General features: G+C 71.8%; 83 protein-coding genes. 29 read left to right on the top strand and 54 right to left on the bottom strand.

The annotated features are described in order from the left end of the window. Nucleotides 1-110: 110 nt before the first annotated feature. Nucleotides 111-605, top strand: a complete 495-nt coding sequence (locus ACGFZW_RS08905) for a PPOX class F420-dependent oxidoreductase (RefSeq protein ID WP_393892346.1) — start codon at nt 111-113, stop codon at nt 603-605. Nucleotides 606-651: 46 nt separating this feature from the next. On the opposite strand, the gene ACGFZW_RS08900 is transcribed toward ACGFZW_RS08905, so the two are convergent. Then, nucleotides 652-1,413, bottom strand: a complete 762-nt coding sequence (locus ACGFZW_RS08900; protein WP_393892345.1) for a winged helix-turn-helix domain-containing protein — start codon at nt 1,411-1,413, stop codon at nt 652-654. Between the two features lie 67 nt (nt 1,414-1,480). On the opposite strand from ACGFZW_RS08900, the gene ACGFZW_RS08895 reads away from it, so the two are divergent. Then, nucleotides 1,481-2,047, top strand: a complete 567-nt coding sequence (locus tag ACGFZW_RS08895) for a hypothetical protein (RefSeq protein WP_393892344.1) — start codon at nt 1,481-1,483, stop codon at nt 2,045-2,047. A 117-nt stretch (nt 2,048-2,164) separates the two neighbouring features. Here ACGFZW_RS08895 and ACGFZW_RS08890 read toward each other — a convergent pair whose 3' ends face one another. The 3 genes from ACGFZW_RS08890 to ACGFZW_RS08880 form a co-directional block, all read right to left on the bottom strand. Continuing rightward, on the bottom strand, nt 2,165-3,625 hold the full coding sequence (locus ACGFZW_RS08890; protein WP_393892343.1) for a glutamate synthase subunit beta: 1,461 nt from the start codon (nt 3,623-3,625) through the stop codon (nt 2,165-2,167). Further along, the gene (gene gltB / locus ACGFZW_RS08885; protein ID WP_393892342.1) at nt 3,618-8,228 is read right to left on the bottom strand and encodes a glutamate synthase large subunit; all 4,611 of its coding nucleotides are present in this window, start codon (nt 8,226-8,228) and stop codon (nt 3,618-3,620) included. The genes ACGFZW_RS08890 and gltB overlap by 8 nt, the downstream gene beginning before the upstream one ends. A 289-nt stretch (nt 8,229-8,517) precedes the next feature. Beyond that, nucleotides 8,518-9,249: a VIT1/CCC1 transporter family protein gene (locus ACGFZW_RS08880; protein ID WP_393892386.1), complete on the bottom strand. Its 732-nt coding sequence runs from the start codon at nt 9,247-9,249 to the stop codon at nt 8,518-8,520. A gap of 505 nt (nt 9,250-9,754) precedes the next feature. Here ACGFZW_RS08880 and ACGFZW_RS08875 point away from each other — a divergent pair. The 6 genes from ACGFZW_RS08875 to ACGFZW_RS08850 all read left to right on the top strand — a co-directional run bounded on the left by ACGFZW_RS08875 (nt 9,755) and on the right by ACGFZW_RS08850 (nt 17,950). Beyond that, the gene (locus tag ACGFZW_RS08875) at nt 9,755-10,891 is read left to right on the top strand and encodes an ADP-ribosylglycohydrolase family protein (RefSeq protein ID WP_393892385.1); all 1,137 of its coding nucleotides are present in this window, start codon (nt 9,755-9,757) and stop codon (nt 10,889-10,891) included. A gap of 530 nt (nt 10,892-11,421) precedes the next feature. Further along, nucleotides 11,422-12,897, top strand: a complete 1,476-nt coding sequence (locus ACGFZW_RS08870) for an ADP-ribosylglycohydrolase family protein (RefSeq protein WP_393892341.1) — start codon at nt 11,422-11,424, stop codon at nt 12,895-12,897. Further along, the gene (locus ACGFZW_RS08865) at nt 12,894-14,108 is read left to right on the top strand and encodes an ADP-ribosylglycohydrolase family protein (protein ID WP_393892340.1); all 1,215 of its coding nucleotides are present in this window, start codon (nt 12,894-12,896) and stop codon (nt 14,106-14,108) included. The genes ACGFZW_RS08870 and ACGFZW_RS08865 overlap by 4 nt, the downstream gene beginning before the upstream one ends. Beyond that, on the top strand, nt 14,108-15,697 hold the full coding sequence (locus ACGFZW_RS08860) for an ADP-ribosylglycohydrolase family protein (RefSeq protein ID WP_393892339.1): 1,590 nt from the start codon (nt 14,108-14,110) through the stop codon (nt 15,695-15,697). The genes ACGFZW_RS08865 and ACGFZW_RS08860 overlap by 1 nt, the downstream gene beginning before the upstream one ends. After that, nucleotides 15,672-16,925 carry a CaiB/BaiF CoA transferase family protein gene (locus ACGFZW_RS08855; protein WP_393892338.1) on the top strand — a complete coding sequence of 418 codons (1,254 nt, stop codon included), beginning with the start codon at nt 15,672-15,674 and terminating at the stop codon, nt 16,923-16,925. The genes ACGFZW_RS08860 and ACGFZW_RS08855 overlap by 26 nt, the downstream gene beginning before the upstream one ends. Further along, the gene (locus ACGFZW_RS08850) at nt 16,922-17,950 is read left to right on the top strand and encodes an HpcH/HpaI aldolase/citrate lyase family protein (protein WP_393892337.1); all 1,029 of its coding nucleotides are present in this window, start codon (nt 16,922-16,924) and stop codon (nt 17,948-17,950) included. Before ACGFZW_RS08855 ends, ACGFZW_RS08850 begins: the two co-directional genes overlap by 4 nt. A 95-nt stretch (nt 17,951-18,045) precedes the next feature. Here the strand turns inward: ACGFZW_RS08850 and lgt are convergent, their stop codons facing one another. The 11 genes from lgt to hisI all read right to left on the bottom strand — a co-directional run bounded on the left by lgt (nt 18,046) and on the right by hisI (nt 27,640). Then, the gene (gene lgt, locus ACGFZW_RS08845) at nt 18,046-19,158 is read right to left on the bottom strand and encodes a prolipoprotein diacylglyceryl transferase (RefSeq protein ID WP_393892336.1); all 1,113 of its coding nucleotides are present in this window, start codon (nt 19,156-19,158) and stop codon (nt 18,046-18,048) included. Nucleotides 19,159-19,273: 115 nt separating this feature from the next. Next, the gene (locus tag ACGFZW_RS08840) at nt 19,274-20,083 is read right to left on the bottom strand and encodes a thioredoxin domain-containing protein (RefSeq protein ID WP_393892335.1); all 810 of its coding nucleotides are present in this window, start codon (nt 20,081-20,083) and stop codon (nt 19,274-19,276) included. Nucleotides 20,084-20,207: 124 nt separating this feature from the next. Further along, nucleotides 20,208-21,026: a tryptophan synthase subunit alpha gene (gene trpA / locus ACGFZW_RS08835; protein ID WP_393892334.1), complete on the bottom strand. Its 819-nt coding sequence runs from the start codon at nt 21,024-21,026 to the stop codon at nt 20,208-20,210. Beyond that, entirely contained in the window at nt 21,026-22,306 is a 1,281-nt protein-coding gene (gene trpB / locus ACGFZW_RS08830) for a tryptophan synthase subunit beta (protein ID WP_393892333.1), read from the bottom strand. The genes trpA and trpB overlap by 1 nt, the downstream gene beginning before the upstream one ends. Before the next feature lie 286 nt (nt 22,307-22,592). After that, complete coding sequence (gene trpM, locus ACGFZW_RS08825) at nt 22,593-22,832, bottom strand: tryptophan biosynthesis modulator TrpM (protein ID WP_393892332.1); 240 nt, start codon at nt 22,830-22,832, stop codon at nt 22,593-22,595. 32 nt (nt 22,833-22,864) lie between these two features. Then, nucleotides 22,865-23,674, bottom strand: coding sequence for an indole-3-glycerol phosphate synthase TrpC (trpC, locus tag ACGFZW_RS08820; protein WP_393892331.1), 810 nt, complete (start codon nt 23,672-23,674; stop codon nt 22,865-22,867). Nucleotides 23,675-23,891: 217 nt separating this feature from the next. Further along, the gene (locus ACGFZW_RS08815) at nt 23,892-24,263 is read right to left on the bottom strand and encodes a DUF2752 domain-containing protein (protein ID WP_393892384.1); all 372 of its coding nucleotides are present in this window, start codon (nt 24,261-24,263) and stop codon (nt 23,892-23,894) included. A gap of 330 nt (nt 24,264-24,593) precedes the next feature. Further along, nucleotides 24,594-24,845 (bottom strand): HGxxPAAW family protein, encoded by a 252-nt coding sequence (locus tag ACGFZW_RS08810; RefSeq protein ID WP_393892330.1) that lies wholly within the window; start codon nt 24,843-24,845, stop codon nt 24,594-24,596. Between the two features lie 85 nt (nt 24,846-24,930). Beyond that, on the bottom strand, nt 24,931-25,581 hold the full coding sequence (locus ACGFZW_RS08805) for a TIGR02234 family membrane protein (RefSeq protein WP_393892329.1): 651 nt from the start codon (nt 25,579-25,581) through the stop codon (nt 24,931-24,933). Between the two features lie 98 nt (nt 25,582-25,679). After that, nucleotides 25,680-27,215 (bottom strand): anthranilate synthase component I, encoded by a 1,536-nt coding sequence (locus ACGFZW_RS08800; protein ID WP_393892328.1) that lies wholly within the window; start codon nt 27,213-27,215, stop codon nt 25,680-25,682. Nucleotides 27,216-27,226: 11 nt separating this feature from the next. Then, the gene (gene hisI, locus ACGFZW_RS08795) at nt 27,227-27,640 is read right to left on the bottom strand and encodes a phosphoribosyl-AMP cyclohydrolase (protein WP_393892327.1); all 414 of its coding nucleotides are present in this window, start codon (nt 27,638-27,640) and stop codon (nt 27,227-27,229) included. Nucleotides 27,641-27,664: 24 nt separating this feature from the next. Between hisI and ACGFZW_RS08790 the strand changes: the two genes are divergently transcribed. Beyond that, the gene (locus ACGFZW_RS08790; RefSeq protein ID WP_393892326.1) at nt 27,665-27,802 is read left to right on the top strand and encodes a hypothetical protein; all 138 of its coding nucleotides are present in this window, start codon (nt 27,665-27,667) and stop codon (nt 27,800-27,802) included. Between the two features lie 92 nt (nt 27,803-27,894). After that, a complete protein-coding gene (locus tag ACGFZW_RS08785) occupies nt 27,895-28,527 on the top strand; it encodes a TIGR03085 family metal-binding protein (RefSeq protein WP_393892325.1) in 633 nt (210 codons plus the stop codon). 118 nt (nt 28,528-28,645) lie between these two features. Here the strand turns inward: ACGFZW_RS08785 and ACGFZW_RS08780 are convergent, their stop codons facing one another. Further along, nucleotides 28,646-29,548 carry a LysR family transcriptional regulator gene (locus ACGFZW_RS08780; RefSeq protein WP_393892324.1) on the bottom strand — a complete coding sequence of 301 codons (903 nt, stop codon included), beginning with the start codon at nt 29,546-29,548 and terminating at the stop codon, nt 28,646-28,648. Nucleotides 29,549-29,643: 95 nt separating this feature from the next. On the opposite strand from ACGFZW_RS08780, the gene ACGFZW_RS08775 reads away from it, so the two are divergent. The 3 genes from ACGFZW_RS08775 to ACGFZW_RS08765 are packed head-to-tail and all read left to right on the top strand — an operon-like array spanning nt 29,644 to nt 33,123. After that, a complete protein-coding gene (locus ACGFZW_RS08775; RefSeq protein ID WP_393892323.1) occupies nt 29,644-30,369 on the top strand; it encodes a succinate dehydrogenase in 726 nt (241 codons plus the stop codon). A gap of 1 nt (nt 30,370) precedes the next feature. Next, nucleotides 30,371-32,320, top strand: a complete 1,950-nt coding sequence (locus tag ACGFZW_RS08770; protein ID WP_393892322.1) for a fumarate reductase/succinate dehydrogenase flavoprotein subunit — start codon at nt 30,371-30,373, stop codon at nt 32,318-32,320. A 59-nt stretch (nt 32,321-32,379) separates the two neighbouring features. Continuing rightward, nucleotides 32,380-33,123, top strand: a complete 744-nt coding sequence (locus ACGFZW_RS08765; protein WP_393892383.1) for a succinate dehydrogenase/fumarate reductase iron-sulfur subunit — start codon at nt 32,380-32,382, stop codon at nt 33,121-33,123. Between the two features lie 113 nt (nt 33,124-33,236). Here ACGFZW_RS08765 and hisF read toward each other — a convergent pair whose 3' ends face one another. The 8 genes from hisF to hisD all read right to left on the bottom strand — a co-directional run bounded on the left by hisF (nt 33,237) and on the right by hisD (nt 39,121). Continuing rightward, nucleotides 33,237-33,992 (bottom strand): imidazole glycerol phosphate synthase subunit HisF, encoded by a 756-nt coding sequence (hisF, locus tag ACGFZW_RS08760; protein WP_393892321.1) that lies wholly within the window; start codon nt 33,990-33,992, stop codon nt 33,237-33,239. Further along, nucleotides 33,989-34,393 (bottom strand): RidA family protein, encoded by a 405-nt coding sequence (locus ACGFZW_RS08755; protein WP_393892320.1) that lies wholly within the window; start codon nt 34,391-34,393, stop codon nt 33,989-33,991. Before ACGFZW_RS08755 ends, hisF begins: the two co-directional genes overlap by 4 nt. Nucleotides 34,394-34,417: 24 nt before the next feature. Next, nucleotides 34,418-35,149, bottom strand: a complete 732-nt coding sequence (priA, locus tag ACGFZW_RS08750) for a bifunctional 1-(5-phosphoribosyl)-5-((5-phosphoribosylamino)methylideneamino)imidazole-4-carboxamide isomerase/phosphoribosylanthranilate isomerase PriA (RefSeq protein WP_393892319.1) — start codon at nt 35,147-35,149, stop codon at nt 34,418-34,420. Continuing rightward, nucleotides 35,149-35,790, bottom strand: coding sequence for an imidazole glycerol phosphate synthase subunit HisH (gene hisH, locus ACGFZW_RS08745; RefSeq protein WP_393892318.1), 642 nt, complete (start codon nt 35,788-35,790; stop codon nt 35,149-35,151). Before hisH ends, priA begins: the two co-directional genes overlap by 1 nt. Further along, nucleotides 35,787-35,951, bottom strand: a complete 165-nt coding sequence (locus ACGFZW_RS08740) for a hypothetical protein (RefSeq protein ID WP_393892317.1) — start codon at nt 35,949-35,951, stop codon at nt 35,787-35,789. Before ACGFZW_RS08740 ends, hisH begins: the two co-directional genes overlap by 4 nt. Next, nucleotides 35,948-36,541: an imidazoleglycerol-phosphate dehydratase HisB gene (gene hisB, locus ACGFZW_RS08735; protein WP_393892316.1), complete on the bottom strand. Its 594-nt coding sequence runs from the start codon at nt 36,539-36,541 to the stop codon at nt 35,948-35,950. Before hisB ends, ACGFZW_RS08740 begins: the two co-directional genes overlap by 4 nt. 112 nt (nt 36,542-36,653) lie before the next feature. Beyond that, nucleotides 36,654-37,802 (bottom strand): histidinol-phosphate transaminase, encoded by a 1,149-nt coding sequence (locus tag ACGFZW_RS08730; RefSeq protein ID WP_393892315.1) that lies wholly within the window; start codon nt 37,800-37,802, stop codon nt 36,654-36,656. Next, a complete protein-coding gene (gene hisD / locus ACGFZW_RS08725; protein ID WP_393892314.1) occupies nt 37,799-39,121 on the bottom strand; it encodes a histidinol dehydrogenase in 1,323 nt (440 codons plus the stop codon). Before hisD ends, ACGFZW_RS08730 begins: the two co-directional genes overlap by 4 nt. A 276-nt stretch (nt 39,122-39,397) precedes the next feature. Here hisD and ACGFZW_RS08720 point away from each other — a divergent pair, with 276 nt between their 5' ends. From ACGFZW_RS08720 to ybaK, 3 genes are all read left to right on the top strand, one after another. Then, nucleotides 39,398-40,999, top strand: coding sequence for an oxidoreductase (locus tag ACGFZW_RS08720; protein ID WP_393892313.1), 1,602 nt, complete (start codon nt 39,398-39,400; stop codon nt 40,997-40,999). A 69-nt stretch (nt 41,000-41,068) separates the two neighbouring features. After that, the gene (locus ACGFZW_RS08715; protein ID WP_393892312.1) at nt 41,069-41,815 is read left to right on the top strand and encodes an LON peptidase substrate-binding domain-containing protein; all 747 of its coding nucleotides are present in this window, start codon (nt 41,069-41,071) and stop codon (nt 41,813-41,815) included. 17 nt (nt 41,816-41,832) lie between these two features. Further along, complete coding sequence (ybaK, locus tag ACGFZW_RS08710; RefSeq protein ID WP_393892311.1) at nt 41,833-42,348, top strand: Cys-tRNA(Pro) deacylase; 516 nt, start codon at nt 41,833-41,835, stop codon at nt 42,346-42,348. A gap of 59 nt (nt 42,349-42,407) precedes the next feature. Here ybaK and ACGFZW_RS08705 read toward each other — a convergent pair whose 3' ends face one another. The 4 genes from ACGFZW_RS08705 to ACGFZW_RS08690 all read right to left on the bottom strand — a co-directional run bounded on the left by ACGFZW_RS08705 (nt 42,408) and on the right by ACGFZW_RS08690 (nt 46,483). Beyond that, entirely contained in the window at nt 42,408-43,103 is a 696-nt protein-coding gene (locus ACGFZW_RS08705) for an ABC transporter permease (RefSeq protein ID WP_393892310.1), read from the bottom strand. A 68-nt stretch (nt 43,104-43,171) separates the two neighbouring features. Continuing rightward, nucleotides 43,172-44,002 carry an ABC transporter permease gene (locus tag ACGFZW_RS08700; RefSeq protein WP_393892382.1) on the bottom strand — a complete coding sequence of 277 codons (831 nt, stop codon included), beginning with the start codon at nt 44,000-44,002 and terminating at the stop codon, nt 43,172-43,174. 73 nt (nt 44,003-44,075) lie between these two features. Then, the gene (locus ACGFZW_RS08695; RefSeq protein ID WP_393892381.1) at nt 44,076-45,008 is read right to left on the bottom strand and encodes an ABC transporter ATP-binding protein; all 933 of its coding nucleotides are present in this window, start codon (nt 45,006-45,008) and stop codon (nt 44,076-44,078) included. Between the two features lie 170 nt (nt 45,009-45,178). Further along, nucleotides 45,179-46,483 carry an NYN domain-containing protein gene (locus tag ACGFZW_RS08690; protein WP_393892309.1) on the bottom strand — a complete coding sequence of 435 codons (1,305 nt, stop codon included), beginning with the start codon at nt 46,481-46,483 and terminating at the stop codon, nt 45,179-45,181. A gap of 272 nt (nt 46,484-46,755) precedes the next feature. On the opposite strand from ACGFZW_RS08690, the gene ACGFZW_RS08685 reads away from it, so the two are divergent. Continuing rightward, nucleotides 46,756-46,929: a hypothetical protein gene (locus ACGFZW_RS08685; protein WP_393892308.1), complete on the top strand. Its 174-nt coding sequence runs from the start codon at nt 46,756-46,758 to the stop codon at nt 46,927-46,929. 103 nt (nt 46,930-47,032) lie between these two features. Here ACGFZW_RS08685 and dnaE read toward each other — a convergent pair whose 3' ends face one another. Further along, the gene (gene dnaE, locus ACGFZW_RS08680) at nt 47,033-50,575 is read right to left on the bottom strand and encodes a DNA polymerase III subunit alpha (protein ID WP_393892307.1); all 3,543 of its coding nucleotides are present in this window, start codon (nt 50,573-50,575) and stop codon (nt 47,033-47,035) included. Between the two features lie 291 nt (nt 50,576-50,866). Here dnaE and ACGFZW_RS08675 point away from each other — a divergent pair, with 291 nt between their 5' ends. The 6 genes from ACGFZW_RS08675 to ACGFZW_RS08650 all read left to right on the top strand — a co-directional run bounded on the left by ACGFZW_RS08675 (nt 50,867) and on the right by ACGFZW_RS08650 (nt 57,592). Continuing rightward, a complete protein-coding gene (locus ACGFZW_RS08675) occupies nt 50,867-52,231 on the top strand; it encodes a DUF2252 domain-containing protein (protein ID WP_393892306.1) in 1,365 nt (454 codons plus the stop codon). A 111-nt stretch (nt 52,232-52,342) separates the two neighbouring features. After that, nucleotides 52,343-53,002 (top strand): hypothetical protein, encoded by a 660-nt coding sequence (locus tag ACGFZW_RS08670; protein WP_393892305.1) that lies wholly within the window; start codon nt 52,343-52,345, stop codon nt 53,000-53,002. 99 nt (nt 53,003-53,101) lie between these two features. Further along, nucleotides 53,102-53,947, top strand: coding sequence for a thioredoxin domain-containing protein (locus ACGFZW_RS08665; protein WP_393892304.1), 846 nt, complete (start codon nt 53,102-53,104; stop codon nt 53,945-53,947). Between the two features lie 156 nt (nt 53,948-54,103). Next, nucleotides 54,104-54,814 carry a hypothetical protein gene (locus ACGFZW_RS08660; RefSeq protein ID WP_393892303.1) on the top strand — a complete coding sequence of 237 codons (711 nt, stop codon included), beginning with the start codon at nt 54,104-54,106 and terminating at the stop codon, nt 54,812-54,814. Nucleotides 54,815-54,904: 90 nt separating this feature from the next. Beyond that, nucleotides 54,905-55,834 carry a thioredoxin domain-containing protein gene (locus tag ACGFZW_RS08655; RefSeq protein WP_393892302.1) on the top strand — a complete coding sequence of 310 codons (930 nt, stop codon included), beginning with the start codon at nt 54,905-54,907 and terminating at the stop codon, nt 55,832-55,834. A 114-nt stretch (nt 55,835-55,948) separates the two neighbouring features. Next, nucleotides 55,949-57,592, top strand: a complete 1,644-nt coding sequence (locus ACGFZW_RS08650) for an alkaline phosphatase D family protein (protein WP_393892301.1) — start codon at nt 55,949-55,951, stop codon at nt 57,590-57,592. Between the two features lie 43 nt (nt 57,593-57,635). Here the strand turns inward: ACGFZW_RS08650 and ACGFZW_RS08645 are convergent, their stop codons facing one another. Then, nucleotides 57,636-58,247, bottom strand: coding sequence for a dienelactone hydrolase family protein (locus ACGFZW_RS08645; RefSeq protein ID WP_393892380.1), 612 nt, complete (start codon nt 58,245-58,247; stop codon nt 57,636-57,638). A gap of 124 nt (nt 58,248-58,371) precedes the next feature. Here ACGFZW_RS08645 and ACGFZW_RS08640 point away from each other — a divergent pair, with 124 nt between their 5' ends. Then, nucleotides 58,372-59,463, top strand: coding sequence for a mechanosensitive ion channel family protein (locus ACGFZW_RS08640; RefSeq protein ID WP_393892379.1), 1,092 nt, complete (start codon nt 58,372-58,374; stop codon nt 59,461-59,463). 36 nt (nt 59,464-59,499) lie between these two features. Here the strand turns inward: ACGFZW_RS08640 and ACGFZW_RS08635 are convergent, their stop codons facing one another. The 5 genes from ACGFZW_RS08635 to ACGFZW_RS08615 all read right to left on the bottom strand — a co-directional run bounded on the left by ACGFZW_RS08635 (nt 59,500) and on the right by ACGFZW_RS08615 (nt 64,356). Then, nucleotides 59,500-61,095, bottom strand: coding sequence for a Na+/H+ antiporter (locus tag ACGFZW_RS08635; protein ID WP_393892300.1), 1,596 nt, complete (start codon nt 61,093-61,095; stop codon nt 59,500-59,502). A gap of 72 nt (nt 61,096-61,167) precedes the next feature. Continuing rightward, nucleotides 61,168-61,653 carry a GNAT family N-acetyltransferase gene (locus tag ACGFZW_RS08630; RefSeq protein WP_393892299.1) on the bottom strand — a complete coding sequence of 162 codons (486 nt, stop codon included), beginning with the start codon at nt 61,651-61,653 and terminating at the stop codon, nt 61,168-61,170. A gap of 16 nt (nt 61,654-61,669) precedes the next feature. Continuing rightward, nucleotides 61,670-62,611: an RluA family pseudouridine synthase gene (locus ACGFZW_RS08625; protein WP_393892298.1), complete on the bottom strand. Its 942-nt coding sequence runs from the start codon at nt 62,609-62,611 to the stop codon at nt 61,670-61,672. 100 nt (nt 62,612-62,711) lie between these two features. Continuing rightward, nucleotides 62,712-63,317 carry a signal peptidase II gene (gene lspA, locus ACGFZW_RS08620; RefSeq protein WP_393892297.1) on the bottom strand — a complete coding sequence of 202 codons (606 nt, stop codon included), beginning with the start codon at nt 63,315-63,317 and terminating at the stop codon, nt 62,712-62,714. A 166-nt stretch (nt 63,318-63,483) separates the two neighbouring features. After that, on the bottom strand, nt 63,484-64,356 hold the full coding sequence (locus ACGFZW_RS08615; RefSeq protein ID WP_393892296.1) for a TraR/DksA family transcriptional regulator: 873 nt from the start codon (nt 64,354-64,356) through the stop codon (nt 63,484-63,486). A 604-nt stretch (nt 64,357-64,960) separates the two neighbouring features. Here ACGFZW_RS08615 and ileS point away from each other — a divergent pair. After that, nucleotides 64,961-68,098: an isoleucine--tRNA ligase gene (gene ileS, locus ACGFZW_RS08610; RefSeq protein ID WP_393892295.1), complete on the top strand. Its 3,138-nt coding sequence runs from the start codon at nt 64,961-64,963 to the stop codon at nt 68,096-68,098. A gap of 299 nt (nt 68,099-68,397) precedes the next feature. Here the strand turns inward: ileS and ACGFZW_RS08605 are convergent, their stop codons facing one another. The 17 genes from ACGFZW_RS08605 to rsmH form a co-directional block, all read right to left on the bottom strand. Then, nucleotides 68,398-69,522 carry a DivIVA domain-containing protein gene (locus ACGFZW_RS08605; RefSeq protein ID WP_393892294.1) on the bottom strand — a complete coding sequence of 375 codons (1,125 nt, stop codon included), beginning with the start codon at nt 69,520-69,522 and terminating at the stop codon, nt 68,398-68,400. Nucleotides 69,523-69,571: 49 nt separating this feature from the next. After that, entirely contained in the window at nt 69,572-69,865 is a 294-nt protein-coding gene (locus ACGFZW_RS08600; protein WP_393892293.1) for a YggT family protein, read from the bottom strand. Between the two features lie 67 nt (nt 69,866-69,932). Continuing rightward, complete coding sequence (gene sepF, locus ACGFZW_RS08595; RefSeq protein WP_393892292.1) at nt 69,933-70,553, bottom strand: cell division protein SepF; 621 nt, start codon at nt 70,551-70,553, stop codon at nt 69,933-69,935. 123 nt (nt 70,554-70,676) lie between these two features. Then, a complete protein-coding gene (locus ACGFZW_RS08590) occupies nt 70,677-71,447 on the bottom strand; it encodes a YggS family pyridoxal phosphate-dependent enzyme (protein WP_393892291.1) in 771 nt (256 codons plus the stop codon). Beyond that, nucleotides 71,399-72,163, bottom strand: a complete 765-nt coding sequence (pgeF, locus tag ACGFZW_RS08585; RefSeq protein WP_393892290.1) for a peptidoglycan editing factor PgeF — start codon at nt 72,161-72,163, stop codon at nt 71,399-71,401. The genes ACGFZW_RS08590 and pgeF overlap by 49 nt, the downstream gene beginning before the upstream one ends. Before the next feature lie 12 nt (nt 72,164-72,175). After that, nucleotides 72,176-73,393 (bottom strand): cell division protein FtsZ, encoded by a 1,218-nt coding sequence (ftsZ, locus tag ACGFZW_RS08580; protein WP_393892289.1) that lies wholly within the window; start codon nt 73,391-73,393, stop codon nt 72,176-72,178. A gap of 283 nt (nt 73,394-73,676) precedes the next feature. After that, on the bottom strand, nt 73,677-74,504 hold the full coding sequence (locus ACGFZW_RS08575; RefSeq protein WP_393892288.1) for a cell division protein FtsQ/DivIB: 828 nt from the start codon (nt 74,502-74,504) through the stop codon (nt 73,677-73,679). Between the two features lie 21 nt (nt 74,505-74,525). Beyond that, on the bottom strand, nt 74,526-75,617 hold the full coding sequence (gene murG, locus ACGFZW_RS08570) for an undecaprenyldiphospho-muramoylpentapeptide beta-N-acetylglucosaminyltransferase (protein ID WP_393892287.1): 1,092 nt from the start codon (nt 75,615-75,617) through the stop codon (nt 74,526-74,528). 6 nt (nt 75,618-75,623) lie between these two features. After that, nucleotides 75,624-76,973, bottom strand: coding sequence for a putative lipid II flippase FtsW (gene ftsW / locus ACGFZW_RS08565; RefSeq protein WP_393892286.1), 1,350 nt, complete (start codon nt 76,971-76,973; stop codon nt 75,624-75,626). Between the two features lie 64 nt (nt 76,974-77,037). Continuing rightward, nucleotides 77,038-78,534: a UDP-N-acetylmuramoyl-L-alanine--D-glutamate ligase gene (murD, locus tag ACGFZW_RS08560; RefSeq protein WP_393892285.1), complete on the bottom strand. Its 1,497-nt coding sequence runs from the start codon at nt 78,532-78,534 to the stop codon at nt 77,038-77,040. Next, complete coding sequence (mraY, locus tag ACGFZW_RS08555) at nt 78,531-79,595, bottom strand: phospho-N-acetylmuramoyl-pentapeptide-transferase (RefSeq protein WP_393892378.1); 1,065 nt, start codon at nt 79,593-79,595, stop codon at nt 78,531-78,533. The genes murD and mraY overlap by 4 nt, the downstream gene beginning before the upstream one ends. 5 nt (nt 79,596-79,600) lie before the next feature. Next, on the bottom strand, nt 79,601-81,046 hold the full coding sequence (gene murF / locus ACGFZW_RS08550; RefSeq protein ID WP_393892284.1) for a UDP-N-acetylmuramoyl-tripeptide--D-alanyl-D-alanine ligase: 1,446 nt from the start codon (nt 81,044-81,046) through the stop codon (nt 79,601-79,603). Between the two features lie 62 nt (nt 81,047-81,108). Then, a complete protein-coding gene (locus tag ACGFZW_RS08545; protein ID WP_393892283.1) occupies nt 81,109-82,851 on the bottom strand; it encodes a UDP-N-acetylmuramoyl-L-alanyl-D-glutamate--2,6-diaminopimelate ligase in 1,743 nt (580 codons plus the stop codon). A gap of 18 nt (nt 82,852-82,869) precedes the next feature. Next, nucleotides 82,870-84,915 carry a peptidoglycan D,D-transpeptidase FtsI family protein gene (locus ACGFZW_RS08540; RefSeq protein ID WP_393892282.1) on the bottom strand — a complete coding sequence of 682 codons (2,046 nt, stop codon included), beginning with the start codon at nt 84,913-84,915 and terminating at the stop codon, nt 82,870-82,872. Next, the gene (locus tag ACGFZW_RS08535) at nt 84,912-85,067 is read right to left on the bottom strand and encodes a hypothetical protein (protein ID WP_393892281.1); all 156 of its coding nucleotides are present in this window, start codon (nt 85,065-85,067) and stop codon (nt 84,912-84,914) included. Before ACGFZW_RS08535 ends, ACGFZW_RS08540 begins: the two co-directional genes overlap by 4 nt. Beyond that, nucleotides 85,064-85,630, bottom strand: coding sequence for a septum formation initiator family protein (locus ACGFZW_RS08530; protein ID WP_393892280.1), 567 nt, complete (start codon nt 85,628-85,630; stop codon nt 85,064-85,066). Before ACGFZW_RS08530 ends, ACGFZW_RS08535 begins: the two co-directional genes overlap by 4 nt. A gap of 41 nt (nt 85,631-85,671) precedes the next feature. Further along, complete coding sequence (rsmH, locus tag ACGFZW_RS08525) at nt 85,672-86,631, bottom strand: 16S rRNA (cytosine(1402)-N(4))-methyltransferase RsmH (RefSeq protein WP_393892279.1); 960 nt, start codon at nt 86,629-86,631, stop codon at nt 85,672-85,674. A gap of 418 nt (nt 86,632-87,049) precedes the next feature. Between rsmH and ACGFZW_RS08520 the strand changes: the two genes are divergently transcribed. The 4 genes from ACGFZW_RS08520 (at nt 87,050) to ACGFZW_RS08505 (ending at nt 93,020) form a co-directional block, all read left to right on the top strand. Further along, nucleotides 87,050-87,610 (top strand): beta-class carbonic anhydrase, encoded by a 561-nt coding sequence (locus ACGFZW_RS08520; RefSeq protein WP_393892278.1) that lies wholly within the window; start codon nt 87,050-87,052, stop codon nt 87,608-87,610. Between the two features lie 567 nt (nt 87,611-88,177). Next, nucleotides 88,178-89,200, top strand: a complete 1,023-nt coding sequence (locus tag ACGFZW_RS08515; protein ID WP_393892277.1) for an AAA family ATPase — start codon at nt 88,178-88,180, stop codon at nt 89,198-89,200. After that, nucleotides 89,200-90,588 (top strand): DUF58 domain-containing protein, encoded by a 1,389-nt coding sequence (locus tag ACGFZW_RS08510; RefSeq protein WP_393892276.1) that lies wholly within the window; start codon nt 89,200-89,202, stop codon nt 90,586-90,588. The genes ACGFZW_RS08515 and ACGFZW_RS08510 overlap by 1 nt, the downstream gene beginning before the upstream one ends. Then, nucleotides 90,585-93,020 carry a DUF3488 and DUF4129 domain-containing transglutaminase family protein gene (locus tag ACGFZW_RS08505; RefSeq protein ID WP_393892275.1) on the top strand — a complete coding sequence of 812 codons (2,436 nt, stop codon included), beginning with the start codon at nt 90,585-90,587 and terminating at the stop codon, nt 93,018-93,020. The genes ACGFZW_RS08510 and ACGFZW_RS08505 overlap by 4 nt, the downstream gene beginning before the upstream one ends. Nucleotides 93,021-93,471: 451 nt before the next feature. On the opposite strand, the gene ACGFZW_RS08500 is transcribed toward ACGFZW_RS08505, so the two are convergent. Continuing rightward, nucleotides 93,472-93,882, bottom strand: a complete 411-nt coding sequence (locus ACGFZW_RS08500; RefSeq protein WP_393892274.1) for a DUF3040 domain-containing protein — start codon at nt 93,880-93,882, stop codon at nt 93,472-93,474. Between the two features lie 258 nt (nt 93,883-94,140). Then, the gene (locus tag ACGFZW_RS08495; protein WP_393892273.1) at nt 94,141-94,896 is read right to left on the bottom strand and encodes a methyltransferase; all 756 of its coding nucleotides are present in this window, start codon (nt 94,894-94,896) and stop codon (nt 94,141-94,143) included. Between the last annotated feature and the right edge of the window lie 361 nt (nt 94,897-95,257).

Below are 95,257 nucleotides of genomic sequence, written 5' to 3'. Positions count from 1 at the left end.
ACCTCCGTGCGGTGAAGCGTAGACACCTCCACCACACCGGAGGTCTTCGCCATGATCAAGACCCACGACTGTTAACAACGCTCGTGATCAATACACCTAGGCTCACCCCCATGAGCCCTTCCATCGCCTCCAACACCCGCGTCGAGCTGCCCGAGCTGCTGGAGTTCGTCCGGCCCCGCCACCGCGCGATCCTGCTCACCCGCCGTTCCGACGGGACCCCGCAGGGCTCGCCGCTGACCTGCGGGGTGGACGACTCCGGGCGGCTGGTGATGTCGACGTACCCGGAACGGGCCAAGGTCCGCAACGCCCGCCGCGTCTCGTCGGTCAGTGTCATCGTGCTGTCCGACGAGTGGAACGGGCCGTGGGTGCAGATCGACGGTGAGGCCGAGGTGATCGACACCCCGGAGTCGGTGGAACCGCTGGTCGAGTACTTCCGCAACATCTCCGGCGAGCACCCGGACTGGGACGAGTACCGCGCGGCGATGCGCAAGCAGGGCAAGTCGCTGATCCGCGTCACCCCGCTGCGCTGGGGCCCGATCGCCACCGGCGGCTTCCCGGCCCGCCTCGTCGAGGGCGAGCAGGACGGCGGCGACGGCCCACGCTAGCCGCTCCCTCTCCCGAGGCGCTGCTCTCCGGAGCGCCTCGCCCTGGTCAGGCCCGGGGCGCGAGCGGGGCGGTGGACGGCGACAGCACGTCCTCGTCCAGGTCCAGATGCTTGCGGAACGCCTGCCGACCCACCTCGGTGACGGTGAGGATGCGGGTGGCGGGGGTCTTGACGATCCACTCCCGCTCCAGGGCGTGCCGGCACAGCGCCGCGCCGACCGCGCCGGAGAGGTGGTGTCTGCGCACGGTCCAGTCCAGGCAGGTGCGCACATGGGCCCGGTGGGCGTCCGACGGCCCTGCGTCGGGGATCCCCACACCGGCCAGCCAGTCGGCACCCGCGCAGGTCAACACGGGACCGTAGTCGCTGGCCAGCAGGCCGCGTTCGGTCATCGCCTCGGCGATCGCGACACCGAGGGCGCCGGCGATGTGGTCGTAGCAGGTCCTCGCGTGGTGCAGGGCTCTGCGCTGGTGGGCCTCGGCGAGGGAGCGGATCGGGACCGGGCGGTAGGGCGCCAGCCCGGCGAGGTTCTCCAGGGCTTCGGCGGTGCCGGGCCCCGCCAGCCGGACGTAGCGGCGCCGCCCGCGCCGCTCCTCGGCCAGCAGCCCCCCGGCGACCAGGAGGTTGAGATGCTCGGTGGTCGTGGAGGGCGCCACCGCGGCGTACTCGGCCAGCTCGCCCGCCGTCCAGGCGCCGCCGTCCAGCAGGGCCATGCAGATGGTGGCCCGGGTCCGGTCCGCGAGCAGCGCGGCGAGGGCGGCCAGGTCGGGGGTCTCCGCGATGCTTTCGTGCTCGGCGTCCCATGGAGTCATGCACAGAGAGTAAGCGGTCATCACACTTCGGTGAGCACCGAATCATCCTGCTTCTATCCTCATGGGCATGAAAGGCGTGCTGGAGAAGAGCAGTTCGGTGGCGTCGGCAGTGCTGTCCACGGAGAACGACGACGGGACCTTCGCGCTGGCCGCGCTCCGTATCCGCTGGGAACTCGGCCCGGTCGTGAGCGCATGGCTGCCCGCCCGCGGCCGCACCGCCCGCAACCTCGCGGTACGCCCGGACGTGGTCTTCAACCTGCCGCCGGACGGTGAGTGCGAGGAGGGCGCGGGCGGCCCGTGCGGGGCGGACGTCCCGCTGACGGAACCGTCCGAGATGGTGCGGCCGCCCCGGCTGGCGCACTGCCCGGTGCAGTTGGAGGCGCGCCGGGCCGGTGAGCGGACGGCGGACTGCGGCGCGTGGACGCTGATCGAGGCACAGGTGCTGCGGGTGCACGCGGATGCGCGGTGGGTGCTGCCGCTGGGTGAGCGGGGCATCGAACTGTCGGCGTGGTGCCCGCCGGTGCACGATTTCCGGCCGCCGGGCACTCCCCCGCCGCGGGCCGTACCGGCTCCCGCGCAGGAGCTGGCGCGGCAGCTGGGCAGGCGATTCCCCGGCCAGCGCAACGGCTCGTAGCGCCCCAGGGGATCGCCCGGGGGCGGAAAAGGTCGCGGCGCCTGTCCTCCGGTCGGGGGGAGGAGACAGGCGCCGCGGTTGTTCCGCACGACGTTGTGCGGGACATCTGGGGACGGGCTACACGGTCAGCGCGCGGTCCGTCGGCTTGATGGGAGCCGGCAGGGCGCTGGCTCCGGTGAGGAAGCGGTCCACGCCCTTGGCCGCGGAGCGGCCCTCGGCGATGGCCCACACGATCAGCGACTGGCCGCGGCCGGCGTCACCGGCGACGTACACGCCGGGGACGTTGGTGGCGTAGTCCTGGTCGCGGGAGATGTTGCCGCGGGCGTCCAGCTCCAGACCGAACTGGGAGACCAGTCCGTTCTCCTGGTCGGTGCCGGTGAAGCCCATCGCGAGGGTGACCAGCTGGGCCGGGATCTTCCGCTCGGTGCCCGGCTTCGGCTCCGGCTTGCCGTCCTTGAACTCCACCTCGGTCAGGTGCAGGTACTGGACGTTGCCGTCCTCGTCGCCCTCGAAGTGGGTGGTCGAGACGGAGTAGAGCCGCTCGCCGCCCTCCTCGTGCGCGGAGGTGACCTTGTAGAGCATGGGGAAGGTCGGCCAGGGCTGGTTCGGGTTCCGCTCGTCGCCCGGCTTGCCCATGATCTCCAGCTGGGTCACGGAGGCTGCGCCCTGGCGGTGGGCGGTGCCCACGCAGTCCGCGCCGGTGTCGCCGCCGCCGATGACGACGACGTGCTTGCCCTCGGCGGTGATCGGGGCGACGGTCAGGTCACCCTCCTGCACCTTGTTGGCGAGCGGCAGGTACTCCATCGCGAAGTGGATGCCGTTCAGCTCGCGGCCGGGCACCGGCAGGTCGCGGGAGGTCGTGGCACCGGCGGCGATGACGACGGCGTCGTAGCGCTTGCGCAGCTTCTTCGCGTCGATGTCGCGGCCGATCTCCACCTCGGTGCGGAACTTGGTGCCCTCCGCGCGCATCTGCTCGATGCGGCGGTTGATGTGGCGCTTTTCCATCTTGAACTCGGGGATGCCGTAGCGCAGCAGTCCACCGATCCGGTCCGCGCGCTCGTAGACGGCGACGGTGTGGCCGGCCCGGGTCAGCTGCTGGGCGGCGGCGAGACCCGCCGGGCCCGAGCCGATGACGGCGACGGTCTTGCCGGACAGCCGCTCGGGCGGCTGCGGGGTGACATCGCCGTTGTCCCACGCCTTGTCGATGATGGAGACCTCGACGTTCTTGATGGTCACCGGCGGCTGGTTGATGCCCAGCACACAGGCGGCCTCACAGGGCGCGGGGCACAGGCGACCGGTGAACTCCGGGAAGTTGTTGGTCGCGTGCAGCCGCTCGCTGGCCTCGGTCCAGTCCTCGCGGTAGGCGTAGTCGTTCCACTCGGGGATGAGGTTCCCGAGCGGGCAGCCGTTGTGGCAGAACGGGATGCCGCAGTCCATGCAGCGCGACGCCTGCTTGCTGATGATCGGCAGCAGGGAGCCGGGCTGGTAGACCTCGTTCCAGTCCTTGACGCGCTCGTCGACGGGGCGGGTCTTGGCGACCTCGCGGTCGGTGTTCAGGAAGCCCTTGGGGTCAGCCATTGGTCGCCGCCTCCATCATCTTCTCGTGGGTCTCGGACTCGGAGAGTCCGGCCTGCTCAGCGGCGTCCTTGGCGACGAGCACTGCCTGGTAGGTGGGCGGGATGACCTTGCTGAAGCGCGCGGCCGCGGCATCCCAGTCGGCGAGGAGCTTCTCGGCGACGGTGGAGCCGGTCTCCTCCTGGTGGCGGCGCACAACGGCGTGCAGCCACTGCTTGTCGGTGTCGTCCAGCGCGTGGACGGCGTCGACGAGCTCCTTGTTCACATTGGCCCGGTCGAGGTCGATGACGTAGGCGAAACCGCCGGACATGCCGGCTGCGAAGTTACGTCCCGTCTCGCCGAGGACGACCGCGTTTCCGCCGGTCATGTACTCGCAGCCGTGGTCGCCCACGCCCTCGGAGACCACCGTGGCGCCGGAGTTGCGGACGCAGAAGCGTTCGCCGACCCGGCCGCGCAGGTAGAGCTCGCCGCCGGTCGCGCCGTAGGCGAGGGTGTTGCCCGCGATGGTGGAGTACTCGGCGAGGTGGTCGGCGCCGCGGTCCGGACGGACGACGACCCGGCCGCCGGAGAGGCCCTTGCCGACGTAGTCGTTCGCGTCGCCCTCCAGACGCAGCGTGACACCGCGCGGCAGGAAGGCACCGAAGGACTGGCCGGCCGAACCGGTGAAGGTGATGTCGATGGTGTCGTCGGGGAGACCGGCACCGCCGAACTTCTTCGTGACCTCGTGGCCGAGCATGGTGCCCACGGTCCGGTTGATGTTCCGGATCGCGATCTGGGCCCGCACGGGCTGCGCGGCCTCCGCGGTGTCCGCGGAGAGCGCGTCGGCGGCGAGCTTGATCAGCTCGTTGTCGAGCGCCTTCTCCAGGCCGTGGTCCTGCACGGTGACCTGATGGCGGACGGCGCCCTCGGCCAGCTCGGGGACGTGCAGCAGCGGGGCCAGGTCCAGGCCCTGCGCCTTCCAGTGGTCCACGGCCTGCGAGGTGTTGAGGATCTCGGCGTGGCCGATGGCCTCGTCGAGGGTGCGGAAGCCCAGCTCGGCGAGCAGCTCGCGGACCTCTTCGGCGATGAACTGGAAGAAGTTGACGATGTACTCGGCCTTGCCGCTGAACCGCTCGCGCAGCGTGGGGTTCTGGGTGGCGATACCGACCGGGCAGGTGTCCAGGTGGCACACGCGCATCATGACGCAGCCGGAGACGACCAGCGGTGCGGTCGCGAAGCCGAACTCCTCGGCGCCCAGCAGGGCGGCGATGACGACGTCACGGCCGGTCTTGAGCTGACCGTCGGTCTGCACGACGATGCGGTCGCGCAGGCCGTTGAGCAGCAGCGTCTGCTGGGTCTCGGCGAGACCGAGCTCCCAGGGGCCGCCCGCGTGCTTGAGGGAGGTCAGCGGGGAGGCACCCGTACCGCCGTCGTGGCCGGAGATGAGGACCACGTCCGCGTGCGCCTTGGAGACACCCGCGGCGACGGTGCCGACACCGACCTCGGAGACCAGCTTGACGTGAATGCGCGCCTGGGGGTTGGCGTTCTTCAGGTCGTGGATCAGCTGGGCGAGGTCCTCGATTGAGTAGATGTCGTGGTGCGGGGGCGGCGAGATCAGGCCGACGCCCGGGGTGGAGTGCCGGGTCTTGGCGACCCACGGGTAGACCTTGTGGCCGGGCAGCTGGCCGCCCTCGCCGGGCTTGGCGCCCTGCGCCATCTTGATCTGGATGTCGTCGGAGTTGACGAGGTACTCGGACGTCACGCCGAAGCGGCCGGAGGCGACCTGCTTGATCGAGGAGCGCCGCGCCGGGTCGTAGAGACGGTCCGGGTCCTCGCCGCCCTCACCGGTGTTGGACTTGCCGCCCAACTGGTTCATGGCGATGGCGAGGGTCTCGTGCGCCTCCTGCGAGATGGAGCCGTAGGACATGGCGCCGGTGGAGAAGCGCTTGACGATGTCGGCGGCCGACTCGACCTCCTCGATCGGGATCGAGGGCCGGTCGGAGTTGAAGGAGAACAGGCCGCGCAGCGTCATCAGCCGCTCGGACTGCTCGTTCACCCGCTCGGTGTACTGCTTGAAGATGTCGTAGCGGCGCGAGCGCGTGGAGTGCTGCAGCCGGAAGACGGTGTCCGGGTCGAACAGGTGCGGCTCGCCCTCGCGGCGCCACTGGTACTCGCCGCCGATGTCCAGCGCACGGTGCGTGGCGGCGATGCCGGAGGCCGGGTAGGCCTTGGCGTGCCTGGCCGCGACCTCCTTGGCGACGACGTCGAGACCGGCTCCGCCGATCTTGGTGGCGGTGCCGTGGAAGTACTCGGCGACGAAGTCCTCGTCCAGGCCGACGGCCTCGAAGACCTGCGCGCCGCGGTAGGAGGCGACGGTCGAGATGCCCATCTTGGACATGACCTTCAGGACGCCCTTGCCGAGCGCCTTGATGAGGTTCTTGATGGCGGTCTCGGCCTCGATGCCGGGCAGGAAGGTGCCCGCGCGGACGAGGTCCTCGACGGACTCCATCGCCAGGTAGGGGTTGACGGCCGCGGCACCGAAGCCGATGAGCAGCGCGACGTGGTGCACCTCGCGCACATCGCCGGCCTCGACGAGCAGCCCGACCTGGGTGCGCTCCTTGGTGCCGATGAGGTGGTGGTGGACCGCGGCGGTGAGCAGCAGCGACGGGATCGGCGCGTGCTCGGCGTCCGAGTGACGGTCGGAGAGCACGATCAGCCGGGCGCCGTCGTCGATGGCGGCGTCCGCCTCGGCGCAGATCTCCTTGATCCGGGCGGCCAGCGACTCGCCGCCGCCGGAGACCCGGTAGAGGCCGGAGAGCGTCACGGCCTTCATGCCGGGCATGTCGCCGTCGGCGTTGATGTGCACGAGCTTGGCGAGCTCGTCGTTGTCGATGACCGGGAAGGGCAGGGTCACGCTGCGACAGGACGCCTCGGTGGGCTCCAGGACGTTGCCCTGGGGGCCGAGGGAGGAGATCAGCGAGGTGACGAGCTCCTCGCGGATCGCGTCCAGCGGCGGGTTCGTGACCTGCGCGAAGAGCTGGGTGAAGTAGTCGAACAGCAGCCGGGGGCGGTCCGAGAGCGCCGCGATCGGCGAGTCGGTGCCCATCGAGCCGATCGGCTCGGCGCCGGCCTTGGCCATCGGCGCGAGGATGACGCGCAGCTCTTCCTCGGTGTAGCCGAAGGTCTGCTGACGGCGGGTGACCGAGGCGTGGGTGTGCACGATGTGCTCACGCTCGGGCAGGTCCGCGAGGTCGATCAGGCCGGCTTCCAGCCAGTCCTCGTACGGGTGCTCGGCGGCGAGCTGCCCCTTGATCTCGTCGTCCTCGATGATGCGGTGCTCGGCGGTGTCGACGAGGAACATCCGGCCGGGCTGCAGGCGGCCCTTGCGGACGACCTTGGCCGGGTCGATGTCCAGCACGCCGACCTCGGAGGACAGCACGACGAGGCCGTCGTCGGTGACCCAGTAGCGGCCGGGGCGCAGACCGTTGCGGTCGAGGACCGCGCCGACCTGGGTGCCGTCGGTGAAGGTGACGCAGGCCGGGCCGTCCCAGGGCTCCATCATCGTGGAGTGGTACTGGTAGAAGGCACGCCGGGCCGGGTCCATGGAGGGGGAGTTCTCCCACGCCTCGGGGACCATCATCAGCACGGAGTGCGGCAGCGAACGGCCGCCGAGGTGGAGCAGCTCCAGGACCTCGTCGAAGGAGGCGGAGTCGGAGGCGTCCGGGGTGCAGACCGGGAAGATCCGCGCGAGGTCGTCGTCGGCCCCGTTGCCGAAGAGCTTCGAGGCGAGCTGCGACTCACGCGCCCGCATCCAGTTGCGGTTGCCCTTGACCGTGTTGATCTCGCCGTTGTGCGCGACGAAGCGGTACGGGTGGGCGAGCGGCCAGCTCGGGAAGGTGTTCGTGGAGAACCGCGAGTGGACCAGCGCGATGGCGGTGGCGAAGCGGCGGTCGGAGAGGTCCGGGAAGAACGGCTCCAGCTGGCCGGTGGTCAGCATGCCCTTGTAGACGATGGTCCGGGCGGACAGCGAGGGGAAGTAGACCCCGGCCTCGCGCTCGGCGCGCTTGCGCAGCGCGAACGCCTTGCGGTCCAGGGCCAGCCCGGTGTTCTCACCGTCGGCGACGAAGAGCTGGGAGAAGGCGGGCATGGTGGCGCGGGCGCCGTTGCCGAGCAGCTGCGGGGCCACCGGCACGACACGCCAGCCGAGGACGTTCAGGCCCTCTTCGGCCGCCATCGTCTCGATGCGCGAGACGGCAGCGGCCGCATCCTGGGCATCGGCGGGGAGGAAGGCGATGCCGACGGCGTACGCGCCGGCCTCGGGAAGCTCGAATCCGACGTCCTCGCGGAGGAACGCGTCCGGGACCTGGAGCAGGATGCCGGCACCGTCGCCGGAGTCGGGCTCCGAGCCGGTGGCACCGCGGTGCTCCAGGTTCGTCAGGACGGTGAGCGCCTGCTCGACCAACGCGTGGCTGGCCTCGCCGGTGAGGGTGGCCACAAAGCCGACGCCGCAGGCGTCGTGCTCGTTGCGCGGGTCGTACATCCCCTGCTGGGCGGGGCGCCCGTCCATGGGCGACCAGGCGGCGCTGGCGCTGCCGGTGGTCGCGGAGTGCGTGGACGCGGAACGCATCGGCTCTCCCAACGTCGTCGTGGCATAGGCATTGCCGAGGGACGACGTTGGCCCTCCGCGAAATTTCGTGCAGGTTACAGGATGGCCCGCTTCTCGAAAAGCGGATAGCGCCTTCCAGCATGCGGACACCGGCGTAGCGGTGGATCAAAGACGCGGACGGACTCTTCGCCATCCCACGAGCGGCGATCGTCGGGCGACATTGCCCGCGACGCCTGGGCCTTATGCCCGGTCGTCAACAAATCGAAACCGCTGGGTAACGCGTTAATTATGCAGCCACCCGCATGACACGTCACCCTACGACGGTTCCGAACACCGCTCCCAGGATGTACGTCACACCTGCGGCAGCGCCACCCAGGGCCAATTGGCGGACACCGCTGAACCACCAGGAGCGCGCCGTCACCCGCGCCACGACCGCCCCGCAGGCGAACAGTCCGAGCAGCGCGAGAAGCACCGCGGGCCACAATGCGGAAGCACCCAAGAGGTAAGGAAGGACAGGCAAAAGGGCGCCAAGGGCAAATGATCCGAAGGAAGAAACCGCGGCGACGGTGGGCGACGGAAGGTCGGAAGGGTCAATGCCCAATTCCTCGCGTGCATGAATTTCCAGCGCCTGATCGGGATCCGTCGAGAGCTGCTCGGCCACCTGCCGGGCGAGGCCGGGCTCGACGCCGCGCGACTCGTACAGCGCGGCCAGCTCCTCCAGCTCGTCCTTGGGGTGCTTGCGCAGTTCGGTCCGCTCGATGTCCAGCTCCGCGAGCACCAGCTCCCGCTGCGAGGCGACGGAGGTGTACTCACCCGCCGCCATCGAGAACGCTCCGGCGGCCAGACCCGCGAGGCCGGTGATGATGATCGTCTGCTGCGACACGGCGCCGCCCGCGACACCCGTCATCAGCGCGAGGTTCGACACCAGGCCGTCCATCGCGCCGAAGACGGCGGGGCGCAGCCAGCCGCCGTTCACATCCCGGTGGGTGTGATTGTCACGGTGTGCGACATGCGTCGGCGCCGCGGAATCCATGATCTCCATGACGGACATTGAGGGACCTGCTCCCTTCCGCGAGGTGTGGGCCGATGGCGGCGCTTCCCCCTGCAACACCTCGAAGTTATGCGCGATCACCGCTCCTCCGCTAGCAAGGAAGGCCGTACTTACCCCGCTGACCTGCGGTTTTCTCATGCGGCGCGGTATGAGACGTGGGTCACAGGGCGCTGGGGCGAGCAGCCCGACCGCTTCACCCGAGCCCGTGCGAGCGATTCGACCGGGTGACCCTGCCGTCCGGGAGAGGAGAGCCGGGCCGCGGCGTGGCACGGATACACCGCAGCGGTCCGATGGAGGCCGGCGGTCTCCGTGCCGTGGGCCCGCCTCACGGCAGCGGTCCGACCCGCACGACAGAAGGGCACGCCCCATGAGCGCACCGCACCCGCCGCCCGCGGAGTCCGCCGTCGCCGACAGCGCGGGGAACGCAGGGGACGCAGCCCGCGACGGCGTACGGGACGGAGCCTGTGACGCCGTACGCGACCGGGCCCGGGGCGCGATGCTGGGGCTCGCCGTCGGGGACGCGCTCGGGGCCCCCGCGGAGAACATGAAGCCCTCCCAGATCCGCAGCAGATGGGGCCGTATCGAGGGCTACGTCGAGGACGACCCGGCCGGCACCGACGACACCGAGTACGCCATCTTCTCCGGGCTGCTGCTCGCCGCGCACGGCTCCGCGCTGACCGTCGCCCATGTCGAGGCGGCCTGGCACCAGTGGATCGCCGACCGCGACGAGGGGCCGTTCCGCGGCGCCGGCTTCAGCGAGCGCGGCACCCTGGAGAACCTGCGGCGCGGTCTCGCCGCCCCCATCTCCGCGCAGCACCGGCACGCCTGGAGCGACGGGCTGGCGATGCGCGCCGCTCCGTTCGGGGTGTTCGCCGCCGGGCGGCCCGCCGAGGCCGCCCGGCTGGTCGCCATCGACGGCACCGTCAGTCACGACGGCGAGGGGATCTACGGCGGGCGGGCGGTCGCCGCCGGCGTCGCCGCGGCCATGGTCGCCCTCCCCCAAGGGCCTTCGACGGGCTTCGCTCCAGGGGGGAGCCCCAACGTCGACGCGGTGATCGCCGCCGCGCTCTCCGTCGTCCCCGAGGACTCCTGGACCGCCCGCTCGCTGCGCCGCGCGGTCGGCGCCGCCCAGCGGTCGCGGCACGATCCGGGCATCACCCAGCTCGGTATCGAACGCGCGGTGCGCTCCGCGGTCGTGATCGGCGGCTACCCGTGGACGGATCTGGCCCCCGAGGCCGTCGGTCTGGCCTTCGGCGCCTTCGCCGCGGCCCGGGGCGACTTCACCGCCTCGGTGCTGACCGCGGTCAACATGGGGCGCGACGCCGACACCACGGCGGCCGTCGCGGGCGCCCTCGCCGGGGCCCTGACCGGCGCCGCCGCCATCCCCGAGACCTGGACCACCGCCATCGGCCCGGCCCGCGGCAGCTGCCTGCCGTCGATGGCCGGCTACCACGTCCTGGACATCGCCGAATTGCTGGCGCCCCGGTCGACGGTGCCCGTGCACGCGAGCGCCGTGGCGTCCACGGAAGCGCCCTCGGCGGCATCCAGGGAAACCGAAGCGGTCCCGGCGCACGCCCAGGACGCCGAAGCGGGCACGAGGAGCGAGGCGGCCGCGGGGGTGGGAGCACGATGACCACCACCCGACGAGCGAATGCCGGCGCGGCCACGGCGTCGGCACCTGCGTCAAGCCCGGAGGATGCCGCGCCGGTCGAGCCCTCGGCCGGTGATGCGTCCTCCGGGGAGGCTCGGCCCGTTGCCGGCCCGGCGTCCCCGCCGCAGGGGGGCTCCCCGTCCCACGAGGCCATGGACGATGCGGACGACGCGAGCGGGACCGGCGACGCGACCGGCTCCGACCGAGAGTCCGCCACTCCGCACCGCGCCGCCCACCACCCCCTCTCCCCCGGCGAGCCAGGCGGCCCCGTCAACCCCGTCGGACCGAGATCCCCCGGCGGACCGGTCGCACCCGCCGGGCCGGGGCAGCCCGGTGGACCCGTCGGACCGGCGGGGCCGAGCGGGCCGACCGGGCCCGGCGGACCCGTGGGGCCGGTCAGGTCCTTCGGTCCTGCTCTGGCTTTCGCCGCCGGACTGCGGGACGGAAGGCGGCGGGCGGGTCCAGCGACGTCCGGCGCAGGGGGCGCGCTCGGTCTTCCGGGGTGCCGGCACATGGAGGGGGCGAGCTCCGACGAGGCGCGGACCGCCGGGCCGGAGCGCTGCCGACCCCCTGCCCCGTTCATCGCACCGGACGCGGTGGGCCCGGTGGACGCGCCGCGCGCGGAGGCGGCGTCCCGCCCGGTGGACGGCACGGCGGACCGGGGTGCCCACCCGCGCGGCGAAGCCGGACCGGGCAGGGGGCCGGACGAGGTACCGATCGGGTCCGGCGCCGCCGCGGACGGCGGTGCGGGCGCCCGGGCAGGCGGCCGTGCCCGGATCGAGGGACTGCTTCTCGGGCTGGCTTCGGGGGACGCCGCGGGGTGGCCCGCGGCCAGACACCGGGCCGCCCGGATGCCCGAATGGACCCGGCGGCTGACCCGGGAGCTGGACACCTTCGCCGAGCACAACGCCACCACCACCCTGCCGGTCCCGATCGCCCTCAACCAACCCCCGGAGCCGCTGCGGCTCGGCCCGTCCGACGATGCGGAGTGGGCGGCCTTCACCGCCGAGTCGGTACTCACCGCCGCCGGGGCGCTGCTCAGCGACCTCGGCCGGGGACGCCGGATGCGGGCGGCCATCGATCTCGCGTGGAACGCGCTGGCGAGCGAGGTGGCCGCGGCCGCCGACCGGGCCCCCGAGGTGGAGTCGGCGGTGCTGCCGCTACGGGCCCGGATCTCCGTACGGGCCGGGCTCGGCAACCTCGCCGCCGGGCTGCGGCCACCCGCCACGGGCCACGACAATCCGCACTTCTTCGACGACGCCGCCTGTGTCAGGGCAGCCGTGCTGGCCGTCGTCCACCCGGGCGAGCCGTCCGCCGCCGCCGAACTCGCCGAGTACGACGCGCGTTACACGCAGGACGGCGACGGGGTGCACGGCGCACGCGCGATGGCCGCGGCGGTCGCGGTGGCGCTCGGCGGGGCGACGGTGCAGGCATGCGTGGAGGCGGCGCTCGGCCAGCTTCCCGAGGGCACCGAGATCCGGCGCAACGCGCTGCACGCCGTCCGGCTCGCGCACGCCGTGGCCGCTGACCGGCCCGGCCGTCCCGGCAACGCCTTCGCCCTGGTGCCGGTCCTGGAGCACGAGATCGTCGACCACGTCTACAGCTACGGCATCGCCGCGGCCGAGACCGTCCCCGTCGCGCTCGCCCTGACGCTGGCGGCGAACGGGCTGGTCTCCGAGGCGGTCCCGGCGGCCGCGTGCCTGTCCCGGGTCGCCGACTCCGCGCCCGCCCTCGCGGGCGCGCTGACCGGGGCGCTCGGTGACGTCCACGACCTGCCGCGGACCTGGCGCGACGCCTGCCGGGTGCTGTCCGGCTGCGCGCTGCCGCGGCTGGCCGGCACCGATCTCGTCGAACTCGCGAGGCTGCTCGCCGGTACGGAACTGACCGCACCGGAAGCCGTCCCTGCGCTCGCCGACGCCGTGGCCGCCCCTCTGGCGAGCGCGGCACCCCTGTTCTCCCTCACCGTGGAAGGACCTCCCCGCACATGACGTACACGACGCAGAACACACCGCTCACGGCCGAGGTGACCGCCCCGGCCGCGGGCCAGGAGCCTGCGGCCCCGCCGCCTCTGGAGGACCGGGCGGCGGGGTGTCTGGTCGGCGCGGCCGTCGGCGACGCGCTCGGCGGGCCGGTCGAGGGCTGGACGCCGGACCAGATCGTGGCCCGGCACGGCGGCCGGGTGGAGGGCATCGTCGGGCCGTTCCACGAGGACTGGCGCACCGCGCGGCCCATCGCGCCGTACCACAAGGGCGACGGGCACGTCACCGACGACACCTTGATGACACATGCGCTGGTGCGGGTCTACGGGACGGTGCGCGACCACCTCGACGCGTATGACATCGCCGACCATCTGGTGCCGGATCTGATCGGCACCCCGCGCTGGATCCCGGAGCTGGAGGCCGAGGCGCTGCCGCTGCAACGCATCTTCCTCGCCGAGAAGTGGATCGTGGCGCGACTGCACTACGGCCATGTCGACCCGCGCGAGGCGGGCGTCGGAAACATCGTCAACTGCGGTGCGGCGATGTACATGGCGCCGGTGGGCATCGTCAACGCGGGTAATCCGGACCGGGCTTACGCCGAGGCGCTGGACATCGCGGGAACCCACCAGTCCTCCTACGGCCGGGAGGCCGCCGGTGTCTTCGCCGCCGCGGTGGCCGCGGCCTGCACGCCGGACGCCACGCCCGCCCACGTCGTCGAGCACGCGCTGCGGGTCGCCAAGGACGGCACCCGCGCGGCGATCGAGGCGGTCTGCGAGGCCGCCGTCCCCGACTCCGGCTTCGACTCGGCACTGGCGCCCCTGCGGGCCGCCGTCGCACCGTTCGACACGGTGGGCCCGGATTACCGCAACCCGTCGTTGGGCGCCCGGCGCCCGTCCCGGCTGCACGCCATCGAGGAACTGCCCGTCGCGCTGGGGATGCTGCTCGTCGGCGGCGGCGACTTCCGGCGCACCGTCCTCGGCGCGGTCAACTACGGCCGCGACTGCGACTCGATCGCGACGATGAGCGGTGCGCTGGTCGGCGCGCTGCACGGCGCTTCGGCCGTGCCGGACGACTGGAGCACCGAGGTCGCCCGCGCCAGCCGTCTGGACCTGCGGGCCCCGGCGGCGACGCTGGCCGGGGTGGCCCGGGAGATCTTCGACCGCGACCAGGAGCGGCACCGGGCGCACGAGCGGGCGTTCGCCGCGCTCACGGAGACGTGATGACGCCCCGGCCACAGGGACGTCCGGCTACGGTCGGCGTGGATGCCGCGCCCCCCGGGTACGGTCCGGCGCTGCGGGTGACGTGGGTGCAGCCCGAGGACCTGGTGGGGCATGAGCTGCGGCAGGCGGCCGAGGACGGGCGGGACGCCGCGGCCATCGCGCGCCGGTGGTATGCGGCCGGCGGCGCGCCGGCACCGGAACGGGCGGGGGCTTCCGTCGGCCCCTGCCCCGCCTCCCTGCGCGCGCTCGCCGGCGACCTTCTCGACCAACTCGCCGCGCTGCCCTCACCGTTGGCCACCGACGAGCCCACCGACCTCGCGGCGATCGAGGCGGCACGCCCGTACCACCCCTCGGATCGTGGGGAGATCGCGCGGGCGCCGCGGACTGCGGACCGCACGGGGCTCCCCGCGCGCCCGCACGCGGCGGACGGCGCCACCGAGGCGGAGACTGCGCCCCGCCCGCCCGGTGACCCAACCGTGCAGCGGCTGGAGGCCGGCTGGCTGGGGCGGGCGGCCGGCTGCCTGCTCGGCAAGCCCGTCGAGAAGCTCCCGCTCCACGGGCTCAGGGCGCTCGCCCGGTCGACCGGGAACTGGCCGCTGGCCTCGTGGTTCACCGAGGCCGGGCTCGATCCGACGGTGGCCGCCCGCTACCCGTGGAACCGCCGCAGCCGGGCCACCTCGCTGGCCGAGAACATCGACGGCATGCCCGAGGACGACGACCTCAACTACCCGCTCCTGGGGCTGCTGCTCCTCGAACGCCACGGCCACGGCTTCACCACCGCGGACGTCGCGCGGCTGTGGCTGGACGAGCTGCCCGCCGGCCGCACGTTCACCGCGGAACGCGTCGCGTACCGCAACCTCCTGGACGGCATCGAGCCGCCGCACACCGCACGGCACCGCAACCCCTTCCGGGAGTGGATCGGTGCGCAGATCCGGGCCGACGTCTTCGGCTGGACGCATCCCGGTGATCCGGTGACCGCCGCGGCGCTGGCCTGGCGGGACGCCACACTCAGCCACACCGCGAACGGCGTGTACGCCGCGATGTTCACGGCCGCCGCCGTCGCCGAGGCCGCCGGCGGCAACGCCCGGGTGGACGACGCCCTGCGGGCCGGGCTCGGGGTGATCCCCGCACGATGCCGACTCGCGCAGGCCGTCCGTTTCGCCATCGCGGCGGCGCACGCCGAGCCCACGGGCACACCGGCCGGCTTCGCCGACGTCGTCGACCGGCTGCACACCACCTACGGACAGCACCACTGGGTGCACGCCGTCCCCAACGCCGCGCTGCTCGCCGCCGCCCTCACGCATGCCGACGGCGACTTCGAGGGCTCCATCTGCCGTGCTGTGTCCGGAGGTTGGGACACCGACTCCAACGGCGCGACGGCCGGCTCCATCGCCGGACTGCTCGCGGGATCACCCGCCGCGCTGCCCGCCCGCTGGACGGCGCCGCTGCGCAACCGGCTCGCCACCGGCGTCGGCGGGCTGGACGGCATCGGCTTCGACACCCTCGCGGCGCGCACCGCCGCGCTCGCCGTCCGTCACCCCGAACGACCGGAGGCCCCGCACCATGACCGACCCGTCCCTTTCCGGTGAGCCCGAGCCCGCACCACGCCACGACACCGCGCCCCGCCCCGCGTCCGGCCCCCTGAACGGGCTCAGGGTGCTCGACCTCGCCACCCTCTTCGCAGGTCCGCTCGCCGCGACCATGCTCGGGGACTTCGGGGCCGAGGTGATCAAGGTAGAGCATCCCCGCCGGCCCGACCCGTCGCGCGGCCACGGACCCGCCAAGGACGGCATCGGCCTGTGGTGGAAGCTGCTGGGCCGCAACAAGAAGACCGTCACCGCCGATCTCTCCCGGCCCGGCGGCCGTGCGGTGCTGCTCCGGCTCGCCGCCGATGCGGACGTACTCATCGAGAACTTCCGCCCCGGCACTCTGGAGAAGTGGGACCTGGGCTGGGAGGAGCTGTCCGCCGTCAACCCGCGCCTGGTGCTGACCCGGGTCACCGGGTTCGGGCAGTTCGGCCCGTACGCCCGGCGCCCCGGATTCGGCACCCTCGCCGAGGCGATGAGCGGCTTCGCTGCGGTCACCGGCGAGCCGGACGGGCCGCCGACCCTGCCGCCGTTCGGGCTCGCCGACTCCATCGCCGCGCTCACCACGGCGTACGCCGTGATGACCGCACTGCGCGGACGTGACACCACCGGCCGGGGCCAGGTCGTCGACATGGCCATCATCGAACCCATGCTCGCGGTCCTCGGGCCGCAGTCCCTCTGGTACGACCAGCTCGGCTATGTGCAGCCGCGGACCGGCAACCGCTCCACCAACAACGCACCCCGCAACACCTACCGCACCGCGGACGGCTCGTGGGTGGCGGTCTCCACCTCGGCGCAGTCCATCGCCGAGCGGGTGCTGCGGCTGGTCGGCCGGCCGGACGTGATCGACGAACCCTGGTTCGCGACCGGCGCGGGCCGGGCCGCGCACGCCGAGACCCTCGATGCGGCGGTCGGCGACTGGATCGCCCGCCACGACCGCACCGAGGTGACCGCCGCCTTCGAGAAGGCCGAGGCCGCCGTCGCGCCGGTCTACGACATCCGGGACGTGATGGCGGACGCGCAGTACCAGGCCCTCGGCTCCATCACCGAGGTGCCGGACGAGGAGCTGGGCACACTGCGGATGCAGAACGTGCTCTTCCGGCTCTCCGAGACGCCCGGTGCCATCCGGTGGGCGGGCCGCCCGCACGGCGCGGACACCGAAGAGGTGCTGACCGGGCTCGGGATGACCTGCACGGAGATCGCCGAGCTGCGCGCGGCCGGCGCCCTGTGACCGCCGCGCCGCAGGACGCCCAGGCCCCTCCCGTCACCGTGGTGCTGACGTGGCTGTACGTCCCCGGTGACCGCCCCGAGGTGGTCGCCAAGGCACTCTGCTGCGGCGCCGACGTGGTCCTGGTGGACCTGGAGGACGCGGTCTCCCCCGGCCGCAAGGACTATGCGCTGCGGGCCACCGCTGAGCTGCTGAGCGATGCGGCGCCCGGCCCGGTGCCGGTGCACGTCCGCGTCAACGCACTGGACGGTCCACGCGCCGAAACGGAGATCCGCACCCTCGCCGGGCTGCCGGGGCTGGCTGGTCTGCGACTGCCCAAAGTGCAGGGCCCGGCCGACGTCCTCCGGGCTCTCGACTGGGCCACGACGCCCCCACCCGCCGCACCGGTCCCCTACGCCCCGGGGGCCTCGACCCGGCGCACCGCCCGGCGCACCCTCGTGGGCCCTCTCCCCACCGGCCCCACCACCACAGGCCGCACCACCGCCACCCTCGCCCCCGCGCCCCCCGGACGCCCGTCCCCGTCCGGCCCGGCCCGGGCCCCCGCACTGCACGCCCTGCTGGAGTCCGCGCTGGGCGTCGAGCACGCTTTCGCGATCGCCACCGCGCACCCGGCGGTACGCGGTATCGCCCTCGGCGAGGCCGACCTCGCCGCGGAACTGCGACTGCGGGACGAGACGGGGCTGACCTGGGCCCGCGGCCGGACGGTGAACGCCGCCCACGCGGCCGGTCTGGCCCCGCCCCCGCAATCGGTCTACCGCGACATCCGTGACCTGGAGGGCCTGGCCCGGTCCTGCGCACAAGGCCGCGCCCTGGGCTTCCTGGGCAGGGCGGCGATCCACCCGCGCCAGCTGCCGGTCATCGAATCCGCCCACCTGCCGGGCCCCGAGGAGATCGAGGCCGCGGAGGAGATCGTGCGGGCCGCCGCGACGGACGCGGGGGCGCTGGCCCTGCCGGACGGCCGGTTCGTCGACGCGGCGGTGGTCGCGGGCGCCCGGCAGGTGCTGGCCCTGGCGGGCCGCCGCCGCTGAGCCGCCACAGACGAAGCGCCGGGCGGACTCGATACTGCGAGTCCGCCCGGCGCTCTCCGGCAGGCGTACGGCCGCGTCGCGCGCGACCGAGGTCGTCAGGACTTCTTCGTGCTGCCGCTCCCGGCGGGCTTCGCCGCATCCGCGGGCGCGTCCGGCCCCTGCGGCGCGTCGTCGCCGGTGTCCTCTGCGGAGCCGTCGGCGTCGGGCTGCGCGGCCTCCGGCTTGTCCTCGGCCGGCTCCGCCGCCTCGCCGTCGTCGGCCTCGGCGTCCGCCGCGGTCTTCGGCTCTGTCTTCGGCTCTGTCTTCTGCTCGGCCTTCGACTCCGCCTGCTTCTCGACGGAGACCTTGTCGCCGTCGGCACCCTCGGCGCCCTCGCCGTCCGCGGCCTGGGCCAGCGGCTCGACGACCGCCTCGCGGCCGGGCGCCCTCTTCGCGGAGACCACGAGGTAGGCGATGGCGCACAGGAAGACGATCAGCGCGGTCCAGACGTTCAGCCGCATGCCCAGGATGTGGTGCGCCTCGTCGACGCGCATGTACTCGATCCAGGCGCGGCCCGCGCAGTAGGCGGCGACGTAGAGCGCGAAGACCCGGCCGTGGCCCATCTTGAAGCGCTTGTCGGCCCAGATCACCAGCAGCGCGACACCGATGCACCACAGGGACTCGTAGAGGAAGGTGGGGTGGTAGGTGCCGCCGACCCGGCCGATCGCTGGGTCGGAGCTGATCTCCAGCGCCCACGGCACGTCCGTGGCGCGGCCGTACAGCTCCTGGTTGAACCAGTTGCCCCAGCGGCCGATCGCCTGCCCGAGAGCGAGGCCGGGCGCCAGCGCGTCGGCGTAGGCGGGCAGCGGGATGCCCCGCCGGCGGCAGCCGATCCAGGCGCCGACCGCGCCGAGCGCGACCGCGCCCCAGATCCCGAGGCCGCCTTCCCACACCTTGAAGGCGTCGAGGGGGTGGCCGCCCTCGCCGAAGTACGGCTCGTACGTCGTGATGACGTGGTAGAGGCGTCCGCCGACGAGCCCGAAGGGCACGGCCCACACGGCGATGTCCGCGACGGTCCCGGAGCGGCCACCGCGCTGGATCCAGCGCTTGTTGCCGAGCCAGACGCCGATGAAGACGCCGATGATGATGCAGAATGCGTAGCCGCGCAGCGGGATCGGGCCGAGATGTACGACACCGGTCGACGGGCTGGGAATGAATGCGAGGTCCATGGCAGGGTCGACGCTACCGCGCCGGGCGGGGTCGGCGACAACCCACCCGGCTACGGCTCCGTAACGACCCCGCCGTCCCACGCCATGACACTGCGTGTGCGGAGCGCGCCGGACGTCAGGACGCGGGCGCCGATCCGGTGCCGGACTTCTTGCCCTTGCCGGTGCCCTGCACCGCCTTCTTGAGGTCCGCCGGGGTGAACCGGCCGCCCTTGGCCTTGGCCAAGTCCTTGCCGTCGAGCAGCACGGTCGGTGTGCCGCGGTAACCGGAGGTGGCGAACGCGGAGTTGGACTTCTGCACGAAGCCGTCGTAAGTGCCTTCGTTGACGCACCGGGTGAAGTTGTCGGTCACCAGCCCCTTGACCTTGCCCGCCAGTTGGATCAGGTGCTTCTTGTCGGCGAACTTGTCCTGCGGCTCGGGCGGCTGGTTCGAGTACAGGACGTCGTGGAAGTCGCGGAACTTCCCGGTGTCCTGGGCGCAGAGTGCCGCGTTCGCGGCGTTGAGGGACCCCTTGCCACCCATGTTGCCGTCGATGATCGTCGCGAGGTGGTACTCGGTCTTCATCCGGCCGGAGTCCTCCAGCTCATGGATGACCGAGCGGAAACCGGTCTCGAACTGCTGGCAGGCGGGACAGCGGAAGTCCTCCCAGACCGTGAGAGTGGAGGGGGCGTTGACCGCGCCCACCGTGACGGCCGGCTTGTCCCCGTCGGCGACCGCCTTCGGCACCGCCATCTTGGCGTCGGTGGTGTCGTCGCCCCCCATGGCGGACGCCCAGACCGCTACGCCGCCGGCGACGGCCAGCACCGCGACGACCGATCCGGCGACGATCGCCTGGCGGCCGCGCCGGGCGCGCGCCTTCTCCTTCTCACGCTGTGCCTGCAGCCGCTCGCGGGCGCTGCTCTTTGCCTCAAGATTCTTTTGGCTCACACTCCTGGACAACGAAGCGGAGGGGTGCCGCTGCACCCCTCCGCACCGTTTTTCGCCCCTTTGGGGGATGGATCGACCGGCTGCACGCACCCACCCGCCCGGACGGGCGTACGTGCCTACGGCCCTATGCGCGCCTGCGCACGCCCTCTGCCAGTTCGCCCGCCAGGGCCCGGACGCCGGCGAGACCCGCCGTCAGGTCGCCGTCCTCCTCCAGCAGGCGCTTGACGAACGCGGAGCCGACGATCACACCGTCCGCGAACCGGGCCACCTCGGCGGCCTGTTCGGGGTTGGAGACGCCCAGGCCGACGCAGACCGGCAGGTCGGTGGTGGCGCGGGTGCGGGCGACCAGCTTCTCCGCCTCGCGACCGACGGACACGCGGGTGCCGGTGACGCCCATCAGGGAGGCGGCGTAGACGAAGCCGCTGCCCGCCGCGGTGATCTTGGCGAGCCGCTCGTCCCGGCTGCTCGGCGCGACCACGAAGACGGTGGCCAGGCCGTGCTGCTCGGCGGCCTTGCGCCACACCTCGGACTCCTCGACCGGCAGGTCCGGCAGGATGCAGCCGGCGCCGCCGGCCTCGGCCAGATCGGCGGCGAACCGCTCGACGCCGTAAGCGTCGACGGGGTTCCAGTAGGTCATGCACAGCACCGGCGCGCCCGTGGCCGCGTGCACCTCGCCGACCGTGCGGATCACATCGACGATCTTCACGCCGCCGCGCAGCGCGATGTCGTCCGCGGTCTGGATCACCGGCCCGTCCAGGACCGGGTCGCTGTGCGGCAGCCCGACCTCAACGATGTCGCAGCCGCCGTCCAGCATCTCGGTCATCGCCCGTACGCCGCCGTCCACGGTCGGGAAGCCCGCCGGGAGGTAGCCGACGAGCGCGGCGCGGTTCTCCGCGCGGGCCGCGGCCAGTACCGAGTTCAGCAGTTCGATGTTGCCTGCCATCACTTCTCCCCTTCGCCCGTGGGGCGGACGACGCCGTCCACGTCGGCTTCGCCCTTGTCGTCGTACAGCCCGAAGTAACGGGCGGCGGTGTCCATGTCCTTGTCACCGCGGCCGGAGAGATTCACCAGCAGCAGGCCCTCCGGGCCCAGCTCACGGCCCAGCTCCAGGGCGCCGGCCAGCGCGTGCGCGCTCTCGATGGCCGGAATGATGCCCTCGGTCTGCGACAGCAGTCGCAGGGCCTGCATCGCCCCGTCGTCGGTGACCGCGCGGTACTCCGCCCGGCCGACGTCCTTGAGGTAGGCGTGCTCGGGGCCGATACCGGGGTAGTCCAGGCCGGCCGAGATGGAGTACGGCTCGGTGATCTGGCCGTCCTCGTCCTGCAGGACGTAGCTGCGGGAGCCGTGCAGGATGCCCGGGGTGCCCTCGGTGAGGGTGGCCGCGTGCTCGCCGCTCTCGACGCCGTGGCCGCCCGGCTCGCAGCCGACCAGCCGGACGCTCGCGTCGTCGAGGAAGGCGTGGAAGAGGCCGATGGCGTTGGAGCCGCCGCCGACGCAGGCCACGGCGGCGTCGGGCAGGCGGCCGGTGCGCTCCAGGAGCTGGCGGCGCGCCTCGACGCCGATGACGCGGTGGAAGTCGCGGACCAGGGCGGGGAACGGATGGGGGCCGGCGACCGTGCCGAAGAGGTAGTGGGTGCGGTCGACGTTGGCGACCCAGTCCCGGAACGCCTCGTTGATGGCGTCCTTGAGGGTGCGGCTGCCGGACTTCACGGCGATGACCTCGGCGCCGAGCATCCGCATCCGGGCGACGTTGAGAGCTTGGCGCTCGGTGTCGATCTCGCCCATGTAGATGGTGCATTCGAGGCCGAAGAGGGCACAGGCCGTCGCGGTGGCGACGCCGTGCTGGCCGGCGCCGGTCTCGGCGATGACGCGGGTCTTGCCCATCCGCTTGGTGAGCAGTGCCTGGCCCAGCACGTTGTTGATCTTGTGCGAGCCGGTGTGGTTGAGGTCCTCGCGCTTGAGGAACACCCGCGCGCCACCGGCGTGTTCGGCGAACCTCGGCACCTCGGTGAGCGCGCTGGGCCGGCCGGTGTAGTTGACCATCAGGTCGTTGAGCTCGACCGCGAACGCGGGGTCGGCCTTGGCCTTCTCGTACTCCGCGGCGACCTCGTCGACCGCGGCGACCAGCGCCTCGGGGATGAACTTGCCGCCGAAGGCACCGAAGTAGCCCTCGGGGCTCGGCACACGACCCTCGGGGTCGGGAAGGAAGAAATCGGAGGACATCTGACGCACTCCTAGGCCGGGGCAGTCGCCCCGGAAGTCCGGTTATGTCGGGATGTAGGCATCACGGTATGCGTCGCACACAGGCGTCGTTCGGTGCCACCGCGGAGCCCGTGGGGCCGCTTTCGTGGACGGCTCGTGCGGGGCGGGAGGTGCGGTCGGCAGCGTCGTACGCCACGTCGGCCTGGAGCACGGTGCCGCCGTGGTGGGTCTACGGGCGGCGGCCGGGAGGCGGGATGCGGTCATCGGACCGCCGCTCCCTGCGGCCTGTGCGTGCGGGGCCGGCGCGTCAGCGCGCGGACCCCGGTCGCCATCGCATGCCGTTGATCTGTCCCGGCTCGGAGCCGATGTGGTACCTGACCCGGCGGCCGTGGACACGGCGGGCGGGCGCCCGGCAGCCGCGCGGCCGGCAGCCGCGGACGAGCGCCGGGTAGGGGGCACGGGCGCCACCCGCTGCGGCGCGCACACCGGCCGGGCCCGGGTGGGGTACCCGGGCCTGGCGGCGGATGCCTGCGGTGGTGGCGGTCATGTCGGCGTCCTGTGCCCTGGCTGTCCGGCCGCTCAGGACCGGCCGTGGCGGATCGCCGGGTGCGAACCCGCGGCGACCAGGTCGGCGACGGCGGTCTTGGGGTCCTTGCCGGTGACCAGCGACTCGCCGACCAGGACGGCGTCCGCGCCGTCGTTGGCGTACGCGATCAGGTCGTGCGGCCCGCGCACGCCGGACTCGGCGATCTTGACGATGTGGTCGGGGATCTCGGGGGCGATCCGGGCGAAGTTGCCGCGGTCGACCTCCAGGGTCTTGAGGTTGCGGGCGTTGACACCGATGATCCGGGCGCCGGCGTCGACCGCGCGGGCGGCCTCCTCCTCGTCGTGCACCTCGACCAGCGGCGTCAGGCCGATCGACTCGGCCCGCTCGATGAGCGAGACGAGTGCCTCCTGCTCCAGCGCGGAGACGATCAGCAGCGCGAGGTCGGCGCCGTAGGCGCGGGCCTCCCAGAGCTGGTAGGCGGTGACGATGAAGTCCTTGCGCAGGACCGGGATGTCGACCCTCGCGCGGACCGCTTCGAGGTCGGCAAGCGATCCGCCGAACCGGCGCTGCTCGGTGAGGACGGAGATGACCGCCGCGCCGCCCGCTTCGTAGTCGGCGGCGAGCCCGGCGGGGTCGGCGATCGCGGCGAGCGCGCCCTTGGAGGGGCTGGAGCGCTTCACCTCGCAGATCACCGTGACGCTGTCGCCCTTGAGCGCGGCGACGCCGTCCTTGGCCGGTCGTGCCTTCTGCGCCCGGTCCTTGAGCTCGTCGAGGCCGACGCGCGCCTGCCGCTCGGCGAGGTCGGCGCGGACTCCGTCGATGATCTCGTCGAGCACACTCACGCGAGCGGCCTCCTTCTTGAACGGTGGAGGTGGACAGTGACCCTCGGGGCGAGAATCCGTCCCAGCAGGCACTCCGATGGTATCCGCCGCGGGGCGCAGGTCTCGCATCCGGTTGACGGTGGTCCCACAACCTGGACATCTGCGGGCTTCTCACGACGTGCGGAGCGGCCGGGGAATGCGGGTCGGCGCACACGGCGCGAACGGCGCGGTCGGCCGGTCACGGGATCAGGCCGGTGCCGAAGGGCAGATTGCGCAGGACCGTGAAGGCCAGGGCCAGCCCGCCCAGAGCCCACCAGTGCCCGGCGCGCGGGCGGGGCCCCAGGGTGTGGCGTCCGCGTGCCGCGCGGGCCAGCCAGGCCGCCAGGAAGAGCGCGAAGGCGGCGTAGCCGGCCACCGCGAGGGCATTGGCGCCCAGGGCCGCGACGAGGTCACCGTGTGCGACCGCGTACGCGCTCCGCAGCCCTCCGCAGGCCGGGCAGTAGATGCCGGTGAGGTGCAGCAGCGGGCAGACCGGGTAGTGGCCGGGCTCGTGGGGGTCGACGGCCCCGACGTAGGCGAAGGCGGCGGTCACGGCCGTGAGGGTGCCCAGGGGGGCCGCGAGGCGGCGCTGCGGGCTCCGTCGCGCGCTCGCACGGGTTTCGGTCGGGGGGTCCTCGCTCGCGGCCGGGGGCCTGCCGGGAGGTCCGGCTGCCGGGCGGGTCCCCCACCGGGCAGCAGGCGGGGTTCCCGGTCCGATCCGGTCCGCGCGCTCGCTCACGCTGCCGATTGTGCTGCGGCATGCGCGAAGGCGCAGCTTCTCGGCCGCCGTACGGGGGTGGCACGGACGGCGGGTACGGCACGAGGTGTGCGTACGGGCCGGGAAGCGGCGCCTTCGGGGTACTGCCGGGTGGCGCCGGGATCCGGCGCCACGGAGGAGAGGTCAGCCCTCCTGGGGCTGCGCCTGCGCCGCCGTCGTCGCGCGCGGCTTCGCCGAGCGCTTGGGGGCGTCACCCAGACCGGCCATGCGCATCAGGCCGCCGACCACGGCGCCGAGGCCGATCAGGGCCATGCCGGCCCAGAACCCGGGCACGTTCGCCAGCACGATGAAGGCACCCGCGACGCAGAAGCCGATGAACGAGATGATGACGCCGGTCCAGGCGGCGGGGGTGTGTCCGTGGCCACTGCTCGACATGAATGCTCCTCGTTGCTCTTTCGCGCCGGGGTCGGGGCGCGGTGATCCTCGGCGTCCATTGTCACCGATGCCGCGGGGCACACGGTTACCGGGTGGGGTCCTCGCCGCGGTCCAGGGACTTCCAGATCTCTTCCGGCCGGTCCAGATCCGGCGCGGCCGGGGCGCGACGCGGACCGCGGACGCCGCCCGGCGTCCGCTCGTAACGGCCCGACATCGCAGGCCAGTAGCGGCCGTGGAGCAGTGCCAACGCCCCGGCGATCAGCAGCAGCACGCCGCCGGTCGCGGCCACCCAGGGCCACAGGGTGTGCGTGACGTGATGCACATCGGTTCCGGTCAGGCCGACGGCGGTGGCGGCCTTCTCCCGCAGCGCCGAGGTGTCGGAGTTGCCGAGCACGGCGGCGACGACGGTGCCCAGGCCGCTGAGCGCGAGCAGCGCGGCGACCGCGATCCGGCCCGCGCGGCGCACCGCGAAGACGGCCACCAGCGCGGCCAGGCCGACGACGGCGAGCGCGCCGGGCACGCCCGTCACGTCGCTTCCGGTCACCCGGCGCGGCAGCTCGCCCTGGGCGAGGACCGCGGTGCCCTCGGCCCAGGTGCGGCCTGAGGACAGCAGCGCGAGGCCGGCGCCCAGCGCGCCTGCCAGCAGCGCGAAGGCGAGGCTGCGCTTGGCGCTGCTGGGCGCGGCCGGCGCGGGCGCGGGCTCGGCGTCTGTACGGGGCTGGGATACGGCACTCACGCGTACCACTATCGCGCACCGTGGGGTGGGGGCCGCCGCGCGGGGTGTGCGGTACGGATTCCGCGGGCGCCGGCCGCCGTCCCCGGCGGGGTGCGTCGCTACGGCGCCATGCGGTTGGCGGTGTGCACCGCCCGGAGGACCGCGGCGGCCTTGTTGCGGCACTCGGTGTCCTCGGCGACCGGGTCGGAGTCGGCGACGATGCCGGCGCCCGCCTGGACGTAGGCGGTGCCGTCCCGCAGCAGGGCGGTGCGGATCGCGATGGCGGTGTCGGAGTCCCCGGCGAAGTCGAGGTAGCCGACGCAGCCGCCGTAGACGCCGCGACGGGTCGGCTCCAGCTCCTCGATGATCTGCAGGGCCCGCGGCTTGGGGGCGCCGGAGAGGGTGCCCGCGGGGAAGCAGGCGGTGAGCACGTCGAAGGCGGTGCGGCCCGCGGCGACCTGCCCGGTGACCGTGGAGACGATGTGCATGACGTGGCTGTAGCGCTCCACGGACATGAAGTCGACGACCTCGACGCTGCCGGGCTCGCAGACCCGGCCCAGGTCGTTGCGGCCCAGGTCGACGAGCATCAGGTGCTCGGCGCGCTCCTTGGGGTCGGCCATCAGCTGGTCCGCGAGCGCCTGGTCCTCCTGGACGGTCGCGCCGCGCGGGCGGGTGCCCGCGATGGGGTGCACCATCGCCCGGCCGTCCTCGACCTTCACCAGCGCCTCGGGGCTGGAGCCGACCACGTCGAAGGCGCCCCCGTCACCGCCCTCGAAGCGGAAGAGGTACATGTACGGGCTGGGGTTGGTGGCCCGCAGCACGCGGTAGACGTCCAACGCGCTTGCGGTGCAGGGGGTTTCGAACCGCTGGGAGGGCACGACCTGGAAGGCCTCGCCGGCCCGGATCCGCTCCTTGATGTCCTCGACGACCTCCTGGAACTCCTCGCCGCCCCACTTCGCGGTGTACGGGGGCACCTCGGAGGGCGGCAGGGCCGCCGCGCTCGCGTGCGCGGGGCGGGCGAGGTCGTCGGCCATGGTGTCGAGCCGGGCGACCGCGTCGGCGTACGCCTCGTCGATGCCGGTGTCGAGGTCGTTGTGGTTGATCGCGTTGGCGATCAGCAGGACCGTGCCGTTCCAGTGGTCGAGGACCGCGAGGTCGGAGGTGAGCAGCATGGTCAGCTCGGGCAGCCGGAGGTCGTCGGTGGTGTGGTCACCGATCTTCTCCAGCCGGCGCACGATGTCGTAGCCGAGGTAGCCGACCATGCCGCCGGTGAACGGCGGCAGGCCCGCGCCCTCGATGAGGTCGCGGGGGGTGTGCAGGGCCTCGACGGTCGCGCGCAGGGCGGCCAGCGGGTCGCCGTCGGTGGGTACGCCGACCGGCGGGGTGCCCAGCCAGTGCGCCCGGCCGTCGCGCGCGGTGAGCGTCGCGGCGCTGCGGACGCCGATGAAGGAGTAGCGCGACCACGTCCGGCCGTTCTCCGCGGACTCCAGCAGGAAGGTTCCGGGGCGCTCGGCCGCGAGTTTTCTGTAGAGCCCCACCGGGGTGTCGCCGTCCGCCAGCAGGCGCCGGGTGACGGGGATGACCCGCCGGTCCTTGGCGAGGGTGCGGAAGGTGTCGAGGTCCGGAGTGGCGGTGCCGGTGGTTCCCGTGGTCATGGGAGCGGAGCCTACTGGTCCGTGGGGGACGCGAGGGTCAGCACATCCGCGTCGAAGCAGGTGCGGTCGCCGGTGTGGCAGGCGGCTCCGACCTGGTCGACCTTGACCAGAACGGTGTCGGCGTCGCAGTCCAGGGCGACGGACTTGACGTGCTGGACGTGGCCCGAGGTGTCGCCCTTGACCCAGTACTCCTGGCGGCTGCGCGACCAGTACGTGCAGCGGCCGGTGGTGAGCGTGCGGCGCAGCGCCTCGTCGTCCATCCAGCCGAGCATCAGCACCTCGCCGGTGTCGTACTGCTGGGCGATGGCGGGGACGAGGCCGTCGGCGCCGCGCTTGAGGCGGGCGGCGACGGCGGGGTCCAGGGTGGGGGCGGGAGAGGACGTGGCGGGGTCCTGCTCGGCGGCGCGGCTGCTCATGGTGTCCATTGTGCCGTGCGGCATCCTGCTGACATGCATCAGCAGCAGCCGCCCCGCCCGCCACCGCCGCAGGAACCGGACCCGGACCGCGCCGGCCGGGTCGCGGTGATCGTGCTGGGCTCGGTGTTCGCGGCCGCGGTGGTGGTGAGCGTGGTGCTGTGGTTGCGGTGAGCGGCGGCGTTCCGGTGCGCGGCCCCGGGGACGCGCACCCCGGTGCGCGCGGTGCCGTGGCAGCGCCGGGAGGCCGGTCGTAGGCTGACCGTATGTCGACCCATGCGAAGCGTGAACGACTCCTTTTCGCCGACCTGTTGGAGAGCGCAGGTCCCGACGCGCCGACCCTGTGCAAGGGCTGGACGACGCGGGAACTGGCCGCGCATCTGGTGGTGCGCGAGCGGCGGGTCGACGCGGCCGGCGGGATCCTCGTCAAGCCGCTGGCCGCGCGGCTGGAACGGGTGCAGGCCGAGTTCGCGGCCAAGCCGTACGAGGAGCTGATCCAGCTGATCAGGACGGGGCCGCCACGGCTGTCGCCGTTCGCCCTCAAGCAGATCGACGAGGCGTCCAACACCGTCGAGTTCTACGTCCACGCCGAGGACGTGCGGCGGGCGCAGCCGGACTGGGCCGCGCGGGAGCTGGACCCGGTCTTCTCGGACGCCCTGTGGACCCGGATCGAGCGGCTGTCCCGGGTGCTGGGACGCAAGTCGCCGGTCGGGCTGGTGCTGCGGCGGCCGGACGGGCGGACGGCGGTGGCCCATCGGGGCACTCCGGTGGTCACGGTCGTCGGTGAGCCCGGTGAGCTGACGATGTTCACCTTCGGCCGGCAGGCGGTGGCGGATGTGGAGCTGGACGGTGACAAGGACGCGGTGGCACGGGTGAGGCAGGCCGAACTCGGGCTGTGACCGTCGCCGGGCGCGCGGCCGTGGCCTGCCGATGCGGTGTCCCGGATCCGTATCCGCGCTGTGGTGGGATGCGCTGTCCTTGGATGTCCGTGGCCCGTAGCCGCGCGCTTCCGCCCGGTCAGGACCTGTCCATGTCCAGGTCCAGGTGCTCCCTCAGGATGCGTTCCAGTTCGCGCGCGGCGCGGGGCGGAGAGACGTCGCCTCGGTGGGCCACGGAGACCACGCGGTGCATGCCGGGGGTCGCGAAGCGGGTGACCCGCAGGCCGGAGCGCTCGGCGACCATGCTGGGGACCACGGCGACGCCCAGCCCTGCCCGGACGAAGCCGAGGACGGCGTCCATCTCGCCGCCCTCCACCGTGAAGGTCGGCTCGAAGCCCGCCGCCCGGCACGCCGCGGTGGTGAATTCCCGCAGGTCGTAGCCGCGCCGGAACATGGCGAGCGGGCGTCCGCGCAAGTCCTCGACGCGGATGCGGGTCCTGCGGCCCTCGGGGGCCGGGCGGTCCGGGGCGGAGACCACGACGAGTTCCTCGCGCAGCAGCTCCGAGGTGGCCAGGGCGGGTGCCTGGCCGGGCAGCGGCGTGATGATCAGGGCGAGGTCCAGTTCGCCGTCGGCGAGTGCGCGGACGAGGTCCTGGGAGCCGTCCTCGGTGACGATCAGGTCCACGCCGGGGTAGGTGGCGTGGAAGGCCCGCAGGACGTCGGGGACCAGGCTCGCGCAGAGGCTGGGCGGGGCGCCGAGGCGCAGTCGCCCGCGGCGCAGCCGGGCGACCTCCTGGACCTCGCGGCGCGCCGTCTCGGCATCGGCCAAGATGCGGCGTGCGAGCGGGAGCAGGGTCTCCCCGGCGTCGGTGAGGGTGATGTGGCCGCGTGCGCGGTGGAACAGCTCGGCACCCAACTCCCGCTCCAGAGAACGGATCTGCTGGGAGAGGGAGGGCTGCGCCACGTGTTCGCGCTCGGCGGCGCGGGTGAAGTGGCGGGTGTCGGCCACCGCGGTGAAATAGCGGAGCTGTTGCAGCTGCATGGGTGCCATCGTATGCGTCAATAGGCTGTCTCTATGGAGATGAGCCGTTCCATGTCTTGGACTGATCGGGGTTGTCGTCCCTACCTTCGGGACTCATGGCACTGGACACGCGGACGGATCGACGGCCGTCCTTCGCCGGCCTCCTGTGGGGCTCGACCGTCGGCAAGAAGACGGCCATGGCCGTCAGCGGCATCGTGATGCTGCTGTATCTGGTCGTCCACATGCTGGGCAATCTCAAGATCTTCTTCGGGTCGGTGGACTTCAACGGCTACGCGGCCTGGCTGCGCACCATCGGCGAGCCCTTCCTGCACCACGAGTGGTTCCTGTGGATCGCGCGGGTGGTGCTGGTCGCCGCGGTGGTGACCCACGCCGTGGCCGCCTACCAGCTCAGCCGGCGCGACATCGCGGCCCGGCCGGTGAAGTACGCCCGCCCCGCCGCCGGGCAGCGGAGCAAGCGGCGCCGGGCGAGCTACGCCACCCGCACCATGCGCTGGGGCGGCGTCATCCTCGGCCTGTTCATCGTCTGGCACATCCTGGACCTGACGACGCTGACGGTGAATCCGCGCGCCGAGGCCGGCCACCCGTACGAGAACGTCGTGGCGACCTTCTCGACCTGGTACGGCAACACCGTCTACATCGTGGCGATGCTGGCCCTGGGTCTGCACGTACGGCACGGCTTCTGGAGCGCGGCGCAGACGCTCGGCGCCGGCAGCGCCGCCCGTGACCGGGTGCTCAGGACGACCGCCACTGTTCTCGCGCTGCTGCTGACGGCGGGCTTCATCTTCGTGCCCGTCGCCGTCATGACCGGATGGGTGAGCTGACGTGACCGCATACACCGACTACGCGACCGGCGCCCCGGTCGCCGACACCAAGGCCCCGCGGGGTCCGATCGCCGAGCGCTGGGACACCCGCCGCTTCGAGGCGAAGCTGGTCAACCCCGCCAACCGGCGCAAGCACACCGTGATCGTCGTCGGCACCGGCCTCGCGGGCGGCGCCGCCGGCGCCACGCTCGCCGAACAGGGCTACCACGTCGTGCAGTTCTGCTACCAGGACTCACCGCGCCGGGCCCACTCCATCGCCGCGCAGGGCGGCATCAACGCCGCCAAGAACTACCGCAACGACGGCGACTCCATCCACCGCCTCTTCTACGACACCGTCAAGGGCGGCGACTTCCGCGCCCGCGAGTCGAACGTGCACCGGCTGGCGCAGGTCTCGGTGGAGATCATCGACCAGTGCGTGGCGCAGGGCGTGCCGTTCGCCCGCGAGTACGGCGGGCTGCTCGACACCCGCTCGTTCGGTGGCGTCCAGGTCTCCCGGACCTTCTACGCCCGCGGCCAGACGGGGCAGCAGCTGCTGCTCGGCGCCTACCAGGCGCTGTCGCGGCAGATCGCGGCGGGGAACGTGGAGATGCACTCCCGCACCGAGATGCTGGACCTGATCGTGGTGGACGGGCGGGCGCGCGGCATCGTCGCCCGCGACCTGATCACCGGGAAGATCGACACCTACTTCGCCGACGCGGTGGTACTGGCCTCCGGCGGCTACGGCAACGTCTTCTACCTCTCCACCAACGCCATGAACTCCAACGCGACCGCTGTCTGGCGGGCGCACCGTCGCGGCGCCTACTTCGCCAACCCCTGCTTCACCCAGATCCACCCCACCTGCATCCCGCGCACCGGCGACCACCAGTCCAAGCTGACCCTGATGAGCGAGTCGCTGCGCAACGACGGCCGCATCTGGGTGCCCAAGGCGCGGGGTGACGCGCGGTCGCCGAAGGACATTCCCGAGGGCGAGCGCGACTACTACCTGGAGCGGATCTACCCGGCCTTCGGCAATCTCGTCCCCCGCGACATCGCCTCCCGCGCGGCGAAGAACGTGTGCGACGAGGGCCGCGGGGTCGGCCCCGGCGGCCAGGGCGTCTACCTCGACTTCGCCGACGCCATCGCCCGGATGGGCCGCAAGGCCGTCGAGGCGAAGTACGGCAACCTCTTCGACATGTACGCCCGGATCACCGACGAGGACCCCTACGAGGTCCCGATGCGGATCTATCCGGCCGTGCACTACACGATGGGCGGTCTCTGGGTCGACTACGACCTCCAGACGACCGTCCCGGGCCTGTTCGCCATCGGTGAGGCCAACTTCTCCGACCACGGCGCCAACCGCCTCGGCGCCTCCGCCCTGATGCAGGGACTGGCCGACGGCTACTTCGTGCTGCCGTCCACCATCAACGACTACCTCGCCCGCAATCCGCACGAGGACGGGATCGACAGCGCTCACCCGGAGGCGGTGGCGACCGTGCGGCAGACCGAGGAGCGGCTCGCCGCGCTGCTGGCAGTGGACGGGGACCGGACGCCGGACTCCTTCCACCGCGAGATCGGCGAACTCATGTGGGAGTACTGCGGGATGGCCCGTACCGACGACGGCCTGCGCAAGGCGCTCGACCGGATCCCGCAGATCCGCGAGGAGTTCTGGCGCCGCATCAAGGTTCCCGGCACCGGCGCGGAGTTCAACCAGTCACTGGAGAAGGCCAACCGCGTCGTCGACTACCTCGAACTCGCCGAGCTGATGTGCCTCGACGCACTGCACCGGGCGGAGTCCTGCGGCGGCCACTTCCGCGAGGAGTCCCAGACCCCCGACGGTGAGGCCGCCCGTCGCGACGAGGCGTTCTCCTACGCCGCCGCCTGGGAGTTCACCGCCACCGGCGACGCCCCCACCCTCCACAAGGAAGACCTCGTCTTCGAATACGTCCACCCCACTCAGCGGAGCTACGCATGAGCGCCTCTTCCCGGGGGGCACAGCGCCCGACGGCGGCTACGCCGCAGGCCGCCTCCACCATGTCCCTCACCCTGCGCGTCTGGCGCCAGAAGAACGCCGGCGCGGACGGCACGATGTCCACGTACGAGGTCGACGGCATCTCCCCCGACATGTCCTTCCTGGAGATGCTCGACACCCTCAACGAGTCGCTGATCCTGGCCGGCGACGACCCGGTCGCCTTCGACCACGACTGCCGCGAGGGCATCTGCGGCGCCTGCAGCCTCGTCATCAACGGCGATGCCCACGGGCCGGAGCGGACCACCACCTGTCAGCTGCACATGCGGTCCTTCGCCGACGGCGACACCATCGACATCGAACCGTGGCGCGCCGCCGCGTTCCCGGTCGTCAAGGACCTCGTCGTCGACCGGTCCGCCTTCGACCGGATCATCCAGTCCGGCGGCTACATCACCGCCCCGACCGGCGCCGCCCCCGAGGCGCACGCCACCGCCGTCCCCAAGCCGGCCGCCGATGCCGCCTTCGAGCACGCCGAGTGCATCGGCTGCGGCGCCTGTGTGGCGGCCTGCCCCAACGGCTCGGCGATGCTGTTCACCTCGGCGAAGGTCAACCATCTCAACCTCCTGCCGCAGGGCTCTCCCGAACGCGGGTCCCGCGTCCTGGACATGGTCGGCACGATGGACGACGAGGGCTTCGGCGGCTGCACCCTGACCGGCGAGTGCGCGACGGCCTGCCCCAAGGGCATCCCGCTGTTCAGCATCACCAAGATGAACCGCGAGTTCGTCCGGGCGGCCCGCAAGCGGCCGTGACGGGCGCATGAGGGGCATCGGCCCCGCGGAACGAACTGGAGGGCCCCCCGGAAATGCGGGGGGTGCCTCCAGGTGTTCATGGTGGGCCGGCCGCGGCCCCCACCCCTGCCGGGCTACCGCACCGGGTGCCCCGCCTCGCGGAGCGTGTCCTTGACCTGGCCGATGCGCAGATCGCCGAAGTGGAAGACGGACGCGGCCAGGACGGCGTCGGCGCCTGCGGCCACCGCCGGGGGGAAGTGGTCGAGGCGGCCCGCACCGCCCGAGGCGATGACGGGGACGGTGACGTGCTTGCGCACCGCCTCGATCATCTCGATGTCGTAGCCGTCCTTGGTGCCGTCGGCGTCCATGGAGTTCAGCAGGATCTCGCCGGCGCCCAACTCGGCGGCGCGGTGCGCCCATTCCACGGCGTCGATGCCGGCGGAGCGGCGGCCGCCGTGCGTGGTGACCTCGAAGGAGCCGGTGTCCGTACGGCGGGCGTCGACCGAGAGCACCAGGACCTGGCTGCCGAAGCGCTCGGCGATCTCCCGGATCAGCTCGGGCCGGGCGATCGCGGCGGTGTTGACGCCCACCTTGTCGGCCCCCGCCCGCAGGAGCTTGTCGACGTCCTCCGCAGCGCGGACCCCGCCGCCGACGGTGAGCGGGATGAAGACCTGCTCCGCGGTGCGGCGGACGACGTCGTAGGTGGTCTCGCGGTTGCCGGAGGAGGCGGTGATGTCCAGGAAGGTCAGCTCGTCGGCGCCCTCCTCGCCGTAGATCTTGGCCATCTCCACGGGGTCACCGGCATCGCGGAGGTTCTGGAAGTTCACGCCCTTGACGACCCGGCCGTTGTCCACGTCCAGGCAGGGGATGACACGGACCGCCAGGGTCATTGGTCAGGCTCCTCGGGGGTTTCTCGGAAGGCTTCGAGTTCTACTTCGACCAGCACACGGGAGTCGACGAACCCGGAGACCACGACCAGGGTCGCGGCGGGCGGGTGGTGGGCGAAGACTTCCCGGTGGGCGCGGCCGACGGCGTCCACATCGCGTGCGTGGGTGAGATACAGGCGGGTGCGCAGCACGTCGTCGACACCCAGCCCGAAGGGGGTGAGCGCCGTCAGCGCGTTGGCGAGGGCGACCCTGGTCTGCTCGTAGGGGTCGCCCTCACCGTGCAGGACGCCGTCGACCAGGGGCATGGTGCCGGCGACCAGGACCCGGTCACCGGCCGCCACCGCGCGTGCGAAGCCGATGGCCTCTTCCCAGGGACTTCCGGTCCGTACGCGCTCGATGGTCATCACGCCGCCTTTCGGTCACACCGCTTACGACACTGCCGCCAGGGCCTCTTCCAGCGTGAACGCCTTCGCGTAGAGCGCCTTGCCGACGATCGCGCCTTCGACACCTTCCGGTACCAGGGTCGCAAGCGCCCGCAGATCGTCAAGCGAGGAGACGCCACCGGAGGCGACGACGGGCCGGTCGGTGGCCGCGCAGACGTTCTTGAGCAGCTCCAGGTTGGGGCCCTGGAGGGTGCCGTCCTTGTTGATGTCGGTGACGACGTAGCGGGCGCAGCCCTCGGAGTCCAGGCGGGCCAGCGTCTCGTAGAGGTCGCCGCCGTCCCGGGTCCAGCCGCGGCCGCGCAGCGTCGTACCGCGCACGTCGAGGCCGACGGCGATCTGGTCGCCGTGCTCGGCGATGACCTTGGCGACCCACTCGGGGGTCTCCAGGGCGGCGGTGCCGAGGTTGACGCGGCGGCAGCCGGTGGCGAGCGCCGCGGCCAGCGACGCGTCGTCGCGGATACCGCCGGACAGCTCGACCTTGATGTCCATCGAGCGGGCGACCTCGGCGATCTGCGCCCGGTTGTCGCCGGTGCCGAAGGCCGCGTCGAGGTCGACGAGGTGCAGCCATTCGGCGCCGGCCTGCTGCCAGGCGAGGGCGGCCTGGAGCGGGTCGCCGTAGGAGGTCTCGGAGCCGGACTCGCCGTGGACGAGGCGGACGGCCTGGCCGTCACGGACATCGACGGCGGGGAGCAGTTCGAGCTTCGACGCGTTCGGCATTACAGGGTCTCGATCCAATTGGTCAGGAGCTGGGCACCGGCGTCGCCGGACTTCTCGGGGTGGAACTGGGTGGCCCACAGCGGGCCGTTCTCGACCGCGGACACGAACGGGGCGCCGTGCGTGGTCCAGGTGACCTTGGGGGCGGCGATGTGCGGGTTGCCCGTCTCCAGCTCCCAGTCGTTCACCGCGTAGGAGTGCACGAAGTAGTAGCGGGCGTCGCGGTCCAGGCCGGCGAAGAGCTGGGAGCCCTCCGCGGCCTCGACGGTGTTCCAGCCCATGTGCGGGACGACATCGGCCTTGAGCGGGCCGACCGTGCCTGGCCACTCGTCCAGGCCCTCGGCCTCCACGCCGTGCTCGATGCCGCGCCCGAAGAGGATCTGCATGCCGACGCAGATGCCCATGACGGGGCGGCCGCCGGACAGCCGGCGGCCGACGATCCAGTCGCCGCGGGCGGCCTTCAGGCCCTGCATGCAGGCGGCGAACGCGCCGACGCCGGGGACCAGCAGGCCGTCGGCGTTCATCGCGCGCTCGTAGTCCCGGGTGATCTCCACCTCGGCGCCGACGTGTGCCAGGGCGCGCTCGGCGGAGCGGACGTTACCGAAGCCGTAGTCGAAGACGACGACCTTCTTGGGGGCGGTCAATTCCACACCTCCAGCCGCATGACGCCCGCCACCAGACACAGCGCGGAGCCGATGGCGAGCAGGGTGATCACGCTCTTGGGCAGCTGCTGCTTCCAGAAGGAGTAGACGCCACCGAGCAGGAAGAGGCCGACGAGGATGAAGACGGTCGACAGTCCGTTCACAGGGCACCCTTGGTCGAGGGGAGGATCCCGGCCGCACGGGGGTCGCGCTCGCTGGCGTAGCGCAGGGCGCGGGCCAGGGCCTTGAACTGGCACTCCACGATGTGGTGGGCGTTACGGCCGTACGGGACGTGGATGTGCATGGCGATCTGGGCCTGCGCGACGAACGACTCGAAGATGTGCCGGGTCATCGTCGTGTCGTAGCTGCCGATCATCGGCGCCATCGACTCGGGCTCGGTGTGCACCAGGTACGGGCGGCCGGAGAGGTCGACGGTGACCTGGGCGAGCGACTCGTCCAGGGGGACGGTGCAGTTGCCGAAGCGGTAGATGCCGACCTTGTCCCCGAGGGCCTGCTTGAAGGCGGCGCCCAGGGCGAGGGCGGTGTCCTCGATGGTGTGGTGGGTGTCGATGTGCAGGTCGCCGTCGGTCTTGACCTTCAGGTCGAAGAGGCCGTGCCGGCCGAGCTGGTCGAGCATGTGGTCGTAGAAGCCGACACCTGTCGACACATCGACCTGGCCGGTGCCGTCGAGATCGATCTCGACGAGGACCGAGGTCTCCTTGGTGGTGCGCTCCACGCGTCCGACGCGGGTCATCGCGATACTCCTGGTTCGTGCTGGCGGTAAGGGTCCGACGCGCGGTGACCGCGGACTCGGCTGGGGGTCCGGGGAGCGTGCCCCGGAAGCTGCGGTACGTCTGCCGTGCGGCTCATCGCCCGTGCTCCTTGAGGACCGCGCGCACGGCGTCGAGGAACGCGTCGTTCTCGGCCGGGGTGCCCGCGCTGACGCGCAGCCAGCCGGGCACGCCGTTGTCCCGGACCAGCACGCCGTGGTCGAGGATGGCCTGCCAAGTGGCGTGCGAGTCCTCGAAGAGGCCGAACTGCACGAAGTTGGCGTCGGAGTCGACGACCTGGCAGCCGGCCGCGCGCAGCTCGGTGACCAGGCGGTCGCGTTCGGTCTTGAGCTGCTCGACGTACTTCAGGAGCGTGTCGGTGTGCTCCAGGGCGGCGAGCGCGGTGGCCTGGGTGACGGACGAGAGGTGGTACGGCAGCCGGACGAGCTGGACGGCGTCGACCACGGCGGCGTCGGCGGCGAGATAACCCAGCCGGAGCCCGGCGGCGCCGAACGCCTTGGACATGGTCCGGGAGACGACCAGGTTCGGCCGGCCCTCGATCAGCGACAGCAGCGACGGGCGGTGGCTGAACTCGCCGTACGCCTCGTCGATCACGACCAGCGCCCCGGCGCTGTCGGCCTTGGCCGCCTGGGCCGCGTCGTACAGCGCGAGGACGGTGTCGGCGTCGACGGCGGTGCCGGTGGGGTTGTTCGGCGAGCAGATGAAGACCACGTCGGGCCGGCGGGCGGCGATCTCGGCGCGGGCCGCGGCGACGTCGATGGTGAAGTCGTCGTTGCGCGCGCCGGAGATCCAGCCGGTGCCCGTGCCGCGCGAGATCAGGCCGTGCATGGAGTACGACGGCTCGAAGCCGAGGGCGGTGCGGCCCGGTCCGCCGAAGGTCTGCAGCAGCTGCTGGATGACCTCGTTGGAGCCGTTGGCGGCCCAGACCTGGTCGGCGTCGACCGCGTGGCCGGCGGTGCGGGTGAGGTACGCGGCCAGCTCGGTGCGAAGCTCGACGGCGTCCCGGTCGGGGTAGCGGTTGAGTTCGCGGGCGGCGTCGGTGACCCGCTCGGCGATCCGCCGCACCAGCGGCTCGGGCAGCGGGTAGGGATTCTCGTTGGTGTTCAGGCGTACGGGGACGTCCAGCTGCGGGGCGCCGTAGGGCGACTTTCCGCGCAGCTCGTCGCGGATGGGGAGCGCGTCGATGCGGGACGAGGAGGGATTGCGGGTCACGTGCCTGCTCACTTGCTCTGCGGAACCTTCCAGTCGAACCTGGCCTTCAGCGCGGCGCCGTGGGCCGGGAGGTCCTCGGCCTCGGCGAGGGTCACCACATGGTGGGCGACCTCCGCGAGCGCGTCGCGGGAGTAGTCCACGACGTGGATGCCGCGCAGGAACGACTGCACGGACAGGCCCGAGGAGTGGCAGGCGCAGCCGCCGGTGGGCAGGACGTGGTTGGAGCCGGCGCAGTAGTCGCCGAGGGAGACCGGGGCGTAGGGGCCGACGAAGATCGCGCCGGCGTTGCGGACCCGGGCGGCGACGGCGGAGGCGTCGGCGGTCTGGATCTCCAGGTGCTCGGCGCCGTAGGCGTCGACGACCTTCAGGCCGGCGTCGAGGCCGTCGACGAGGACGATCGCGGACTGCTGCCCGGCCAGCGCCTCGGTGATCCGCTCGGTGTGCTTGGTGGCCTCGACCTGCTCCTTGAGCTCGGCCTCCACGGCCTCGGCGAGCTCGGCCGAGTCGGTGACCAGGACGGCCGCGGCGAGGGTGTCGTGCTCGGCCTGGCTGATCAGGTCCGCGGCGACGTGGCCCGGGTCGGCGGTGGCGTCCGCGAGGATGGCGATCTCGGTGGGGCCGGCCTCGGCGTCGATGCCGATGCGGCCCTTGAGCAGGCGCTTGGCGGAGGCGACGAAGATGTTGCCGGGGCCCGTGACGAGATTGACCGGCAGGCATTCCTCGGTGCCGTAGGCGAACATCGCGATGGCCTGGGCGCCGCCGGCCGCATAGACCTCGTCGACGCCGAGCAGGGCGCAGGCGGCGAGGATGGTCGGGTGCGGCAGGCCGCCGAACGCCTTCTGCGGCGGGGACGTGACGGCGATGCCCTCGACGTCGGCTTCCTGGGCGGGGACGACGTTCATCACGACGGACGAGGGGTAGACCGCCAGGCCGCCGGGGACGTACAGCCCGACCCGCTCGACCGGCACCCAGCGCTCGGTGACCGTGCCGCCGGGGACGACCTTGGTGGTGGTGTCCGTACGGCGCTGTTCGCGGTGGACGATCCGGGCGCGCCGGATGGACTCCTCCAGGGCGGCCCGGACCGCCGGGTCGAGCTCCTGGAGGGCGCGGCCGAGGGCCTCGGCCGGCACCCGCACCTGCTCGATGTCGACGCCGTCGAACCGCCGCGCATAATCGATCAGCGCCGCGGTGCCACGATGGCGTACGTCCTCGCAGATGGGCCGCACCTTCTCCAGGGCGGCTTCCACGTCGAACTCGGCACGGGGCAGCAGGTCGCGCAGGGCGCCGCCCTCGGGGAGGGCGTCACCGCGCAGATCGATTCGGGAGATCACCCTCCCAGTGTCTCAGACCCGATCTCGCGCCCGACCGGGCGTATCACTCAGTGATACACAGCCACACACAGCCTGGACACGTGCCGGGACCGGCCGCGTGAAGTTGACCGGAGTTGGCCCTGACCACGCGTGTTCAAGCAGTCACGGGCGGGGCAAGGGCCCCGTACGGGCGTACGGGAGCACCTGTGGCACGGGTGTGGACCGTGCACGACGGACGTGACCACCGCCGTGCGGACCGGAAAACAGCGAAACAAGGCGAATCAAGGGGGACCCACTGTGACCGAGCCCGGGGACGGCGACGCGCCCGCCGACCTGCAGCTGACATCGGCGGAATGGAGCATGTGGCAGGCCTTTCGCAACGGCAGCACCTGCGACCTGCACATCGGCGACCCGGCAAGGGACGACCCGCACGGGCAGCACCTGTGGGGAGCGGAGCGCCGGGTGCGGGCGCGGGTCGTGGCGCTGCTGCTGCTGGACGGGCCGAGCCCGCAGCCGGGCCGGGTCTCCGCCCTCAAGCTCACCGGCGCGTACATCACGGACACTCTCGACCTTGCGGGCGGCACGATCAAGCCATTCGTGGAGCTGCGGGACTGCCGCTTCGAGGCCGAGGTGGTGCTGCCCGAGAGCAGGTTCACCACACTGCGGCTGGTCAACTGCGCGATACCCCGGGTGGAGGCCGCCCGGCTGCACACCGAGGGCGATCTGCATCTGCCGCGCTGCGTGGTGCACTCCGGTATCCGGCTCACCGACGCGCACATCGGCACCGACCTGCTGCTGAACCAGACCGTGGTGCACAAGGACCGGCAGGGCCGCTCGATCATGGCGGACGGCATGACCGTCGCCCAGGACCTCCAGGCCGAGATGATGGAGTCGTACGGCGAGCTGTCGCTGCGCGGCGCCACCATCGGCGTGTCGCTGAGCCTGCGGGGCAGCCGGCTGAGCAACCCCTTCGGCCGCCGCGCGCTGAACGCTCCCCAGCTGACCGTCGAGCGCACCGTCTACCTGACCGCCGCCGGGCTGGCGAACTCCCCGTTCTCCAGCAACGCCACGCCCCCTTACGGCGTCACCAACACCCCCTCGCGCGGCACCCGTATGCAGCGCTTCGAGTGCGAGGGCGGCATGCGGCTCGACGACGGCCGGTTCGGCGACGCGCTCGACCTGGAGCACGCCCGCTTCGTCATGGAGTCCGACCAGGAGCTGTCGCTGCGCCGGATCCAGACCCCTGAGCTGCGGTTCCTCTGTGAGCGCCCGCAGCGCGGCCGGGTGATCCTCTCGGGCGCCCGGGTCGTCAACCTGGTCGACAAGTCGGCGAGCTGGCCGGGCCTCGGCGGGCTGTGGATGGCCGGCTTCGCCTACGAGACGCTGATCCCGCGCGGTCACTTCCCGCTCGCGCTGCGGGTGCAGTGGGTGTCCGCTGCGACCCCCGAGTACGCGCCGGAGCCGTACGAGATGCTGGCCACCGCCCTGCGCAGCAGCGGCGAGGACGCCGACGCCCGGGAGGTGCTGCTGGCCAAGCAGCGGCGCCGCCGGGAGACGCTCCCACTGGCGGCGAAGGCATGGGGCTTCCTGCAGGACTGGACGGTGGCGTACGGCTACCGGCCGGGGCGGGCCGCGGTCTGGATGGCCATCCTGTGGGCGATCGGCACGATCTACTTCAGCCAGTCGCCCCCGCCGCCGCTCAAGCCGGGCGAGGCGCCGCCGTGGAACCCGTTCCTGTACTCCCTCGACCTGCTGCTGCCGGTGATCGACCTCTACCAGGGCGCCGCCTGGAAGCCGGACGGCGGCGCGCAGTGGGCGGCGGCGATACTGATCCTCGCCGGCTGGGTGCTGGCCACGACGGTCGCGGCGGGCGCGTCGCGGTTGTTGCGGCGGCAGTAGTGCAGGACGCGCATTTCGGCGCCTCCCCGCAGGCAGAACTTCCGACCTACTCCTCTAGGCTTACCGACTGTGACCTCCGTGCGCCTGCCGCTCTTCCCGTTGAACTCGGTGCTCTTCCCGGGGCTCGTGCTCCCGTTGAACATCTTCGAGGCGCGGTACCGGGCGATGATGCGCGACCTGAGCGCGATGCCCGAGGACGACCGCCGCTTCGGCGTGGTGGCGATCCGCGACGGCCGCGAGGTCGCGGCCACCGCCCAGGGCATGCCGGATGCGACCCTGCCCGCCGCGGAAGGCCCCGCCGCGGGCTTCGGTGACGAGCCGATGAAGGCGTTCCACACCGTGGGCTGCATCGCGGACGCGGCGACCATCCGGGAGAAGTCGACGGATGACGACACCGGCTACGAAGTGCTCGCCACCGGCATCACCCGCTTCCGGCTGCTGTCGGTGGACACCTCCGGCCCGTATCTGACCGGCGAGATGAAAGAGCTGGACGAGGAGGAGGGCGACGGCGCGGGCGCACTCGCCTCCGGCGTCGTACGGGCCTTCCGGACCTATCAGAAGCGGCTGGCCTGGGCGAACGAGCGGACCCTGTCCAGCGGCCAGGACCTGCCGGCCGACCCGTCCGTGCTGTCGTATCTCGTCGCGGCCGCTGCGGTGCTCGACGTGCCCGCCAAGCAGCGGCTGCTCCAGGCACCGGACACCGCGACGCGGCTGGCCCAGGAGCTGAAACTGCTTCGTCAGGAGTCGGCGCTGCTCGGTAAGCTCCCGTCGCTGCCGGCCGTGGATCTGACCCGGCAGCCGACCAGTCCCAACTGACGCAAGGCGAACCGGCGTTGTCGAAGAAGTCCAAGCAGGGCCGCAAGGCACAACAGTCCGGCGGCGGTACGCCCGCGACGGTCGCCCTCGCCGCTTCCGGCGTCCCGTTCACGGTGCACTCCTACGCGCACGACCCGGCCGCGCCGTCGTACGGCGAGGAGGCGGCGACGGCCCTCGGCGTCTCGCCCGACCAGGTGTTCAAGACCCTGCTCGCGGAGGTGGACGGGGCGCTCACGGTCGCGGTGGTACCGGTGTCCGGTTCCCTGGACCTCAAGTCCCTGGCTGCCGCGGTGGGCGGCAAGCGGGCGGTGATGGCCGATCCGGCGGCGGCCGAACGCAGCACCGGCTACGTCCTCGGCGGGATCTCCCCCCTGGGCCAGCGCAAACGGCTGCCCACGGTCCTCGACGCGTCGGCCGAAGGGCGCCCGACGATCTGCGTCTCCGCGGGCCGGCGCGGCCTTGAGGTCGAGCTGTCCCCCGCTGACCTGGCCGCTCTCACCGGTGCCCGGATCGCGCGGATCGCCCGGGGCTGAAATCGGCGGCGGCCGTCGCTCCTCCCGGGGGACGACCGCCTGCCGGCTCGCGTCGGTCCTCAGCCGGCCGGCGGCTGCTGACGGTGGTGACCGGACCAGTCCGGCTCCGCCGGCTCCCCGGGCTCCGGATCGCGCGGCCCGAACAGCCCGGTCAGCAGCAGCTGCCCCAGCATGGCCGCGATGGGCCAGGCCAGCAGCGCGCCCTTGGCCTGGAGCCGCAGCGGACCGTAGAAGGTGACACCCGGACCGACCTGCTTGGCATGCGCGGCGACATCCGGCCCCGGCCCCAGCCACATACCCATGACCCAGCCGGCCAACGCGCCCAGCAGCCCGCCCACGACCAGCGCCACCACCAGTGGAATCCCGCCGCGTCGGCGGACGAGGAACACCACGGCCGCGCTGACCAGGCCGAAGGCAAGCGACAGCAGGACGAACGTGCCGTCCGCGCCGATCGCCTCCTCGCCCTCGGTGTTCTTGAGATAGACGTTCCGGGCGTCCGCGATCAGCGGGACCTTCGGTGCCAGCCAGGCCCACAGCACGCCGAGCAGCACACCGCTCACCGCGACGACGAGCGCGATCAGGGCCGCTTCACGCAGCTCGCGGGCGAATTCGGGGCCGCCGAGACCCCCGTGGTCCCCGTCCGGGCCGTACGCCCCCGGGTCTGCGGTGGCCCCGTGGCCCCCGGCGGGCGTGGCCGTGGGGTGGTGCGGCTCTTCGGGCGGTTGGTTGTCGCGTGGCGTCAGCGGTGCGGTCACCCTGTCATCGTGCCAGGTCGGCGTCGTGCGGTCGGCAGAGGGACGTCCCGGCCCGCCCGTGGCGCCGCTCACCGGGCCGCCGCCCGGCGGTACGCCCAGGTCGCGACGGCCAGCGAGAGCACCCCGACGGCCGCGCAGACGCCCAGATCGGCGCAGACCACCAGCCAGTCGGGATGCGCGTCGAAGCTGCGGGCCAGCGCCTCGACCCCGTACGTCGAGGGCAGCAGGTCGCGGGCGTAGCCGATCACCGCGGGCAGCCGCCCGGCGGGCAGCACGCCCAGCAGCAACGCGGCCGACATGCCCAGCTGGCCGCAGAGGGTGGCGAGTTCCTGGCGCGGCGCGAGCAGCCCGAGGGCCGCGCCGAGTCCGGCCAGGGCTGCGCCGGACAGCGGGATGACCGCGGCCAGGACCCAGAGGTTGGCCATCGGCAGTTGGAAGAGCACACAGCCCGTGACGGCGGTGACCACCGTCCCCGGCACGGTGAACGAGGCGTACGCGGCGGCCGCGCCGAGCACCACGGCGGCGGGCGGCACCGGCAGCGTCGCGTAGTGGTCCAGGCCGCCGCCGGCCCGCAGCTGACCGAAGTACTGCGCCAGCAGATTGAGCGCCACGAAGGCCACGACCAGCACGCTGGAGCCGGACACCACGGCCCGCGCCTCGTCGCCGCCGTCGACGACACCGCGCATCAGCACCATGATGCCGACGGACTGGAAGGTCGCGACGAAGAGCAGGGGGATGCGCGCGACCCTGGCCCGGGAGAGCTGGGCGCGGTAGACGGCGGCGAGTGCGGGCAGCAGGCGGGCGCGGGGGGCCAGCGGGGCGGCCGGGGCGCCGTCGGGCCATGCACCGGCGTCGGGGGATGCCGCCCCGTCCCCGGTCACCGCCTGCGCGGGAACCACACTCACGCCTTCACCCCAGACTTCCTCGTCATGTCCCGCGTACGCCTCGGCCCGTGTCCGGGCCCGACCTGCCTCACGCCTTGACCAGCCCCTCCGCGCGCCCGCCGAGGGCCAGGTAGACATCTTCCAGGCTGGGCGTCGCGAGCGTGAAGTCGTCGAGGGCGGCGAACGCCGGTCCCGCGGTGACGGTCGCCACGGCGGCGCGCGCCCGGTCGGCCGGCAGCCGCAGGGTCCAGCGGCGGCCGGAGACATGCGCGGAGGTCTGCAGGTCGGCGATCTCGGGGACGTGCAGCGGAGGCTGGTCGCGCCACACCAGTTCCAGCCGGACCTCCTCCCCCACCATGTCCTTCAGCCCGCCGGGCGTGTCGCAGGCGATGACGCGTCCCCGGTCGATCACCGCGACCCGGTCGAGCACGCTCTCGGCCTCCAGCACGTTGTGCGTCACCAGCACCACCGTGGCGCCCCGCTCGCCGCGTCGCCGGTCCACCGCTGCCCACACCGCGCGCCGCGCGACCGGGTCCATGCCGGTGGTCGGCTCGTCCAGCACCAGCAGAGGCCGCTCGCCGATCAGGACGGTCGCGAAGCAGGCCAGCCGGCGCTGTCCGCCGGACAGCTTCTTCAGCGGCCGCCCGGCGATGTCGGCGAGGCCGAGCTCGCCGACCACGGCGTCCCGCTCCGCCCGCGCCTCGCGTACGCCGAGACCGCGCAGCCGGCCGGTGGTCTCCACGGCCAGCGCGACCGTCAGTTCGTCCAGCGCGGTGGACTCCTGACCGAGGTAGCCGAGCAGTCTGGAGGCCCGCTCGGGATGGCGCACCAGGTCGTGGCCGAGCACCGAGACGCTGCCGGAGTCCGGCCGCAGCAGTCCGGTCAGCTGACGGACGAGGGTGGACTTCCCGGCTCCGTTGGGGCCGAGCAGACCGAAGATCTCGCCGCGGTGTACGTCCAGGGTGATGCCGTCACTGGCCCGTACGGCAGGCGCCTGTGCCGCGCCGCGGCGCCCGCGCATCGCGGGGTACGTCTTGACCAGGTCCCGCACGGCACACACCGTCCCGCCGTGCTCCACCTGTTTTGCGCCCGTCCTCACGAGCTATGAGGGTACGCGCCCTCGGGCCGTCCCCGGCCCGCGGGGCTCCACGGGCCGGACGCGACCCGGGCACGAGGCCCGGTCGCGGACCGTCAGCTGCCGGCCGGTGCGTGCTCCGCGGCGGTGCGCAGATCCACCTCGCGCCAGAAGCCGGCCCGGATCGCATAACGGTCGTGCTCGTCGATCTGGTCGTCCTTGTGGGCGAGCAGCCCGAACCGGGCGGCGTAGCGCAGCAGTTCCCCGTCGATACGGTGCGGGATGCGCGGGTACTCCGTGGACAGCTGCTGCAGATGCGCCGCGTCGGAGAGCCGTTCGGTCCAGCGGCGGGCGAAGACCTGGCCCACCTCGAAGGGGTCGCCGCTGACCGCGGTGATGTCCTCCTCGCGGTCGGCCCAGCGCTGCTCGGCGCTGGTCAGCTGGGCCAGGGTCGGCAGGGAGGCCGTCTCGGACGGTTCGCCCACCGGGCCGCCGCCGCGCTCGACCCACCCTTTGTCGGACGACCAGCGCAGGGTGGCACTGGGGGCGGGCGCCGGCTGGGTGCCGTTCTGCGGGGTGCCCGGGCCCTGGCCGGCGGCGTGGGCGCGGCCCAGCCCGGCGAGGTCCTTGGGGGTGGGGACGACCTTGGTGCCCGCGCCCGGCTCCCGGTCGGAATCCGCGTCGCCGTCGGCGCCGGGTGCGGGGGCGCCGTGGGAGCCGGTGTGTTCGTGGGGGCGCTCGGCGCCGTCCGATCCGGTGGCCGAGGCGGCGGCCGCCGCCGCTGCCGCGACCGCGGACTCCGGCAGCGGTGCGGAGAGGATCGCGGCGATCTCCGGGCGGGGCACGGGCGGCGGCGCGCAGGGCCCGCCGAATTCCTTGGCCCGCACCGCGCGGGTGATCCACGCCCGGTCGAGCACCCGCCGCTCGTCGGCCTCGGCGACGAGATCCTCCGACTGGTTGTAGTCGCCGTCGGCGGCCTGCACGGCCCAGAGGTGGACCGCGACGCCGTGCTCCTTTGCCGACATCAGGCCGGGCAGCAGATCGCCGTCGCCGGTGACCAGCACGATGTCGGAGCAGGCGCGGTTGCGGGCGAGTTCGGTCAGCTCGGCGTGCATCGCGGCGTCCACGCCCTTCTGCGCCCAGCGCCCGTCGCTGCGGGTCAAGGCCCCGAGCCGGACGGTGACCCGCGGCATGACGCGCAGCCGGCGGTGCTCGGGCTGGGGGACGCGGTCGGGGGCGCCGTCGAACCAGTAGATCCGCAGCAGCGGCTGTTCGGTGTCGCCTTCGGCGCGCTGACGGAGCCCCTGGATGAGGGCGGCGTGATCGACGGTGATCCGGGACCGGGCGGGCTCTCCGGCGAGCAGACTCGCCGCGGCGCCGAGCAAATATCCGGCGTCCACCAGGACGACGCAGCGATCCACGTTCCACCCTCTTCCCTGAGGTGCTGAAGTCCGGTCGCCCCCCGGCTCGGCCTGTGGCACGAGTTTCCTTCGGCTTGCCCTCGAGTCTGCCCGACCGTACGGGGGTTATCTGCCCGAACTCGATCATCGGCGTGGCGGATTCGCCGGGGTGTCAGGGCTCAGGTCGCGAGCACTCCTGTCACGCAGGGTAATTGCCCGAAATGCGGTCTTCTGTCCGCCATGTAAGTCTGGTCCCGGTCCCGATCCCAGGATCCCCCTCAGGAGGCACGGCCATGGCCAAGAGCAAGAAGGACCGAAGTAAGCAGCAGAAAGCCAGCCAGGCCGAGCGCGGCCACGAGCAGGCACAGAAGTCGGCCATCGAGGCCATCTCCCAGCCCCAGCGGCCGGCGCAGGGCAGCCCGGCAGACGTCGCCCGTCGGCACCAGCGCCGCTTCGGCCACAACTGACGTGTTGCAGGCATGAGTTGAGGGGCGCGCCCACTTGCGGGCGCGCCCCTCAACTCGTGCGGCGCTTACCTGATCAGGGCTTCCCCGGCCCCTCCCGGCAGCCTCAGCCCGCCAGGCAGGACGGGCCGAGCAGCACCTTCAGGTCGCCGAACAGCGACGGGTCGGGCGTGACCCGGTGGCGGTCGAGCCGCAGCACCGTCGTCTTCCGCGCCCCCTGCAGCTTGATTCGCACCTCCGTGGAGCCGCGGTGGCTGCTGAGCACCTCGCCGAGCTTCTCGACCATCGGCGGGGTGACCTTGACCGTCGGGATGGTGATCGTCACGGGAGCGTTGGTGCCCGCCTCCGACAGGTCGGGGACCATCATCTCCATGGCCACCAACCGCGGGATGTCCTCGCGCTTGTCGAGCCGGCCCTTGACGAACACCACGGTGTCCTCGACGAGTTGGGTCGAGACCAGCTGGTAGGTGGCCGGAAAGAACATGCAGTCGATGGAGCCGGCGAGGTCCTCGACGGTGGCGATCGCCCAGGCGTTGCCCTGCTTGGTCATCTTGCGCTGCAGGCCGGAGATGATGCCGCCGATGGTGACGATCGAGCCGTCGGAGTAGTCGCCGCCGGTCAGCTGGGAGATGGCCGCGTCGGCCTTGTCGCTCAGGACGTGCTCCAGGCCGAAGAGCGGGTGGTCGGAGACGTACAGGCCGAGCATCTCGCGCTCCTGGGCGAGCAGGTAGGCCTTGTCCCATTCGATGTCCGAGAACTCGACGTCCAGCCCGAAGCCGGGGCCCTCGTCGGCGGTGTCGTCGCCCATCCCGCCGAAGAGGTCGAACTGCCCCTCGGCCTCCTTGCGCTTGACCTGCACGACGTTGTCGATCATCGGTTCGTAGTGCGCGGTCAGGCCCTTGCGGGTGTGCCCCATCTCGTCGAAGGCACCCGCCTTGATCAGCGACTCGGTGGTGCGCTTGTTGCAGACGACCGCGTCGACCTTGTCGAGGTAGTCGGGGAAGGAGAGGTACTTCCCCTTCGCCTTGCGGCTGCGGATGATCGAGTCGACGACGTTCTGGCCGACGTTGCGGACCGCGGTGAGACCGAAGAGGATCACGTCGTCGCCCTGGGCGGCGAAGTTCGCCTCGGACTCGTTGACGTTGGGCGGCAGCACCTTGATGCCCATGCGGCGGCACTCGTTGAGATATACCGCCGACTTGTCCTTGTCGTCACGCACCGAGGTGAGCAGCGCGGACATGTACTCGGCCGGGTAATTGGCCTTGAGATAGGCGGTCCAGTAGGTGACCAGGCCGTACGCGGAGGAGTGCGCCTTGTTGAAGGCGTAGCCGGCGAAGGGGACCAGGACGTCCCACAGGGCCTGGATGGCCTGGTCGGAGAAGCCGTTCTTGCGCGCGCCCTCCTGGAAGAGCACGAAGTTCTTCGCCAGCTCCTCGGGCTTCTTCTTGCCCATCACGCGGCGGAGGATGTCGGCCTCGCCGAGGGAGTACCCGGCGATGATCTGGGCGGCCTTCTGCACCTGCTCCTGGTACACGATGAGGCCGTGGGTGAGGCCGAGGACCTCCTTGAGGGGCTCCTCGAGCTCCGGGTGGATCGGGGTGATCTCCTGGAGGCCGTTCTTGCGCAGCGCGTAGTTGGTGTGCGAGTCCATGCCCATCGGGCCCGGGCGGTACAGGGCCGATACGGCGGAAATGTCCTCGAAGTTGTCGGGCTTCATCAGCCGCAGCAGCGAGCGCATCGGGCCGCCGTCGAACTGGAAGACGCCGAGCGTGTCACCGCGGCAGAGCATTTCGTAGGTCTTGGGGTCGTCCAGCGGGATGTTGAGCATCTCCAGCTCGACGCCCTTGTTCTTGCGCACCATCTTGACGGCGTCGTCCATGATGGTGAGGTTGCGCAGGCCCAGGAAGTCCATCTTCAGCAGGCCGAGCGACTCGCACTGCGGGTAGTCCCACTGCGTGATGGTGACGTTGTCGGTGTGCCGGACCCAGACCGGTGCGTGGTCGACGATGGGCTCGCTGGACATGATCACGCCGGCCGCGTGCACACCCATCTGCCGGACCAGGCCCTCGACGCCCTTGGCGGTGTCGATGACCTTCTTCACGTCCGGTTCGTTCTCGTACATCCCCCGGATCTCACCGGCCTCGCTGTAGCGCGGGTGCTGGGGGTCGGTGATGCCGCTGAGGTCGATGCCCTTGCCGAGGACGTCGGCGGGCATGGCCTTGGTGAGGCGGTCGCCCATCGCGTACGGGTAGCCCAGCACGCGCGCGGAGTCCTTGATGGCGTTCTTGGCCTTGATCTTGCCGTAGGTGCCGATCATGGCGACCTTGTCGGCGCCGTACTTCTCCGTGACGTACCGGATGACCTCGACGCGCCTGCGCTCGTCGAAGTCGATGTCGACATCGGGCATGGAGACGCGCTCGGGGTTGAGGAACCGCTCGAAGATCAGTCCGTGGGTGATCGGGTCGAGGTCGGTGATGCCCATGGCGTACGCGACGATCGAACCGGCCGCGGAGCCTCGGCCCGGTCCCACCGCGATGCCGTTGTTCTTGGCCCACATGATGAAGTCGGCGACGACGAGGAAGTAGCCGGGGAACCCCATCTGGATGATGATGTCCATCTCGTACTCGGCCTGCTTCTGCCGGTCCTCGGGGACACCGCCCGGGTAGCGGCGCTGCATGCCGACCCGGACCTCCTCCTGGAACCAGGTGACCTCCGTGAAGCCCTCCGGAATGTCGAACTTCGGCATCAGGTCGCGCTTTTCGAACATCCCGGTGACGTCGATCTGATCGGCGATCAGGCGGGTGTTGGCGCAGCCCTCCTGCCAGGCGTCCGAGGAGTCGATGGCGTACATCTCGTCCGTGGACTTGAGGTAGTAGCCGGTGCCGTCGAAGCGGAAGCGGTCCGGGTCGGAGAGGTTCTTTCCGGTCTGGATGCACAGCAGCGCGTCGTGCGCCGTGGACTCGTGGGCGTAGGTGTAGTGCGAATCGTTCGTCACCAGCGGCGGGATGCCGAGTTCCTTGCCGATCTTCAGCAGGTCGTCGCGGACCCGGCGCTCGATCTCGATGCCGTGGTCCATCAGCTCCAGGAAGTACCGGTCCTTGCCGAAGATGTCCTGGTACTCCCCCGCGGCCTTGCGGGCCTCTTCGTACTGCCCCAGCCGCAGCCGGGTCTGCAGCTCACCCGAGGGGCAGCCGGTCGAGGCGATCAGGCCCTCGGACCACTGGGAGATCGTCTCCTTGTCCATCCGGGGCCACTTCGTCAGCCAGCCCTCGGCGTACGCGTCGGAGGACAGCCGGAAGAGGTTGTGCAGACCGGTCTTGTTCGCCGCCCAGATCGTCTTGTGGGTGTAACCACCCGAACCGGAGACGTCATCGCGCTTCTGGTGCGGCTGGCCCCACTGGATCTTGCGCTTGTTGCGCCGCGACTCCGGCGCCACATACGCCTCGATCCCGATGATCGGCGTCACGCCGGCCTTCTGCGCGGAATGGAAGAAGTCGTAGGCGCCGTGGAGGTTGCCGTGGTCGGACATGGCGATGTGCGACATCCCCATCTCGTTGCACGCCGCGAACATGTCCTTCAGCCGCGCGGCACCATCCAGCAGCGAGTACTGGGTGTGGACGTGCAGGTGCGTGAAGGGCGGCTTGGCCACGGCGGAAGACCTCCGGGAGAAGGGTCGGCGGGCCCCTCCGGCGGCAGCCGGGGAGGACGGGTGAGACGGTCTCGAAGTCTACGACTCCCCACTGACAACAGCGGTGCCCCCGCGTCCCCCCTCACCCGCACCGGGCACTCGCGAGTAGCCTCGCCCGTTGTCAGTGACAGGTCGTCGTGACCGGTCCGGGTGGGAGCTCGTCGTCGCCCGGTGTCGCCGGTGACGCCACCGCATCACGTCCTCACGACACGGACCGCCGCGTCGTCCGCGCACCTCAGGAGGCACCCAGCGATGTCGTCCCCGTACGCCCCGGCCCAGGACGCCGCGCAGCGCGGCGAGGAGATCCTCGCCGTCTTCGACACCGCCTTCGGGGAGCTGCTCTCCGCAGACCCCGCGGCCTTCCGTGTGAAATTCCGCAAGATGGCCACCTCCGCCTTCGCCTTCTACCGGGGGACGGCGTGCCTGTTCTACCGCGATCTGGAGGCGGCGGGCGGCGGGCGGAGCGCCGGTGTGAACAGCGGCCCGTATCTGGACGAGCGGACCTCCCGGGTCTGGATCCACGGCGATCTGCACGCGGAGAACTTCGGCACGTACATGGACTCCACCGGCCGGCTGATCTTCAACGTCAACGACTTCGACGAGGCCTACGTCGGCCCCTTCCTCTGGGACGTCAAGCGCTTCGCCGCCTCGGCCGCGCTGATCGGCTACGCCAAGGCGCTCAGCGACGAGCAGATCACCGACGTGGTGCGCACCTACGCCGCCGCCTACCGCGAGCGCATCCACGCCCTGGCCACCGGGGCCAAGGACTCCGACAAGGACGAGCTGCCGCCCTTCACCCTGGACACTGCCGACGGCGCCCTGCTGGGCGCCCTGCGCGACGCCCGCTCGCTGACCCGGTTCGGGCTGCTCGACTCGATGACGGAGATCCGCGACTTCGAGCGGCGCTTCGCGCCTGGCGGCGGCAGCGTCGAGCTGGACGCGGCGACCCGCTACAAGATCCTTTCGGCCTTCGACGGCTATCTGGAGACGCTGCCGGAGTCGAGCCTGAACCGCCCGGACTCCTACCGGGTCAAGGACGTCGTGGGGCGGCGTGGCATCGGCATCGGCTCGGCCGGGCTGCCGTCGTACAACATCCTGCTCGAGGGCAACAGCGACGCCCTGGAGAACGACGTCGTGATCTACATGAAGCAGGCCCAGACCCCCGCCGTCTCGCGGCACGTCACCGACCCGGAAGCCCGCGCGTACTTCCAGCACGAGGGCCACCGCACGGTCATCTCGCAGCGCGCCCTGCAGGCGCACGCCGATCCGTGGCTCGGCTGGACCGAGCTGGACGGCGCGGGGCAGCTGGTCGCCGAGATCTCGCCGTACGCGGTCGACCTGGACTGGTCGGACATCGACGACCCCGAGGAGATCGCGGCCGTGGTGGCCGACCTGGGGCGGGCGACGGCCACCATGCATGCCGCTGCGGACGACGAGAGCGGCCACTCCCTGGTGCCGTTCTCCACCGAGCGCGCCATCGACGCGGCCATCGCGGCCGACGAGGACGGCTTCGCCGAGGTCCTGGTGGACTTCGCGCACTCCTACGGCGCCCGCGCCCGCGCCGATCACCAGATCTTCGTGGACCTCTTCCGCAACGGCCGGATCCCCGGCCTCTGACAGCGCCCGGGGTGATGCCACACCCACCTTCCGTGTGGCGGTATGCACCGGTACGCGACCTTCGTCACCCCTTAGGCGGTGCTTATCCCGGACCGTGGCACACTCGCAGGAATGGACATCTCGGCGGCACACCTGCGGGCACTGCGCGCGGCGCTCTTCACTGCGCTGTGCGTGACGCTGTCCTCGGCGTCCCATGTGCTGCTGTCCCGCATGCCGCTGCCGCTGACCACCGTCGCCGCCCTCTCGGCCGCCGTATTCGCCCTCGCCTACGCGCTGGCGGGCCGGGAGCGCGGCTACTGGCGCATCGCTGCGCTGCTGCTCCCCCTGGAGCTGGCCGCCGACACGGTCTTCAGCATCGGCCAGCACACCTGCTACGGACAGGGCGGCGGTCCGGTCACCGGCCCGCTGCGATCCCTGGGCGTGGACCTGCTCTGCGGCGGCGGTGAGGTCGGCGCGCCCCTGGTGCGGCTGTCGGGGGAGCACACCACCTCCGCCTCCACCTGGCTGCTGCTGCTCGGGGCGCATCTGCTCGTCGGCCTGCTGGCCGCCGGCTGGCTGCGCCGCGGCGAGGCCGCGCTGACGCAGACGCTGAGCGCGGTCGCGGGCTTCGCCTTCCGGCCCCTGCTGATCGCCGTCGCGGTGACCACCGGGGTGGCGGAGCCGGGCCGCCCGGCGCCCGCCCCCCTCCGGCCGGGGCCGCCGGCCCATGACCTCCCTCTGCTCGTGCACTGCGTCGTGCGCCGGGGACCGCCCTGCGCGCTCGCGGCCTGAGGTTCCGCCCTCGGCCCGCGTAGGCGCCGGTGAACACGCGCGTACGCCTCCCGACAGCACGCACCCCCTCCCCACGGACACCACGGAGCAGGAACAGTCATGAGCAACCGCAACAGCCAGGCCAACAAGCAGGCAGCCCGCGAGCGGCTGCGCGCCGAGCGCGAGCGGCAGAAGAAGCAGGAGCGGATGCGCCGGCAGCTGATCGTCGGCGGTGCGATCGTCGCGGTGCTCGCGGTCGCCGGCGGTATCGGCGTGGCGGTCGCCAACCTGGGCGGCGACGACAGCGGCGCCGGCGGCGGCGACGCCTGGGCGAAGGCCGCGAAGTCCAAGCTCGTCAAGCCCGCGAACACCTCCGGCGCCGAGGGCACCACCGTCGTCATCGGCAAGCCGGACGCCAAGAACACCCTGGAACTCTTCGAGGACGCGCGCTGCCCCGGCTGCGCCAACTTCGAGCAGAACGTCGGTGAGACGGTCCAGAAGGACATCAAGGACGGCAAGTACAAGGCGTCCTTCCATCTCGGTACGTTCCTCGACGGCAACCTCAAGGGCACCGGCTCCAAGAACGCGCTCAGCGCGATGGGCGCCGCCCTGAACGTCGGCCCGGACGCCTTCCTGAAGTACAAGGAGGCGCTGTTCTCCAAGGAGTTCCACCCCGAGGAGACCGGGCCGGACAAGTTCGCCGACGACAGCTACCTGATCAAGGTCGCCGACACGGTCCCCGCGCTCAAGGGCAATGCCGCCTTCCAGAAGGCCGTCAAGGCCGGCACCTACGACCGGTGGGCGCTGGAGATGTCCGACGCCTTCAACTCGGTCAAGGACGTCACGAGCACGCCGACCATCAAGCTCAACAACACCGTGCTGGGCACGGACAGCGGACAGGGCAAGGTCGCCCCGTCCACCGTGGCTGCCTTCAACTCCATGGTCGACAAGGGCCTCAAGTCCTGACCGGGTGACGTCCCGCCCGTGCCGCCCTCGGGCGGACACGGGCACGGCACCCGCTGCGGGACACACCACGGCACCCACGGCCGGCGCGCGCCCCGCGCGCCGGCCGATGCCAAATCTTGACCCGGCCTCCCGCCGTGCCCATGGCAGACTCCCGGCATGCAGGGGACGGGAGTTGGCCCGGACGCCCGACCGGCGGCCGGCGTGGACGGGCAGTTGAGGGCGGTGCGGGCGGCACTCTTCACCGCCCTGTGCGTCACCCTCTCCGCTGCCTCCCATGTCCTGCTCTCCCGGGAACCGTTGCCCCCGGTGACGGTCACCGCGCTCTGCGCCGGGATCTTCGCCACGGCGTACACCTTGACCGGCCGGCCACGCGGCTACGGCCCGATCGCCGCGCTCCTGCTGCCGCTGGAACTGGCCGCCGACACCGTCTTCACCGCCGGACAGCACACCTGTTACGGCCCCGCCGGCGGCCCGCTCACCGGGCCGCTGCGCTCCTTCGGCGTCGACCTGTTGTGCCGGGGCGGCGAATGGGGCACACCCCTGGCCCGGGTGGCGGCCCACCCGGACGGCCCGCTGCCACCGGTCGCCCCCGGCGCGGCACCGTGGCTGCTGCTCGGCGCCCACCTGGCGGTCGGCCTGCTGACCGCCGCCTGGCTGCACCGCGGGGATGCCGTGCTGGACGACCTGCTGCGCGCGGTGGCGGCTTTCGCCTTCGGCCCCCTGCTGGCCGCTGCCGCGTTCGCCAACGCCGCGCTGACGCCCCTCCGCCGTCGCATCCGGCCGCTGCGCCCGGGAATCCCGGCGCGCCGGCTCCCCCACCTCGGCCACTGCGTACTGCGGCGCGGCCCACCCCACGTCACGGTCTGACGGCGGCGACGGCGCTCCCGCCGCCCGCCGTCCACGCACCTCGCACAGCCATCCAGTCAGCCGCAGCACCGAGGGGATCGGGACACACCCATGAGCAACCGCAACAGCCAGGCCAACAAGTCGGCAGCCCGCGAACGGATCCGCGCCGAGCGCGAGCGCCAGAAGAAGAAGGACAGGCTGCGCCGCCAACTCGTCGTGGCCGGCGCGGTGGTCGGCGTCCTCGCCCTGGCGGGGGGCGTCGGCTATACCGTCATGAAGGCCAACGAGCCCACCGGCTGGGAGGCCGCCAAGGAGGCCCGGCTCACCAAGCCCGCGCACACACAGGGCGAGAACGGCACCGAGATCCTGATAGGCGACAAGAGCGCCAAGGAGACCCTGGAGGTCTTCGAGGACATCCGCTGCCCGGCCTGCGCGTCGTTCGAGCAGAGTTCCGGCGAGGCGCTGCTCAAGGACGTCGAGGACGGCCGGTACAAGGTCCGCTTCACGATGTACTCGTTCATCGACGGCATGGCGGGCGGCGAGGGGTCGAAGAACGCGCTCAGCGCGCTCGGTGCGGCGCTGGACGTCAGCCCCGAGGCGTTCTTGAAGTTCAAGGCGGCGCTGTACTCCACCAAGTACCACCCCGACGAGCGGGAGGACGTCTACGCCAAGGACGCCGAGCTGCTCAAGGTCGCCGGTGACGTTCCCGCGCTGAAGGGCAACAAGTCCTTCGCGACGGCGGTCAAGAAGGGCACCTACGACCGCTGGGCCATGGAGATGACGGCCCTGTTCGGCCGCAAGGGCGTCAAGGGCACGCCGACCTTCTTCCACGACGACAAGAAGCTCGTCATGGCCGAGGTCCCCCAGCAGCAGATGACGCAGGCGCAGTACAACCAGCTCGCCCTAGCCAACTTCAAGAAGATGATCGACAAGGAGTTCGGCCCGGCGAAGGGCGCGGGCGCCGACAAGGGCAAGGGCACGGACGAGGGCGGGGCGGGCGGCGCCGGCAACGGCATCCGCGAAGGGGAGAAGGCTCCGTAGGAAGCGCCTTCACGGCGTGCGGTGAACGCCGTACGGGGAACGGGCGGGCAAATTCTCAGGAAGAGTAGTCAGTGCCCTCCCGGCCCCACCTACCGGCCAGTAAGGTGATCGGCCGTGACCGATCATGACCAGATCTCGCGCCGCACTGCCGTCACGGCCGTAGCCGCCACCGCCGCCCTGCTGCCGTTCGCCGCCGCCACCCCCGCCCGTGCCCAAGAGGCCCCGGAACAGGCCCGGTTCTTCCGGCACGGGGTGGCCTCGGGCGACCCGCTCCCGGACGGGGTCCTGCTGTGGACCCGCGTCACACCGATACCCGAGGCCACCCCGGGCTCCGGCCGCGGGCCCGCCACCGAGGTGGGGTGGCAGGTGGCGAAGGACCGGGAGTTCGGGTCCGTCGTCGCCCGCGGCAGCGTGACCGCCTCGGTCGCCGCCGACCACACCGTCAAGGCGGACGTCCGCGGCCTGCGGCCCGCCACCGCCTACTACTACCGCTTCACCGTGGACGGGGAGCACTCCCCCGTCGGCCGCACCCGTACCGCTCCCGCCCACGACGCGGCGGCCGACAACGTCCGCTTCGGCGTGGTCTCCTGCGCCAACTGGGAGTCCGGCTACTTCTCTCCGTACCGCCACCTGGCGGCCCGCGGCGACCTGGACGCGGTGCTGCACCTCGGCGACTACCTCTACGAGTACAAGTCCGGTGAGTATCCGGACTTCGCGTACGTCGTGCGTCCGCACTCGCCCGCCCACGAGCTGCTCACGCTCGCCGACTACCGCACCCGGCACGGCGTGCACAAGACCGACCCGGACGCACTGGCCATGCACGCCTCGCACCCGGTCATCGCCATCTGGGACGACCACGAGTTCGCCGACAACGCCTGGTCGGGCGGCGCCGTGAACCACACGCCGGACTCCGAGGGCGCCTGGTCCGCGCGGATGGCGGCGGCCAAGCAGGCCTACTTCGAGTGGATGCCGGTCCGCCCGTCCATCGCGGGCACCACCTACCGCAGGCTGCGCTTCGGCACCCTGGCCGATCTGCATCTGCTGGACCTGCGGTCGTTCCGCGACGAGCAGGCCGCACCCGGCAGCGGCGCGGTCGACGACCCCGGCCGCACGCTGACCGGCCGGGCCCAACTGGACTGGCTCAAGGCCGGGTTGGAGCGCTCCGACACCGCCTGGCGGCTGGTCGGCACCTCGGTGATGATCTCGCAGGTGGCGTTCGGGGCACTGCCTGCGCATCTGCTCGGCCCGCTCGCCGAGATCCTCGGCCTCCCCAAGGAGGGCCTGGCGGTCAACACCGATCAGTGGGACGGCTACACCGATGACCGCCGCGAGCTGCTCGGCCACCTCAGTGACCGCGGCATCGACAACACCGTCTTCCTCACCGGCGACATCCACATGGCCTGGGCGAACGAGGTGCCGCTCAAGGCGGCCACCTACCCCGCCACCCGGCCGGTGGCGACGGAGTTCGTGGTCACCTCCGTCACCTCCGACAACGTGGACGACTTCCTGCACGTCGCCCCGCACACCGTCTCGCTCGTCGGGGTCGCCGCCCTCAGGGCCGCCAACCGCCATGTGAAGTGGCTGGACATGGACTCGCACGGCTACGGCGTCCTGGACGTCGACGCCGAGCGCACCCAGATGGACTATTTCGGCATCTCCGACAAAACAGACCCGAACGCCACCAGCGAACTGCTGCGCTCCTACCGCACGCGGTCCGGCACCCAGCGGCTGGAGCGGGCGGACCGGCCGGTGGGCTGACCCCGGCGGCCTCCGAGCCGGGCCGGGGCCGCCGTGCCCGGCCTCACAGCCCGGCGAGGAAGCCCAACGCGACCTTCCAGGTGCTCTCCGCCGCCTCCGCGTCGTAATCCGGCAGTTCGGAGTCGGTGAAGAGGTGGCCGGCGCCGGCGTAGCGGAAGACCTCGACGTCCGCGCCGGCCCGGCGCATCTGGAGGTACCAGGCGTTCAGCCAGTCATGCGGCTCGTACGGGTCGGGGTCGGCGACATGCAACTGCACCGGCAGGTCGTCGGCCTCGGCCCCCTCCGCGATGTCGGAGGTGCCGTGCAGCAGGAGCAGCCCGCGGGTCTTCTCGTCGCCCAGCGCGAGATTCTGCGCCACCGCGCCGCCGAAGGAGAAACCGGCGTAGACCAGACCGCGCTCGGAGTAGGGCGCGGCGGCCGTGATGGCGCGCTTGAGCAACTCCTCCTTGCCGATGTCGTCCTTGATGACGATGCCCTCCGGCACGGAGTCGGCGGTCCGCCCTTCGAACAGGTCCGGGACGATCACCTCATGTCCGGCGGCGCGCAGCCGGTCGGCCGCCGCGTGCACTGCCGGGCGCAGCCCGCACACCGAATGAAACAGGACAATCGTCGAAGACCCGCTGGTCGAGGACTCGGCGGAGGCCGGCACAGACATCACTTCCCTGGAGTTGGATCGCACTGCCCCCATCGTGCCAGTTACGGTCGGCGGTACCGGGTACGAGCACATCACACGCGCCCGAAGCACCCGGGCACCACATCGAGGAGGGGATCCCGTGTCCTTGGAGGACGTGCTGCGCCCGATCGCCGTCATCGGCGGGTCGATCGTGGTCACGCTCATCCTGGTCCGGCTCGCCGACCGGGCTCTGATCCGTATCGACAACGCACACCCGGAGACCCCGCTGTGGGGCCTGTTGCGGCGCTGCCGGATGCCGCTGCAAGTGGTGCTGTGCACGGCGCTGTTGCGCGGCTCGTACGACGAGACGCGGCTCGAACTGGTCGAGGCGCACGCCACGGGCATCGGCCGGGCACTGACCCTGGTGCTGATCGCGGCCACCGCCTGGCTCGCGGTCCGGGCCTCCGCGGCGATCGTCGAGTCGTCGTACTCGCGCTACGCCTCGGGCGCGCGGGACGCGGCACGGGTACGCCGGGTCAGGACCCAGGTCACCTTGATCCAGCGAGTGGTGACCGCCGTGGTGATCGTGGTGGCGGCGGCCTCGATGCTGCTGACGTTCCCCGAGATGCAGGCGGTCGGCACGTCCGTGCTGGCGTCGGCGGGACTGCTGGGCATCGTCGCCGGTGTCGCCGCCCAGTCGACCCTGGGCAATCTCTTCGCCGGTCTGCAGATCGCCTTCGGCGACATGGTGCGGATCGGGGACACCGTCGTGGTGGACGGCGAGTGGGGAACCGTCGAGGAGATCACCCTCACGTTCCTGACCGTCCGCACCTGGGACGAGCGCCGGATCACCATGCCGGTGTCGTACTTCACCAGCAAGCCCTTCGAGAACTGGTCGCGCGGCGGTGCGCAGATGACCGGCACGGTCTTCTTCCACCTCGACCACACCGCGCCGATGGAGAAGATGCGCCAGCGGCTCCACGAGATCCTGCAGGACTGCCAGGACTGGGACGGCCGCTCCTGGAGTCTGGTGGTGACCGACAGCACACCGACGACGATCGAGGTGCGTGCCCTGGTCACGGCCCGGGACGCGGACACCCTCTGGTCGGTGCGCTGCCAGGTCCGCGAGCAGATGGTCGAGTGGCTGCAGGCCGAGCACGCCTACGCGCTGCCCCGGATCAGCACCACCACCGCGCCGGACGGACGCGCCCCGGCCCGTCGGGACCAGGAACCGGACCTGCGCAAGCCGGGCGGCTGACAGCGCCTGTCGCAGCCGTCACAGCCGTACCGCCCGTCACGGCGTCCCGCGGAGGCTGCGCATGTCCAGATGCCGCAGCACCCGGTCCACGACCTCCGGGTCCGCGCCCGGCTCGCTGCGGGCGGAGAGCACCTCGTGCCGGGCCGCGGAGAGCATCTCGCCCTGGATGCGCTGCACCTTCTTCATCCGGGTGATGCGCTTCTCGAAGTGCTCGCGCCGCTCGTCGTCGACGATGTCCGGCGCGATGCGGGCACCGATGTCATGGGCCCGTCGCGCCAGTTGGTCCCTGATCTCCTCGGGCAGCTCCTCGACCTCCAGGATCTCCTTCAGGCGCCGTTTGGACGCCTTGATCACCCGGACCGCCAGCTCCCGCTCCAACGCGTCCCCCGCCTCGGAGTCGGCACTCACCCGCAGCTTGCGGACCAGCCAGGGCAGCGTCAGTCCCTGCACGACGAGCGTGGTGAGCACCACCGAGAAGGCGATGAAGAGGATCTCGTCACGGGCGGGGAAGTCCCCGCCCCCGTCGATGGTGTACGGAATGGCCAGGGCCAGCGCGACCGAGGCGACCCCGCGCATCCCGGACCACCACATGATGAGGGTCTCCCGCCAGCTCATCGGGATGTCCTCGTCGTAGTCGCGGCGCTTGTGCATCCGCTTGGCCAGCCAGGCGGCGGGCAGCAGCCACAGCAGGCGGACGGCGACGACCACCGCGACGACGGCGGCGCCCGCGCCGAGCATCTCGCCCCACCGGCCGGAGGCGGTGCCGAAGATGTTGTGCAGCTCCAGTCCGATCAGCCCGAAGGCGACGCCGGTGACGAGCGTGTCGACGACCTCCCAGAAGGTGTATCCCGCCAGCCGGCCCATCACGTCGTCGGCGTCCACTGCGTACTCGGCGAGGAAGAGCGCGGTGGTCAGCACCGCCAGCACGCCGGAGCCGTGGAACTCCTCGGCCATCACGTAGGCGACGAACGGCAGCAGCAGGGTCAGGCCGATCTGCAGCGTGGGATCGTCGAGCAGCCCCATCAGCTTGTTGGCGACCCAGCCGATCACCAGCCCGACCGCTATGGCGACCACGGCGGACAGCACCAGTGAGCCGAGCGCGGCGGGCACGGAGAAGGTGCCGCTGACCGCAGCGGCGAGCGCGACGTGATAGAGCACGATCGCGGTGACGTCGTTGAACAGCCCCTCGCCCTCAAGGATCGACACCATGCGCCGGGGCAGCCCGAGCCGGCCGGCGACGGCGGTCGCCGCGACCGGGTCCGGCGGCGCGACCAGCGCACCGAGCACCACGGCGCCGGCCAGCGGCAACCCGGGCACCACGGCCTGCGCGACCGCGGCGACGGCGGCCGTGGTGGCGAAGACCAGGGCGACGGCGAGCAGGAAGATCGGCCGGAGGTTCGCGGTGAACTGCCGCCAGGAGGTGCGCTGCACCGCGGCGTAGAGCAGCGGTGGCAGCACCAGCGGCAGGATGAACTCGGGCGGCACCTCGACGTTGGGCACGAACGGCAGCAGCGCCAGGACGGCCCCGCCGAGGGTCATCAGCACCGGCGGGGGCATCCCCAGCCGGTTGCCGACCGGAACCATGACCACGGCCCCGAGAAGAAGTACGAACAGCAGAGCCAGCTGGTCCACGGTGGCTACGCTCCGGGGTCGGTTTCGATCACTTTCCGCCCCAAGCCTGCCACGACGCGATCCGTTGCCCGCTCAGCCGGACCGCAGCCGCCTGCGCATCGCGCGATGGGCGATCCCGCTGCCCTCGTCGAACTCCGGGCCGTAGGCGGTGTATCCGAGCCGCTCGTAGAATCCGAGGGCGTGGCTCTGGGCCTGGAGATAGACCTCGGCCAGGCCCCGCCGCAGCGCCTCGGCCTCGACCGCGCGCACCAGGGCCGCGCCGAGGCCGGTGCCGCGGGCGGCCGCGCGGACGGCGAGCCGGCCGAGCACCGCGGTCAGATCGTCGTCGATGCCGAAGACCTCGTACTTCTTCCGCGCGGCCGGGCCGTACAGGAACCGGGCCGTGCCGACCGGCTGCCCGTCGGGCGCGGTGGCGAGCAGATGGACGGCGTGGTCGTCGTAGGCGTCCATCTCGATCTCCAGCGGGACGCCCTGCTCGTCGACGAAGACCTCACGGCGGACGGCGTGGCAGCCCGCCAGGTCGCCGTCCGCGACGACCTCGATGGCATAGCCGTTCATGCGCTGCCGCCCCGCCTCACGCGCTCTCGTCGCGCACGGTGTCCAGGGCGTGCTGCAGGTCCTCGGGGTAGGCGCTCTCGAACTCGACCCACCGCCCGTCGGAGGGGTGCTCGAAGCCCAGCCGCATGGCGTGCAGCCACTGGCGGGTGAGGCCGAGCCGCTTGCCGAGCGTCGGGTCGGCGCCGTAGGTGAGGTCGCCGACGCAGGGGTGGCGGTGTGCGGACATGTGCACCCGGATCTGGTGGGTGCGCCCGGTCTCCAGCTTGATGTCGAGCAGGCTGGCCGCCCGGAACGCCTCTATGAGGTCGTAGTGCGTCACCGAGGGCTTGCCCTCGGACGTCACCGCCCACTTGTAGTCGTGCTGCGGGTGCCGGCCGATGGGGGCGTCGATGGTGCCGCTCATCGGGTCGGGGTGGCCCTGGACGAGGGCGTGGTAGCGCTTGTCGACCGTGCGCTCGCGGAACTGCTGCTTGAGCAGGGTGTACGCGCGCTCGGACTTGGCGACGACCATCAGCCCCGAGGTGCCGACGTCGAGGCGGTGCACGATGCCCTGCCGCTCGGCGGCGCCGGAGGTGGAGATGCGGTAGCCGGCGGCGGCGAGGCCGCCGATGACGGTGGTGCCGCTCCAGCCGGGGCTGGGGTGCGCGGCTACGCCGACGGGCTTGACGATCACGACGATGTCGTCGTCGTCATGCACGATCTCCATGCCCTCGACGGGCTCGGCGACGATCTCCACCGGTGGCGCGGCCCGGGGCATCTCGACTTCCAGCCAGGCCCCGCCGTGGACCCGCTCGGACTTCATCACCTCGGCTCCGTCGACCCGGACCTTTCCGGCCGCGGCGAGCTCGGCCGCCTTCGTACGGGAGAAGCCGAACATGCGGGCCAGCGCGGCGTCGACGCGCTCGCCCTCCAGGCCGTCCGGTACGGGCAGGGTGCGGATCTCGGGAATGGTGCTCACCCCACGAGTATGGCAGTCCCGCCACGGTCCCCGGCCCGGCGGCGGTCCCCCCGCCCCGCGACCGGGCCCACAGGGCCTGCGGGGCGGGCCGCGGGCCTCCTCAGTCCTTGTGGACCGTGCCGTCGGGGTCCAGGCCGCGGAAGGACAGGATGACGATCAGGATGCCGCCGCAGACGATCGCGGAGTCGGCGAGGTTGAAGACCGCGAAGTGCGCCGGGGCGATGAAGTCGACCACCGCGCCCTCGAAGACGCCGGGCGAGCGGAAGATCCGGTCGGTGAGGTTGCCGAAGGCGCCGCCGAGCAGCAGACCCAGGGCGATGCCCCAGGGCAGGCTGTAGAGCTTGCGCGCGATCCGCGCGATCACCAGGATCACGGCCGCCGCGATGATCGTCAGGAAGATCGTCAGTGCCTCGCCCAGGCCGAAGGCGGCGCCGCGATTGCGGATCACCTCGAACTGCAGCAGCGTCCCGACGACCTCGATGGGGGCGTGGTGCTCCAGCTTCGCCACCACCAGGAGCTTGCTGCCGAGGTCCAGCAGATAGACCACGGCCGCCACGACCAGCAGCGCGACGATCCGCCGCTTGCCCCGGCCCGTGCCCTGCTCCGGCTCCGCCGCCGGCTCTCCCCCTTCGGATCCCGCAGCGGGATCCGCTCCGGAACCCGGCTCGGATTCCGGCGTACCGGTGATGCGCTCCGCCTCTGCCACGTGTGAGTCCCTCAGCCCGTTCGAATCCGCGGCCAGGCCACGCCTGGCTGAGAGCCTGTCGCGGAGCCCCGGCCGGGGCCACGACAGGCTCTGCGCACGAGGGTACGGCACACCCGTGCGGTCGCGGGGGCGGTCCCGGCCCGTCCCCGCGACCGCTACGGCGACGTCAGCCGCGCCGCTCCTGCTTCTGCTTGCACTCCACGCACAGCGTCGCCCGGGGGAACGCCTGCATCCGGGCCTTGCCGATCGGATTGCCGCAGTTCTCGCACAGCCCGTAGGTGCCCGCGTCGAGCCGGCCCAGCGCCCGCTCGGTCTGCGACAGCATCTCCCGGGCGTTGGAGGCCAGCGACAGCTCGTGCTCGCGGGTGATGTTCTTGCTGCCGGTGTCCGCCTCGTCGTCCCCAGCCCCGTCACCGGAGTCCCGCATCAGCCCGGCGATGGCGTCCTCGGACGCGGTGATCTCGCTCCGCAGCCGCTCCACCTCCCCCATCAGCGCGGACCGTGCCTCCGCGACCTCCTGCGGGGTCCAGGGGTCCTCCCCGGGCCGTACGGCCAGTTCGTCCGGCGCCGCGGCCGTGCGGGCCTTGGGCACTGCGGAGTCCTGGTCGTGTGCCCCGGCGTGCACCGCCGCGGTCTTCTTCGCCACCACCGTCTTGGCTCCCGTCTTCTTCGCGGGCTCCGCGGCCTTTTTGGCCGCGGTCGTCTCTGCGGCCGTCACATCGGCGGCCATCGTCTCCGTGGCCGCCGAGGTGCCGGCGGCGTGCGTGGCGGCCTTCTTGGCCGGGGCCTTCTTCGCCGCCTTCTTGGCCGTGGTCTTCTTGGCCGGGGCCTTCGCCGCCTTCTTGGCCGGGGCCTGCTTCGCGGCCGATTTCTTCGCGGCCGTCTTCCGCGCCGCGGCCTTCTTGGGTTCGGTCTTCCCGGGCGCGGCCTTCTCCGCCGCCTCCGGGGTCCGTGCGGGCCGCTCGGGCTCGGGCTGCTTCGCGACGGCCTCGCCGGCAGGCGCCGTGCTCTTCTCCGCGGCGGTCTTCTTCGCCACCATGGCCGCGACCCCTTCACATATGTGATCTTGTTCGCGAATCGTGACGGGAACGATAAATCGCCGCAGGGCCTGCGGCAACGGGACGCACCGCCGGGCAGACGCGACCGCTCCGCCCGGAACCGCGGTGTGTTCCGGTTGTGCCCCGCTCCCCAGCCCTTAATCCGCCTGGTGAGCCCGTGACCAGGCGGGGGCACGGAGGCGGGAGCGCCCGCCCCGCCCACTGCGGCACCCGGCCTATCGCCATTCGGGTCACGTACGGCGCGCGGTGCGCCGGTCCGTCCCCGCCGGCAGCGGAAAACCGGTCGGCCGCTGTCGTCGCGGGCCCGTACACTGGCCCCAGCGAGAGGCATTGATGGGACGAGTAGCGTCGTACGCAGCCAGGAGCGACCCGGGGACGGTGCGAGCCCGGGGGCGTGCGCGACGTGAAGATCAGCCCGGAGCCGCCGGAAGAAAGCCCGCAGTTTCCCGGGGCGAGTAGAACCGGCAGCGCGACCCCAATGAGGGGGCGGTGCGCAAGCGCCGCCAAGGAGGGTGGTACCGCGGGAGCACGCTCTCGTCCCTCCGGACGGAGAACGCAGCAGGTGTCCGCCGGAGGAAACCCCCGATGAGTCCGCAGCCCCAGTACCGCCAGGTGCCCGCCCAGGTAGACCTCCCCGCCCTCGAGCACGCCGTGCTCGAGTTCTGGCAGGAGCAGAAGGTCTTCGCCCGTACCCTCCAGCAGTCCGAGGGACGGCCCGAGTGGGTCTTCTACGAAGGTCCCCCGACCGCCAACGGCATGCCCGGCGCCCACCACATCGAGGCGCGCGTCTTCAAGGACGTCTTCCCCCGGTTCCGCACGATGCAGGGCTACCACGTCGGCCGCAAGGCCGGCTGGGACTGCCACGGCCTCCCGGTCGAGCTCGCCGTGGAGAAGGAGCTGGGCTTCAACGGCAAGCAGGACATCGAGGCGTACGGCATCGCCGAGTTCAACGACAAGTGCCGCGAGTCGGTGACCCGCCACACCGACGCCTTCGCCGAGCTCACGACCCGTATGGGCTACTGGACCGACCTCGACGACCCGTACCGCACCATGGACCCGGACTACATCGAGTCGGTGTGGTGGTCGCTCAAGGAGATCTTCGACAAGGGCCTGCTGGTCCAGGACCACCGCGTCGCCCCGTGGTGCCCCCGCTGCGGCACCGGCCTGTCGGACCACGAGCTGGCGCAGGGCTACGAAACGGTCGTCGACCCCTCGGTCTTCGTCCGGCTCCCGCTGACCTCCGGACCGCTCGCCGGCGAGGCCGCCCTGCTGATCTGGACGACGACGCCCTGGACCCTGGTGTCCAACACCGCCGTCGCCGCCCACCCCGACGTCACCTACGTCGTCGCCACCGACGGCACCGACAAGCTCGTCGTCGCCGAGCCGCTCCTGGAGAAGGCCCTCGGCGAGGGCTGGACGGCCACCGGTCAGTCGTTCACCGGCCGCGAGATGGAGCGCTGGAGCTACCGGCGCCCCTTCGCCCTCGTCGAGCTGGAGGGCGCCAACATCGTCGTCAACGCCGAGTACGTCACCACCGAGGACGGCACCGGCCTCGTCCACCAGGCCCCCGCCTTCGGTGAGGACGACCTCAAGACCTGCAAGGCGTACGACCTGCCGGTGATCAACCCGGTCCGCCCGGACGGCACCTTCGAGGCGGACCTCGACCTCGTCGGCGGCCAGTTCTTCAAGAAGGCCGACGAGGCCCTCGTCGCCGACCTGCAGGCCCGCGGCCTGCTCTTCCGGCACCTGGCGTACGAGCACAGCTACCCGCACTGCTGGCGCTGCCACACCGCACTGCTCTACTACGCCCAGCCGTCCTGGTACATCCGCACCACCGCGGTCAAGGACGCCCTCCTGCGGGAGAACGAGAACACCAACTGGTACCCGGACTCCGTCAAGCACGGCAGGTTCGGCGACTGGCTCAACAACAACATCGACTGGGCCCTCTCCCGCAACCGCTACTGGGGCACCCCGCTGCCCATCTGGCGCTGCGCGGAGGACCACCTCACCTGCGTCGGCTCGCTCGCCGAGCTGACCGAGCTGACCGGCACCGACCAGTCGGGCCTCGACCCGCACCGGCCGTTCATCGACGACATCACCTTCGCCTGCCCGACCTGCCAGGGGACCGCCACCCGCGTCCCGGAGGTCATCGACGCCTGGTACGACTCCGGTTCGATGCCGTTCGCGCAGTGGGGCTACCCGCACCGCAACAAGGAGCTCTTCGAGAAGCGCTATCCGGCGCAGTTCATCTCGGAGGCCATCGACCAGACCCGCGGCTGGTTCTACACACTGATGGCGGTAGGCACCCTCGTCTTCGACAAGTCGAGCTACGAGAACGTCGTCTGCCTGGGCCACATCCTCGCCGAGGACGGCCGGAAGATGTCCAAGCACCTGGGCAACACCCTCCAGCCGATCCCGCTGATGGACAAGCACGGCGCCGACGCCGTCCGGTGGTTCATGGCCGCCGGCGGTTCGCCCTGGGCCGCCCGCCGGGTGGGCCACGGCACCATCCAGGAGGTCGTCCGCAAGACGCTGCTGACCTACTGGAACACCGTGGCCTTCCAGGCGCTGTACGCCCGCACCACCGGCTGGGCGCCGTCCACCGCCGACCCGGCCCCCGCCGACCGCCCGCTGCTGGACCGCTGGCTGCTCGGTGAGCTGAACACCCTGGTCGAGCAGGTCACCCAGGCCCTGGAGGCCTACGACACCCAGCGGGCCGGCAAGGCGCTCTCCTCCTTCGTCGACGACCTGTCCAACTGGTACGTCCGCCGCTCGCGCCGCCGCTTCTGGCAGGGCGACGCCGCCGCGCTGCGCACCCTGCACGAGGTCATCGAGACGGTCACCCGGCTGATGGCCCCGCTCACGCCGTTCATCACCGAGCGTGTCTGGCAGGACCTGGTCGTCCCGGTCACCCCGGACGCCCCGGACTCCGTCCACCTCTCCGACTGGCCGGTCGCCGACCAGGACAGCATCGACCCGGCGCTGTCGGCCCGGATGGCGCTGGTGCGCCGCCTGGTCGAGCTGGGCCGCGCGACCCGCGCCGAGTCCGGGGTGAAGACCCGCCAGCCGCTGTCCCGGGCGCTGGTCGGCGCCACCGGCTTCGCGGACCTCACCGAGGACCTGCGCGCGCAGATCGCGGAGGAGCTCAACGTCAGCTCGCTTGCCTCGCTCTCCGACGTGGGCGGCTCGCTGGTCGACACCACCGCCAAGGCCAACTTCCGTGCCCTGGGCAAGCGGTTCGGCAAGGGCGTCCAGGCGGTCGCCAAGGCCGTCGCCGAGGCGGACGCCGCGGCCCTCTCCCTGGCGCTGCGCAACGGCACCGCGAGCGTCGAGGTCGACGGCGAGACCGTGGCCCTCGCCCCCGACGAGGTCATCATCACCGAGACCCCGCGCGAGGGCTGGTCGGTGGCCTCCGACTCCGGAGCCACGGTCGCCCTGGACCTGGAGATCACTCCGGAGCTGCGCCGGGCGGGCCTCGCGCGCGACGCCATCCGGCTCATCCAGGAAGCCCGCAAGAACAGCGGGTTGGACGTCGCCGACCGGATCGCGCTGCGCTGGCAGTCCACCGACGCCGAGGTGCGCACCGCGCTGGCCGACCACGCCGCCCTGATCTCCGACGAGGTGCTCGCCACCGACTTCGCCGAGGGCGAGGCCACCGACGGCTACGGCGAACCCTTCACTGACGAGAGCCTGTCCCTCACCTTCCTGCTGCGCAAGGCCTGAGCGACCACCGCGGCACCCGCCGCACCGAGCCCCCCGGCGCACCCGCGCCGGGGGGCTCTCTCATGGCGGAGCCCTGGTAAGGGGAGGTCTCGTGGCGGGGCCCTGTACCGGGGACCGCGGGCGGCGGGATCGCTCGTGAGGCCGCAGACCCCGCCACGCCCAACACCGCCCCAACGCCGTACCCAAAGCGCCCGAACCGTAGGAATTGCGCGAACCGGGAAACACAGACAAAAGGGCCGGGCCCCGAGGGAAGTTACCCTCGGGGCCCGGCCCTTGCCGACTGTGCGCCTACACGGGCGTCAGTTGTCGTCCTCGTCGATGAGGAAGCCGCGCATCGGCGACGGAGCCTGCTGCATCGGCTGCGGGCCCTGGGGCCGCACCGGTGCCATCGGCTGGGTCATCGCCGGCGACATCTGCTGCTGGCCACCGTAGGACGGGCCGCCGTTGGAGGGGCCACCGTGGCCACCCATCGACTGACCGCCACCCATGGTGTGGTTGCCACCCATGGTGCCCGCACCGGCCGACGCCATCGAGGGCGACGGCGGCAGCGAGGCGGCAGCGGGCGTCCGCGGCGGGGCCAGCGAGTCGTCGGCCTGGTTCTCCAGCTGGCGCAGCTGGCTCTCCAGGTAGGACTTCAGCCGCGTGCGGTACTCGCGCTCGAAGCCGCGCAGGTCCTCGACCTTGCGCTCCAGCGTGGCGCGGGCCGACTCCAGCGAGCCCATCGCCACGCGGTGCTTCTCCTGCGCGTCCCGCTCCAGCGCGTCGGCCTTGGCGCGGGCGTCCCGCTCCAGGCCCTCGGCGCGGCTGCGTGCCTCGCCGACGATCTTGTTGGCCTCGGAACGGGCCTCCGCGATCGCCTGGTCTGCGGTCTGCTGGGCCAGCGACAGCACGCGCGCGGCGCTGTCACCGCCGGGGCCACCCTGCTGTTGCTGTTGCTGCTGCTGCGCCTGCTGCAACTGCTGCTGCGGACCACCGGGGCCGCCCATCGGGCCACCCAGCGGGCCGCCGGGGCCCATGGGACCGGGGCCGTGCGGACCCTGCGGTCCGTGACCACCCGGGCCGGGAGGCAGCTGCGGTGCACCACCGGGCAGTTGGGGAGGGCCACCCATCCCCTGCTGCTGCTGCGGCGGGACCGGCTGCGGACCCGATATGGCGGCGGGCACCGGTGCACCCGGTCGCTGCTGTTGCTGCTGCTGGTCCTGCTGGTCCGGGCCCTTGCGCATGCCCTGCTGCTGCTGATTCTGTGCGGCAGCGCGCGTAGCAGCGGCAAGTTTGGCGCGCAGGTCCTCGTTCTCCCGCAGAAGACGGGTCAGTTCGGCTTCGACCTCATCGAGGAAGGCATCGACCTCGTCCTCGTCATAGCCTTCTCGGAGGCGGACGGTCGTGAACTGCTTGTTCCGCACGTCCTCGGGGGTCAACGGCATCTCTACTTCACCTCAACGTAGTCGTCGGCAATCGGCAAGACCGTCTCGTTCACACCAACAACACCGACCTCACGACGGTGATCAAGATGTAGACGATGATCATCAGTACGAAGAAGGACAGGTCGAGCGCCACGCCCCCGAGACGCAGCGGCGGAATGACCCGCCGCAGAAGCTTGAGTGGCGGATCAGTGACAGTGTAGGTGGCCTCAAGAACGACCACCATCGCCTTACCGGGTTGCCATGAACGGGCGAACTGGAACACATAGTCCATCACCAACCGGAAGATCAACACGATCAGGAAGCAGTACAGCGCGATATAGATCACCTGACCAGCGACACTCATCTTCGCGCGTCCCTCTCCCCTTGCTCCGTGTCGGCCCTCGCGGCCGTGGTGTGCCCGGTGTTGCGTCTCAGCTCTGGTTGAAGAACCCGCCCTCTGCGATACGGGCCTTGTCCTCCGCCGTGACGTCGACGTTAGCAGGCGACAACAGGAACACCTTCTGCGTCACCCGTTCAATGCTGCCGTGCAGACCGAAGACCAGACCGGCCGCAAAGTCGACAAGTCGCTTCGCATCGGTGTCATCCATCTCCGTGAGATTCATGATCACCGGAGTGCCCTCACGGAAGTGTTCCCCGATGGTACGGGCTTCGTTGTACGTCCGGGGGTGCAGCGTGGTGATGCGGTAGGGCTCCCGCTCGGACACAACCTTGGGCATGATCACCGGGGCGTTCTTCTCCAAATTCGGGCGTTCGGGTGTGATGGATGCCACGGGGGCGATTCGCGCGGGTCGTCCGTTTTCCGTGGCGAGAGGGGCTGGTTCACGCTGCGCCGGAGGCTGGACAGCTCGGACCGGTTCGTCCCGTTCCGGGCGCGTTTCAGCGGGTACTTGGTGCTGTGGGCGCCGCCCCCGATCCGGCTCCGGGTCAAGCTCGGGCTCGAACTCGTCGTCGGGGTCGAAACCCCGGCCGTCGTACCCATCGTCCTCCACGAGGCCGAGGTAGACCGCCATCTTGCGCATCGCGCCGGCCATTCTCTGCGTCCTCCGCTCTGTGGTGGATCGGCTCCGTCAGCAGGTGCCTTGGATCCACTCGGTCTGCCCGCTTTTTGCGGAAATGACCATATTTTGTGCTGTGGTCCGACTTGCTTGGCGACGTTACCCGAGCCGTGGTCGGACTCCGAGTACCGCAGTGCCGACGCGCACATGTGTCGCCCCGGCCGCCACGGCGTCCTCGAGGTCCGAGCTCATACCTGCTGACACCATGTTGGCAGCAGGATGGGTTGCGCGCAGGTCGGATGAGATTTCCATCAATCGCTCGAAAGCGGCGAGTTGGCGCCCCGCGTAGGGCCCGGCCAGCGGCGCGACGGTCATCACTCCGTCCAGCCGCAGACCTTGGGCCCCGGCGATCACCTCGGCGAGCGCCTCGACGCCGTCCGGTGCGACCCCTCCGCGGTCGCCCCTGGCGACCCCCGGTTCCGCGTCGAGGGCCACCTGGATCAGGCAGCCCAACTCACGCCCGGAGCGAACGGCTTCCTTGGACAGCGCGGTGGCGAGCTTGGCGCGGTCGACCGACTGCACCACTCCCGCGTATCCGGCGACCGACCGGACCTTGTTGGTCTGCAATTGACCGACGAAGTGCCAAGTAAGGGACAGATCAGCACATTCAGCAGCCTTGGGTGCCGCATCCTGATCGCGGTTTTCCGCGACATGACGCACCCCCAACTCCGCGAGCAGCCGGACATCGCTCGCCGGGTAGGTCTTGGTGACCACGATCAGCGTGACGTCGTCCCGAGGGCGGCCGGCCTTGGCGCAGGCGGTGGAGATACGGTCCTGCACCCGCGCGAGGTTCCCGGCCAGTTGCGTCTTGCGGTCCTCGGTCACAGCTCGGCCTCCCCCGTGCCCCGGCCGGGAGTCTCCCCGAGCCATACGTAACTCGCGAGCCGCCCCGTGGTGCGGTCGCGCCGATAAGAGAAGTGATCCGCCGATTCCCGCGTACACATGTGGGAATCCTCACGAACCGGAACGCCAGCGGCGGCGAGTTGGGCCCGCACTCCCGCGGTGACGTCGACCGCCGGGGTTCCCCAGCTGGTCGTCGACCGCGCCTGCGGCACCACCGCGGCGACCTCGTCCCGCATGTCCGCGGGGACTTCGTAGCAGCGTCCGCAGATGGCGGGTCCGGTGAAGGCGATGATCCGGGCCGGTTCGGCGCCGAGTTCGGTCATCGCCTCGACCACGGCCGGTACGACTCCGGCGACCAGCCCCGGACGTCCGGCGTGTGCGGCCCCGGTGATCCCGGCGACCGGGTCGGCGAGCAGAACGGGAGTGCAGTCCGCGGTCAGAACGGCGAGCGCCAGGCCCCGACGCGCGGTCACCACCGCGTCCACACAGGGGATGTCCGCCGTCCGCCACGGACCGTCGACCACCGCCACGTCCCGGCCGTGGACCTGCTGCATCCAGACCACCGCGGCCGGGTCGAGCCCGAGGTCCTTGGCGGCGAGTTCGCGGTTTGCCCGTACCGCCTGCGGGTCGTCGCCGACCGCGCCGCCCAGATTGAGCTGGTCATACGGAGCGGCGCTCACCCCGCCCCACCTGTCGGTGAAGGCGAAGTGCGCGCCGCTCTCGTGGTGCTGTTGCCCTATCACGTGGTTCTTCGGTTACTTCAGGAAGTCCGGGACGTCCAGTTCCTCGGCCGCGGTGTCCGAGTACGGACGGGCCGGGGGAACCTGCGGAGCGTTGGCCGGGGGCGTCGGCACCTCACCCAGCGGGGAGGAGGACTCGGCCGGAACCGGCTCCTCGTCCCGTACGGGCACCGCACCGAGTCCGCCGAAGGACGACGAACGCGGCTCGGCCGGGGCGGCCGGACGGCTGGGTGCCGGCGCGGGCTCCTCGCGCTTGGCGGCTGCCGAGTCACGGCGGGCCGGCGGCTGGCCGCCGTCGAAGCCGGCGGCGATGACCGTCACCCGGACCTCGTCACCGAGCGCGTCGTCGATGACCGCGCCGAAGATGATGTTCGCCTCGGGGTGGGCCGCCTCGCTGACCAGCTGCGCGGCCTCGTTGATCTCGAAGAGACCGAGGTCGGAGCCACCGGAGATGGAGAGCAGCACCCCGCGGGCGCCGTCGATGGACGCCTCCAGGAGCGGCGAGGAGATCGCCATCTCCGCCGCGGCCACCGCGCGGTCGTCGCCGCGCGCCGAACCGATGCCCATGAGCGCCGAGCCGGCCTCGGACATCACGGACTTGACGTCGGCGAAGTCGAGGTTGATCAGGCCCGGGGTGGTGATCAGATCGGTGATGCCCTGGACACCCGACAGCAGCACCTGGTCCGCGGACTTGAACGCGTCGAGCACGCTCACCTGGCGGTCCGAGATGGACAGCAGCCGGTCGTTGGGGATGACGATGAGGGTGTCGACCTCTTCGCGCAGCTGGGCGATGCCGTCCTCGGCCTGGTTGGCGCGACGGCGGCCCTCGAAGGTGAAGGGCCGGGTGACCACACCGATCGTCAGGGCGCCCAGGGAGCGGGCGATGTTGGCGACGACGGGTGCGCCGCCGGTGCCGGTGCCGCCGCCCTCACCCGCGGTCACGAAGACCATGTCGGCCCCCTTGAGGACCTCCTCGATCTCCTCGCGGTGGTCCTCGGCCGCCTTGCGCCCCACATCCGGGTTGGCGCCCGCGCCGAGTCCGCGCGTCATTTCGCGGCCGACGTCGAGCTTGACGTCGGCGTCGCTCATCAGCAACGCCTGCGCATCGGTGTTGATCGCGATGAACTCGACGCCCTTGAGCCCGACCTCGATCATCCGGTTGATGGCGTTCACGCCACCGCCGCCGATGCCGACGACCTTGATGACTGCGAGGTAGTTCTGCGGTGCTGCCACGTCGAAGGCCTCTCGCCTCGAGTTACGTGTCGTCGCCGCACATTCCGTGTGGACGCCGACTGATGCCGAAGGGACGGTTCGTATCGCCGACCCGAACCCTAACGTTGAAGTTTAGGGTTACCCGTGCCTGTGTTCCTTGGTTCCATAGTCCCTTTGGAACGAGACACTAAGTCGACAAGGCGCGCGCGTTCAACGAACACGCCGAACCTCCCGTTTTTCTTTTCACCCTATGTGATCACCCATAGCCGTAGCCATCCAGGGTGCTGGCCTGCGGCTACGGACGTCAACTCCCTGATGCCGCAGGGGCGCTGGGCACCGAGACGTCGAAGTGGCGCGCGTCACCCGCCGCTTTCAGCAGCGCGGTGAGCACCTTCGCCTTCCGGGCGCCTTGTTCGCCACTCCCCCAGGTGACCGTGCGGCCCCCCGCGAGTTCGAGGGTGATGGAGTCATAGGACTGTACGCGGATCTGCCGTACGTCCTTACGCACGGCCTCGGGCAGGTCCCGCGCGACGCCGACCGCGGCGCGACGCAACCGGTCGATTCCGAACCGATGCAGACTCGCGGAGTCCGATGCGGCCATTTCCAGAAGCGGAACATGACGGGGGGCGGTGCCGACGGTGGCGAAACGGACACCTTCGGCGTCCACTTCGACAAACTTTCCGCCCGATCGCATCAGGAGTTCCGGCTTCCTTTCGGTCACTTTCAGACCGATGGTGTGCGGCAAGGATCGCACGACCGCAACGGTCCTGATGCGCGGCAGGCGCGCGCGCAGCCGGGCCGCCATCTCGTCGGCGTCCACGGAGACCAGCGGAGCATTCATCGGAATGTCCGCCGCTTCGGTGACCTGATCGGCCGTCAGTACCGTGACACCGCTGACCTTTACGTGCTGCACACGAAGCCAGTTCGAGCCGTAGAGGGCCCAGGCGACGAAGGCGCCGAGCAGCGTCACGAGGGCCAGGATGATCATCAGACCGCGCCGGCTCGGCGCGCGGAAGGGGCGGCGCGGCCACCGCGAACCGCGCGCCCGGGAAGGCCCCTCGGAGGAGGGCGGGCCGGACGGCGACTTCTTGCGGTCTCTCTCGCCGCGCCGGGCGGTCGTCGGTCCGGCCACGCTCCCTGCTCTCCTCGTCGGCTACTTGTCGCGCTGGGCGATCGCCTCGTACACCATGCCGACCAGCAGCTCGTCGGCGTCCCTGCGGCCGAACTCGGAGGCCGAGCGGGACATCTCGTACAGCCGGTGCGGATCGGCCAGCACCGGGAGCACGTTGCCCTGCACCCACTCCGGGGTCAGCTGGGCGTCATCGACCAGCAGTCCCCCGCCGGCGTTGACCAGCGGCTGGGCGTTGAGCCGCTGTTCGCCGTTGCCGATGGGCAGGGGGACGTAGGCGGCGGGCAGCCCGACGGCGGACAGTTCGGCGACGGTCATCGCGCCCGCGCGGCAGAGCATCATGTCGGCCGCCGCGTACGCGAGATCCATCCGGTCCACATACGGTACCGGCACATAGGGCGGCATACCGGGCATGTTGTCCACGTGCGGCAGTTCGTTCTTCGGGCCGACCGCGTGGAGCACCTGGATGCCGGAGCGCTGCAGCGCGGGCACCGCGGCCTGGATGACCTCGTTGAGACGGCGCGCGCCCTGCGAGCCGCCGGACACCAGCAGGGTGGGCAGGTTGGGGTCGAGCCCGAAGGCCGCACGCGCCTCGGGGCGGACCGCGGCGCGGTCCAGGGTGGCGATGGTGCGCCGCAGCGGGATGCCGACGTAGCGGGCGCCGCGCAGCTTGCTGTCCGGGGTGCTGACGGCGACGAACTTGGCGTACCGCGAGCCGATCTTGTTGGCGAGGCCGGGACGGGCGTTGGCCTCGTGGACGATGATCGGCACACCGAGGCGCTTGGCGGCCAGATAGCCGGGCAGCGCCACATAGCCGCCGAAGCCGACGACGCAGTCCGCCTTCGTGCGCTCCAGGATCTGCTCGGCGGCCTTGATCGTGCCGCGCAGCCGCCCGGGGACGGTGATCAGTTCAGGGGTGGGCTTGCGGGGCAGCGGCACGGCTGGGATCAAACCGAGTTCATAGCCCCGCTCCGGGACGAGCCGGGTCTCCAGTCCCTTCTCCGTGCCGAGAGCCGTGATACCCACGGTCGGGTCCTGCCTCCGCAGGGCGTCCGCGAGGGCGAGCGCGGGCTCGATGTGGCCGGCGGTCCCCCCACCGGCGAGTACGACATGCACCGAAATTCACCGCTCTCCGGACGGCCGCTTCTTGACGGGCCGTCTCATCGTCTTCCATCTCACCCCAGCCGGTTTCCTTCCGAAAACCGGCTTCCGCGTGGCCAACGCCGCCAACGCCGCCCGCGCAGCGGGCTCGTCACGCGCGAAGGCGATCAGCAGTCCGATGGCGAACATCGTCGGCAGCAGCGCGGAGCCTCCGTAGGAGAACAGCGGGAGCGGGACACCGGCGATCGGCAACAGGCCGAGCACCGCACCGATGTTGATCACGGCCTGAGCCGTGATCCAGGTGGTCACACCTCCCGCGGCGTACCTGACGAAGGGATCCTCCGTGCGTCCGGCCACGCGGATACCCGCATAGCCTAGAGCCGCGAAGAGTGCGAGCACCGACAGCGTCCCCGCCAGACCCAGTTCCTCCCCGGTGATGGCGAAGATGAAGTCGGTGTGCGGTTCCGGGAGTTCGCCCCATTTTTCCATACTGGCGCCGAGCCCGGAACCGAAGAATCCGCCGGACGCAAGGGCATAAATGCCGTGAACCGCTTGCCAGCACTGGTCGCCGGGGCCCGGGTCGGTCGCTCCGATGCAGGCCAGCCTGGACATCCGGTTGGCGCTGGTCCTGATCAGCAGTGCCCCGATGACGGCGGCGGCGCCGAGCACCCCGACGAACAGCCGGGTGGGGGCGCCGGCCAGCCACAGCAGCCCGAAGAGGATCGCCGTGAGGATGATGGCGGTGCCCATGTCACCGCCCAGCATGATCAGCCCGAGCAGCAGGAAGGCCGCCGGGACCAGCGGCACCAGCAGATGCTTCCACTGCACCAGCAGCTTCCTGTCCTGCTTGCGCGCCAGCAGGTCGGCGCCCCACAGGACCAGCGCGAGTTTGCCGAACTCGCTCGGTTGCATCTGGAAAGGGCCGCCCAGGTTGATCCAGTTCTGGTTGCCGTTGACCGCGACCCCTATGCCCGGAATCTGCACCAGGCACATCAGGAAGACGGACCCGGCCAGCAGCGGATAGGCCAGCGCGCGGTGCAGTTTGACGGGCAGTCGGGAGGCGAGGAACAGCAGGCCCGCCCCGAGTACGGCCGCGAGCAGCTGCTTGCGGAAGAAGTACGTCGGGGCGAGGCCGGACTGCAGGGCCTTGATCTGGGAGGCGGAGTAGACCATCACCAGCCCCAGGACGGTGATCAGGAGGCTGCCGCCCAGGATCAGGTAATAGGCGGTCAGGGGCCGGTCCCAGGCGCGTTTGGCGCGGGTGTGGAGCCGTCGCGGGCCGCCCGAGAAGCGGCCCGCGCGCGGCGGGCGGGGTGGGGAGGTCCGGCGCGCCGGAAGCGGCGGCGCCGTCTTCGCCGATCGGGCCGTCATCCTCGTTCCCTCCACGGGTTCGCTCGCCGCCGATTGTCGACGACAGCGGGGAGAAACGGTTGGCTCAGTGATCCCGCGCGGTCAGTTCACCGACCGCGTCGGCGAAGGCGTCGCCCCGCTTGTTGTAGTTCACGAACATGTCCATCGAGGCGCAGGCCGGCGCCAGCAGGACCGTATCGCCCGGCTCGGCCAGACGGGTCGCTTCGCGGACCGCCTCGGGCATCGCCCCAGTGTCGGTCCGGTCGAGGTCGACCACCGGGACATCGGGTGCGTGTCGCGCCAGGGCTTCGCGAATCAGCGCCCGGTCGGCGCCGATCAGCACCACGCCGCGCAGCCGCGAAGCCGACCGCTGCACCAGCTCGTCGAAGGTCGCGCCCTTCGCCAGGCCGCCCGCGATCCACACGATGTGCTCGTACGCCGCCAAGGACGCCTCGGCGGCGTGGGTGTTGGTCGCCTTGGAGTCGTCGATGTAGGTGACGCCGTCGATGTCGGCGACATGCTGGATGCGGTGCGCGTCCGGGTGGAAGGCACGCAGTCCGTCGCGTACCGCCGCGGGCGAGACGCCGTAGGCGCGGGCCAGGGCCGCCGCCGCAAGGGCGTTGGCGATGTTGTGCGGGGCCGCGCTGCCGGAGCCCGGGGCGATGTCGGTGACCTCGGCGAGTTCCTGGGCCTGCTGCTGCCGGTTCTCCACGAAGGCGCGGTCGACGAGGATGCCCTCGACCACACCGAGTTGGGACGGGCCGGGGGTGTTGAGGGTGAAGCCGATGGCGCGGCAGCCCTCCTCGACGTCGGCGGCCCTGACCAGGTCCTCGGTCGCCTTGTCGGCCACGTTGTAGACGCAGGCGACGGTGTTGCCCTCGTAGATGCGGCCCTTGTCGGCGGCGTACGCCTCCATGGAGCCGTGCCAGTCGAGGTGGTCGGGGGCGAGGTTGAGGACCGCGGCGGAGTGCGCGCGCAGCGACGGCGCCCAGTGCAGCTGGTAGCTGGAGAGCTCCACGGCGAAGACGTCGTAGGGCTGTTGGCCGTGCTGCCCCTGGCCCAGGACGAGGTCGATGATCGGGGTGCCGATGTTGCCGACGGCGGCGGTGTGCAGCCCCGCGGCCTCCAGGATCGAGGCCAGCATCCGGACCGTGGTGGTCTTGCCGTTGGTGCCGGTGACGGCGAGCCAGTCCGCGGGGGTCTCGCCCCGCGATCCGCGCAGGCGCCAGGCGATCTCGACGTCCCCGACGACGTCCACACCGGCCGCGGCGGCCGCCGCGAACAGCGGGCTGTCCGGCTTCCAGCCGGGCGAGGTGACGACGAGGTCGGTGCCCTCGGGGAGGGTCGCGCCGTCGCCGAGGCGGACGGTGAGGCTCCCCTGCTGCCCGCCCGCCGTACCCGCGGCTGCTTCTTCCTCCAGCTCGCGGGCGGCGGCTCGTTGCTTTTCGCCGTCACCGCCGTCCACGACGGTGACGTGGGCGCCGAGGCCGGCCAGGGCGCGGGCGGCGCTGATGCCGCTCACGCCCAGGCCGGCGACGGTGAGGTGCCGGCCGGCGAAGTCCTGCGGGTCGTGCGCGGTCACTTCGCCGCCTGCCAACCGCCGTAGAAGATGCCCAGGGCGACGATCACGCACATGCCCTGGATGATCCAGAACCGGACCACCACCAGCACTTCGCTCCAGCCCTTCAGTTCGAAGTGATGCTGGAGTGGCGCCATGCGGAAGACCCGCTTGCCGGTCATGCGGAACGAGCCGACCTGGATGACCACGGACATGGTGATGAGGACGAAGAGGCCGCCGAGGATGGCAAGCAGCAGCTCCGTGCGGGAGCAGATCGCCAGGCCGGCGAGCGCGCCGCCCAGGGCGAGCGAGCCGGTGTCCCCCATGAAGATCTTGGCGGGCGAGGTGTTCCACCACAGGAAGCCGAAGCAGGCACCCATCAACGCCGAGGCGACGACGGCGAGGTCGAGTGGATCGCGGACCTCGTAACACCCGGGCCCCGCGGTGATCTGGTTGGCGCAGGACTCCTGGTACTGCCAGATGCCGATGAAGGTGTAGGCACCGAAGACCATCACCGAGGCGCCGGTGGCGAGACCGTCCAGGCCGTCGGTGAGGTTCACGCCGTTGGACATCGCCAGGATCATGAACAGCGCCCAGATCACGAAGATCACCGGGCCGACCTGCCAGCCGAAGTCCTGGGTGAAGGACAGCCGGTCGGACGCAGGGGTCTGCCCCCGCAGGTCCGCGAACTGCAGCGACAGCACCGCGAAGGCGATACCGACGATCAGCTGGCCGGCCATCTTGGCCTTGGCCCGCAGGCCCAGCGAACGCTGCTTGACGATCTTGATGTAGTCGTCGAGGAAACCGACCAGGCCCATGCCGGCCATCAGGAACAGCACCAGCACACCGGAGAAGGTGGGGTCGCTGCTCGTGATCACCTTGGTCAGCGCGTACGCGATGATCGTGGCCAGGATGAAGGCGATGCCACCCATGGTGGGCGTACCGCGCTTGCTGTGGTGATCGCGCGGGCCGTCGTCACGGATGAACTGTCCGTAGCCCTTCTTCGCCAGCAGCTTGATCAGTACCGGGGTGCCGATCAGGGTCAGGAAGAGCCCGATCATTCCGGAGAAGAGGATCTGCTTCATCGAGTTCATCGGGACGCGGCTCCGCCCTCGGCGACCGGTACGCCCTCGTCCAGCAATGCTGATGCGACCTGCTCCAGCCCCACCGACCTGGACGCCTTCACCAGCACGACGTCTCCCGGTCGCAGCTCGCTGCGCAACAGGTCGACCGCCGCCCGCGCGTCGGACACGTGCACCGACTCCTCACCCCACGAACCCTCGTTCTTGGCGCCCATGTCGAGCCAGGCCGCTTCCCTGCCGCCGACTGCCACGAGCTTGCTGACGTTGAGCCGGACGACCAACCGTCCGACCGCGTCGTGTTCGGCGAGTGAGTCCTCGCCGAGCTCGGCCATCTCACCGAGCACCGCCCACGTACGACCGCCCGTCGCCTTGTGGGCTGCGCCCATCGCGACCAGCGCACGCAGCGCCGCTCGCATGGACTCGGGATTCGCGTTGTAGGCGTCGTTGACGACCGTCACGCCGTCCGCGCGCTCGGTGACCTCCATCCGCCAGCGGGAGAGCGTGCCGGCTTCGGAGAGCGCCACGGCGATCTCGTCCACGGACATGCCCAACTCATGGGCGACGGCGGCCGCGGCGAGCGCGTTCGACACGTGGTGCTCACCGTACAGCCGCATGGTCACATCACTGCACCCGGAGGGTGTGTGAAGCGTGAAGGCAGGCCGACCATGGGCCGTGAGCCGGACATTCTCGGCACGTACGTCGGCGTCCGCGGCCTCACCGAAGAGCAGCGTGCGCGCCTTCGTACGGGAGGCCATGGCACGTACGTACGGATCGTCGGCGTTGAGGACGGCCAGACCGTTCTCGGGGAGCGCCTCGACGAGTTCGCCCTTCGCCTCCGCGATCCGCTCACGGCCGCCGAACTCGCCGATGTGCGCGCTGCCGACATTCAGCACCACGCCGATCTCGGGTGGGGTCAGCTCGGCGAGATAGCGGATGTGCCCGACACCGCGGGCACCCATTTCCAGGACGAGGTGACGGGTGCTGTTCTCGGCGCGCAGGGCGGTGAGGGGCAGCCCGATCTCGTTGTTGAGGTTGCCTTCCGGCCAGACCGTGGGGCCGTGCCGTTGCAGAAGCTGGGCGATCAGGTCCTTGGTGCTGGTCTTGCCTGCCGAGCCGGTGAGCCCGACGACGGTGGTGCCCAGGCGTTCGACGACGGCCCTGGCGAGCGCGCCGAGGGCGGCGACGACATCGTCGACGACGATCGCCGGGACGGGACGCTCCTCGGTGCCCAACGGGCGGGTGGCAAGGACGGCCACCGCGCCGTCGTCGACGGCGCCGGCGGCGAAGTCGTGGCCGTCGAAGCGTTCACCGGCGAAGGCGACGAACAGGCCTCCGGGGGCCACCTGGCGGGAGTCCATCACGACGGGCCCGGTGACCTGGATGTCGGCATCCGGTATGTCGTGCTGCTGCCCGCCGACGATGCTCGCGATCTCGGCGAGGGACAGGGAGATCACAGGTCACCCCCGGCAAGAGGCAGGTGGTGCCAGTCAAAGGGTTGTGCGCGCATGGCGGTGTGTCATCCCTGGTGTTTCGGCTGCTGTGACGTCAAGGAAGCCTCGATGGCCTCGCGCAGCACCTGTCGGTCGTCGAAGGGGCGTACCACTCCGGCGATGTCCTGGCCCTGTTCGTGGCCCTTGCCCGCGACGATGACGGTGTCGCCGGGCTCGGCGCGGGCGACGGCGGCGGCGATGGCGGCGGCCCGCTCCTCCTCGACCAGCACCGTGCCGCGCTCGTGGATGGGCACCTCGGCGGCGCCCGCGAGCATGGTGGCGAGGATGGAGAGCGGGTCCTCGTTGCGGGGGTTGTCGGACGTCAGCACGGCCGTGTCGGCGAGGCGGGCCACCGCGGAGCCCATCGGGACGCGCTTGTGCGGGTCGCGGTCGCCGCCGCAGCCGAGGACGGCGTGCAGCTTGCCGTCGGTGACCTTGCGCAGCGCGCGCAGCACCGATTCGACGGCGTCGGTCTTGTGCGCGTAGTCGACGACCGCGAGGTAGGGCTGGCCGGCGTCGATGCGCTCCAGGCGGCCGGGGACACCGGGGACCGCGGCGACGCCGTCGGCGGCGGTCTGCGGGTCGATGCCGGCGACGACCAGCGAGGTGATGGCGGCGAGCGCGTTGGCGACGTTGAACGGGCCGGCGATCGGTGACGCGGCACGCAGCCGCTGACCGTCCGGGCCGAGCACGGTGAAGGTCGAGCCGAGGGCGCCGACCTCGACGTCAGCCGCCCGCCAGTCCGCGTCCGGGTGGCCCTCGGCGGAGAAGGTGGTGACCGGGACCTCGGACTCGCCGTCGGCCAGCCGCTTGCCGTACTCGTCGTCGAGGTTGACGACGCCGGCGCGGCTGCGGGCCTTGGTGAAGAGCCGGGCCTTGGCCTGGAAGTAGTCCTCCATGCCGGAGTGGAACTCCATGTGCTCCGGGCTGAGGTTGTTGAAGATCGCGACGTCGAAGACGCAGCCGTCGACACGGCCCAGCACCAGCGCGTGGCTGGAAACCTCCATGGCGACCGCGCGGACACCCCGCTCGCGCATGACGCCGAACAGCGCCTGGAGGTCGGTCGCCTCGGGGGTGGTGCGCTCGGACTTCATGCGCTCGTCGCCGATGCGGGTCTCGACGGTGCCGATCAGGCCGGTCAGCCAGCCCTCCGCCTTCGCGGCGGCGGCACGCAGCCCGCCCTCGATGAGGTAGGCGGTGGTGGTCTTGCCCGAGGTGCCCGTGATGCCGATCTGGAGCAGGTCCTCGCCGGGTGCTCCGTAGATCGACACCGCCAGGCCGCCCATACGGGCGCGCGGGTTGTCGACGACCAGGACCGGCAGGCCGGTCTCGGCGGCGCGGTCCGCGCCCGAGGGGTCGGTCAGGATCGCGGCGGCGCCGAGGTCGGCGGCCTGCGCGACGAAGTCGGCGCCGTGCAGCCGGGCGCCCGGCAGGGCCGCGTAGACGTCGCCCGGGCGGACCGCCCGGGAGTCGTGCGTGATGCCGGTGACCGAAACGTCGCTTGCACTGCCGGCCGGGGCCGGTGTGCCCAGCTGCTCGGCGAGGTCCGCCAGGGGGGTGGGGCGGACCCGCTCGGGTCGGGGCGCTCCCGGATAGGTGCCGGGACTTCCCTTCTGAGCGTTCTGGGCTTGGGTGGACTGATCAGCGTGTGACACGGCGGTGAGCGTACCGGGCAGAACGGGCCCGGGGCGAAGCGAGGGCCGCGTGGAGTAGCGGTTCACGGTTTCCGGCGTGCCGTCGGGAGTGCCGTCGGGAGTGATCGTCGTCACGGCAGGGTTGCCTCGATTTCATTCGCCTGGCTTGAAGGTGACCGGCAGCCGCGGGGGCTTGGCGCCGGTCGGCGGAACCTGGAGGGTTTTCAGTGCGAACTGCATGACCTGCTGGTAAATGGGGCCACAGATCTGGCCACCGAAATAACTGCCGCTGGTGGGGTTCTGGATGGCGCAGTAGACGGTGATCCGGGGCTTGTCGGCGGGCGCGAAGCCGGCGAAGGAGGCCGTGTAGCCGCGGTAGCTGCCCGTCTTGGGATCCACCCGGTTGGACGTGCCGGTCTTGCCGCCCACGCGGTAGCCGGGGATCTTCGCCTTCGAGCCGGTGCCCTCCTCGTCGTCCACCACGGATTCGAGCATGGTGGCGAGCGTGGTGGCGGTCTTCCGGCTGACGACGCGGTTCTTGGCGGGCTTGGGCGCCGGCACGTACCGGCCGTCGGGCCCGGTGGTGCCGCGGACGAGGGAGGGGGCGACCCGCTCGCCGCCGTTGGCGATCGTGGAGTAGACGGAGGCGGCCTGGACGGCGTTGAGGGACAGCCCCTGGCCGAAGGGGATCGTGTACTGCTGCGAGGTGTTCCAGTCCTGCGGCTTGGCCAGGATGCCGTCCGTCTCGCCGGGAAAGTTGAGTCCCGTGGGCTTGCCGATCCCGAATTTCCGCAGGTAGGAGTGGAGCACCTGGTTGGATTCACGCTGGGTCCTGCCCAGCTGACCGGTCGCGAGGATGGTGCCGATGTTGCTGGATTTGGCGAGCACGCCGTTGAGCGTGAGGTGCCAGGTCGGGTGGTCGATGTCGTCCGCGAAGAGCCGGTCCCCGCGGTGCAGCCGGTTGGGCACCGTGACGCGGGTCGCGGGGGTGGCGACGCCCTCCTCCAGGACGGCGGCCATCGACATGACCTTGCTGGTGGAGCCCGGCTCGAAGGCGTCGGAGAGCGAGGCGTTGCCCAGCGCCTCCGGATCGGCCTCGGAGATGTCGTTGGGGTCGAAGCCGGGAGAGTTCGCCAGCGCCAGGATCTCGCCGGTCCCGGTGTCCTGGACGACGACGTAGCCGCGGTCGGCCCGGGATTTCGCGACCTGCTTGCTGATCGCCTGCTGCGCCGCCCACTGGATGTCGCGGTGGAGGGTCAGCTGGACGTCGGTGCCGGGGACGGCCGGGTGCTCCTGGGCATCGGCGGTGGGCACCCGGCGGCCGCCGGACTGGGCGTAGACGAGCTTGCCGTCCTTGCCCGTGAGGTTCTTGTCGAGCCGTGCCTCCAGGCCGCCGCCTCCCCTGCCCTCGCGGTTGACGAAGCCCAGGACGCCGGAGGCGAGGGTCTTGTTGGGGTAGACCCGCTTGCTGTGCTTGTCGGCGAAGATCCCTACCAGGACGTTGGGACGGGGAGCGCTGCGGGGAGCGGCGGCCGCCTTCGCGTCCAGGGCCTTGCGGAGGTCCCTGATCTGCTTCCAGACCTGCGGCGTCTGCTGGCGGGAGAGCAGGACATAGCGGGCGTCGGGTTTGGCGAGCTTGGCGGCGAGCGTGGCCTGTGCCTCGTCGAGGATCGGCGCCAGCAGGGCCGCGGCTTGCTGCGGGGCGTCCTTGATCTTGGTCTTGTCGGGCGCGAGCAGGCTGGGGTCGGCGGTGATGTCGTAGGCGTCCACCGTCGTGGCCAGGGCCACGCCCTGCCGGTCGGTGATCGCACCCCGTTCCGCGGCCAGCTTGACCGGGACGTAGCGGTTCTCGTTGGCCTTGGCGGCGAAGGCCCCGGAGTCGACCGCCTGCACCTGGAAGAGCCGTACGACGAAGACCAGCATGACCAGCGTCAGCGCCAGGGAGACCAGCCGGAGCCGGGGGCGGGGGCTGCCCAGGCGGATCACGGCGGAGCCGGGGCGGGGGCGCGAGGGCCGGCGGGCGGCGGGCGGCCTGCTCGCGCCGGCACGGGCCGTGCCGGGCTTGGGCACGGGCCGCTTGGCGGCCGGCTTGGCGGCCCCGGACCGCGCGGCCGGGCGTCCGGGCCGCGCGCGGCCGCCGGCCTGCCCGCGCTGGGCAGGGGGCGGTACACGGCGCCGGGGGTCCCTGGGCTCGGTCATTCCGCGTGCTCCGGGACGTGCGCGACGTTGCCGGGCCGCGGGGTGGTCCCGGCCTGCGGCGCAGTGGCCGCCGGGCAGGGGCGGGCGGCCGAGGCCGGTGTGGTGGCTCGGGCAGGGCGGATGCCGTACGGGGCGGTGGTCTCGCGCGTCACGGCTTCACCTGCCGAAGGTCATCGGAGCGCGGGGCCACCGCGCGGTCCGGCGTGGATCCGCTCGGGCCGCCGGTCGCGAGGCGGTGCACGGCGGGTGCGCCCTGAGCGAGCTCCGAGCGCACCTGGCCGACGGCGTCCACGGAGCCCGACGGGGCGGACGAGGTGCGGTGGACGGGCACGGCGGTCGCGCCGAGGGGCCGGGCGAGGCTCTGGGGGACGCCGGCCCCCATCGGGGACATCTCGGCCCCGGCCTTGCCCGGCTTGCCGAGGACCGTGCCATCCGGGAGGAGGAACGCCGGATTGCCTCCGGGCACCATCCCCAGCTCCCGGGCGCGCCGTTCGAGTGCTCCCGGGGCGGAGTAGCCGTCCACCTGCTGCTGGAGGGCCTGTTGTTCGTCCGTCAGCTCGTCGGTCTTCTTCTCCAGGTTGCTGAGTTCGAAAGACCCCTGGTTGAGGGCGGAGTTCAGCAACAGCAGCGTGATCAGCCCGGAGCCCAGGAGCACGACGACGAGAAGCACGAAGGGCGTGCGCGCGGCGGAGCCGGCGCCGGAGGGGAAGAGCACGGAGAGGCGTCCCGGCCCTCCCCGCGACCGCCCCTGGCCCCTCACGCGATGTCCTCGCGGATGCGCTCGGCGCCGCGGAGACGGGCAGGGGCCGCCCGACGGTTCTCGGCGATCTCCTCCTCCGTGGGGAGTTCCGCGCCGCGCGTGAGCAGCTTCAGGCGGGGCTGGTACTGCTCGGGGACGACCGGCAGGCCGGGCGGTGCGGTATTGGTCGCACCCGCCGCGAAGACCTGCTTGACCAGCCGGTCCTCCAGCGACTGGTAGGACAGCACGGCGATCCGGCCACCGACGGACAGCGCCTTCACGGCGGCCGGGATGGCGCGCTCCACACTGGCGAGTTCGGCGTTGACCTCGATGCGCAGGGCCTGGAAGGTCCGCTTGGCGGGGTTGCCGCCGGTGCGCTTGGCGGCCTGCGGCAGGGCGTCCCTGATCAGTTCGACCAGCCGCGCGCTGTTGGTGAAGGGCTCCTTGGCCCGCTCGCGCACGACCGCTTCGACGATCCGCTTGGCCTGCTTCTCCTCTCCGTAGGAGCGCAGGATCCGCACGAGTTCACCGGGCGCGTAGGTGTTGAGGACGTCCGCGGCGCTGATGCCGGTCGTCTGGTCCATCCGCATGTCCAGCGGGGCGTCCTGCGCGTAGGCGAAGCCGCGGTCGGCCTCGTCCAGTTGCATGGAGGACACGCCGAGGTCGAACAGGACGCCCTGGACGCGGGGCAGTCCGAGGCGGTCGAGGACCTCCGGGAGCTCGTCGTAGACGGCGTGCACCAGGGTGGCGCGCTCCCCGAAGGGGGCCAGCCGCTCCCCGGCGAGCCGGAGGGCGGAGGTGTCGCGGTCGAGGGCGACGAGCCGGGCCGCAGGGAACGTGGAGAGCAGCGCCTCGCTGTGCCCTCCGAGGCCGAGGGTGCAGTCGACGACGACCGCACCGGGCTCGGCGAGCGCGGGGGCGAGCATGTCCAGACAGCGCTGGAGCATGACGGGGACGTGGCGAGTGTTGCTGCTCATGCGCCTTCCGATGGGCTGGGCGGCAGGTGGGGCCCCCGGCCGCTGGCTGGGGAATGGCCGCACGCACCGCTTGGTCCCCGCCCGCTCTGAAGGGGAAGTGGCCCTCCGGCGACGGGGAAGTGACGTCGGATGACCGTTGGAGCGGGAGGAGGCCGAGCCGCACGTACGCACGCGCGCACGCGAGGGATTCGGGATCCAAGGAGAGCGTCGCGCCTCCCACTTCGCGCCACTTTAGTCGACCGGCTGCCTCGGTCAATCAACCGGTTCCGCGCGTCCCGCGACGGCTTCGCGGGGGCCTTCTCACCCGGATGGCGGCACCGCCCACCACCCGTGTGGATTACCTCACAGGGGGTGATGTTGCCCCCTATGCCCGCCCTCACGGGCGGCCGGACGAACCGCGGCGGATTACCGTTGGGCCATGTCCATATCTGCGTCGCAGCCGTCGCCCCAGCCCACTGACAGCGCCGCCGCCCGGACCGGTGGCACGGTCACCGACCGCCTCGTCGAGGCGAACGAGCGCTACGCCGCCGCCTTCAAGGACCCCGGAATGGATGCCAGGCCCGTTCTCCAGGTCGCCGTGGTGGCCTGCATGGACGCGCGCATCGATCTGCACGACGCCCTGGGGCTCGAACTCGGTGACTGCCACACCATCCGCAACGCCGGCGGCGTGGTCACCGACGACATCATCCGGTCCCTGACGATCAGCCAGCGCGCGCTGGGGACCCGGTCGGTCGTCCTCATCCACCACACCGGCTGCGGCCTGCTGAATCTGACCGAGGACTTCCGCCACGAGCTGGCGGCCGAGGTCGGCCAGCGGCCCACCTGGGCGGTCGAGGCGTTCAAGGACCTCGACGAGGACGTCAGGCAGTCCATGCAGCGGGTGCGCACCTCCCCCTTCCTGCCGCACACGGACGACGTCCGCGGCTTCGTGTTCGACGTGACGACGGGGCTGCTGCGGGAGATCGACCCGCAGGGCTGAAAGCCATCCGCAGAACCGAGCTTGTGCCGACGGGCCGGTGGGCGGGGCCGAGAGCCCTGTCCCCACCGGCCCGTCGGCGTCGCGGCGCGGGGGCTGGGCGCGGGGGCTGGGCGGCGCGGGGGCGGTGCGGGGGCGGGGCGTCGCGGGGGCGGGCGTCGCGCGGGCACGGGGAGGGGCTGAACGGGGGCGTGGCGGGGAGGGTCTGAGTGCCTCGGCGCGTCGGTCCGGGTCACCGCCGAGGGTGCCCGGGTCGGCTCCGGACCGGTCCCGGCGCGGTCTCGGGCCAATTCGCCGGGGGCATCGTCATCCACCGCTCGTCCCGTATGACCTGATGCACCGCCATCGCCTTGTTGACCGGGAAGATGACGGTATCGCCGCCCCAGTTGTCCACAGGCCATGACGCGAAGCCGGATGGACAGCAAGAATGCCTACGTGACGTCGCATCGGCCGAGGCCGGCGCGGCGGGCACTTTCGGGGCGGGCCGGGTCCGCACAGAGGGCAACGGTCCGGAAGTGGGGGATCCCCTTTGCTCCACGTGAGCTCGGGGAAGGGGCCGAGGAGGGCCGAGTGACGACGTATGACGAACGAGCGAGCCTGAGCGATCTGACCACCACGGCGGAGCGGGTTCACCGGTCGGTGGAGGCTGTGATCGAGGGCAAGCCGGAGGTCGTACGGCTCTCGCTGACCGTGCTGCTCGCCGAGGGGCATCTGCTCATCGAGGACGTGCCCGGCGTGGGCAAGACCATGCTCGCCAAGGCGCTGGCCCGGTCCATCGACTGCTCGGTGCGGCGCATCCAGTTCACGCCCGACCTGCTGCCGTCCGACATCACCGGTGTCAGCATCTTCGACCAGCAGAGCAGGGACTTCGAGTTCAAGCCGGGCGCGATCTTCGCGCAGATCGTGATCGGCGACGAGATCAACCGCGCCTCGCCCAAGACCCAGTCGGCCCTGTTGGAGTCGATGGAGGAGCGGCAGGTCACGATGGACGGGCAGACCTATGAGCTGCCCAGCCCCTTCATGGTGGTCGCGACGCAGAACCCACTGGAGATGGAGGGCACCTATCCCCTCCCCGAGGCGCAGCGCGACCGCTTCATGGCCCGGGTGTCGATCGGTTATCCGAGCCCGGCGGCCGAGCTGCAGATGCTGGATGTGCACGGCGGCGCCTCGCCCCTCGACGACCTCCAGCCGGTCGCCCACGCCCACGACATCCTGAAACTGATCGACGCGGTGCGCACGGTCCACACCGCGGAAGCCGTGCGCAGATACGCCGTCGACCTGGTCGCCGCCACCCGCACCCACCCCGAGCTGCGGCTGGGGGCCTCGCCCCGTGCGACGCTCCATCTGCTGCGGGCGGCGAAGGCCTCGGCAGCGCTCTCCGGCCGGGAGTACGCCCTGCCGGACGATGTCCAGGCGCTGGCGGTGCCGGTGCTCGCGCACCGGCTGCTGCCCACCGCGCAGGCCCAGTTGAACCGCCGTACGGCCGAGCAGCTCGTGCTGGAGATCCTGCAGCGGGTCCCGGTGCCCGAGCCGTCCCCCCAGCCGTGGCGGCAGATGCGCGGTCAGCAGCCTCCCGGCGCTCGGGGGTTGTGATGTCCGACGGGGGGAGGGAAGGGATGCCGGAGCGGGGCGGGCTCCGGGCGGCCTTCCGGGGGATGACGACCCGCGGCCGGTCGTTCCTGGCGGCCGGCATCGCCGCCGCGGTGTGCTCCTACCTCCTCGGGCAGGCCGATCTGCTGCGGGTCGGGCTGCTGCTCGCGGCGCTGCCCCTGGTGTGCGTCGTCGTGCTGCACCGCACCCGCTACCGCATCGCCGGCAGCCGGTCACTCTCCCCCGCACGGGTCTCCGCGGCGTCCGAAACCCGGGTCGGACTCCGCCTGGAGAACGTCTCACGGCTGCCCACGGGCGTCCTGATGCTCCAGGACCGCGTCCCCTACGTCCTCGGGCCGCGCCCCCGCTTCATCCTGGACCGGGTCGAGGCCGGCGGGCTCCGCGAGGTCTCCTACCGTGTCCGCTCCGACCTGCGCGGCCGCTACGAGCTGGGACCGCTCCAGCTGCGGCTCTCCGACCCGTTCGGCATGTGCGAGCTGACCCGCTCCTTCACCACCTTCGACACCCTCACGGTCGTGCCGCGGGTCGAGCCGCTACCTCCGGTCGGACTCGCCGGCGAGGCATCCGGCTACGGCGACGGGCGGCAGCGCTCGCCTGCCCTGGCCGGCGAGGACGACCTCATCCCCCGCGGCTACCGCCACGGCGACGACCTGCGGCGGGTCCACTGGAGGTCCACCGCGCGCCACGGCGAGCTGATGGTCCGCAGGGAGGAGCAGCCGCAGAAGGCCCGCTGCACGGTGCTTCTCGACACGCGCCTGGGAGCCCACTCGGGGTCCGGGCCCGACTCGGCCTTCGAGTGGGCGGTCGCAGGCGCCGCCTCGATGGCCCTGCACCTGCTGGAACGCGGCTTCGCGGTGCGGCTGCTGACCGACACCGGCACCGCGGTGCCCGGCCCGGACGGTGCCGGCGGCACCGAGGCCGCCGACGCAGCGGGCCTGCTCCTCGACACCCTCGCCATGGTGGAGCAATCCGAGGAGGACGGCCTCTCCGCGGCCTACGACGCCCTGCGCGGCGGCAAGGAAGGGCTGCTGGTGGGCTTCTTCGGCGAGCTGGACGAGGAGCAGGCGGCGGTCGCCGCGCGGATGCGGCAGCGCTGCGGCACGGCCGTCGCGTTCGTCCTGGACGGTGACGCCTGGTCCCGCGGGGTGGGTGGATTCCGGTTCTCCGACGGCGGCGTCCGGTCGGCCGACCGGCTGCGGATGCTCCGCGAGGCGGGCTGGACGGCGCTGCCGGTGGCCCCGGGGACCTCCCTGGCCGACCTCTGGCGGTCCGCGGACCGGACCGGGGTGCACATCGATCCGAGAGCGGAGGCCGGGTATTCCGCGACGGCGGGGACGGCTCCGCGGACGGCGGCAGGGGGCAGGGCATGAGCGGCCGGGCGCGGTTGGCGCTGTGCGCGATGGTGGCGACGCTGGCGGCGGCCTGCGCGCTGCTGCCGCTGGTGGATCCGTTCACCTGGATGATCCAGGCGGCGATCCTGCTGGCGATCATGACCGGCGTGGGCGCGCTGACCCGGCGGGTGCCCCTGGCCAGGCCCCTGACGATCGGCGCGCAGGCGCTGGCGGGCGTACTGCTGCTGACCCTGCTCTGCGCCCGCGACCAGGCGGTCCTCGGGCTGCTGCCCGGACCGGACGCGGTCACCGCCTTCGCCCAGCTGGTGCGGGACGGCGTCCACGACGTCGGGCGGTACGCCATCCCGGCCCCCGTCACTCCCGGCATCCGGCTGCTGCTGATCGCCGGGGTGCTGGTGATCGGCCTGATCGTGGACGCGCTGGCGGTCACCTACCGCAGTGCGGCGCCGGCGGGGCTTCCGCTGCTCGCGCTGTATTCGGTGGCTGCCGGCCTGTCCCAGGGCGGCGCGGGCTGGCTGTGGTTCCTGGTCGCGGCGACCGGCTATCTGCTGCTGCTCCTCGCCGAGGGCCGCGACCGGCTCTCGCAGTGGGGGCGCGTGTTCGGCGGGACCGGAGGGCCGGGCCAGGGCGGCAGGCAGGGCCCCGTAGCCGGGGTCGAAGGACCGGCGACGGCCCCCATCCGCACGGGCCGCCGGATCGGCGCGCTGGTGCTCGGCATCTCGCTGGTGGTGCCCGCCGCGCTGCCCTCACTCGGCGGTGGGCTGCTCGGCCCGGCCGGCGGCGCCGGGGGCCCCGGAGGCGGCGGAGGCACGATCTCCGCGGTGAACCCCCTGGTGTCACTCCAGAACAGCCTCAACCAGCCGTCGGACAAGGAAGTCCTCAACTACCGCACGACCGCGGACAACACCAGCGACCTGTATCTGCGGATCGTCGCCCTCGACCAGTTCGACGGCACGGCCTGGAAGCCGTCCGAGCGCACAGTCACCGATGTCCCCGACGAGCTGCCCGCCCCGCCCGGGCTCTCCTCCCGGGTGACCGTCGACCGGATCAACACCTCCATCTCCACCGCCGAGTGGTACGCGCAGAACTGGCTGCCGCTCCCCTACCCGGCGGCCAAGGTGGAGATCCCCGGGCGCTGGCGCTTCGAACCGGCGGGCCGCACCCTCGTCGGCGACCGCGGCCAGAACACCCGGGGCGTGCAGTACCAGGTCGAGAGCCTCCAGGTGCGGCCCACTGCCCGGCAGCTGTCCGCCGCCCCGTCGCCGCCCGCGGCGCTGGTCCGGGAGTACACCAAGGTGCCGCGATCCCTGCCGTCCGTGGTGGGGAGCACGGCCCGGCAGGTCACCAGGGGCGCGCCGACGCCGTACGCCAAGGCCGTGAAGCTCCAGGAGTGGTTCTCCCTCGACGGCGGCTTCAGCTACAACACCGACGTCCGCGCCGGCAGCGGCTCCGAGGCCATCGCCCGGTTCCTGGAGCAGAAGGAGGGCTTCTGCGTCCACTTCTCCTTCTCGATGGCGGCGATGGCGCGAACTCTGGGCATACCGGCCCGCGTCGCGGTCGGCTTCACCCCGGGCACCAAACAGCCCGACGGGACGACGTCCGTGGGACTCAAGGACGCGCACGCCTGGCCGGAGCTCTACTTCGCAGGTATCGGCTGGACCCGCTTCGAGCCGACCCCGAGCCGGGGCAGCATCCCGGACTACACCTACCCCGACAACTCCGGCGCGGGCGATCCCGTCGAGCCCGCCCCGGACACTGCCCCGTCCGACGCACCGTCGGAGGAGCCGTCCGCCGAGCCGTCCTGCGGCCCGGAACAGAAGCAGGACGGGGCGACGACAGGCTGTGTGACGGTGCCCGCGGAATCAGGCCCTCGCCCACCGTCCTCCGGGCTGTCGGTCCCGGCTGCCATCGCTGTCGCGATCGCCGCCCCACTCGCCCTGCTGCTGCCCCTCGTCCCGCTCCTGTGGCGGGTCCGCAGACGGGCGCGGAGGCTGGCGGGGGACGGTCTCGGCGGCGATATCGCGGCCCGCACCCTCGCTGCGTGGCGGGAGCTGCTCGACACCGCGTGGGACTTCGGCGTCCTGCCCGACGAGTCCCTGACCCCGCGCAGAGCGGCCACCCGGATCGTTCGCATCGGAAAGCTGGCACCCGAGGCGGCCGATGCCGCTCAGCGGGTGGCCACAGCCGTCGAACAGGTTCTGTACGCCCCGCAGCCGCAACCGGCGCCCGGCCTCGCCGCGGCCGTGGAGGAAGTACGGGCCGGACTGCGGGCCGAGGCGAGCCGCGGCATGCGCCTTCGTGCCCTGATCGCCCCGCGCTCCGCGATACGCCTGATGTGGGCCGTATCCGCCCGCTGGACCACACTCCTCGCCCGCTGCGCCACCAGCCGCCCGGTCACCAGAGCCCGCCGCACGGCCGCCGCCCTGCGCCCGGGTCGGCTACGGGCCTAAGGCCGTGTCCGCAAAGTCCCGTCGTCCGCCCGTAGGGCGGGGTCCGCGGCGTCTGGTGCACTGCACTCGTCCGTCTCGGCTCGGAGTCGCCTTCGGAGGCCGAGCGCGACCGCAAGGCGGAGGGTCGTCCTCGTAGTGGGTCCACGTGGGCGATCCCGACAACGCAGCGAGCGTGCGTGCCAGACGTCTCGGACCAGGCGTCGCGGGCCAGGCGGGACGTTGCGGAACACGCCCCATAGGAGCTGCGAAGAGGTGCGGGGAAAGCTGGGCGGCGGGCCTGAGCCGTTCAGGTTCATACGGTGTGGCCCAACAAGCGTTTCGGTTGGCGGACGGGACCTGGAGACACGTGGGACGCCTCGCACCAAAAACAAACGTGCCGCGGCCGCCCGATCCTGTCGGGCGGCCGCGGCACGTAGAGCTGCGAAGTGCGATGGAACGCGAAAAGTAGGGGTCAGTGACCCTGTTCGTCGCGGCGACGCTGCCAGCGGTCCTCGATGCGATTCATCATCGAGCGCCGCTGCCTGGCCTGGCGGCCCGTGGGCGCGCCGGGCGTGCCTTTGGAACCCTCGCCGGACTGCTGCTCACCCGGTTTGGGGGCCTTACGCCATCCGGTGACTGCCAGCACCGCGCAGCCGAGCATGACGAGGAAGCCCACGACACTGATCCAGATCTGCTGCGCGACCATTCCGGCCATGAGCAGCGCGATACCCACCAGGAAGCCCGCGACCGCTTGGTAGACCCGTCGCCGGGTGTACGTACGCAGCCCGCTTCCCTCAAGCGCTGTCGCGAACTTGGGATCTTCGGCGTACAGCGCTCGCTCCATTTGCTCGAGCATGCGCTGCTCGTGCTCCGAGAGCGGCACGGAGTCCTCCTACTCGTCGGTCGCGGGGGGCGACCGGGTGCGACCCTTTCAGGATAGGCAGGGAATCGCCCCCGTGAAACCCGCCCCTCTACGCCACTTCACAGTCCGGGCCGCCACGGCGGCACGTGGTGATGCTGCCTGCATTCCCCACCCGCCTATCCGTCATGCCGGAACGTCGTACCCCGATCATACGGGGAGAAGGGGCTGATCGGGTGGCCTGTGGCCGACTGCACGCGCCAGGCGTGCGAAGCAGGTAGGTCAGTCGCGCTCGGCGAGGACGTGCAGCTGGGTCGCGACGGAATGGAAGGCGGGCTGTTCCGCGGCCTCCGCCTCCAGCTTCAGCAGCGCCTCCATGGCACCCGGTTCGGTGTCGACGAGCACCCCCGGGACCAGATCGGCGAAGACCCGGACGCCGTGTACGGCGCCGACCTGCAGGCCGGTGGCGGAGACCAGCTCGGTGAGCTGCTCGGCAGTGAAGCGGCGCGGCACCGGGTCGCCCTCGCCCCAGCGGCCGGCCGGGTCGGTGAGGGCATGACGGGCCTCGTCGAAGTGCCCGGCAAGGGCGCGGGCGAGGACCGCACCGCCGAGGCCGGCGGCGAGGAGGCTGAGCGTCCCGGCCGGGCGCAGCGCGGCGACGGCGTTGCGAACGCCCTCCGCCGGGTCGTCGACGTACTCCAGCACGCCGTGGCAGAGCACGGCGTCGTAGCCGCCCCGCTCGACGACGTCGAACAGGCCGTGGGCGTCGCCCTGCACGGCGCGCACCTGGTCGGCGACGCCCGCCTCCGCGGCCCGGCGCTCCAGGGCGAAGAGGGCGTTGGGGCTCGGGTCGACGACCGTCACGCGGTGGCCGAGGCGGGCCACCGGTACGGCGAAGTTGCCGGTGCCCCCACCGGTGTCGAGGACGTCGAGGGCGTCGCGCCCGGCGGCCTTGACCCGGCCCTCCAGGGCGTCCTTGAGGACCTCCCAGACCACGGCGGTACGAAGGGATGCGCGCGGGCGCAGCGGGTCAGACACGGCGGGTGGCTCCTCGGAGGGGGCAGAACGGTCCAGGCGCCCACCACCCTATTGCGTTCCGCGCCGTCCGCCGCCTGGGGCGTCCCCCGTGCCGCCCATGCCCCCATCTGGGATGACACGGGCAGCACGGACGACGGGCGGACGCGGGGCGGGGGCGGCTGGCCCGCAGGCGCGGCGGGCGACCGGGCACGGGGCCCCGCAGGACGGACCAACCACCGGGCAGACCGCACATCGCGCAGACCCGGCAGGCACGGGCACAGCGGCAGGCGGCAGGCGGCAGGCGGCAGGCGGCAGGCGGCAGGCGGCAGGCGGCAGGCGGCAGGCGGCAGGCGGCAGGCGGCAGGCGGCAGGCGGCAGGCGG

The sequence above is a fragment of the Streptomyces sp. NPDC048248 genome, assembly GCF_043201875.1.
Lineage (GTDB): Bacteria > Actinomycetota > Actinomycetes > Streptomycetales > Streptomycetaceae > Streptomyces.
Note: the sequence above shows the minus strand (reverse complement) of the source record. Positions and strands in the feature narration are given on the sequence as shown.

Excerpts from the sequence above, each read along its gene's own strand:
- ACGFZW_RS08905 (WP_393892346.1), top strand. The coding sequence starts at position 111 with ATGAGCCCTTCCATCGCCTCCAACACCCGCGTCGAGCTGCCCGAGCTG.
- ACGFZW_RS08900 (WP_393892345.1), bottom strand. The coding sequence starts at position 1,413 with ATGACTCCATGGGACGCCGAGCACGAAAGCATCGCGGAGACCCCCGAC.
- ACGFZW_RS08895 (WP_393892344.1), top strand. The coding sequence starts at position 1,481 with ATGAAAGGCGTGCTGGAGAAGAGCAGTTCGGTGGCGTCGGCAGTGCTG.
- ACGFZW_RS08890 (WP_393892343.1), bottom strand. The coding sequence starts at position 3,625 with ATGGCTGACCCCAAGGGCTTCCTGAACACCGACCGCGAGGTCGCCAAG.
- gltB (WP_393892342.1), bottom strand. The coding sequence starts at position 8,228 with ATGCGTTCCGCGTCCACGCACTCCGCGACCACCGGCAGCGCCAGCGCC.
- ACGFZW_RS08880 (WP_393892386.1), bottom strand. The coding sequence starts at position 9,249 with ATGGAGATCATGGATTCCGCGGCGCCGACGCATGTCGCACACCGTGAC.
- ACGFZW_RS08875 (WP_393892385.1), top strand. The coding sequence starts at position 9,755 with ATGCTGGGGCTCGCCGTCGGGGACGCGCTCGGGGCCCCCGCGGAGAAC.
- ACGFZW_RS08870 (WP_393892341.1), top strand. The coding sequence starts at position 11,422 with ATGGAGGGGGCGAGCTCCGACGAGGCGCGGACCGCCGGGCCGGAGCGC.
- ACGFZW_RS08865 (WP_393892340.1), top strand. The coding sequence starts at position 12,894 with ATGACGTACACGACGCAGAACACACCGCTCACGGCCGAGGTGACCGCC.
- ACGFZW_RS08860 (WP_393892339.1), top strand. The coding sequence starts at position 14,108 with ATGACGCCCCGGCCACAGGGACGTCCGGCTACGGTCGGCGTGGATGCC.
- ACGFZW_RS08855 (WP_393892338.1), top strand. The coding sequence starts at position 15,672 with ATGACCGACCCGTCCCTTTCCGGTGAGCCCGAGCCCGCACCACGCCAC.
- lgt (WP_393892336.1), bottom strand. The coding sequence starts at position 19,158 with ATGGACCTCGCATTCATTCCCAGCCCGTCGACCGGTGTCGTACATCTC.
- trpA (WP_393892334.1), bottom strand. The coding sequence starts at position 21,026 with ATGGCAGGCAACATCGAACTGCTGAACTCGGTACTGGCCGCGGCCCGC.
- trpB (WP_393892333.1), bottom strand. The coding sequence starts at position 22,306 with ATGTCCTCCGATTTCTTCCTTCCCGACCCCGAGGGTCGTGTGCCGAGC.
- trpM (WP_393892332.1), bottom strand. The coding sequence starts at position 22,832 with ATGACCGCCACCACCGCAGGCATCCGCCGCCAGGCCCGGGTACCCCAC.
- ACGFZW_RS08810 (WP_393892330.1), bottom strand. The coding sequence starts at position 24,845 with ATGTCGAGCAGTGGCCACGGACACACCCCCGCCGCCTGGACCGGCGTC.
- ACGFZW_RS08800 (WP_393892328.1), bottom strand. The coding sequence starts at position 27,215 with ATGACCACGGGAACCACCGGCACCGCCACTCCGGACCTCGACACCTTC.
- hisI (WP_393892327.1), bottom strand. The coding sequence starts at position 27,640 with ATGGACACCATGAGCAGCCGCGCCGCCGAGCAGGACCCCGCCACGTCC.
- ACGFZW_RS08790 (WP_393892326.1), top strand. The coding sequence starts at position 27,665 with ATGCATCAGCAGCAGCCGCCCCGCCCGCCACCGCCGCAGGAACCGGAC.
- ACGFZW_RS08785 (WP_393892325.1), top strand. The coding sequence starts at position 27,895 with ATGTCGACCCATGCGAAGCGTGAACGACTCCTTTTCGCCGACCTGTTG.
- ACGFZW_RS08780 (WP_393892324.1), bottom strand. The coding sequence starts at position 29,548 with ATGCAGCTGCAACAGCTCCGCTATTTCACCGCGGTGGCCGACACCCGC.
- ACGFZW_RS08775 (WP_393892323.1), top strand. The coding sequence starts at position 29,644 with ATGGCACTGGACACGCGGACGGATCGACGGCCGTCCTTCGCCGGCCTC.
- ACGFZW_RS08765 (WP_393892383.1), top strand. The coding sequence starts at position 32,380 with ATGTCCCTCACCCTGCGCGTCTGGCGCCAGAAGAACGCCGGCGCGGAC.
- hisF (WP_393892321.1), bottom strand. The coding sequence starts at position 33,992 with ATGACCCTGGCGGTCCGTGTCATCCCCTGCCTGGACGTGGACAACGGC.
- ACGFZW_RS08755 (WP_393892320.1), bottom strand. The coding sequence starts at position 34,393 with ATGACCATCGAGCGCGTACGGACCGGAAGTCCCTGGGAAGAGGCCATC.
- priA (WP_393892319.1), bottom strand. The coding sequence starts at position 35,149 with ATGCCGAACGCGTCGAAGCTCGAACTGCTCCCCGCCGTCGATGTCCGT.
- hisB (WP_393892316.1), bottom strand. The coding sequence starts at position 36,541 with ATGACCCGCGTCGGACGCGTGGAGCGCACCACCAAGGAGACCTCGGTC.
- ACGFZW_RS08695 (WP_393892381.1), bottom strand. The coding sequence starts at position 45,008 with ATGCGCGGGCGCCGCGGCGCGGCACAGGCGCCTGCCGTACGGGCCAGT.
- ACGFZW_RS08685 (WP_393892308.1), top strand. The coding sequence starts at position 46,756 with ATGGCCAAGAGCAAGAAGGACCGAAGTAAGCAGCAGAAAGCCAGCCAG.
- ACGFZW_RS08675 (WP_393892306.1), top strand. The coding sequence starts at position 50,867 with ATGTCGTCCCCGTACGCCCCGGCCCAGGACGCCGCGCAGCGCGGCGAG.
- ACGFZW_RS08670 (WP_393892305.1), top strand. The coding sequence starts at position 52,343 with ATGGACATCTCGGCGGCACACCTGCGGGCACTGCGCGCGGCGCTCTTC.
- ACGFZW_RS08665 (WP_393892304.1), top strand. The coding sequence starts at position 53,102 with ATGAGCAACCGCAACAGCCAGGCCAACAAGCAGGCAGCCCGCGAGCGG.
- ACGFZW_RS08660 (WP_393892303.1), top strand. The coding sequence starts at position 54,104 with ATGCAGGGGACGGGAGTTGGCCCGGACGCCCGACCGGCGGCCGGCGTG.
- ACGFZW_RS08655 (WP_393892302.1), top strand. The coding sequence starts at position 54,905 with ATGAGCAACCGCAACAGCCAGGCCAACAAGTCGGCAGCCCGCGAACGG.
- ACGFZW_RS08645 (WP_393892380.1), bottom strand. The coding sequence starts at position 58,247 with ATGTCTGTGCCGGCCTCCGCCGAGTCCTCGACCAGCGGGTCTTCGACG.
- ACGFZW_RS08630 (WP_393892299.1), bottom strand. The coding sequence starts at position 61,653 with ATGAACGGCTATGCCATCGAGGTCGTCGCGGACGGCGACCTGGCGGGC.
- ACGFZW_RS08615 (WP_393892296.1), bottom strand. The coding sequence starts at position 64,356 with ATGGTGGCGAAGAAGACCGCCGCGGAGAAGAGCACGGCGCCTGCCGGC.
- ileS (WP_393892295.1), top strand. The coding sequence starts at position 64,961 with ATGAGTCCGCAGCCCCAGTACCGCCAGGTGCCCGCCCAGGTAGACCTC.
- ACGFZW_RS08605 (WP_393892294.1), bottom strand. The coding sequence starts at position 69,522 with ATGCCGTTGACCCCCGAGGACGTGCGGAACAAGCAGTTCACGACCGTC.
- ACGFZW_RS08600 (WP_393892293.1), bottom strand. The coding sequence starts at position 69,865 with ATGAGTGTCGCTGGTCAGGTGATCTATATCGCGCTGTACTGCTTCCTG.
- sepF (WP_393892292.1), bottom strand. The coding sequence starts at position 70,553 with ATGGCCGGCGCGATGCGCAAGATGGCGGTCTACCTCGGCCTCGTGGAG.
- ACGFZW_RS08590 (WP_393892291.1), bottom strand. The coding sequence starts at position 71,447 with ATGGCTCGGGGAGACTCCCGGCCGGGGCACGGGGGAGGCCGAGCTGTG.
- ftsW (WP_393892286.1), bottom strand. The coding sequence starts at position 76,973 with ATGACGGCCCGATCGGCGAAGACGGCGCCGCCGCTTCCGGCGCGCCGG.
- mraY (WP_393892378.1), bottom strand. The coding sequence starts at position 79,595 with ATGAAGCAGATCCTCTTCTCCGGAATGATCGGGCTCTTCCTGACCCTG.
- ACGFZW_RS08540 (WP_393892282.1), bottom strand. The coding sequence starts at position 84,915 with ATGACCGAGCCCAGGGACCCCCGGCGCCGTGTACCGCCCCCTGCCCAG.
- rsmH (WP_393892279.1), bottom strand. The coding sequence starts at position 86,631 with ATGAGCAGCAACACTCGCCACGTCCCCGTCATGCTCCAGCGCTGTCTG.
- ACGFZW_RS08520 (WP_393892278.1), top strand. The coding sequence starts at position 87,050 with ATGTCCATATCTGCGTCGCAGCCGTCGCCCCAGCCCACTGACAGCGCC.
- ACGFZW_RS08510 (WP_393892276.1), top strand. The coding sequence starts at position 89,200 with ATGTCCGACGGGGGGAGGGAAGGGATGCCGGAGCGGGGCGGGCTCCGG.
- ACGFZW_RS08505 (WP_393892275.1), top strand. The coding sequence starts at position 90,585 with ATGAGCGGCCGGGCGCGGTTGGCGCTGTGCGCGATGGTGGCGACGCTG.